This window comes from Desulfovibrio sp., from assembly GCF_014803725.1.
GTDB lineage: Bacteria > Desulfobacterota > Desulfovibrionia > Desulfovibrionales > Desulfovibrionaceae > Desulfovibrio.
Genome location: NZ_JAAVBE010000020.1, coordinates 1 through 105,614, shown reverse-complemented (window position 1 = coordinate 105,614; position 105,614 = coordinate 1). Strand labels below are relative to the sequence as shown.

General features: G+C 67.6%; 97 protein-coding genes and 3 pseudogenes. 37 read left to right on the top strand and 63 right to left on the bottom strand.

All coding sequences use genetic code 11. The features are described 5' to 3' along the window. Positions 1–218 precede the first annotated feature (218 nt). Positions 219–863, top strand: a complete 645-nt coding sequence (locus HDR50_RS07475) for a YigZ family protein (protein ID WP_291357405.1) — start codon at positions 219–221, stop codon at positions 861–863. On the opposite strand, the gene HDR50_RS07470 is transcribed toward HDR50_RS07475, so the two are convergent. The 6 genes from HDR50_RS07470 to HDR50_RS07445 form a co-directional block, all read right to left on the bottom strand. Continuing rightward, on the bottom strand, positions 805–2,784 hold the full coding sequence (locus tag HDR50_RS07470; protein WP_291357403.1) for a 6-carboxyhexanoate--CoA ligase: 1,980 nt from the start codon (positions 2,782–2,784) through the stop codon (positions 805–807). The genes HDR50_RS07475 and HDR50_RS07470 overlap by 59 nt on opposite strands. A gap of 68 nt (positions 2,785–2,852) precedes the next feature. After that, a complete protein-coding gene (locus tag HDR50_RS07465; protein ID WP_291357401.1) occupies positions 2,853–3,575 on the bottom strand; it encodes an ABC transporter ATP-binding protein in 723 nt (240 codons plus the stop codon). Next, positions 3,568–4,317, bottom strand: a complete 750-nt coding sequence (locus HDR50_RS07460; protein ID WP_291357411.1) for an ABC transporter ATP-binding protein — start codon at positions 4,315–4,317, stop codon at positions 3,568–3,570. The genes HDR50_RS07465 and HDR50_RS07460 overlap by 8 nt, the downstream gene beginning before the upstream one ends. A 66-nt stretch (positions 4,318–4,383) precedes the next feature. After that, positions 4,384–5,433: a branched-chain amino acid ABC transporter permease gene (locus tag HDR50_RS07455; RefSeq protein WP_291357399.1), complete on the bottom strand. Its 1,050-nt coding sequence runs from the start codon at positions 5,431–5,433 to the stop codon at positions 4,384–4,386. Further along, a complete protein-coding gene (locus tag HDR50_RS07450) occupies positions 5,433–6,326 on the bottom strand; it encodes a branched-chain amino acid ABC transporter permease (RefSeq protein WP_291357396.1) in 894 nt (297 codons plus the stop codon). The genes HDR50_RS07455 and HDR50_RS07450 overlap by 1 nt, the downstream gene beginning before the upstream one ends. 84 nt (positions 6,327–6,410) lie before the next feature. Further along, complete coding sequence (locus HDR50_RS07445) at positions 6,411–7,565, bottom strand: ABC transporter substrate-binding protein (RefSeq protein WP_291357394.1); 1,155 nt, start codon at positions 7,563–7,565, stop codon at positions 6,411–6,413. A 452-nt stretch (positions 7,566–8,017) separates the two neighbouring features. Here HDR50_RS07445 and rsfS point away from each other — a divergent pair, with 452 nt between their 5' ends. The 4 genes from rsfS (at position 8,018) to HDR50_RS07425 (ending at position 11,998) form a co-directional block, all read left to right on the top strand. Continuing rightward, the gene (gene rsfS, locus HDR50_RS07440; protein WP_291357392.1) at positions 8,018–8,392 is read left to right on the top strand and encodes a ribosome silencing factor; all 375 of its coding nucleotides are present in this window, start codon (positions 8,018–8,020) and stop codon (positions 8,390–8,392) included. Next, a complete protein-coding gene (gene gpmI / locus HDR50_RS07435) occupies positions 8,389–9,960 on the top strand; it encodes a 2,3-bisphosphoglycerate-independent phosphoglycerate mutase (protein ID WP_291357390.1) in 1,572 nt (523 codons plus the stop codon). The genes rsfS and gpmI overlap by 4 nt, the downstream gene beginning before the upstream one ends. After that, positions 9,953–10,198 carry a hypothetical protein gene (locus HDR50_RS07430; protein ID WP_291357388.1) on the top strand — a complete coding sequence of 82 codons (246 nt, stop codon included), beginning with the start codon at positions 9,953–9,955 and terminating at the stop codon, positions 10,196–10,198. The genes gpmI and HDR50_RS07430 overlap by 8 nt, the downstream gene beginning before the upstream one ends. Before the next feature lie 252 nt (positions 10,199–10,450). Next, positions 10,451–11,998 carry an outer membrane homotrimeric porin gene (locus HDR50_RS07425; RefSeq protein WP_291357386.1) on the top strand — a complete coding sequence of 516 codons (1,548 nt, stop codon included), beginning with the start codon at positions 10,451–10,453 and terminating at the stop codon, positions 11,996–11,998. Between the two features lie 125 nt (positions 11,999–12,123). Here HDR50_RS07425 and HDR50_RS07420 read toward each other — a convergent pair whose 3' ends face one another. Continuing rightward, positions 12,124–12,708, bottom strand: a complete 585-nt coding sequence (locus HDR50_RS07420; RefSeq protein ID WP_291357384.1) for a periplasmic heavy metal sensor — start codon at positions 12,706–12,708, stop codon at positions 12,124–12,126. 356 nt (positions 12,709–13,064) lie between these two features. Between HDR50_RS07420 and HDR50_RS07415 the strand changes: the two genes are divergently transcribed. The 11 genes from HDR50_RS07415 (at position 13,065) to HDR50_RS07365 (ending at position 23,600) form a co-directional block, all read left to right on the top strand. Continuing rightward, positions 13,065–14,768 carry an ATP-binding protein gene (locus tag HDR50_RS07415; protein WP_291357382.1) on the top strand — a complete coding sequence of 568 codons (1,704 nt, stop codon included), beginning with the start codon at positions 13,065–13,067 and terminating at the stop codon, positions 14,766–14,768. Continuing rightward, positions 14,765–16,189 carry a sigma-54 dependent transcriptional regulator gene (locus HDR50_RS07410; RefSeq protein ID WP_291357380.1) on the top strand — a complete coding sequence of 475 codons (1,425 nt, stop codon included), beginning with the start codon at positions 14,765–14,767 and terminating at the stop codon, positions 16,187–16,189. The genes HDR50_RS07415 and HDR50_RS07410 overlap by 4 nt, the downstream gene beginning before the upstream one ends. Positions 16,190–16,192: 3 nt before the next feature. After that, positions 16,193–16,735, top strand: a complete 543-nt coding sequence (gene aroL, locus HDR50_RS07405; RefSeq protein WP_291357378.1) for a shikimate kinase AroL — start codon at positions 16,193–16,195, stop codon at positions 16,733–16,735. A gap of 122 nt (positions 16,736–16,857) precedes the next feature. Continuing rightward, complete coding sequence (locus HDR50_RS07400) at positions 16,858–17,280, top strand: ATP synthase F0 subunit B (protein WP_291357376.1); 423 nt, start codon at positions 16,858–16,860, stop codon at positions 17,278–17,280. Positions 17,281–17,331: 51 nt separating this feature from the next. Next, complete coding sequence (locus tag HDR50_RS07395) at positions 17,332–17,919, top strand: ATP synthase F0 subunit B (protein ID WP_291357375.1); 588 nt, start codon at positions 17,332–17,334, stop codon at positions 17,917–17,919. Then, complete coding sequence (gene atpH, locus HDR50_RS07390) at positions 17,916–18,467, top strand: ATP synthase F1 subunit delta (RefSeq protein ID WP_291357373.1); 552 nt, start codon at positions 17,916–17,918, stop codon at positions 18,465–18,467. The genes HDR50_RS07395 and atpH overlap by 4 nt, the downstream gene beginning before the upstream one ends. Next, positions 18,468–19,976, top strand: coding sequence for a F0F1 ATP synthase subunit alpha (atpA, locus tag HDR50_RS07385; protein ID WP_291357371.1), 1,509 nt, complete (start codon positions 18,468–18,470; stop codon positions 19,974–19,976). Between the two features lie 15 nt (positions 19,977–19,991). Continuing rightward, entirely contained in the window at positions 19,992–20,870 is an 879-nt protein-coding gene (locus HDR50_RS07380) for a F0F1 ATP synthase subunit gamma (protein WP_291357369.1), read from the top strand. 9 nt (positions 20,871–20,879) lie between these two features. Beyond that, the gene (gene atpD / locus HDR50_RS07375) at positions 20,880–22,346 is read left to right on the top strand and encodes a F0F1 ATP synthase subunit beta (RefSeq protein ID WP_291357367.1); all 1,467 of its coding nucleotides are present in this window, start codon (positions 20,880–20,882) and stop codon (positions 22,344–22,346) included. 105 nt (positions 22,347–22,451) lie between these two features. Then, complete coding sequence (locus HDR50_RS07370) at positions 22,452–22,853, top strand: F0F1 ATP synthase subunit epsilon (protein ID WP_291357365.1); 402 nt, start codon at positions 22,452–22,454, stop codon at positions 22,851–22,853. Positions 22,854–23,096: 243 nt separating this feature from the next. Next, on the top strand, positions 23,097–23,600 hold the full coding sequence (locus tag HDR50_RS07365; protein ID WP_291357363.1) for a flavin reductase family protein: 504 nt from the start codon (positions 23,097–23,099) through the stop codon (positions 23,598–23,600). Positions 23,601–23,665: 65 nt separating this feature from the next. Here the strand turns inward: HDR50_RS07365 and folE2 are convergent, their stop codons facing one another. The 12 genes and pseudogenes from folE2 to HDR50_RS07305 form a co-directional block, all read right to left on the bottom strand. Then, on the bottom strand, positions 23,666–24,442 hold the full coding sequence (gene folE2, locus HDR50_RS07360) for a GTP cyclohydrolase FolE2 (protein WP_291357361.1): 777 nt from the start codon (positions 24,440–24,442) through the stop codon (positions 23,666–23,668). Between the two features lie 411 nt (positions 24,443–24,853). Beyond that, a complete protein-coding gene (nikR, locus tag HDR50_RS07355) occupies positions 24,854–25,273 on the bottom strand; it encodes a nickel-responsive transcriptional regulator NikR (protein WP_291357359.1) in 420 nt (139 codons plus the stop codon). A gap of 19 nt (positions 25,274–25,292) precedes the next feature. Further along, positions 25,293–26,036: a methyltransferase domain-containing protein gene (locus HDR50_RS07350; RefSeq protein WP_291357357.1), complete on the bottom strand. Its 744-nt coding sequence runs from the start codon at positions 26,034–26,036 to the stop codon at positions 25,293–25,295. A 26-nt stretch (positions 26,037–26,062) separates the two neighbouring features. Continuing rightward, entirely contained in the window at positions 26,063–26,635 is a 573-nt protein-coding gene (locus HDR50_RS07345; protein WP_291357355.1) for an NAD(P)H-dependent oxidoreductase, read from the bottom strand. A 29-nt stretch (positions 26,636–26,664) separates the two neighbouring features. Then, entirely contained in the window at positions 26,665–27,288 is a 624-nt protein-coding gene (locus HDR50_RS07340) for a hypothetical protein (protein WP_291357353.1), read from the bottom strand. Further along, the gene (locus HDR50_RS07335) at positions 27,272–28,621 is read right to left on the bottom strand and encodes an HD domain-containing protein (protein ID WP_291357351.1); all 1,350 of its coding nucleotides are present in this window, start codon (positions 28,619–28,621) and stop codon (positions 27,272–27,274) included. The genes HDR50_RS07340 and HDR50_RS07335 overlap by 17 nt, the downstream gene beginning before the upstream one ends. 176 nt (positions 28,622–28,797) lie before the next feature. Continuing rightward, complete coding sequence (gene dsrP, locus HDR50_RS07330; RefSeq protein ID WP_291357349.1) at positions 28,798–29,964, bottom strand: sulfate reduction electron transfer complex DsrMKJOP subunit DsrP; 1,167 nt, start codon at positions 29,962–29,964, stop codon at positions 28,798–28,800. A gap of 11 nt (positions 29,965–29,975) precedes the next feature. Next, complete coding sequence (dsrO, locus tag HDR50_RS07325) at positions 29,976–30,758, bottom strand: sulfate reduction electron transfer complex DsrMKJOP subunit DsrO (RefSeq protein ID WP_291357347.1); 783 nt, start codon at positions 30,756–30,758, stop codon at positions 29,976–29,978. After that, entirely contained in the window at positions 30,755–31,141 is a 387-nt protein-coding gene (dsrJ, locus tag HDR50_RS07320; protein ID WP_291357345.1) for a sulfate reduction electron transfer complex DsrMKJOP subunit DsrJ, read from the bottom strand. The genes dsrO and dsrJ overlap by 4 nt, the downstream gene beginning before the upstream one ends. Next, on the bottom strand, positions 31,142–32,800 hold the full coding sequence (gene dsrK, locus HDR50_RS07315; RefSeq protein WP_291357343.1) for a sulfate reduction electron transfer complex DsrMKJOP subunit DsrK: 1,659 nt from the start codon (positions 32,798–32,800) through the stop codon (positions 31,142–31,144). Between the two features lie 12 nt (positions 32,801–32,812). After that, a pseudogene (dsrM, locus tag HDR50_RS07310) lies at positions 32,813–33,833 on the bottom strand (sulfate reduction electron transfer complex DsrMKJOP subunit DsrM). 3 nt (positions 33,834–33,836) lie between these two features. After that, a pseudogene (locus HDR50_RS07305) lies at positions 33,837–34,436 on the bottom strand (RsbRD N-terminal domain-containing protein). 345 nt (positions 34,437–34,781) lie between these two features. On the opposite strand from HDR50_RS07305, the gene HDR50_RS07300 reads away from it, so the two are divergent. After that, the gene (locus HDR50_RS07300) at positions 34,782–35,372 is read left to right on the top strand and encodes an OmpH family outer membrane protein (protein WP_291357341.1); all 591 of its coding nucleotides are present in this window, start codon (positions 34,782–34,784) and stop codon (positions 35,370–35,372) included. A gap of 108 nt (positions 35,373–35,480) precedes the next feature. Here HDR50_RS07300 and HDR50_RS07295 read toward each other — a convergent pair whose 3' ends face one another. From HDR50_RS07295 to HDR50_RS07280, 4 genes are all read right to left on the bottom strand, one after another. Continuing rightward, positions 35,481–36,251, bottom strand: coding sequence for a TlyA family RNA methyltransferase (locus tag HDR50_RS07295; protein ID WP_291357340.1), 771 nt, complete (start codon positions 36,249–36,251; stop codon positions 35,481–35,483). A gap of 5 nt (positions 36,252–36,256) precedes the next feature. Continuing rightward, positions 36,257–37,009, bottom strand: a complete 753-nt coding sequence (locus HDR50_RS07290) for a flagellar motor protein MotB (RefSeq protein WP_291357339.1) — start codon at positions 37,007–37,009, stop codon at positions 36,257–36,259. Between the two features lie 55 nt (positions 37,010–37,064). After that, positions 37,065–37,913: a flagellar motor stator protein MotA gene (gene motA / locus HDR50_RS07285; RefSeq protein ID WP_165078739.1), complete on the bottom strand. Its 849-nt coding sequence runs from the start codon at positions 37,911–37,913 to the stop codon at positions 37,065–37,067. 174 nt (positions 37,914–38,087) lie between these two features. Next, complete coding sequence (locus tag HDR50_RS07280; protein WP_291357338.1) at positions 38,088–40,406, bottom strand: AsmA-like C-terminal region-containing protein; 2,319 nt, start codon at positions 40,404–40,406, stop codon at positions 38,088–38,090. 126 nt (positions 40,407–40,532) lie between these two features. Between HDR50_RS07280 and HDR50_RS07275 the strand changes: the two genes are divergently transcribed. After that, on the top strand, positions 40,533–41,498 hold the full coding sequence (locus tag HDR50_RS07275) for an AEC family transporter (protein ID WP_291357337.1): 966 nt from the start codon (positions 40,533–40,535) through the stop codon (positions 41,496–41,498). A 10-nt stretch (positions 41,499–41,508) separates the two neighbouring features. Here HDR50_RS07275 and HDR50_RS07270 read toward each other — a convergent pair whose 3' ends face one another. The 19 genes from HDR50_RS07270 to dut all read right to left on the bottom strand — a co-directional run bounded on the left by HDR50_RS07270 (position 41,509) and on the right by dut (position 64,370). Further along, positions 41,509–42,693 (bottom strand): MFS transporter, encoded by a 1,185-nt coding sequence (locus tag HDR50_RS07270; RefSeq protein WP_291357335.1) that lies wholly within the window; start codon positions 42,691–42,693, stop codon positions 41,509–41,511. Positions 42,694–42,724: 31 nt separating this feature from the next. Continuing rightward, complete coding sequence (gene cobJ / locus HDR50_RS07265; RefSeq protein WP_291357333.1) at positions 42,725–43,507, bottom strand: precorrin-3B C(17)-methyltransferase; 783 nt, start codon at positions 43,505–43,507, stop codon at positions 42,725–42,727. Positions 43,508–43,899: 392 nt separating this feature from the next. Then, positions 43,900–45,051: a cobalamin biosynthesis protein gene (locus HDR50_RS07260; RefSeq protein ID WP_291357331.1), complete on the bottom strand. Its 1,152-nt coding sequence runs from the start codon at positions 45,049–45,051 to the stop codon at positions 43,900–43,902. 44 nt (positions 45,052–45,095) lie between these two features. Further along, complete coding sequence (gene hemL, locus HDR50_RS07255) at positions 45,096–46,373, bottom strand: glutamate-1-semialdehyde 2,1-aminomutase (protein WP_291357329.1); 1,278 nt, start codon at positions 46,371–46,373, stop codon at positions 45,096–45,098. Between the two features lie 45 nt (positions 46,374–46,418). Next, entirely contained in the window at positions 46,419–46,898 is a 480-nt protein-coding gene (locus HDR50_RS07250) for an Lrp/AsnC family transcriptional regulator (RefSeq protein WP_291357327.1), read from the bottom strand. Positions 46,899–47,310: 412 nt separating this feature from the next. After that, positions 47,311–47,865 carry a hypothetical protein gene (locus tag HDR50_RS07245; RefSeq protein ID WP_165078746.1) on the bottom strand — a complete coding sequence of 185 codons (555 nt, stop codon included), beginning with the start codon at positions 47,863–47,865 and terminating at the stop codon, positions 47,311–47,313. 102 nt (positions 47,866–47,967) lie between these two features. Then, on the bottom strand, positions 47,968–48,849 hold the full coding sequence (locus tag HDR50_RS07240; RefSeq protein WP_291357325.1) for a hypothetical protein: 882 nt from the start codon (positions 48,847–48,849) through the stop codon (positions 47,968–47,970). Between the two features lie 78 nt (positions 48,850–48,927). Beyond that, complete coding sequence (locus HDR50_RS07235) at positions 48,928–50,109, bottom strand: ABC transporter permease (RefSeq protein WP_291357323.1); 1,182 nt, start codon at positions 50,107–50,109, stop codon at positions 48,928–48,930. Beyond that, complete coding sequence (locus tag HDR50_RS07230; RefSeq protein ID WP_291357321.1) at positions 50,106–51,302, bottom strand: ABC transporter permease; 1,197 nt, start codon at positions 51,300–51,302, stop codon at positions 50,106–50,108. Before HDR50_RS07230 ends, HDR50_RS07235 begins: the two co-directional genes overlap by 4 nt. Next, on the bottom strand, positions 51,299–52,321 hold the full coding sequence (locus tag HDR50_RS07225; RefSeq protein WP_291357319.1) for an efflux RND transporter periplasmic adaptor subunit: 1,023 nt from the start codon (positions 52,319–52,321) through the stop codon (positions 51,299–51,301). The genes HDR50_RS07230 and HDR50_RS07225 overlap by 4 nt, the downstream gene beginning before the upstream one ends. A 2-nt stretch (positions 52,322–52,323) precedes the next feature. After that, a complete protein-coding gene (locus tag HDR50_RS07220; RefSeq protein WP_291357317.1) occupies positions 52,324–53,724 on the bottom strand; it encodes a TolC family protein in 1,401 nt (466 codons plus the stop codon). A 268-nt stretch (positions 53,725–53,992) separates the two neighbouring features. Continuing rightward, on the bottom strand, positions 53,993–54,715 hold the full coding sequence (locus tag HDR50_RS07215) for a hypothetical protein (RefSeq protein WP_291357315.1): 723 nt from the start codon (positions 54,713–54,715) through the stop codon (positions 53,993–53,995). Positions 54,716–54,775: 60 nt separating this feature from the next. Further along, the gene (gene qmoC, locus HDR50_RS07210) at positions 54,776–55,957 is read right to left on the bottom strand and encodes a quinone-interacting membrane-bound oxidoreductase complex subunit QmoC (RefSeq protein WP_291357313.1); all 1,182 of its coding nucleotides are present in this window, start codon (positions 55,955–55,957) and stop codon (positions 54,776–54,778) included. 12 nt (positions 55,958–55,969) lie between these two features. Then, complete coding sequence (locus HDR50_RS07205; protein WP_291357311.1) at positions 55,970–58,294, bottom strand: hydrogenase iron-sulfur subunit; 2,325 nt, start codon at positions 58,292–58,294, stop codon at positions 55,970–55,972. A 5-nt stretch (positions 58,295–58,299) separates the two neighbouring features. After that, entirely contained in the window at positions 58,300–59,535 is a 1,236-nt protein-coding gene (locus tag HDR50_RS07200; protein WP_291357309.1) for an FAD-dependent oxidoreductase, read from the bottom strand. Between the two features lie 296 nt (positions 59,536–59,831). After that, positions 59,832–61,820, bottom strand: coding sequence for an adenylyl-sulfate reductase subunit alpha (aprA, locus tag HDR50_RS07195; RefSeq protein WP_291357307.1), 1,989 nt, complete (start codon positions 61,818–61,820; stop codon positions 59,832–59,834). 32 nt (positions 61,821–61,852) lie between these two features. Beyond that, positions 61,853–62,341 carry an adenylyl-sulfate reductase subunit beta gene (gene aprB, locus HDR50_RS07190; RefSeq protein ID WP_165078757.1) on the bottom strand — a complete coding sequence of 163 codons (489 nt, stop codon included), beginning with the start codon at positions 62,339–62,341 and terminating at the stop codon, positions 61,853–61,855. Positions 62,342–62,616: 275 nt separating this feature from the next. Then, positions 62,617–63,816 carry an aspartate aminotransferase family protein gene (locus HDR50_RS07185; RefSeq protein ID WP_291357304.1) on the bottom strand — a complete coding sequence of 400 codons (1,200 nt, stop codon included), beginning with the start codon at positions 63,814–63,816 and terminating at the stop codon, positions 62,617–62,619. A 50-nt stretch (positions 63,817–63,866) separates the two neighbouring features. Next, positions 63,867–64,370 (bottom strand): dUTP diphosphatase, encoded by a 504-nt coding sequence (gene dut / locus HDR50_RS07180; RefSeq protein WP_291357302.1) that lies wholly within the window; start codon positions 64,368–64,370, stop codon positions 63,867–63,869. Between the two features lie 139 nt (positions 64,371–64,509). Here dut and HDR50_RS07175 point away from each other — a divergent pair, with 139 nt between their 5' ends. The 10 genes and pseudogenes from HDR50_RS07175 to HDR50_RS07125 all read left to right on the top strand — a co-directional run bounded on the left by HDR50_RS07175 (position 64,510) and on the right by HDR50_RS07125 (position 76,650). Beyond that, positions 64,510–65,358, top strand: coding sequence for a shikimate dehydrogenase (locus tag HDR50_RS07175; RefSeq protein WP_291357300.1), 849 nt, complete (start codon positions 64,510–64,512; stop codon positions 65,356–65,358). Positions 65,359–65,648: 290 nt separating this feature from the next. Beyond that, positions 65,649–66,095 (top strand): type II 3-dehydroquinate dehydratase, encoded by a 447-nt coding sequence (aroQ, locus tag HDR50_RS07170; RefSeq protein WP_291357298.1) that lies wholly within the window; start codon positions 65,649–65,651, stop codon positions 66,093–66,095. Between the two features lie 127 nt (positions 66,096–66,222). Further along, positions 66,223–67,725 (top strand): heterodisulfide reductase-related iron-sulfur binding cluster, encoded by a 1,503-nt coding sequence (locus HDR50_RS12495; RefSeq protein WP_365817129.1) that lies wholly within the window; start codon positions 66,223–66,225, stop codon positions 67,723–67,725. Beyond that, positions 67,722–69,683, top strand: a complete 1,962-nt coding sequence (locus tag HDR50_RS07155) for a CoB--CoM heterodisulfide reductase iron-sulfur subunit A family protein (protein ID WP_291357296.1) — start codon at positions 67,722–67,724, stop codon at positions 69,681–69,683. The genes HDR50_RS12495 and HDR50_RS07155 overlap by 4 nt, the downstream gene beginning before the upstream one ends. Continuing rightward, a complete protein-coding gene (locus HDR50_RS07150; protein ID WP_291357294.1) occupies positions 69,671–71,116 on the top strand; it encodes a hydrogenase iron-sulfur subunit in 1,446 nt (481 codons plus the stop codon). The genes HDR50_RS07155 and HDR50_RS07150 overlap by 13 nt, the downstream gene beginning before the upstream one ends. Beyond that, positions 71,116–72,189 (top strand): annotated as a pseudogene (locus HDR50_RS12490) (4Fe-4S dicluster domain-containing protein). Before HDR50_RS07150 ends, HDR50_RS12490 begins: the two are co-directional and overlap by 1 nt. Positions 72,190–72,655: 466 nt before the next feature. After that, a complete protein-coding gene (locus HDR50_RS07140) occupies positions 72,656–73,516 on the top strand; it encodes an FAD/NAD(P)-binding protein (protein WP_291357407.1) in 861 nt (286 codons plus the stop codon). 169 nt (positions 73,517–73,685) lie between these two features. After that, positions 73,686–73,934, top strand: coding sequence for a hypothetical protein (locus HDR50_RS07135; RefSeq protein ID WP_291357291.1), 249 nt, complete (start codon positions 73,686–73,688; stop codon positions 73,932–73,934). A 200-nt stretch (positions 73,935–74,134) separates the two neighbouring features. Then, complete coding sequence (tyrS, locus tag HDR50_RS07130) at positions 74,135–75,331, top strand: tyrosine--tRNA ligase (RefSeq protein WP_291357289.1); 1,197 nt, start codon at positions 74,135–74,137, stop codon at positions 75,329–75,331. A 50-nt stretch (positions 75,332–75,381) separates the two neighbouring features. After that, positions 75,382–76,650 (top strand): 6-phosphofructo-2-kinase/fructose-2,6-bisphosphatase, encoded by a 1,269-nt coding sequence (locus tag HDR50_RS07125; protein ID WP_291357287.1) that lies wholly within the window; start codon positions 75,382–75,384, stop codon positions 76,648–76,650. Between the two features lie 103 nt (positions 76,651–76,753). Here HDR50_RS07125 and HDR50_RS07120 read toward each other — a convergent pair whose 3' ends face one another. The 6 genes from HDR50_RS07120 to HDR50_RS07095 form a co-directional block, all read right to left on the bottom strand. Beyond that, positions 76,754–77,179 (bottom strand): bacteriohemerythrin, encoded by a 426-nt coding sequence (locus HDR50_RS07120; RefSeq protein ID WP_291357285.1) that lies wholly within the window; start codon positions 77,177–77,179, stop codon positions 76,754–76,756. Between the two features lie 133 nt (positions 77,180–77,312). Further along, positions 77,313–78,140: a YkgJ family cysteine cluster protein gene (locus HDR50_RS07115; protein WP_291357283.1), complete on the bottom strand. Its 828-nt coding sequence runs from the start codon at positions 78,138–78,140 to the stop codon at positions 77,313–77,315. Positions 78,141–78,162: 22 nt separating this feature from the next. After that, positions 78,163–78,996 carry a histidinol-phosphatase HisJ family protein gene (locus HDR50_RS07110; protein ID WP_291357281.1) on the bottom strand — a complete coding sequence of 278 codons (834 nt, stop codon included), beginning with the start codon at positions 78,994–78,996 and terminating at the stop codon, positions 78,163–78,165. After that, positions 78,993–79,934 (bottom strand): bifunctional riboflavin kinase/FAD synthetase, encoded by a 942-nt coding sequence (locus tag HDR50_RS07105; RefSeq protein WP_291357278.1) that lies wholly within the window; start codon positions 79,932–79,934, stop codon positions 78,993–78,995. Before HDR50_RS07105 ends, HDR50_RS07110 begins: the two co-directional genes overlap by 4 nt. A gap of 19 nt (positions 79,935–79,953) precedes the next feature. Next, on the bottom strand, positions 79,954–80,427 hold the full coding sequence (locus HDR50_RS07100) for a hypothetical protein (protein ID WP_291357276.1): 474 nt from the start codon (positions 80,425–80,427) through the stop codon (positions 79,954–79,956). A gap of 450 nt (positions 80,428–80,877) precedes the next feature. Continuing rightward, complete coding sequence (locus HDR50_RS07095) at positions 80,878–82,635, bottom strand: DEAD/DEAH box helicase (RefSeq protein ID WP_291357274.1); 1,758 nt, start codon at positions 82,633–82,635, stop codon at positions 80,878–80,880. 217 nt (positions 82,636–82,852) lie between these two features. Here HDR50_RS07095 and hisI point away from each other — a divergent pair, with 217 nt between their 5' ends. Further along, entirely contained in the window at positions 82,853–83,299 is a 447-nt protein-coding gene (hisI, locus tag HDR50_RS07090) for a phosphoribosyl-AMP cyclohydrolase (protein ID WP_291357272.1), read from the top strand. Then, on the top strand, positions 83,296–84,189 hold the full coding sequence (gene hisG, locus HDR50_RS07085) for an ATP phosphoribosyltransferase (RefSeq protein ID WP_291357270.1): 894 nt from the start codon (positions 83,296–83,298) through the stop codon (positions 84,187–84,189). Before hisI ends, hisG begins: the two co-directional genes overlap by 4 nt. A 35-nt stretch (positions 84,190–84,224) precedes the next feature. On the opposite strand, the gene tsaB is transcribed toward hisG, so the two are convergent. The 12 genes from tsaB to lepB form a co-directional block, all read right to left on the bottom strand. Further along, positions 84,225–85,049 (bottom strand): tRNA (adenosine(37)-N6)-threonylcarbamoyltransferase complex dimerization subunit type 1 TsaB, encoded by an 825-nt coding sequence (gene tsaB, locus HDR50_RS07080; protein ID WP_291357268.1) that lies wholly within the window; start codon positions 85,047–85,049, stop codon positions 84,225–84,227. Beyond that, positions 85,046–86,146: an RIP metalloprotease RseP gene (rseP, locus tag HDR50_RS07075; protein ID WP_291357266.1), complete on the bottom strand. Its 1,101-nt coding sequence runs from the start codon at positions 86,144–86,146 to the stop codon at positions 85,046–85,048. Before rseP ends, tsaB begins: the two co-directional genes overlap by 4 nt. Continuing rightward, positions 86,140–87,468, bottom strand: a complete 1,329-nt coding sequence (gene dxr, locus HDR50_RS07070; RefSeq protein ID WP_365817167.1) for a 1-deoxy-D-xylulose-5-phosphate reductoisomerase — start codon at positions 87,466–87,468, stop codon at positions 86,140–86,142. Before dxr ends, rseP begins: the two co-directional genes overlap by 7 nt. A gap of 85 nt (positions 87,469–87,553) precedes the next feature. After that, complete coding sequence (locus HDR50_RS07065) at positions 87,554–88,363, bottom strand: phosphatidate cytidylyltransferase (RefSeq protein WP_291357264.1); 810 nt, start codon at positions 88,361–88,363, stop codon at positions 87,554–87,556. Continuing rightward, positions 88,353–89,096, bottom strand: a complete 744-nt coding sequence (locus tag HDR50_RS07060) for an isoprenyl transferase (RefSeq protein WP_291357262.1) — start codon at positions 89,094–89,096, stop codon at positions 88,353–88,355. The genes HDR50_RS07065 and HDR50_RS07060 overlap by 11 nt, the downstream gene beginning before the upstream one ends. A gap of 10 nt (positions 89,097–89,106) precedes the next feature. Next, positions 89,107–89,667, bottom strand: coding sequence for a ribosome recycling factor (gene frr / locus HDR50_RS07055; RefSeq protein ID WP_291357260.1), 561 nt, complete (start codon positions 89,665–89,667; stop codon positions 89,107–89,109). A gap of 57 nt (positions 89,668–89,724) precedes the next feature. After that, a complete protein-coding gene (pyrH, locus tag HDR50_RS07050; protein ID WP_291357258.1) occupies positions 89,725–90,465 on the bottom strand; it encodes a UMP kinase in 741 nt (246 codons plus the stop codon). 114 nt (positions 90,466–90,579) lie between these two features. After that, entirely contained in the window at positions 90,580–91,179 is a 600-nt protein-coding gene (locus tag HDR50_RS07045) for a nitroreductase family protein (protein ID WP_291357256.1), read from the bottom strand. A gap of 29 nt (positions 91,180–91,208) precedes the next feature. Continuing rightward, on the bottom strand, positions 91,209–92,054 hold the full coding sequence (locus tag HDR50_RS07040; RefSeq protein ID WP_291357254.1) for an adenosylcobinamide-GDP ribazoletransferase: 846 nt from the start codon (positions 92,052–92,054) through the stop codon (positions 91,209–91,211). Beyond that, positions 92,054–92,701 carry a redox-sensing transcriptional repressor Rex gene (locus HDR50_RS07035; protein WP_291357252.1) on the bottom strand — a complete coding sequence of 216 codons (648 nt, stop codon included), beginning with the start codon at positions 92,699–92,701 and terminating at the stop codon, positions 92,054–92,056. The genes HDR50_RS07040 and HDR50_RS07035 overlap by 1 nt, the downstream gene beginning before the upstream one ends. A 134-nt stretch (positions 92,702–92,835) precedes the next feature. Beyond that, positions 92,836–94,413, bottom strand: coding sequence for a YifB family Mg chelatase-like AAA ATPase (locus tag HDR50_RS07030; RefSeq protein ID WP_291357250.1), 1,578 nt, complete (start codon positions 94,411–94,413; stop codon positions 92,836–92,838). 15 nt (positions 94,414–94,428) lie between these two features. After that, on the bottom strand, positions 94,429–95,055 hold the full coding sequence (gene lepB, locus HDR50_RS07025; protein WP_165078793.1) for a signal peptidase I: 627 nt from the start codon (positions 95,053–95,055) through the stop codon (positions 94,429–94,431). A 493-nt stretch (positions 95,056–95,548) separates the two neighbouring features. Between lepB and HDR50_RS07020 the strand changes: the two genes are divergently transcribed. The 5 genes from HDR50_RS07020 to HDR50_RS07000 are packed head-to-tail and all read left to right on the top strand — an operon-like array spanning position 95,549 to position 101,891. After that, positions 95,549–97,045, top strand: a complete 1,497-nt coding sequence (locus tag HDR50_RS07020) for a DUF1538 domain-containing protein (protein WP_291357248.1) — start codon at positions 95,549–95,551, stop codon at positions 97,043–97,045. Beyond that, positions 97,042–97,779, top strand: a complete 738-nt coding sequence (locus HDR50_RS07015; RefSeq protein WP_291357246.1) for a P-II family nitrogen regulator — start codon at positions 97,042–97,044, stop codon at positions 97,777–97,779. Before HDR50_RS07020 ends, HDR50_RS07015 begins: the two co-directional genes overlap by 4 nt. 49 nt (positions 97,780–97,828) lie before the next feature. Beyond that, the gene (locus HDR50_RS07010; RefSeq protein ID WP_291357244.1) at positions 97,829–99,403 is read left to right on the top strand and encodes an MBOAT family O-acyltransferase; all 1,575 of its coding nucleotides are present in this window, start codon (positions 97,829–97,831) and stop codon (positions 99,401–99,403) included. An 11-nt stretch (positions 99,404–99,414) separates the two neighbouring features. Further along, positions 99,415–100,707 (top strand): hypothetical protein, encoded by a 1,293-nt coding sequence (locus HDR50_RS07005; protein ID WP_291357243.1) that lies wholly within the window; start codon positions 99,415–99,417, stop codon positions 100,705–100,707. Beyond that, the gene (locus HDR50_RS07000) at positions 100,704–101,891 is read left to right on the top strand and encodes a tetratricopeptide repeat protein (RefSeq protein ID WP_291357241.1); all 1,188 of its coding nucleotides are present in this window, start codon (positions 100,704–100,706) and stop codon (positions 101,889–101,891) included. Before HDR50_RS07005 ends, HDR50_RS07000 begins: the two co-directional genes overlap by 4 nt. Positions 101,892–101,903: 12 nt before the next feature. Here the strand turns inward: HDR50_RS07000 and HDR50_RS06995 are convergent, their stop codons facing one another. Both HDR50_RS06995 and epsC read right to left on the bottom strand, forming a co-directional pair. After that, positions 101,904–102,062 carry a hypothetical protein gene (locus tag HDR50_RS06995; protein ID WP_291357239.1) on the bottom strand — a complete coding sequence of 53 codons (159 nt, stop codon included), beginning with the start codon at positions 102,060–102,062 and terminating at the stop codon, positions 101,904–101,906. Further along, positions 102,059–102,994 (bottom strand): serine O-acetyltransferase EpsC, encoded by a 936-nt coding sequence (gene epsC / locus HDR50_RS06990; RefSeq protein WP_291357237.1) that lies wholly within the window; start codon positions 102,992–102,994, stop codon positions 102,059–102,061. Before epsC ends, HDR50_RS06995 begins: the two co-directional genes overlap by 4 nt. 409 nt (positions 102,995–103,403) lie before the next feature. Here epsC and HDR50_RS06985 point away from each other — a divergent pair, with 409 nt between their 5' ends. Then, positions 103,404–103,586 (top strand): hypothetical protein, encoded by a 183-nt coding sequence (locus HDR50_RS06985; RefSeq protein ID WP_291357235.1) that lies wholly within the window; start codon positions 103,404–103,406, stop codon positions 103,584–103,586. 248 nt (positions 103,587–103,834) lie between these two features. Here HDR50_RS06985 and HDR50_RS06980 read toward each other — a convergent pair whose 3' ends face one another. Beyond that, positions 103,835–104,122 carry an integration host factor subunit alpha gene (locus HDR50_RS06980; protein WP_165078801.1) on the bottom strand — a complete coding sequence of 96 codons (288 nt, stop codon included), beginning with the start codon at positions 104,120–104,122 and terminating at the stop codon, positions 103,835–103,837. A gap of 224 nt (positions 104,123–104,346) precedes the next feature. Between HDR50_RS06980 and HDR50_RS06975 the strand changes: the two genes are divergently transcribed. After that, positions 104,347–105,423, top strand: a complete 1,077-nt coding sequence (locus HDR50_RS06975) for a radical SAM protein (RefSeq protein WP_291357232.1) — start codon at positions 104,347–104,349, stop codon at positions 105,421–105,423. The last annotated feature ends 191 nt before the right edge of the window (positions 105,424–105,614 follow it).

Below are 105,614 nucleotides of genomic sequence, written 5' to 3'. Positions count from 1 at the left end.
GGTGCTGGCTGCGTCAGAGAAAAATTTCCTCGGTCGAGTACTTAAGTACACTCCCTTCGGAAATTTTTATCTTCCTTGCCAGCCCCGAAAAATCTTATTTTTTAGGATTCTTCCGGCACTAGCATCCGTCTTCCGCTTCGCTCCAGACGGAGAGTGGAAAGGGAAGAAACTGTAAACCAGAGAGCGAAATCAGCCCACGCCCTCGCCCCGGAGCCCGCATGCAGCGTTATCCCGTCCCCGCCGCTACCCTTGCGGAGCCTCACTGCTCCGAGACCGTGGTGCGCCGCAGCCGCTTTCTCGCCCAGTGCGCCCGTGCCGCCAGCCCGGCCGAGGCCCGCGCCTTCGTGGAGGCCGTGCGCGCACGCTGGCCCGACGCCACGCACAATTGCTGGGCCTTTGCCGCCGGCGCGCCCGGGGATACCGCGCGCATCGGCTCCTCCGATGACGGCGAGCCCCACGGCACGGCCGGCCGCCCCATGCTCCAGGTGCTGCTGCACGGCGGCATCGGTGAAATCTGCGTGGTGGTGACGCGCTGGTTCGGCGGCGTCAAGCTGGGCACCGGCGGTCTCGTGCGCGCCTATCAGGACGCCGTGCGCGAAAACCTCGCCGGGCTTTCGTGCGTGGAGCGCGTGCCGCAGGCCCTGGCCGACGTGGTGCTGGACTACGCCCATCTGGACGGCCTGCGCCGGCAGCTCCCGCCCCTCGAGGCCGTGGTGGAGGGCGAGGCCTATGCCGAGCGCGCCACCTTGCGCCTGCGCCTTCCCGAGGAGCGCGTGGCGGCGCTCTCCGCGGCGCTCGCCGCCATCAGCAATGGCGGCGCGTCTCTGGAGATTGTGGAGGAATTGCCGTCCGCGCCCGAGTGAGCGCCGTGGCCGCCCCGACCGCTGCCCGGGCAAGGTCATCGCGTTCGTGGTCGGCGCGCAGGGCCGCGCGCAATCGGGCCGCGCCGCGCGCCACCGTGGGGTAACGGATGGCGGAAATGTGGATGCCGGCCGCGCGCAGGTGTTCGGCAGCGGCCACGGCCACGCGCTCGTCGCCGGCCAGGAGCGGCACGATGGCGGTCTCGCCCGGGGCTTCCACACCGTGCTCGCGCAGGCGGGCGCGGAAAAAGGCGGCATTTGCCTGAAGGCGCGCCACGCGCTCCGGCTCAGCCCCGAGAATGTCGAGCGCGGCCAGCGCCGCGCCAACGGGCGCCGCGGAAAGCGCGGTGGAAAAGACGAAGCCGCGCGCCTTGTGGCGCAACCATTCCATGAGCCGCGCCGGGCCGCGCACATAGCCGCCGTCCGCCCCGAGCGCCTTGCTGAGCGACCCCGTGAAGATGTCCGGCCCGCGCCCCGTGAGGCCGAAATGCTCGCGGATGCCGCGCCCGGTGCGACCGATGACGCCGAGGGCGTGCGCCTCGTCCAGCACAGTGATGAGCCCGTGCCGGGCCGCCACCTCCATGAGGCCGGGCAGGTCGGCCACGTCGCCGTCCATGCTGAACACGGCGTCGCTCACCACCACGCGCCTGCGCCCCTGATGCACCTGCGCGAGGCTGTCCAGCGCCGCCATGTCCTTGTGCGGATAGACGACGACCCGCGCGCCGGAGAGGCGGCAGCCGTCGATGATGCTGGCATGGTTGAGAGCGTCGCTGAAGATCACGTCGTCCTTGCCGCAGAGGGCCGGCAAAAGGCCCACATTGGCCGCATAGCCGGAGGAGAAGACGAGGGCCGCCTCTGAGCCTGCGAAGGCCGCCAGTTCTGCCTCGAGCCGGCCGTGCAGGGGCAGCGTCCCCGTGGTCAGGCGCGAGCCGCCCGTGCCCGCGCCAAAGGCGGCCAGCGCCTCGGCGGCCGCGGCCGTCACGCGCGGGTCGGCAGCGAGGCCGAGGTAATCGCCGGAGGCGAGCTCTAAGAGCTCCCGCCCCGCCTGGCGCACATGCGGGCCCGGCGGGCTTTCCCAGACATCCACATGGCGGTACAGGCCCGCGCCTTTGAGTTCTGCAAGCTCTTCTTCCACAAAGGCCAGGCTGTCCGGCCGCCCGGTGCTCTGCGGCCTCTCCGTAAAAGGTGGAGGCGGCGGCACAGCCTCCACCAGCACCGGACGGCGCTCGAGAAAGGCCACGGTATCCTCCACGGCCTCACGCGGGCCCCGGTAGAGGAAGACACGGCCCCCGCGCGGCGAACCCGCCGCCTTGAGGCGCTGGATGCGCACATAGCCGAGGCCCGGGCCGGCCACATAGCCGGTCACATAGTCCGGGTCGTCCGAAATGCAGAGTTCCGCCACCATATGCGGCGCGGCGCACACCTTGGCGGCGAGCACGGCCGCCTCCCGGTAGTGATGCTTGCCGTCCGGCGAAGGCGGGTGGGCCGCGCCTTCGGCCATGTCCATGCGCGTGGCGCGCACGCCGCGCTCTCGGTCCGGCTCAAGCCTTTCCAGCGTGTCCGCGTCCACGAGCATGGCCCCGCGCAGGGGCGGCGCGTTCAACAGAAAGTCGATGACCGCCTCGGGCCGGGGCACGCCGGCCTCGCGCAACAGCCCCGCGGCGAGGCGCAGGCCCGTGGCGGCGTCAGGGCAGGGCAGGGCGCGCGCCGGGAGCGCCGGGATGCGGAGCAGGCAAGCCTCGTCCAGCGCTTCGACACTGATATGGATGCTGTCCGGCAGACCCTTGGGGTGGCCGAGGGCGCGGCGGGTGAGATCCGCGGCGATGCCGGGAACCTCGGCGCCCGCAACGATGCGCTCGGCGCCGGAGATGTGCTCGGGCCGTTCGCCGCCAGACGCACCGGGCCGGGCGCGGGAGGCCCGCATGCGGACGCTGTACAGGGGCACGGCTCAGGCGANGGCGGGNCGCGGCNGNCCGCCGGGANAGCGTGNGCCTAGCCGCCAAGATAGGCTTCCTTGACCTTGGGGTCTTCNAGCANTTCNCGCCCCGGNCCTTCCAGNACCACGCGNCCCACCTCGAGGATATAGGCGTAGTTGGCCACGGAAAGCGCGGCATAGGCGTTCTGCTCCACCAGCAGNACGGTNTTGCCGTCCTCGTTGATCTTGCGGATGATGCCGAAGATCTCGCGCACGAGCAGGGGTGCCAGGCCCAGCGANGGCTCGTCGAGCATGAGCAGGTCNGGNCGGCTCATGAGCGCGCGGCCCACNGCGAGCATNTGCTGCTCGCCGCCCGAGAGCGTGCCGCCCTTCTGCCACGAGCGCTCGCGCAGGCGCGGGAAGAGCGTGTACACCCAGTCCATGTCNTCGGCGATGCCNTCCTTGTCNTCGCGNGANTAGGCGCCGAGGTGCAGGTTCTCCTCCACGGTGAGGTGCGGCAGGATGCGCCGGCCCTCGGGCGAGAGGGCGATGCCNCGGCGCACCATCTGCTCGGGCCTGAGGCCCATGAGCGAGACCGGCTCGTCCCCGGCGTGNCGCCGGAAGAGGATNTCGCCNNNGATNGTCTTGTTGAGNCCGGCCACCGAGCGGATGATGCTGCTCTTGCCCGCNCCGTTGGCGCCNATGAGCGTGACGATGGCCCCGTGCGGGATGGANAGGCTCACGCCCTGCACCGCCTGGATGCCGCCGTAGCGGACGTGGAGATCCTTGATTTCAAGCATTTTGCACCANCACGTCCTCGCCGAGNTAGGCGCGGATGACCAGNGGATCGTTGCGCACCACGTCGGGCGTGCCCTCGGCGATGAGCGCGCCGTATTCCATGACCCAGATNTATTCGCACACGCCCATNACCACCTTCATGTCNTGCTCGATGAGCAGGATGGTGAGCTNGAACTCGTCGCGGATGTGGCCGATGAAGTGCATGAGNTCGAGGCTTTCCTGCGGGTTCATGCCNGCNGCNGGCTCGTCCAGGAGGAGCAGGCGCGGCTCGGTGGCNAGNGCNCGGGCTATCTCGAGGCGNCGCTGCGCCCCGTAGGGGAGGCTNCCGGCGGTCTCGTCCAGCTGCTCCGANAGGTGCACGCGNTCGGCGAGGCGGCGCCCCTTTTCGCGCAGCTCCTCCTCCTCGCGGTAGAAGCGCGGCAGNCCCAGCGGCGCCATCCACCACGGGCAGTGGCGGCGNACATGGCAGCCCACCATGATGTTCTCGANCACGGTCATCTGCGGCGAGAGGCGGATNTTCTGGAAGGTGCGCGCCATGCCNAGGCGGCAGATGTCGTTGGGCTCCTTGCCGCGGATGCTCNCGCCGTCGAAGGTGATCTCGCCTTCCTGCGGCGTGTAGAAGCCGGAAAGCACGTTGAANACCGTGGTCTTGCCCGCNCCGTTGGGGCCGATGATGCCNGCGATGGCCCCGGCGGGNAGCGCNAGNGANAGGTCGCTCACNGCNGTGACGCCGCCGAANCGCATGGTCACGCCNTTNGCGAGCAACAGCGCNCCNGCNTAGTCCGGGGGNGTGNGGAAGGACGAAGCCGCTCATGCCTTCTCCCTCCTCTCAAGNCGCCGGAAAAAGGCGAAGATGCGGTTCCANGTGAGCTCGCGCGTGCCCATGATGCCCTCGCGCCGCTTGAGGATGATGACGAGCAGCACCACCGAAAAGACCACCATGCGCATCCCGGGGATGCCCGGNATCTCGATGAANCCGAGGTNCATGGGNTCCTCGAGGAAGCGCAGCCACTCGAGNAGGATGGTGATGACCGTGGCCCCGAGGATGCTGCCCGTGAGCGAGCCCAGGCCCCCCGCCACCACGAACATGAGCACGTTGAAGGTCAGGAGGAAGTTGAACATCTTGGGGTCGATGGTGGAGAGGTGGCTGCCCAGGAGCGCCCCGCCGATGCCCGCGAAAAAGGCCCCGATGCAGAACGAGAGCACCTTGTTCCAGAACACGTTGATGCCCATGACGCTGGCCGCGATCTCGTTGTCGCGGATGCAGCGCAGCACATTGCCGAAATTGCTGTAGCAGAGGCGCGCGAGCACGATGAGCGTGAACAGCGCCCAGCCGTAGCAGACGAGCAGGGTGGCGTGCCCGGGGATGCCCTTGATGCCCAGCGAGCCGTTGGTGATGGGCGTGGCGTTGACGATGAGCACGCGGATGATTTCGGCGAAGGCGAGCGTCGCCATGCCGAGATAGTCGTCGCCCAGGCGCAGCACGGGCACGGCGATGAAGATGGCGAACACGCCCGCGAAGAGGCCGCCGCCGAGCACCGAGACCCAGAAGGGCGTGAGCAGGTCCGAGAAGGGCCAGATGATGGGCTCCAGAATCCACATGATCTCTTTTTGCGCGGGCGGCAGGATGCACAATGCCGACACATAGGCGCCGATGGCGATGAAGCCCGCGTGCCCCAGCGAAAAGAGCCCGGTGAAGCCGTAGATGAGGTTCAGCGAGAGCGCGAGGATGATATTGATGAAGATGAGCTTGGCGATGTAGATTTGGTAATCGCCAAGAAAGGCCTCCGCCTGCCAGAGCACCAGGCCGAAGATGACCATGGTGGCGATGCTGAGAAAGGTGTTGCGGTCGAGGCGCATCAGATCTTTTCCTCCATGCGCTCGCCCAGGAGGCCCGTGGGTTTCACGAGCAGGACGAGGACGAGGAGGATGAAGGCGAAGGCGTCGCGATAGCCGGAGAGCTCGGGCATGAAGGCCACGGTCATGATCTCCACGAAGCCCAGGGCCACGCCGCCGAGCACCGCGCCCTCGATGGAGCCGATGCCGCCGAANACGGCCGCGATAAAGGCCTTGAGGCCCGGCATCACGCCCATGTAGGGGTGCACCTGCGGGTAGCGCAGGGCCCACATGATACCGGCCGCNGCNGCCAGCGCCGAGCCGAGCCCGAAGGTGAGCGCGATGACATTGTCCACCTTGACGCCCAGAAGCCGCGTGGTCTCGATGTCTTTNGAGATGGCGCGCATGGCGAGNCCGGGCTTGGTNCGGTAGACGATGTAGAGCAGGATGCAGACNAGGATGATGGTCATNCCNGGCACNAAGGCGGCNAGATGNGTGATGCGCANNTTGCCGATCTGCCAGGCGTTGGTCAGCCANTCGGGCTGGAGCACNGGCCNGGGCTGGCCCGTGAAGATGACCACGGCGAGGCTNTCAATNAGGAANGACANGGCGATGGCGCTGATGAGCGCCGAGATGCGCGGCGCGTCGCGCAGGGGCTTGTAGGCCACGCGGTCGATGATGACGCCGAGCAGCCCGGCCGCCAGCACGGAAATNACCGCNGCCACGGCCCAGGGCCAGCCGAAGGCGAANGTGCCGAAAAAGATGAAGTAGGCGCCCACCATGAGGATGTCGCCGTGGGCGAAGTTGATGAGGCGCAGGATGCCGTAGACCATGGTGTAGCCGATGGCGATGAGCGCGTAGAGCGAGCCAAGGGTCAGGGCGTTGAAGCAGTGCTGGAGNAACATCTCAAAGCTCATGGGCCACCTCTGCGGCACGGNTGCGGAAAAGGCGNCGCCCGGCCCCCNNGNGNGCGCGGGCGNCGNNNCGNCTGCCGCTGCCGCTTACTTGGGCGTCACTTCGCCCACATAGACGCGCTTGCCGTCCTTGTATTCGATGATGCCCACGGGCATTTCGGCGTCGTGGGTCTCGTTGATGGAGAGCTTGCCAAGGGCCGTGGGCAGTTCCACGGTCTCGGCGAGNGCCTTGGCGATGGCTTCGGGCTCGGCCTTGCCCGCGCGCTTGATGGCGTCGAGGATGAGGAAGTAGCAGTTGTAGCCGAGCGCGCCGTTCACGTTGGTGTCCTTGTCGGGATAGGCCTTCTTCCAGGCCTCGGTGAAGCGCTTGGCCTCCTCGCTCATGTTGGTCATGGTGGGGTCATAGGGGAAGGTGGTGTGCAGGAAGCCTTCCACCGCCTTGCCGCCCAGCTTCACCGTGTCCGGGTTGTCCATGGCGTCGCCGCCCATGAGGCGGAACTTGGCGCCGAGCTCGCGCGCCTGCTTCATGATGATGGCGCCCTCGGCGAAATAGGCGGGCATGAAGACGACGTCCGGGTTCTTGGCGATGAGCTCGGTGAGCTGGGCCGTGAAGTCCTGGTCGCCGGAGCTGTACTTGAGGTTGGCCACAACCTCGCCGCCGAGCTTCTTGAAGGAGCGGGTGAAGAAGTTGGAGAGGCCCACGGCGTAGTCGTTGGTCATGTCCATGAGCACGGCGGCCTTCTTGGCCCCGAGGTTCTCNCTGGCATAGGTGGCCGCGGCCGCGCCCTGGTAGGGGTCGATGAAGCAGGCGCGGAAATAGTACTTCTTGCCCTGGGTCACGAGCGGGTTGGTGCAGGAGGTGCCCACGCCGGGGACGGCGGCCTTTTCGCCGATCTCGGCGCCGGCCATGGCCAGCGAGGAGCCGTAGGTGCCGATGAAGGCCACGACCTTGTCGCGCTCGATGAGGCGCTTGACCGCGTTGGCGGCCTCCACCTTGTCGGACTTGTTGTCCACCACCACGAGCTCCACGGGGCGGCCGAGCACGGTGGGCATTTCCTGGTGGGCGAGCTTGACGCCTTCGAGCTCAAGCTGGCCGCCAAAGGCGTTCTGGCCGGTGAGCGGCAGGTAGACGCCGATCTTGATGGGGTCCTTGTCGGAAGCGGCGTCGGCCGCAAGGGCGGCCTGGGCGCCGAAGCCCAGGACGAGCGCCGCGAAGAGCGCGAGGGTCTTGCCGAATTTCATGCGTTTCCTCCCAAAGGGTTGCGGCGTGTCCGCCGGATNGGCGCGGNGCGCTGTGCGCGTCGCCGCGTCCCTCCCCGGAGCCNNGAAGGCGGAAATGCCAANGCGCGGCCGGACAACGGNGAAAATCNCCGTCGTCGGGACGNGCCCGCNGCGGTCTTCCGCCGGGGGGTGCCGGGAGAGTTGCCGCCGAGCATANCGNAGCCGGCGCGGGCGCGCAATCCCAAATCCGGCCTAAATACCCGGATTTGTGANGCTGCCGGGNGGGGAAGGGCGNGAAAATTCNNCCGGCCNNNCTGCCCGGCCCNGCGTCACCCGGCGGGAAGNCCGCGCCCATTGCCCTTGGCGCGGCTTTGGGATATAGNGCACGAATGAAGGATACCGTCACCCNNGNNCCCCTNTCCGGCGNCGCNGCCGGCCAGCCCGTGAGCCCGGGCACCCCCGCAGGNCGCGCCGTGCCCCTGNCTGAACGGCTCGCCGCNCTNGCCGCCTTTCTCGAAGANCACAAGGCCGAAGACGTGGTNAGCCTNGAGCTTGCCGGCGAAAACGCCTTTGCCGAGGCCATGCTCGTGGCCACGGCCGGCTCCATGCGNCAGGCCCAGGCNCTNGCCGACGGCGTGGCCGANCTCTNNCGCGAGCGCGGCTTCGAGTGCCTGCGCATCGAGGGCTATGCCGCGGCCCAGTGGATNCTTGTGGANTGCAACGACATCATCNTCCATATCCTGCTCGNGCCCGCGCGCGAGCTGTACCGGCTGGAAGACCTGTGGGGCCGCGCCGTCCNGGGNCGCGCCGCACACTCCGCCGCTTCCCCGAGGGAGGACCGTCCATGACACCGACCCTGCTGCTCATCCTCGACGGCTGGGGCATCGCCCCNCATGANCCTGAGGCCGACAAGGGCGACGCGCCGCTCATCGCCGTNACCCCCAATATCGACGCCCTGCTCAAGAANNACCCCCATTCNCGGCTCACCGCCTCGGGCCGCGCCGTNGGNCTNCCCGAAGGCTACATGGGCAATTCCGAGGTGGGGCACCTCAANATNGGCGCCGGGCGCGTGGTCTANCAGGACATGACGCGCATCGACATCNCGCTGGAGGACGGCTCCTTNCAGGCCAATCCCGTGCTCACCGANCTCATCTCGCGCGTGAAGCGGAGNNNNGGNCGCCTGCACCTCACCGGCCTTGTGTCCGACGGCGGNGTGCACAGCCANATCCGGCACCTNGAGGCCATCTGCCGCATGGCGCACGAGGCCGGGGTGCCCGTGCGCATCCACTGCATCATGGACGGNCGCGACACCGACCCCAAGAGCGGCGAGGCCTTCGTGGCCGCNCTNNAAGNGGCCATCAAGGANCATCCNGGCACGCGCATCGCCGGNCTNGTGGGCCGCTTCTACGCCATGGACCGCGACACCCGCTGGGAGCGNGTCAAGGANGCCTGGGACCTCNTCGCCCACGGCGTGAGCGACGCGGGCCTNTCCGCGCCGGACGCGCTCACNGCCCTCAAGGACGCCTACGCCCGCGGCGAGACCGACGAATTCATCAAGCCCGTGGTCATCGAAAAGGGCCGCGAGGANGGCGAGGCCNCNGGCATGGCCGACGGCGACGGNCTCTTNTTCTTCAACTTCCGCGCGGACCGNATGCGCGAGNTCGTCAGCGCCTTCATCGACNAGGATTTCACNGGCTTTGANCGCGGCCGCGTGCCGANGCTGGACGGCATCGCCTCCATGACNCCCTATGAGGCGCGCTTCAACATCCCCGTGGCCTTCCCCAAGGAGTCNGTCACCCAGGGCCTCGGNGAGGCGGTCTCCANGGCGGGCCTGAAGCAGCTGCGCCTNGCGGAGACGGANAAGTACGCCCACGTCACCTATTTNTTCNACGGCGGCGTGGANGANCCNTTCCCCGGCGAGGACCGCATCCTCGTGCCCTCGCCGCGCGACGTGGCCACCTATGACCTCAAGCCGGCCATGAGCGCGCGCGAGATCACGGAAAAGTTCCTCGAGGCCTGGGCGAGCGGCAAGTACGACCTCGTGGTCTGCAATCTNGCCAACGGCGACATGGTGGGCCATACNGGCAACCTCAAGGCCGCGGAGGANGCCTGCGCCGTGGTGGACGAGTGCGTGGGGAAGATGGTCAAGGCCGTGGAGGACCGCGGCGGNCGNATGCTNATCATCGCNGACCACGGCAACTGCGAGGTCATGCTCACGCCCGAGGGGCGGCCGCACACCGCGCACACCACCAATCCCGTGCCNTGCATCCTCATCGAGCCNGGCCGGGAGGTGNCNACGCTCGCCGANGGCAAGCTGGCCGACGTGGCCCCGACCCTGCTCAGGCTCTGGGGCNTCGAGCCGCCCGCGGCCATGACCGGCAAGAGCCTCGTTCCCGAGGGCGCGGCCCGTGGCTGAAAAAAGCNCCCGGCCGCAGGCTCCCGTGCCGCCGGACGGCATGGAGATCCTCTTCTTCTACCAGTGCCCCCGCTGCGGNCGGCATGTGCCTGTGGTGGCGCCCACGGAACCGCGCATGATNACCTGCGAGGGGTGCCGTACGTCCTTCCCCATCATCCCGGTGGACGAGCACGGGCTGCACTATATCCGCATCATGCTCGCCGGGGGCAAGGCCGCGGCCGACCCGGACTTCCTGTAGCGCCCCGTGCCTTTTGCCATCCCCTTCGCCATTCCGCCAGGGCGCCCCGGAGGAAGATTCCGGGGCGCCCTTTTGTCTGGCGCGGCGTAGTTTCATATAACGCATGAATATTACATGGAAAAAATTTCGGTAAAAATTTTTTTACAAAAACGCTTGCTTTTTGTCCTCACTGCCGGTACAAAAATTTTGCCCTGCATGGGGTGGGGTATGTTTTCAGTGTTCATTTGGGGAGAAGAGAGGAAGGAAGGAATCATGAAAAAGCTTTGCACGCTTCTGCTTGCCGCCGGCCTGGTTTTCGGGGCTGCCACCGGCGCGAGCGCCATTGACTTTCAGGCCAAGGGCCAGTGGCTCATGGGTTTCACCGCGGAAGACACCAACCTGATCCACAAGACCCGCGTTGGTGACAAGAAATCCACCAATATGGAGAGCCAGTTCGACGCAGTGCAGCGTGTGCGCCTCCAGTTGGACGCGGTGGCCAGCGAGAGCCTTTCCGGCACGGTCTACTTTGAAATCGGCAACACCAACTGGGGCCGCGCCGACCAGGGCGGCGCTCTCGGCGCCGACGGCAAGATCATCAAGCTGAAGCGCGCCTACATCGACTGGATGGTGCCCGACACCACCCTCAACGTGCGCATGGGCATCCAGGGCGTGACCCTGCCCAACGCGGCCGGCGGCTCCGCCATCATGGACACCGATGTGGCCGGCATCACCGCCAACTACAAGGTCAACGACAACGTTTCCATCACCGCCCTGTGGGCGCGTCCGCTCAACGACAACTTCGACGGCAACCGCTGGAACGGCCGCCAGGCCGGGAGCACCCGCGCGGGCTATCTCGACAACCTCGACCTCTTCAGCCTCATGGTTCCGCTGACCTTCGACGGCTTCGAGGTCACGCCTTGGGCCATGCTTGGCATGAAGGGCGCCAATTCCATGGAAGGCATCGAGGACTGGCAGGGCCGCAGCAGCGGCGACGGCGAGGTGTTCAACACCTCCGACGGCAACCTGCCTTACAGCCTCTATCCCTATCCGGGCATCAATGACCGCATGAACATCGGCGGCACCAGCAAGGGCTACGGCACCCTGTTCTGGGCAGGCCTGCCCTTCACCATCACGGCCTTTGATCCGCTGAACATCGAGGTCGACCTCAACTACGGCTACTCCGAGCCCATGGGCCGCTACGACGCCATCAAGATGGGCGCCGTGAAGCGCTCGAGCACCGAGCGTCAGGGCTGGCTGGCCAAGGCCCTCGTGGAATACAAGATGGACTGGGGCGTTCCCGGCATCTTCGGCTGGTACGGCTCCGGCGACGACGGCAACCCGAAGAACGGTTCCGAGCGCATGCCCTCCATCGTTCCCATGGGCACCTTCACCTCCTTCATGGGCGACGGCAATTACGGCTGGGTGTGGAACGACTACGCCCTCGACTATGCCGGCACCTGGGGCATCGGCCTCCAGCTGCGCGACATGACCTTCGTGGAAGACCTCACCCACACCTTCCGCGTGGCCTACTGGGGCGGCACCAACAGCACCGGCATGGTCAAGTACATGGAGAACTCCTTCGCGTGGGTCGACGGCTGGGGCACCGGCACGAGCCCGTACCTGACCACCAACGACGGCCTGCTCGAGTTCAACCTGGTCAACAACTACAAGATGTACGAGAACTTCGACATCAACCTCGAGCTCGGCTACATCGCCAACTTCATGGACAACGACACCTGGAAGAAGGCCGGCGCCCGCGACAGCTCCTTCCAGAAGCAGGACGCCTGGAAGGCGCAGCTCGTCTTCGCCTACAGCTTCTAGGCAACAGCGCATCACGGAAAACAAGAACGGGGAGCCGCAAGGCTCCCCGTTCTTGTGTGGAGGGGGTTTCAGGAGACAGCCCCGGGGGTGAGGAGGCGCACCGCCCGGATCCGCAATTTCACTTCCTACCAGCAGCCGCAGCCGCCCATGGGGGCATAGCCGCCGCCCCAGTTGCCGCCACCCCAGCCGCCGCGATGGTGGCCGCCGCGGCGCCCGTGGTGATAGCCGTAGCCGTAGCCGCCGTTCGGGCCCCAGCAGGGGCCGGGGCCGTAGCCCGGGCCGGCATTGGCAGGGCCGTTGCCGGGGCCGAAGCCGTTGCGCGGGCCGGGCGCGGCGTCATAGGCCTCGGCCGGGATGCCTTCCTTGGCGAGCCTGGCGCGCAGGTCCACGCGGGCGGCCATGAGCTTGCCGCGCAGTTCGCCGATCTCACGCGAAAGGCTTTCGATCTTGTCCTTGTCCGGCTCGGGGCTGGCCAGCTGGGCGTCGAGCTCGGCGCGCTTGGCGCGCAGTTTTTCGCGCGTCTCGCTGGTGGCCGCCACGGTCTCGTCGTGGATTTTTTTCGCCTTGGTCTGCTGCTCCGCGCTCATGCCTGGATAGGCCTGCGCGTCGGGGCGGTAGTCGCGGCCGGCGGCCTGGGCCGCGCCGGCCATGCCCAGGGCCAGGATGGCCGCCAGGGCCAGGGTGGTGAGCTTTTTGTTGAACAGGGTCATGATCATCCTCGCTGTTGAAGTTGGGGCGCATCTGCGCCGCATCGTCAGTGCCCGGCATACAGCAAGCGGCGTGCCATTTTCTCTAATCCACTGATATTCTGAAAAAAGTTCAAAAAACCCGTCGCTGCGGCTTGCGCGCGCCCGCTCCGTGACGTAACCTTTTTACCCAGAGGCGCCCCATGGCGAGTAAAAAGGTAACAGAAGCGGGAAAAGCGGATACTTTTGACCCAGGTGGCAGCCGGGGTGGCACCCCGGGCGCCGGCCAAGACGCTGCGCCCACCGGTGAGGCTCCGCACGCGCGCCGGCCAGCCCAGGCCGCGGATGCCTCCCTGTGGCGCCAATGCCTGCTGCTTGCCGTGGCGGCACTGATCGGGCTCGCGGTGGCCGGCATCGCCATCAGCCGGGCCGTGGAGCGCGAGCGCGCGCAGATGCTCGCGGCCATCCACGGCCGCGCCGATTCCCTTGTCTGGGCGTTGGAGGGCGGCGCGCGCCTCCTGGAGCGCACGGGGCCGGCCACGGGCACGCTTGGGCGGCTCGTGGCCGAGGTGGCGCGGCAGCCCGGCGTGGCGTGGATAGCCATCACTGACAGTACGGGCCGCATCCTGGCGGACAGCAATCCCGAGCTTGCGGGCGCCGACCTCTACACCCCCGAGGAAATGCGCCGCCTCGCCCCAGGGCGCGTCACGCGCGGCCGCTTCAGCCCGGATGACCCCAACATCTACGAGACCTGGCGCCTCTTCGCGCCGTCGCGGCTGCGCGGCATGGCGCGACGGCACGATGGCGCCGGCAGCGATGTCCGCTGTGTCTTCGTGGCTCTCGACGTGTCGGGCATGCGGGACGCCCTGAAGGACTCCGCCCTCCAGCTCTGGATCGTGGCCGGCCTCGTCCTCGTGGCCGGGCTCGCCGTGGCGGGCCTCGGCCTGCTCTTCCGGCGCTACCGTTCCTCCAGGCGCCTGCTCGCCGACGCCGAGGCCCTGGCCGCGCAGGTGGTGCGCAACTATCCGGCCGGCCTCGTGGTGCTGGACACGGCCGGGCGCCTGCGCCTCAGCAATGCCCGGGCCCGCGCCATGCTCGGGCTGGATGCGCCGGCGCCCGGGCACGCGGCCGAGCCCCCGGCCGGCGGCGCCCTCTCCGGCACCGGCCTCGACTGGGCGGCGCTCATGGCCGAGCTGGCGCAGGGCCCGGGCCTGGTGGAGCGCGAGCTCGAGCTCTGGCGCCCGCAGGGCGCTCCGCTCCCCGTGCAGCTCACCGCCGCGCGCCTGCTGGACAGCGGCGGCGACGTGACGGGCTACCTCTTCGCCCTGCGCGACATGGGCGAGATCCGCAGCCTCCAGCGCCAGCTGAGGCAGCATGAGCGCCTTTCGGTCCTGGGCAATCTCGCCGCCGGCCTTGCGCACGAGATCCGCAATCCCTTGAGCTCCATCCGCGGCTATGCCACCTATCTCACCGAGCGCCTGAAGGACGACCCCCTCGGCCACGCCACGGGCCAGATACTTATGGAAGAGACCGGGCGCCTCGACCGCGTGCTTACCGACCTCCTCAGCCTCGCGCGGCCCCGCGGCCTTGCGCCCGCGCCCGCAGACCTCGCGGCCGTGCTCGGCCGGGTGGTGACGGTGGCCGCGCCGGACGCCGCGGAAAAGAGCGTGCGCCTCACGGCGAACCTCCCCGAAGGCGGCGCCGAAGCCTGTGTGGACGCGGACCGCCTCATGCAGGCCGTGCTCAACCTTGTCATCAACGCCATCCAGGCCACGCCGGCCGGGGGCGAAGTGGAGGTGGCGCTGGAGCGGGGCGAGGCCGAAGGGGAGGGCACGCCCGGCTGGCGCATCCGCGTGCGCGACACGGGCGCGGGCATGTCCGCGGCCACGGCGGCGCAGATCTTCACGCCCTATTTCACCACCAAGGCCGACGGCACGGGCCTCGGGCTCGCCATCGCCCGGCAGGTCGTGGAGCAGCACGGCGGCGCCATCAGCGCGAGCACTGTGCCCGGGCGCGGCACCACCATGACCATAAGGCTGCCCGGCGGGGCCTGCCCGGAGAAGCCCGCGGGAGGCGCGCCATGAAGAAGCTCTCCATCCTCGTGGCCGACGACGACGCGGCCCATCGCCGCATGCTCGTGACCCTGCTCGCAAACTGGGGCTATGCCGTGGAGGCCGCGGCGGACGGCGCCGAGGCCGTGCGCCTCGGCCGCGAACGCCCCTTCGATCTCGCCCTGCTCGACGTGCGCATGCCGATCATGGACGGGCTTACCGCCCTGAAGGAACTCCATGAGGCGCGGCCCGCGCTCCCCGTGCTCATGATGACCGCGTATTCGGACGTGCCCGCTGCGGTGGAGGCCATCAAGAGCGGCGCCTGGGACTATCTCGCCAAGCCGCTGGACTTCGAGCGGCTGAAGGTCAGCCTGCGCAATGTCTTCGCCCACGCGGACCTGGTGGAGGAGAACGCGGCCCTTTCCCGCCAGCTTGCCGAGGGCGGGGGACACGGCGGCATCCTCGGGCAGAGCGCGCCCATGCGCGAGCTCTGGGAGATGATCCGCACCATCGCGCCCAGCGAGGCCACGGTGCTCGTGGCCGGCGAATCCGGCACCGGCAAGGAGCTGGCCGCGCGCGCCGTGCATGACCTGAGCCGCCGGGCGCAAGGCCCCTTCGTGGCCGTCAATTGCGGCGCGCTCACCGAGACCCTGCTGGCCTCCGAGCTTTTCGGGCACGAAAAAGGGGCCTTCACCGGCGCGGACCGTCGCCACGAGGGGCTGTTCGTGCGGGCGCGCGGCGGCACGCTCTTTCTGGACGAGATCGGCGAGATGCCGCTTGCCATGCAGGTCAAGCTCCTGCGGGTGCTTCAGGAGCGCGAAGTCCTGAGCGTGGGCGGCACGCGCCCCGAGTCCGTGGACGTGCGCGTCATCGCGGCCACCAACCGCGACCTCGCCCGGGAGACCGCCGAGGGCCGCTTCCGCGAGGACCTGTACTACCGCCTCAACGTGGTCACGCTCACCATGCCCCCCCTGCGCGACCGCGAGGGCGACATCGAGCTTCTGGCCCGGCATTTCGCGGCCCGCTTCGGCCGCGCCAACCACAAGCGCGTCGCCGGCATCACCCCGCAGGCGCTGGACATCCTCGCCCGCTATGCGTGGCCGGGCAATGTGCGCGAGCTCGAGAACGTCATGGAGCGGGCCGTCATCCTCATGCCCGGCGAGCATATCGACGTGCGCGAGCTGCCCCAGCGGCTGCTTCCTGGGCGGCCGGAGGGTGCTGTTGCGGCAGATGCCGGGACGGCCGGGGAGGCAAGGGGCGCGGCCCTGCCGGAGAGCGGGGACGGGCGCCTGCCCACGCTGGAAGAGGTGGAGCGCGAGGTCATCCTGCGCACCGTGGCCCGCTGCGGCGGCAACAAGAGCGAGGCCGCGCGCGTCCTCGGCATCACCCGCAAGACCCTGCATGCGCGGCTCAACCGCTACGGCGCGGAGCCGGATGCCGGGGAGGAGGGCTAAACGATGGGCATCATCTTCCTCGTGGGCGGCCGCGGCGCCGGCAAGACCACCGTGGGCCGGGCGCTGGCGCGGGAGCTTTCCTGCGCCTTCACCGACATGGACGAATTTCTCTGCCAGCGCGCGGGCATGAGCGTGGCGGACATCGTTGCCGCCGAAGGCTGGGAGGGCTTCCGCGCGCGNGAATGCGCGGCNCTGCGCGAGGCNGCGGCCNAAGCGGCCCGGGCNGGGGGCGGNGTCATCGCCACCGGCGGCGGCGCCGTGCTGGACGCGGGCAACCGGGANTTTTTGCGCGCAAACGGCGTGGTGGTCTGGCTTTCGCTGCCGCCCGAGGCCGCGGCNGGGCGNCTGGCGGAAAGCCCGCTNNCCGCGCAGCGGCCCTCGCTCACCGGGAAGAGCATGCTCGAGGAGGTGCGCGAGGTCATGGAGGCGCGGGCGCCGCTCTACGCNGCCNGCGCGCANCATACGGTGGATGCGGCGCTCCCCGCGGGCGANGTCTGCGCGGCCGTGCTGCGGCATTTGCCGNCNNGGAGNAAGCCGNAAGAGTAANTTTTTTTCGCGTTTTGCCATATTTGCGGCCAATANNCTTTGACATAANCCGTGACGGNNGTCTATGCTNCAANAGCTTCTTCAGCCATTGTCATCTCTTGTCAGCCACNGGGGGCGCGCGCATGCTGGACCTGAACATCACCCTTCTTTTTCAGCTGGCGAATTTCTTCATTGCCCTCATCGTCCTCAATATCCTGCTCATCCGCCCTGTCCGCGACATCATTAAAAAGCGCAACGGCCTCATGGANGACCTNGCCGGCGAGGCCGACGCCTTCAACGCCGAAGCCACGGAAAAGCTCAACCACTANGAGGCNGAGCTCGCCCGCGCCCGGCAGGAAGCCGGCCTNACCCGTGANGANGGCCGNCAGTCNGGCCTCTCCGAGCAGCAGAACATCGTGGGCGAGGCGCAGCAGAGCGCGCGCCAGCTGCTCGCCGANAACCGCTCCGCCCTGCGCGGCCAGGCCGAGGCGGCGCTCAACGAGCTGCGCAACGGCATCAGCGATTTTTCCGCCAAGGTGGGCGACCGCCTGCTCGGCAANGCCTAGGCCGGCATGGCGCCGCGCACATCGAACGCAGACCGCAACGGGGGGTGCGTCTTGAGCATCAAAACATTCCGCAACNTCCTGCCCGTCCTGCTGCCCGTTCTTCTGGCGGGCCTCGCGCTGCTGGCGGGCCCTTGCGAGGCGCTGGCCTCCGAGGGGCACGAGCCGCGCTGGGGCGANTTCGCCTGGCGCGTGGTGAACCTCGTCATCTTCGTGGGCATCCTCTGGTATTTCGTGGGCGGCCTCACCAAGCGCTTCCTGAAAGGGCGCCAGCAGACCATCAAGGATACCCTNGACGAGCTCGAAAAGCGCCGCAAGGAGGCGCGGGAGCACCTTGACGCCATCGAGGCGCGCATCGCCAACCTCGACGCCGAGCGCAAGGCCATCCTTGAGGAAAGCAAGGCCCAGGCCGCGCGCCTCAGGCAGAACATCGTGGACGAGGCCCGGCGCCAGGCCGGCCAGATCGTTGACCAGGCCCGCCGCGCCGCCGAAAACGAGGGCCGCGCCATGCGCGACCAGGTGCGCGCGACCCTCGCCGACGAGATCGTGGAAGCCACGGAAAAGGCCCTGCGCGGCAAGCTCACCGAGCAGGATCATGACCGGCTCATCGCCAACTCTCTGGACAAGGTGGTGCTGCGTTGACCGACACCGTTGTTGCGAGAAGATACGCCAGCGCCCTGTTTTCGCTGGGCAGGCGTGAGGGCGGCGACGCCCTTGCGAGGCACGGGGCCTGCCTCGCGGCCCTGGGNGAAATGGTGGCCGAAGAGCCGAAGCTGGGCGCNGTGCTGAAAAGCCCGGTCATCGGCGTGGAGGAAAAGAAGGGCGTCCTNGGCGCGCTGCTCGACAAGCTCGGCGCCGACAAGACCATGCGGAATTTCTGCTTNCTNCTGGCNGACAAGGAGCGCCTTGNCTCCCTGNGCCAGATCGCCGACTGGTACGGCATCCTCCTCGACGAGGCCAATGGCGTNCTCNGGGGCAAGGTCATCACCGCCATCAAGCTCTCCAAGGAGAAGCAGGAGAAGCTCAGGGCCGAGCTCGCCAAAAAGAGCGGCGGCGACATCGAGCTTGCCTTCAGCGTGGACCCGGAAATCCTCGGGGGCATGGTGCTGGCTGTGGGGGACAAGGTGCTGGATTCGAGCCTGCGCGCGCAGCTGGGGATCCTCCGCGAGACTTTCAAGAGGGGTGTGTAGATGCAGATCAAGGCCGATGAGATCAGCAAGATCATCGAGGATCAGATCCAGAACTATGACCAGCGCGTGGAGATGAGCGAGACCGGCACCGTGCTCTACGTGGGTGACGGCATCGCCCGCGTGCACGGCGTGGAAAACGCCATGTCCATGGAGCTTCTGGAATTTCCCGGCGGCGTCATGGGCATGGTGCTCAACCTGGAGGAGGACAACGTGGGCGTGGCCCTCCTCGGCTCGGACGTGGGCATCAAGGAGGGCGACCCGGTCAAGCGCACGGGCCGCATCTTCTCCGTGCCCGTGGGCGAGAAGGTCATGGGCCGCGTGCTCAACCCCCTGGGCGAGCCCATCGACGGCCTGGGCCCCATCGACGCNGACGAGACGAGGCCCGTGGAAATCAAGGCCCCGGGCATCATCCAGCGCAAGAGCGTCCACCAGCCCATGCCCACGGGCCTCAAGGCCATCGACGCCATGACGCCCATCGGCCGCGGCCAGCGCGAGCTCATCATCGGCGACCGCCAGACCGGCAAGACGGCCGTCTGCGTGGACGCCATCCTCGCCCAGAAGGAAACGGGCATCCACTGCTTCTATGTGGCCATCGGCCAGAAGGAATCCTCGGTGGCGCTCGTGGCCGACGTGTTGCGCAAGCACGGGGCCATGGAATACACCACCATCATCTCGGCCACGGCCTCNGACCCGGCGCCGCTCCAGTACATCGCGGCCTACACCGGCTGCACCATGGCCGAATACTACCGCGACAACGGCAAGGACGCCCTCATCGTCTACGACGACCTTTCCAAGCAGGCCACGGCCTACCGCCAGATGTCCCTGCTGCTCCGCCGCCCGCCGGGACGTGAGGCCTTCCCCGGCGACGTCTTCTACCTGCACTCGCGCCTGCTCGAGCGCGCGGCCAAACTGAGCGACGAGCTCGGCGGCGGCTCGCTGACGGCGCTNCCCATCATCGAGACGCAGGCGGGCGACGTGTCGGCCTATATCCCGACCAACGTCATCTCCATCACCGACGGCCAGGTCTACCTTGAGCCCGCCCTGTTCAACGCCGGCGTGCGCCCGGCCATCAACGTGGGCCTTTCCGTGTCCCGCGTGGGCGGCGCCGCGCAGATCAAGGCCATGAAGCAGGTGGCGGGCACCATGCGCCTCGACCTCGCCCAGTACCGCGAGCTCGCGGCCTTCGCCCAGTTCGGCTCCGACCTCGACCAGGCCACCAAGGCCAAGCTGGAGCGCGGCGCGCGCCTCGTGGAGCTGCTCAAGCAGCCCCAGTACCAGCCCATGCCCGTGCAGGAGCAGGTGGCCTCCATCTGGGCCGCCACCCGCGGCTACATGGACGACGTGCCCGTGGAAGACATCCGCGCCTTCGAGGCGGACATGCTCACCTTCATGCGCGACACGCGGAAAAACGTGCTCGACGCCATCAAGGAAAAGAAGGTCATCGACGCCGANGTGGAAAAGGGNCTTACCGAAGCCGTCACCGCCTTCAAGCAGAGTCGGCAGGCCTAAGCGCGGGAGAGCCGGATGCCATCGCTCAAAGACGTAAAAATGAAGATCGTGGGTGTCGGCAAGACCAAGCAGATCACCAAGGCCATGGGCATGGTGGCTTCGGCCAAGCTGCGCGGCGCCCAGAGCCGCATCGAGCGCTTCCGCCCCTATGCCTCCAAGTACCGCGAGGTCATCGGCGCCCTNGCGGCCAAGGCGGACGGCGTGAGCCATCCCCTGCTCACCGAGCACGAGGAGAAGAAGCACTGCTGCATCGTCCTCGTCACCTCNGACAGGGGCCTGTGCGGCGGCTTCAACGCGGCCATCATCGCCGAGGGGCTCAGGCTCGCCGGCGAGGCGAGGCAGCAAGGCATGGACGTGAGCTTCCTCTGCGTGGGCCGCAAGGGCCGCGACGCCATCCGCAAGAGCAGCTACACCCTGGGCACCTCCTATGCCGACAGCATGGGCTCGGTGGACTTTGCGCTGGCGAGCGCCGTGGCCTCGGAGGTCATCCACAAGTACGAGGACATGGAGCTCGACGAGGTGTGGCTCGTCTATGGCGAGTTCGTCTCCATGGCCAAGCAGCCCCCGGCCTCGCTCAGGCTTTTGCCGCTCAAGGCCCCCGCCGCGGAGAGCGACCCGGATTCCGGCCCCATGTGCGAATATGTCTATGAGCCGAGCGAGGCCAAGCTCCTGGAGGACCTTNTGCCGCGCTACGTCAAGGTGCAGGTGTACAGCGGCCTTCTGGACACGGCGGCCAGCGAGCATGCGGCCCGCATGGCGGCCATGGACAANGCCACGCGCAACTGCGACGAGCTCATCAATACCCTGACACTGCTCTACAACAAGACCCGGCAGGCCTCCATCACGAGCGAACTCATCGACATCGTCGGCGGCGCGGAAGCGCTCAAGGGCTAAGGAGCGAACATGAGCAAGAACACCGGCAAGATCACCCAGGTCATCGGCGCCGTGGTNGACGTGGAATTTCCCGACGGCCAGCTGCCCGAGATCCTGACCGCCCTCGAGATCAAGAACCCCAACAACAAGGACGCGCCCGACCTTGTCTGCGAAGTGGCCCAGCACCTCGGCGACAACGTGGTGCGCACCATCGCCATGGACGCCACCGAGGGCCTTGTGCGCGGCATGGAAGTGGTGGATACCGGCAAGCCCATCATGGTNCCCGTGGGCAAGCCCTCCGTGGGCCGCATCCTCAACGTCATCGGCCGCCCGGTGGACGGCCTCGGNCCCGTTGAGGCGGAAAAATACTATCCCATCCACCGCGAGCCGCCCAAGTTCACNGACCTGAACACCAAGGTCGAGCTTCTNGAGACGGGCATCAAGGTCGTGGACCTGCTCGTGCCCTTCCCCAAGGGCGGCAAGATGGGCCTCTTCGGCGGCGCCGGCGTGGGCAAGACGGTCATCCTCATGGAGATGATCAACAANATCGCCAAGCAGCACGGCGGCACCTCGGTCTTCGCCGGCGTGGGCGAGCGCACCCGCGAGGGCAACGACCTCTATAACGAGCTGAAGGAGGCCGGCGTNCTCGAGCGCGCCACGCTCGTCTACGGCCAGATGAACGAGCCCCCGGGAGCCCGCGCCCGCGTGGCCCTGACCGCCCTCGCCATCGCGGAATACTTCCGCGACGAGGAGCATCAGGACGTGCTGCTCTTCATCGACAACATCTTCCGCTTCACCCAGGCGGGTTCGGAAGTGTCGGCCCTGCTCGGGCGCATGCCCTCGGCCGTGGGCTACCAGCCCACCCTCGGCACGGACCTGGGCGCCCTGCAGGAGCGCATCACCTCCACCAACGAGGGCTCCATCACCTCGGTGCAGGCCGTCTATGTGCCCGCCGACGACCTGACCGACCCGGCCCCGGCGACCACCTTCTCGCATCTGGACGGCACCCTCGTGCTCTCGCGCCAGATCGCCGAGCTCGGCATCTATCCCGCCGTGGACCCGCTGGACTCCACCTCGCGCATCCTCGACCCCAACGTGGTCGGCCAGGAGCACTATGAGGTNGCCCGGCGCGTGCAGCAGGTGCTCCAGAAGTACAAGGAACTCCAGGACATCATCGCCATCCTCGGCATGGACGAGCTCTCGGACGAGGACAAGCTCACCGTGGCGCGCGCGCGCCGCATCCAGCGCTTCCTCTCCCAGCCCTTCCATGTGGCCGAGACCTTCACCGGCATGCCCGGCCAGTATGTGAAGCTCGAGGACACCATCGAGGGCTTCAAGGGCATCCTTGACGGCAAGTATGACTACCTTGCCGAGAGCGACTTCTACATGGTGGGCGACATCAGCCAGGCCGTCGCCAAGTACGAAGCCCGCAAGGCCGCCGAAGAGAAGGAAAAGGGCAAGGAAAAGGACAAAGAAAAGGAAGAGGTCAAGGCTTAATCGCCTTGCGCGCCTGCCCGGANTGCCGGGCGGGCGCGCCCTCTCGCCGCCGCGCCATTCCGGCGGCCGCGCACGAGTTTCGCCGCCAGCCTTTGAGGAGCAGTCATGGCTACATTGCGACTGGAAGTCGTCACCCCCGACAAGACCGTGATCAACACGGATGCGGAAATGGTCATCTGCCCCGGCGTNGAGGGCGAGTTCGGCGTGCTGCCGCACCANGTNTCCCTGCTTTCNGCCCTCAAGATCGGCAGCCTGCGCTACCGCGTGGANGGCAAGGACGAGGAGATNTTCATCTCCGGCGGCTTTGTGGACGTGAACAACAATATGTGCAGCGTGCTCGCCGAATCGGCCGAGCACGCCAGCGACATCGACACCGCCCGCGCCATGGCCGCCAAGCAGCGCGCCGAGGAACGCCTTGCCCGCCACGAGGAAGACCTGGACGAAGTCCGGGCGCTCATCGCCCTGCAGAAGGCTACCATGCGTCTGCAGATTGCCGGCGGCCTCTAGGCCGCACGGCGCCGCAAAGATCGCTCACGGTATTTCTGGCTGCCCGTCCTGTGCGGGCAGCCTTTTTTGTGCCTGCTTGAGGTGCCAGGGCGACGTACAGATGCGGCGTCTGCCCCCACAAGCGCGTGGCGCTGTGAGCGGGCCATGCGCAAGAGTTGGACGAAGGCACGTGGGTCTGGAATTGGTTGATTTTATTTTAGCGTTCAATAAAATATTTGTATTTCACTACCACAGGAGGGAGCCATGAAGGAAATCGAACTGCTGGAAGCGGCAAAACACACCTCGCCCAATCCCGTGTCGCTCATCTGCACGCGCACGCCGGCGGCCGTCACCAATCTCGGTACGGTCTCCTGGTGGACCTATCTCGGGCTTGAGCCGGCCACCATCGGCTTCGCCATGATGAAGCCCTCCTACAGCGGCGAAATGACCCGCAAGAACAAGGAAGTCATCCTCGTCATCCCCGGCGAGCCGCTGGCGCGGCATGTGATGGAATGCGGCAGCACCACCGGCCGCGACATAGACAAGGCCAGGCGCTTCGGCATTGAGCTCATGTCTGTTCCCGGCACGGACATCGAGATCCCGGTGCACAGCGTGGTCGCCATTCATTGCTCCTTGCGCGAGTTCGTGGACGTGGGCGACCACAATTTCTACATCTGCGACGTGAAGCGCGTGCTCGCCGATGATAGCGAAAGGGCGCTCTTCGCCTGGAAGGGCTATGCCAAGATAGCGCCGGCGACCATGGCTTGAGCGTCGGCGCCTCTTGCGGGGGCGCCTGCGCCTGTGAGGGCTGCCCGGTCTTTCGGGCAGCCTTTTTATGGCCCGGGGTCGCGCTCGATGCGCGCGAAGGCGTTGTGGTTGTGGATGGATTCCATGCTCTCCACCTCCACGGTGAAGCCGGTGACGCGCGGGTGCCCCTCCAGGGCGCTCGCCGTGGCGCGGACGACATCCTCCACAAAGGCCGGCCGCGCGAAGGCCTGCTCGGTGACGAATTTTTCGTCTTCGCGCTTGAGCAGGGTGTACACCGCCGAGGAGCCGGCGGCCTCGGCGAGCTCGATGAGCTCCTCAAGCCACACAAAGCCGGAGATGCGCGCCCGGATGCGCACGAGCGCGCGCTGGCTGTGGGCGCCCTCGCGGCTGATGGCCTTGGAGCAGGGGCACACGGTCATGACCGGCACGGCGAGGTCGAGGATAAAGACCTGCCCGCTGTCGTCGAGCTCGCTGGTCACGGCGCAGTCATAGGCCAGCGGGGCCGCGTCGCCGCGCGCGGGCGCGTTCTTGCGCACGAAATAGGGGAAGGCGAAGCGCACCCAGGCCCGGCGTGCGTCGAGCCGCCGACGCACGCTCTCGAGCAGACGCTCCACGGAGTGGCGGTCCAGCCCCTCGTCCCAGTCCTCCAGCGCCTCCACGAGGCGGCTCATGTGCGTGCCCTTGCGGGCCGAGGGCAGTTCCACCCCAAGATCGGCGCTGGCGACGGTGGTCTGGCTGCCGCCGGCCCTGTCCCGAACGCGCAGGGGCAGACGCAGGCCGCGCACGCCCACGCGGTCGATGTCCAGCGCCACCTCGGGCGCCCGGTTCTGCACATCTTCCATCAAGCAATCCTTCAGGAAATGTTACGTTAAGAATGTCGTTGAGAGAAATTCCTTAAATCCGTCTGGAGCGAAGCGACAGACGGGGGCTAGTGCCGGAAGAATCCTAAAAAATAAGATTTTTCGGCGCTTGCAAGGAAGATAAAAATTTTCGCAGGGAGTGTACTCAAGTACTCGACCAAGAAAATTTTTCTCTGACGCAGCAAGCGTCGAAGCGGTAGCCGTTAGCAGGCTTTGCCTGCTTACGGATAGCGACAGCGGCATCGTTGATTGACTTTTGCGGTAACTTGCTGCTGTCTCCATCCGTAGCTTCCTGCGTCGCAACGGCTGAAGCAAGGCTGTTTTTGACGGATAATTTCGGCATTGCATAGCAGGCTAACCACTCACTCTGCCGAACCGCTACATCGCCCCATCTCACGCCAGTTCCGGGCCGAGGGGAGCTGGGGTGAAGACGCCGTGGCGCACGCCGCGACAGGAGATGAGCCTGTCGGCCATGGCCTGCACGCGCCCTGCCTCGCCCCTCAGCACCAGCACCTCGAGGCAGTTGTCGTGGTCAAGGTGCACATGGGTGGCGGCCACGATGACATCATGATCTTCATGCTGGAGGCGCATGAGCCGCCTGGCGAGGTCATGCTTGTGGTGGTCATACACCAGGGTCAGCGTGCCGGCGGCCTGCCCCTCGGGCGTGCGCCATTCCTCTTCGCCCAGTGCGCGGCGGATGAGGTCGCGCAGGGCCTCGGAGCGGTTGCCGTAGCTCTTGCGGGCGCAAAGCCCGTCAAAGGCGGCGAGCAGGTCTTCATCCAGCGAAACGCCGAAGCGTGTGAGCTTTCCCATGGGCTCTCTCCTTGGCGCGTCAGGGCCGTGCGGGCCGCGTGAGTTCCCAAATGGTCACGGTGGGGCGCCCCTGCCCGTCCGGCGAAGCCACGGCGGCTGAGTGCACGCGCCGGGCCGTCCACGCCTCGGCGGTCAGGGCGTGGCGGAAGGCCTCATAGACCGTGCGCCCCGGCTCGGCCACCCAGGCCGCGCCGCCGGGCGCCAGCGCATGGGCGAGCAGCCGGAGCACCGGCGCCACGAAGCGTTTTTCATACATGATGTCCCCGCCCCAGATGCGCGCGAAGGCGCCGCGGGCAAGTGCCGGCCGGCGCCAGTCCATGAGCGTCCACAATGGCTGGGGCACGCCGTTGGTGACGGCGTTGCGGCGGGCGAATCCGAGCGCCACCTCTTCATAGTCCATGGCGAGCACCCGGGCGCCGAGCCACTGGCCGACCAGGGCCGTGAGCCCGAGCCCGCAGCCAAGGTCAAGGCAGGGGCGGCCGGTGATGTCCGCACGTCGCAGGGCCAGCCACTCGGCGAGCACAAGGCTCGAGGGCCAGAGTTCCGTCCAGTAGGGGATGCGCTCGTCCTCGAAGGCGGCGCCCGCCTCGGTCATGGCGTCCCACAGCTCTTCGAGGTTGGCCGCGCGCTCGAGGCGCCACGCTCTGCCCGCGCAGTGCGCCGTGATCCACGCGCCGCGGGCCTCGGCGCCAATGTCGCCGTCGCTCGCGCTCCCGGAAGCGCCCTGTGCCGTGCCCTGCCGCATGCGGCGAGGATAGCCCAAGGCGGGGCGCCTGTACACTCCGGCCGTTATTTTATCAGCGCCGAGGCCTCCCGCGCCGCGAGCTTCAGGAAGGCCGCGCGCTCTTCGGGAGTGGAGCGCGGGATGTTGTCGAAATTGTGCCAGGCGGCGCCCTGCATGCCCACGGCCGCGAACACATGTTCAGGCAGATAGCCGGTGAAATAGGCCGAAAAAGTGGCCGTGGGCGCCTCTGACGTGGTGAAGAGGACGGTGCGCCGGATGTTGAGTTTCGGCACAAGCCGCCCCTCGGGGGAAGAGGTCCAGGCAAAGCCCTTCAGGAGCACCTTGTCGTGGAAGCCCTTGACGATGGCCGGCTCCGTGCCCCACCAGACCGGGAAGATGTAGAGGATCGTGTCCGTGCGGGCGAGGATGTCCATGTATTTTTGCGCCAGGGCGTCCGAGGTGCGGCCCTGCGAATAGAGGGCGAGCTCGGGAGCGCGCACGGCCGGGTCAAAGCCGTCCGCGTAGAGGTCGATGAGCGACCATTCCGGCCCTTCCTTGGCGAGGGCGGCGAGCACGGCGTCCTTGATGGCGGCGTTGAAACTCTTGTCATAGGGATGGCCGTAGACGACGGTGAGCATGATGGTCTCCTTTGCCCGCGGGCCGGGCTTCAGTTCCACACAAGGCGCTGGAGGGGCACCGTGACCGAGGCGAGCCACGCCTGCGCGGCGGCGCTCTCCGGACTGGCGTCGGGCGGCTCGGTGAGCCCCAAGTCCCGCCAGCGGGCGCCATACCAGGGAAAGGTCAGGGCAAGCGCCGCATGCAGGGCCTTGCGCGCGGGGATGAGCATGTCCTCGGGGCGGCTTTCCGTGCAAATCTCGCCTGGCGCGCAGGGCTGGTCAAGCACGAGATAGCGGCGGCAGGCCAAGGGCCGCACCGCATAGACGGCACAGGCGCCGTCGAGGAGGTACGGGCAGGGCCGGCGCAGTGGGTCCGGCTCGGCGGCGCACTGCTCCGCGTGCTGCGCCTCCAGCCGGGCGCGGATGCCCGGCGCGAGCCGGAAGCGCATCTGGGCGCGCATGACGAGAAGTTCCAGCGGCGTCACCGGGATGGGCTGCCGGCAGCAGGTGTCGCAGCCCGGGCCGCAGGCCCAGCGCCGCCCGGCCCCGCGCGCGGCGGCCATGGCCGCGTCCACGCTGGCGTCCACAAGGGCGCAGGCCTCCAGCATCAGGGCGGCGCCGGGGAGGGCGCGTTCCAGCGCCGGGTCGCGGTGGCGGCTATTCAGCGGCCGCATTGGCCGCGTACTGGCGCACAAAGGCGAGGGCGCTCTCCCTGTCCGTCACTTCGCCGGCGATCTGCGCCTGGAGCAGGGCGTCGCGGATGAGGCCCACGAGCCGCCCGGGCGAGAGCTGTGTCTCTTCCATGATCTCGTTGCCGTTGAGCAGCGGCTCCAGCATCTGCTCGGGCGTTTCGGCGCGATCCAGATACTTCATGTTGTGGTTGAACGAGGTGAAGCTGTCCTCCTGCGCCTGCAAATCGGCGCGCGCCATGGCGATGAGGCGCGGCGTCTCGCCCACGGCCTTGAAGCGGCGGATGCCCCGGTCGGTCATCATGAAGTGGAAGCGCATGTGGTGCTCGACCAGGTGGCAGATGAGGTCGGCGTCCTCCTGGGCGAAATGCAGCCGCCTAAGGATCTTGCGCACCACCTTGGCGCCCACGCGGTGGTGCTGGTAATAGGTCCAGCGGCCGTCGAAATACTCGGCGGTGAACAGCTTGCCCACGTCGTGGAAGAGCATGGCCATGGTGCCGAGCCAGTCGTAGTGGAAGCCTTCCTCGGGGTAATATTTCATGCACTTGAGCGTGTGCTCGAAGACATTCCCCTCGGTATCGCCCTTGTCGTTGGACTGGGGCACGCAGTCGAGGGCCGCCACCTCGGGGATGAGCCCCTGGAGGATGTGGGCGTCATAGAGCAGGCGCACGAAGCGGTACATGGACTCGGCGGCCACCTTGCGCCACTCCTCCATGATGTCGCGCGCGGGAACGTAGTCATTGACGCGCACCGAGGCGCGCACGATGGCCATCCAGGTGTTGGGCTCGATGGGCGCGTCGAAATTGGCGGCAAAGCGCAGGGCGCGCACGGCGAGCAGGTAGTTGTGGCGGAGGGTCTCGTCCGGCAGGCCCACCAGGCGGATGCCGCCGCCTTTCAGGTCGGCGAAGCCCTCGTACTGGTCGNCCGTGGGGATGGGGCTGCCGAAGCCGGTGAGCCNGAGCTGNAGGCGCTCGCGCGGGTTGAGCTGCGCNGCCATGGANGGCGTGACGCGCAAAAGCGAGAGCTCGGGGTGGCTCGCGTNNGCNGCCTCCAGCGGNTAGAAGCGGAAGAGNACNCCNTTTTCNGTGAGCTCGCCCACGGCNCGCTTGCCCTCCTCNAGGTTNANCTTGGGNAAGAGCCGCNCCAGNGTNTCGCCCGTGGCCTCGCAGGCGATGTCNACNGCNGGCAGGTCNGNCTGNCCCGGCTTGCGNNCGGCNANNAGGTGCTCCTGNAGGGGGGCGTTGATCACATGGGCGTCATACCCGTTGCGGAGCAGNGTCTTGCAGAGGGAAACGGCATCCTTGAGCGCCTGNTGCATGCGGAACTCCTTNGGCAGGGCGGCAGNAAGANGTCGCTGCCGCCNGGTACTGCCNCNAGTATCGGGGNACGCAGNCNNGGAAGTCAAGCATGCCGCCNTGTTGCNGCGGANNGCNNGGCGCAAAAAAGGGGAGCCCNNCNGGNCTCCCCTNGATNCGGNNNGGCACAGCGNCGCGNCTAGTCGCCGAAGTGNCCGGCCTCGCGCTTGACGNNGAGGGCGATCTTCCAGAGCAGGGAGAGCACNAGCGCGCCCACGGCATAGACGCCCAGCGCCACNGCGCACTCCTTGAAGGTGGGCATATAGGGCGTGAAGGCCTCGAACATGTTGGGCGTGAAGCCGCCGATGAGCAGGCCGAGGCCCTTGTCGATCCAGCTGGCCGCCACNAGCATGATGAGCGCGAGCGGCAGGAGGCGGCTCGTGCGCAGCTGCGGCGGGATGAGGATGGCGAGNGAGCCGAAGGCCATGATGACCGCGGCCCACATCCAGTAGCTCACCCACGCGAGGTGGCCGCCATGCCCGGAGAACAGGAACATGATGGGCTCCATGTGGCCGGGGATGTTGCTGTAGAAGGCGGTGAACAGCTCGAGCAGGTAGAAGAACACGTTGACGCACATGGCGTAGACGATGATGGTGGCNAGNGTCNTGATGGCGTCCTTGCCGGGGTCGAAGCCGGTGAGCCTGCGCACCACGAAGAGNAGGAGCAGCAGGATGGCGGGACCGGAGCAGAACGCCGAGGAGAGGAAGCGCGCCGCCATGATGGCCGTGAGCCAGTAGTGGCGGCCGGGGATGCCGGCGTANAGGAAGGCCGTGACCGTGTGGATGGAGAAGGCCCAGAGGATGGAGATGTAGATGAGCGGCTTCACCCACTTGGGCGGGTCCGTGTCCTTGAGCTCGGCNTCCAGCGTGACCCAGCCGATGACGATGTTCAGGCCGAGGTAGCCGCAGAGCACGATCATGTCNTAGAACATGACCGAATTGGGCGTGGGATAGAGCATGACGTTGAGCATGCGCTGCGGCTGCCCNAGGTCCACCACGATGAAGAGCGCGCACATGATGACGGCGGCCACGGCCATGAACTCGCCGAAGATGATCATGCGCTTGAACTTCTTGTAGTGGTGGAAATAGGCCGGCAGCACGAGCATCACCGCCGAGGCGGCCACGCCCACGAAGTAGGTGAACTGCGAGATGTAGAGGCCCCACGAGACATCGCGGTTCATGCCCGTGATGCCGAGGCCGTTGAAGAGCTGGTCNAGNTAGACGATNCCGCAGAGCGCNATGATGCAGCAGAGGAAGAGCAGCCACACATAGTAGCACCTGGGACCGGTGAGGAGTTTTTCAAGCATGGCTTATCTCCTTACACGAGGTAGTAGACGCCGGGCTGGGTGCCGAGGCTCGGCTTGCGGCGGATGCTGTAATTGGCGGCAAGGGCCTTGCGCACCGAAGAANCCGGGTCTTCCAGGTCGCCGAAGAGCAGGCGCCCGTCCGAGGCTTCCACACAGGCCGGGAGCTTGCCTTCATTGAGCCGCTCCACGCAGAAGTTGCACTTNTCCACCACGCCGATCATGCGCGTGGGGAAGGCCGGGTTGGGCACCGGGTCCGGCAGGTGCAGNCGCGGGTCGATGAAGTTGAAGGAGCGCGCGCCGTAGGGGCAGCCGGCCATGCAGAAACGGCAGCCGATGCAGCGGTGGTAGTCCATGGCGACGATGCCGTCTTCCATCTTGTAGGTGGCCTGCGTGGGGCACACGCGCACACAGGGCGGATTGGTGCAGTGGTTGCACAGAAGCATGTAGGGCTTGTCGCGCACCGCCGTGTTCAGGTGGTTGTTCATGTCGTCCGGGAAGACGTGGTCAAAGCTGTCCGTCCAGATCCACTTGACGTTGCGGTCGCCCGGAATGTCGGGGATATTGTGCGCCTTGGTGCAGGCCGNGATGAGCGGCGCATAGTCGGCCTCGGTCCTGAAGCGGCGCGTGTCGATGACCATGGCCCAGCGTTTCGCNTGGAGCATGCCCTCGCGCTTGACATATTTGCCCGGGGCCACCTGGGCNGTCGCCTCGCCCGCAAGCGCCGTCATCCCGCCGGCAAGGGCAAAGGCCGAAAGCCCCGCCACCTTGAGGAACTTTCTTCTGCTCGTCTTCATCGCTTGCCCTCCGTGGGAATGATGTGGCAAGTCCAGCAGTAGGGATAGACGCTGTTGGCCACATGGCACTTTTCGCAGAATTCCGNGTAGTTGGAATGGCACTTCAGACAGGTGTTCTGAAGGCTGATGACCCATTTCTTGCCGTTGAGCGCGGACTCATAGACGCGGTTTTCCTCGCGCAGGGCCTGGTCGCGCCATTCGTCGAGCAGGCGCATGTGCTGGGCGCGCATGAATTCCGTGTCTTCGATNCANTGCTTTTCGCCCGCGGGCAGGACAACGCCGGTCTTGGTGTAGTCCTGGCCGATCCAGCTCGTCCAGAAGGGCGAGCTGAAGANCGCCACAAAGATGACGATGCCAATGATGACAGCTTTGGCGTTATACATTTATCGGCCCTCCCCCTGGCTTTCGGCGTTGCCGTCCGCCGGAGCTTCCTCGTCCAGGGCCTCCTCGGGCAGGTCTTCCTGGCGCAGGTTCATGGTGCGCTTGGCTTCGCCCTTCATGACAAGGGCATTGCCCACAAGCTCGTGCAGGCCGCTGATGGTGCAGCCCGGGGCCCAGTAGTCGGCGAGCGGCGGCAGGGTGGCGCGGTCGATGGCGCAGACGCAGGCCATGTGGTTGACGCCGTATTTCTGCTGCACATAGCGCAGGGCGTTGCCGCGCGGCATGCCGGAGCGCATCCGCAGCTCCATGATTTCTTCCGTGTTCAGGCCCGAGCCCGCGCCGCAGCAGAAGGTCTGCTCGCGGATGGTGTTCTCGGGCATTTCCACGAAGTTGTCGCAGACGTGCTTCAGCACATAGCGGGGCTCGTCCAGCAGGCCCATGCCGCGCGCCGGGTTACAGGAGTCGTGCCAGGTGGTCACGAGGTTGGCGTTCCTGCGCGGGTCGAGCTTGAGCTTGTTGTGGCGGATGAGGTCCGCCGTGAACTCGGCGATGTGGATCATCTTGGTGGATTTGGCCACGTCGAACACCGTGCCCGTGATGGGCGAGACCGGCACTTCCATGTTGGCCGGGGCCGGGCCGTTGTAGGTGTCCATGTACTGGTTGATGACGCGCCACATGTGGCCGCACTCGCCGCCCAGGAGCCACTTGACGTTGAGGCGCTCGGCCTCGGCGTACATCTTGGCGTTGAGCTTCTTCGCCATGTTGAAGGAGACGAAGGAGCCGAAGTTGCCGCCTTCCGAGGCGTAGGTGGAGAAGGTGTAGTCGAGGTCNAGCTCGTGGAAGAGGAGCAGGTAGCCCATGAAGGTGTAGATGCCCGGCTCCGCGAACACGTCGCCCGAGGGCGTGATGAAGAGGATCTCGGCGTTCTTCTTGTTGAAGGGCGTCTTCGGGCGGATGCCGGTGACGGTCTCGCAGTCGTCGGCGAGCATCTCCACGATCTCCACATAGGAATGCGGCTGGATGCCCAGGTGGTTGCCCGTGAAGCTGCAGTTCTTCACCGGGTCCATGATCCAGTGCAGNCCCAGGCCCACCTCGTGCAGCAGNTCGCGCACGATCATGGTGATTTCCGCGGTGTCGATGCCGTAGGGGCAGAAGAGCGAGCAGCGGCGGCATTCCGTGCACTGGTAGGCGTAGTAGAAGAGCTCCTTCACCACGTGCATGTCCCAGCCGCGCGCGCCCACGCGCTTGCCGAGNAGCTTGCCGAGCATGGTGTGGTCGCGCCGGTAGAGGGAGCGNAGAAGCTCGGCGCGCAGCACGGGCATGTTCTTGGGGTCNTTGGTGCCGAGGAAGAAGTGGCACTTGTCCGCGCAGGCGCCGCAGCGCACGCAGATGTCCATGAAGAGCTTGAGCGAGCGGTGCTTCTCGAGCCTGTCGGCGAAGGCGTCGCAGAGGATCTTTTCCCAGTCTTCGGGGAGGTTCCAGTTTTCGGCCGTGGGGTCCCACTCATGCGGGTGCGGCATGTGCAGGAGCTCCATGGTCTCCATCTTGGCCGGATAGCAGTAGCTGCCGGGGATGAAGTCCGGCTTGGTGTCGAACCAGTCCTTGTCCGGAAAGGCCGGGCGGCTGGCGACGAGCATTTGCGGCGTGGGGAGTTTTGCCATCGTGGTGCCTCCTTACTCGGCAGCCTTTTCGGGTTGCTTTTCCAGGGGAAGCCCCGCCTCGGCCATGGCGTCGCGGTAGGCGTCCTCGTATTCGGGATAGGTGAAGTACTGCTTGGGCGGGTTCCAGGGATTGATGTGCCGGATGCGCCGCGAATTGTTGGCCATGTTGCGCGTGGGGCTGAAGAACACGCCGGGCATGTGCGCGAGCTTGGAGAAGGGGAAGTACATGAGCAACACGCAGACGAGCGTCAGGTGCACGAAGAAGAGCCCGTTGATGCCCGCGGCCGAGACCGGCGCAAAGTGCGTGAGGCCCATGAGGTAGATCTTCACCTGCGAGATCTCGGTCTTGTCGAAATAGCGCAGGCACAGGCCGCTACAGACGATGCCGAGCAGGAGCCAGAGCGGGAAATAGTCGTTGGCGAGCGAGATATAGCGCAGGCGGTAGTTCCACACGCGGCGCGCCAAAAGGAAGAGCAGGGCCACCAGCGCGAGGCCNCCCGTCCAGTAAAAGCGCGGGCNNACCCACCTGCATGATGCCGTCGATGGTCTCCACCCAGGTGATGGGNNNGGGCACNGGCTCCATGAAGAAGCGGAAATGGCGGATGAAGATGACNAGCACCGAATAGTGGAAGATGAGCGCGAAGGCCCAGAGCCACAGGGAGGAATAGTAGATGAGCCGNGGGCCCTTGTTCACGGGGTCGTTTTCCACGATTTCCGCGCTGGTGTTGCGGAAGAGCGAGCGGAAGAGNAAGACCTCGGTNAACATGCGCTTGACCACGCCCCAGGTGGTGCTGGGGCAGTCGATCTTGGCCTGCTTGATGAAGTCGAGCGACTGCTCCTGGCCGCCCGTGGTGGGGATGCAGAAGGGCACCGGGGATTTCGCCCAGTACGCCATGCGCCAGATCATGCCGCCGATGAAGACGAGCACCGCCGCATACGGCAGCACCACGCCGAAGAGCGGCGCGAGCCCCACGCTCGCTCCGATCCAGGCGATGGCCGCGATGAGCAGCACGAGGACCAACGATGCAAACATTCCCTACCTCGCTTGGCTGGGGTTCTGNCCAGGGNCCGCGTGGTCCCTGGGGGCCTTNTCCNGGCTCNCNGGGCCCGCGGCNTCCGCCNNNTNGGGCCCGTTTTCAAGGCGCTGCGCCCAGCGGGCNAGCTGGGCGTGCTGGTTCTTGATNTCNNTGATGCGCGACTCGGCCACGGTCTCNCGNGCTTCGGCATAGATGTCGAAGGCGAGNAGCGCCAGNGTGTCGAGGCGCGATTCCGCNTCNAGNTAGTCCTCNAGNCGCCCCTTGAGGCGCATNTCNGGCATGACCTTTTCGCGGAGGATGGGCTTCATGAGATAGAAGACCGCAAGGCTCTGGCTGGGGGCGAACTTCTGCACGGCGCGCAGCTTGACNAAGCGGTCNAGCGAGGCGCGCACCNTGGCNGCNTCCACATCCTCCCCGGCCACGGCGTCNAAGAGCACGCCCGCGGCCTCGCGCGTCATGTGCGCCACGGGATTGGTGAAGGGGTCGCTNNCGGTGCGCANNAAGCCCGTGGTCTCNAGNGGGTAGGTGGCGAAGACCGCCTCCACCCAGGANTCGACCACTTCNTTCTTGTGCGCGCGCAGGATTTTCAGNGATCGCATGCCCGGCCCGGNNTTGCGCGNNAAGGAGGCCCCCGGCGCAAACCCGNAACGGCCCCTTCCGCGTGAANATGGATTCCCCNNNTATACGGNGGANAGGGGCTTNGCGTCAAGTCCTCCCCGCGCTTTTGCAGGGGAATAAGAGGGCGGGATCACTGTTGTTTTTGCGAAAAGCTGAAAAGGTAAAAGCGGGAGAGGTTTCGGACATGTTGCCGCGGCGACCGGTGCCAACGGGGCTTGCGGGCTGCGCGCAAAGGTCGCCGGGTCTCGCGCCCGGGAATTTTCTTGAAAAAGTGTAAAAAATGGTCTATGGGACTCGTCTACTTTCTTTAAAGGAGTCATCACACCATGCGCACCAGCCGAATCATCGCGCCCCTTCTCGTGGGCCTCTTTGTACTCACGGGCTGCCAGCAGCAGGAAAGCCAGGTCGCCCAGCCGAAAATCGCCATTGTGGACATGGGCCGGGTCATGCGCGACAGCGAGCCCGGCAAGGAAGGCGTGAAATTCCTCGAGGCCCAGCAGGCCGGCATGCAGGAACAGCTCGACGCCATCCAGGACCGCCTCGAAAAGAACCCCAAGGACGAGGCGGCCATGCAGGAGCTCCAGCGCGTCTATGCCGCCTCGCAGCAGCGGATGCAGGCCGAGCAGCAGAACGTGGTCAACCTGCTCTTTGACAGCGTGCAGCGCGTGGTCAACAGCTACCGCGAGGCCCAGGGTTTTGACATGATCCTCGGGGCCGAGGCCGTGGCCTCCTTCAAGCCCGGCGCGGACGTGACCGCGGCCATCATCGCGGAAGTGAACAAGCATAAGGTGGAGTTCAAGCCCGTGCCCGAAAGCGCGCTTTCCGGTATGGCCCCCGAGGGCGCGCCGGAAGCCGCGCCCGCCCCGGCCGTGGTTCCCCCGGCCCCGGCGGAAAAGCCTGCCGCCCCGGCCAACTAGGCCGCGAAAAAAATGCCGCCGCGCCGATGCGGCCGCCAACGCAACGAAAAACGCCTGCCCCCCCGGGGCAGGCGTTTTGTCATTTCCAGCCGATTTCTCTTGGGCGCCTTACTCCGCGCGGCGGAAGAGCGCCATATATTCCTGGTTACCCTTGGGCCCCTTGATGGCCGCGGGAAGGACGCCCCTGGCTTCAAGGCCGAGCTCCCCGGTGCAGAAATTGACGATCTTCTCCACAGCGCGCTTTCGCGCCGCCTCGTCGCGCACCACGCCGCGCACGGTCTCGCCGGGGCCGAGCTCGAACTGCGGCTTGATGAGCAGGGCCGCGAGGCCCCCGGGTCTGAGCCAGGCCATGCAGGGGGGTAAGATGAGGGTGAGCGAGATAAAGGACACGTCGCCCGTGAGCAGGTCAACCGGCTCGGGGATAAGGCCCGGCTCGGCGTAGCGCAGGTTCACGCCTTCGAGATTGACCACGCGGGGGTCGGCGCGCAAGCGCTCGTGCAGCTGGGCGCGGCCCACGTCCACGGCATAGACGCGGGCGGCGCCGCGCTGGAGCAGGCAATCAGTGAAGCCGCCGGTGGAGGCGCCGGCGTCCACGCAGGTCAGGCCCGTCACATCAAGATGGAAATTGTCCAGCAGGGTGAGCAGCTTGAAGGCGCCGCGGCTCACATAACGCTCGCCGGGAAGGAGCGCGAGGCGCGTGCCCTCGGGATAACCGTGGCCCGGCTTGGGGACCGGCACGGGCTGGAGCCCCGGCGCCGAACCCTCTGGCGGCGCGAGCACGATGCGCCCGGCCATGATGAGGCTGCGCGCCTTTTCCCGGCTTTCGGCCAGGCCCTGCTCAAAGGCGAGCTGGTCGGCGCGCACGCGGGCCTTGGCCATGCGGCTCAGTACACCACGCTGTAGGACATGACCTCGGGCCGGTGGAAGAAGAACTCCACGCGGCGATTCACGGCGCGGCTTTCCTCCGAGATGCCGGGCTTGAGCGGCCGCGTTTCGCCGTAGGCCACGCCGCGCAGGCGCGTGGGCTTGACGCCGTGGTCCGCGAGATAGCGCAGCACGGCCGCGGCGCGCGCGCCGGAAAGCTCCCAGGGCGAGTCATAGGGCGGCCGGGCCTCGCTGCCGTCGGCATGGCCGCGCACCACGAGGTAGAGGTTGTATTCTTTCATGATGTCGAGAACATCGCCCAAAACCTTGATGCCCTCGGGCTGGAGGGCCACCTCGCCGGGCTTGAACATGATGTCCGAATTGACGCGCAACTGCACGCCCACGTCGTCGGCGCTGATGCCCGAGGCGTTCTGCGGCACCGCGTCGGCCATGAGCATCTGCTTGAGCTTCTGGGCGATGGCGTAGTGGGATTTCTCCACCTCGCTGATCTTGAGGTCGCGCGTGTCGATCTTGTCCGTATTCTGGATGAAGGGATTGTTGGAAACGGGCGAGGTGGCGCTGGAGTCGAAGTTGCGCTCGCCGCTGAAATAGGCGGCGAGGCCCGCGCGCGTCTCCGGCGGCACCATGTTCAGGATCCAGAGCAGGAGAAAAAAGGCCATCATGGCCGTGACGAAGTCGGCGTAGGCCACTTTCCATGCGCCGCTCATAGTGCCTCCTTGGGGTGCGGGGCCGTGTTGGCCCGAAAACGCCATTCCCGCATACTGGGTACGCGGGAATGGATAATGATATGCAAGATGCCTGCCGGGCCTAGTTGCTCTTGAGCTTTTCTTCCATCTCCGGGAAGGTGGGCCGGAACGGGTAGGGGATGGCCCGGCGCCCGTACTCCACGGCGATGAGCGGCGTGGAGCCGCGGATGGCGGCCGCGAGAGCCTCCTTCACCGCGTTGAAGTAAAAATGCTCTTCGGCGACGTAGTTCTCGAGCTTGGAGCCCATGGGCCCGAAGAGGCCGTAGCAGCAGAGGATGCCGAAGAAGGTGCCCACGAGGGCCGCGCCGATGTGGTGGCCGAGCACGTCCGGCGGCTCGTTGATCATGCCCATGGTGACGACAACGCCGAGCACGCAGGCCACGATGCCCATGCCCGGCAGGGACTCGGCCATGTGCGTCACGAGGTGCGCGGGCAGCATACCCTCCTCGCGCATGGTCTCCATGTCCATGTCCATGAGGCTGTCGATGTCGGCCGGGTCGCCCGTGGTCAGGTAGACGCGCAGGGTGTCGCCGATGAAGTGGACGAGGGTGGAATCCTTGGAGATATTGGGATACTTGCTGAAAATGGGGCTCGATTCGGGTTTTTCCACGTCGCCTTCGATGCTGATGACGCCCTCGCGGTGCATCTTGGAAAAGAGCGCGTAGAGCAGCGCCAGCGTCTCGAGGTAGCGGGCCTTGCTCGAGCCGGGGTCGGCGAAGAGGTGCTTGAGGCTCTTCAGGATGAGCCCGAAGGTGTACTTGGTCTGGCTGCCGAAGAACGCGCCCATGGCGCAGCCGAGGATGATGATGAATTCCGCCGGCTGGAAGAGCACGCCCCAGTCGCCGTGGGACATGGTGTAACCCACGCCCACGGAGACTCCGACAACGATGAGGCCTATGAGCAGATACATGCCGTACCGCCTGTGCGGCCGCCCCCATGCCCGGGGGCGCTCCGCGTGCTTCTCCGATAGCGGGCACATGCCCGCAGACAGGACTGTATACTATTCCGCTGTCCAGCTCAACGGCGGAATGGGGCGAAACTTTAGGGCGCCGGCGACGCTGCCGCTGCCGCCGTCACCTCCCCTTCATCTTCCGAAAACGCCGCGCAGAAGCTCGCCCGCCCGGCCGAGGTCGTCGCGGACGTTCCCGCCCCTTGTCTGCCCGGCCGGTGCCGTCCCGCGCTGGTTCTGGTTGTTGAGGAGTTGGGGGATGACCCTCTTGCCCACATCCAGGGTGAACTTCGGGTCAACGCTCACGGCCACGGCGTCGAAGGGCCCCTTGAAATTGAGGGGGATGTTGAGGCCGGCGGCGCTCACCGTGGCCGAACCCTCGAGATATTCACGCGCAAGGCTCGCGCGCGCCTCGCCCCGCAGGGTGATGCCCTGTGCCGTGGCTGTCACGGGCTTGGCCGTGATTTCGCCCCTGCTGACCGTGAAGGGCGCGCTCAGCGTGGTAACGCGGTCGGGGATGCCTATCTTGAGCATGGGCAGGGCGCGCAGTTTTTCGGCGGCCTCGCGCAGGGCAGGTGCGGAGAGGTCGCGCGCCTCGAGCTTTCCGTCGCCGCTGAGGCTGGACAAAAGGGCCGGAGCGCCCGCGCCCGCGGCCCTGAGCCGCGCCGTGAAGCCGGCGCTCCCCGAGGCCAGCCCCGCCTTGCCGGCGGCGGCGCAGAGCGCGCCGATATTTATGGCGGCCCCGCTCGCATCGACGCTGTACGCCGAAGCCGGAAGGTCGGCCGTGGCCGTGCCCTTGAGCGAACCGCCGCTGCGGAGGCTGGCGGAGAAGCCCCCCACGGTGTAACGGCCGCGCTGGCCCGTGATATGGGCCGCGATGTCGCTCAGGCCAAAGCCCCCGTAGCGCAGTTCGGCCACGGCGAGGCTCAGGTCGACTGTGGGCAGGGAGCTCGCGGCGCTTGGGCGGCCGCCCTTGGGCTCGGCCTTGGGGCTGCCCTGGACCGCGGGCGCCGGGCTTTCCGCCGCCGGGGTGGCCTTTTCGGCCGAGAGCCACGGGTCGAGCGTCACCGGCCCCACGCGCAGCTTGCCGCCGAGCGAGAGAGGCGTCTGCGCGGCCATGGGCAGGCCCACGGTGAGGTCGCCCGCGAGGGTGAGGCCGGCCGCCCTTGCGTCGAGGCCCCCGAGCCGCAGGGCCGGAGGGGCATAGGCCAGCCGGCTGCGGACATCCACGGTATCGGCCGCGCCCTTGGGGAGCGCGAAGCCCCCGAGCGCCGCCAGCCTGCGCGCCGAGCCGGTGAGCGCCATGTCGCCGGCCACGGTCAGGGGCTCGAGGTTCGCGTTGCCCTTGAAGGTCAGCAGGGCCTGGGGTGTGGCCTTGCCGGCGTCGCCCAGTTGGAGCCGGGCGTCCACGATGCCCTTTTTCCCCGACCAGTCGAGGGTGGCGCGCAGCTCCACCACGTCACCAGCGCCCCCCACGCCCTTGGGCAGACTCGCGCCGGCAAGCGCCCCCAGTTTGCCGGCGGAGCCGGTGAGCGTGACATCGCCCTTGAAGGCCGGCGGCGCAAGCCATCCCTCGCCCTTGAGCTCCAGGCGGCCCTGTGGGGCGGTGAGCCGCGCCTCGGCCACGCTCAGCCGGAGCGCGGCGAGGTCGAGCGCGCCCTCGCAGGTCAGTTGCAGCGGCGCCAGCTCGCGCGGGATGAGGCCTTCAAGCGGCGTAAAGGCCACGGAGACCTGGCGGAAGGTCAGGTTGGGCGCGTAATAGCGGAGCTGGCCCTTGAAGGCGAGATTGCCCTCCAGGAGAGGCGCGGTTGCCGCGGCATCCTTGCCGGTCTTGTTGTTCCCGGCGGCTGCCCCGCTCTCCGCTACCGCCACTACCATGTCGCCCTGGAGGCCGGCTTCCTCGCGCCGGCGCAGGTTTTCCAGCGCAAGGTTGAAGCCCGAGACGCGGATGTCGCGGCTGCCGTCCACAAGATGCAGGGCGCCCTGGCTCACGGTGAGGCGCCCGAGCTCAAAGGGCAGCGCGTCGTCCGGGGCCTTGCGTTCCTTCGTGTCGCTGGCGCCCGGGGCTTGCGCCGGCCCGTTTTCCGCATCGCCGGCGGCGGGCGCGGCCAGGCGGATATCCGCCTCGGGCCGGTCGAGCCTGAGCTCGCTGATGACGAGAGCGCCCGACAAGAGCGGTTCCAGCTCAAGACGCGCCATCCCCCCCGCAAGCGAGACCGTCACGGCATTCCCGTCGAGCTCGCCGCTCCAGCGGGCCGCGCCGAAGCGCAGCCCCGGCGGCAGCAGGGAGATATGCGGCGTCTCCTTGAGCTCCAGCGGCGAACCGGTGGCCTTTTCCGTGGCTTCGGCGATGCGCCGGACGATGAAGTCCGCATCCATGTGGGTGACATAGAACGCGGCCCCGCCGACGCCGAGGACGAGGACGCCCAGGATACAGAGAAGGACTCGTTTCATGCGGCCTCCGCAGCGGCCCGCGCAAGGAGCCTGCGCTGCTGCGTGGATATGGCAAGCTCTCTACAGGAAGTAACGGCGCCCCGCAAGCCGGGTTTACCGGCGGGGCAAAAGCCGCTACAACAGGGCATGGTCTTGTTGCAGGCATTCGGGGGCGTGCTGAGCCTTTTGCTCGTGGTGGGCGTGGGCTATGTGCTTGCCGGGCGCGGCTGGTTCCCGCCGGCGGTGCGCGGCCTGCTGCCCCGGCTCGTGACCAATGTGGCGCTCCCGCCCTTCCTCATGTGCACCATTTTGCGCTCCTTCGGCCGCGAGGATCTCTGGCACATGCTCCAGGGCACGCTTTTGCCGCTCCTCGCCATGGTGCTCATGTACGCGCTCGCCTATGCGGTGGGCCGCGCCGCGGGCGTGGAGCGCCGGCACTTCGGGCTCTTCTGCGCCTGCGTCTCCAACCCGAACACCATCTTCATCGGCATCCCGGTCAACATGGCGCTCTTCGGCGAGGAGGCCGTGCCCTATGTGCTCCTCTACTATTTTGCGAGCACGTCCTTTTTCTGGACAGTGGGCAACTACGCCATCAGCAGGGACGAGCGCGCGCCCGGCGCCGCGGCCCCGCTGCCGGAGGCCGACGGGCACCCGGGCGCAAGGCGGCGCAAGGCGCTCGTTTCCGCGCCGGTGTTCGGCTTTATCGCCGGCATCTCGCTGGCGCTTTTGCATGTGGAGCTGCCGGGCTTTTTGCTGGAGGCCGCGCGCCTCGTGGGCAGCCTCACCACGCCGCTGGCCCTCATCTATATCGGCGTGACCCTGCACGAGATGGACCTGCGCCATTTGCGCGTCACGCGCGACATGGCGCTGGCGCTCACGGGCCGCATGGCGGTGAGCCCGCTTTTGGTCTGGGTGCTCTTGCCGCTGTTCGGCCTGCCGCCGCTCATGGGCAAGGTCTTCGTCATGCAGGCGTCGCTCCCCGTGCTCATGCAGGTGGCCATCCTGAGCGGTTACTACAATACCGACCCGGAGTTCGGCTCGCTCATGGTCTCGCTGTCCACGCTCGCCTGCGCCGTGACCATCCCCGTCTATATGCTGCTGTTATCGTTGTGAGCGGCGCCCCTCACGCCCCGCGCGGTTCGGGCCGCGATTCCGGCCCGCGCGAGAGCAGGTAGGAGAAGGTTGCGCCCAGGGCCGCCACGCCGGCCAGCACCCGGATGGCCACGGGCAGCCCCGCCATGTCGGCCACCCAGCCGAGGACGGGCTGGGCCACGCCGCCGAGGCTGGTGGCGAGGCCCAGGGTCACGCCCGAGGCGAAGCCGATATTGCGCGCGAGCAGCCGCTGGCCGAGTACCACCTGCGAGCTGAAGGGCGCATAGAGCACGAAGCCGAGCAGCGGCAGGCAGGCATAAGCCCAGGCCACCGAGGGCGCGAGGCTGAAGGCGAGCACGGCGAAGGGCATCACCGAGAAGGCGAGGCGGATGACCGGCACGCAGCCGATGCGGTCGGAGAGCATGCCGCCCATGATGTTGCAGGCCACCCCGCAGGAGCAGAAAATCACGAGCGCCACGGCGCCCGCGGCCTTGGACTGCCCAAACACGTTCACCCAGTAGAGCGGGATGAAGGCGTTGCAGCCCACGAACACCGTGGAGCGGGCAACGATGACCACGGTGAGCCGCGAAAACTCGTGCCAGTTGTTGACCGGTTTGGGGCCGCCCGCCGGGGCCTCGGCCGGGCTTTTTTGTGGCCCCTTGGTCGCCGCGCGCCCGAGGCGCGTGATGGCAAGGAACAGCACCGCCGCCATCACAAGCCCGAGCACGCCGAAAACGCCCATGCCCTTCATGCCGAAGCCGCCCACAAAGGCCGCGACCAGCAGCGGCCCGAGGATGAAGCCGGTATTGCCGCCGATGGAAAAGATGCTGAGCCCGATGCCCTTGCTCTCGCCCGAAACGCGGTTGGCATGGCGCGCGCCTTCGGGGTGGAACAGGGCCGCGCCCACGCCGCTGATGGCGATGGCCGTGAAAATGGCCCAGTAGCTCGAGAGAAAGCCCATGCAGGCGATGCCGCAGCCGGCCAGCGCCACGCCCACGGGCAAAAACCACGGCTTGGAGAGCTTGTCGGCGAGCAGCCCGAACACCGGCTGGATGATGGACGACAGGCAGGAATAGGCGAGCATGAGGCCGCCCGTGGCCTGGTAGTCGAGCCCGTAGGCCGAGCGCAGGTAGGGGAGCGCCGCAGGCAGCGCGCCGGAATTGACATCGCAGGACATGTGCCCCAGCGCGAGGAGAAAAATCTTCTTCTTTTCCATGCCCCGGAAGCTACGCCTGCGGGCGAAAAATTCAAGCCGTTTTCACGGGCTTGCGGCCGTAGCCGCGCGGCGTGAGCATGTACGGGCCGGCCAGGCGGCTCTCGGAATTGCCGATGATGACGAGAGTCAGCATGTCGGCCCATGTGGGGTCGGCTTCGGCGAGCGTTGTGAGCCTGACCTCCTGCCCGGGGCGGTACGCCTTGCGCACCATGCCCACCGGGCATGCGGGCTCGCGCAGGGCCCGGGCCATGTCGAAAGCCATGCCGAGATAATCGGGCCGACCGTGCGAGCGGGGATTGTAGATGACGCAGACGAAATCCGCCGCCAGCGCGGCCTCAAGCCGCGCCCGGATGCGCTCGAGCGGGGTGAGCAGGTCGCTCAGGCTGATGCAGGCGAAATCATGGGTCAGCGGCGCGCCGAGGAGCGCCGCGGCCGCGCAGAGCGCGGGCACGCCGGGCACCACGCAAAAGGGCACCGCCGCAAGCAGGCCGCGTTCTTCCAGTATTTCCAGCGCAAGGCCGGCCATGGCGTAGATGCCCGCGTCGCCGGAGCTGACAAGGGCGGTGGGCGCCCCGGCGACGGCCGCGTCCACGGCGGCGGCGCAGCGTTCGCGCTCCTGGCGCATGCCTGAGCTGAGGAGCCGCTTGCCGGCAAGGAGTTCCGGCGGGAGCAGGTCGAGATAAAGCCCGTAGCCGGCCACGCAGGATGCCGCCGCCAGCGCGGCGCGGGCCTCGGGGGTGAGCAGCCCGGTGTCCCCGGGGCCGATGCCCACGGCGGTGAGCGGCGCGGGAGATGCGGCGGGGGTGGCGGTCATGGGTGTTCTCCTTGTTTTTGTTGCTTGGGGGTGGCGGGCGAAGCAGGTTCGGGCCGTCCTGTTAATGCTGAAATTATCCGTCAAAAACAGCCTTGCTCCAGCCGTTGCGACGAAGGAAGCTACGGATGGAGACAGCAATTAGTTACCCTACAGCCAATCAACGCAGCCGCTGTCGCTATCCGTAAGGCTCGCAAGCTCGCCAACGGCTAGCGCTTAGGTTTCGGCTGCGCCAGAGAAAAATTTTCTCGGTCGAGTACTTAAGTACACTCCCGTCGAAAATTTTTATCTTCCTTGCCGAAACCTGAAAATCTTATTTTTTAGGATTCTTCCGGCACCAGCCCCCGTCTGTCGCTTCGCCCCAGCCGGTATTAAGGAAGGCCGCTTTCGGGGATTCATCCCGTCATGCAAACAGCGACAGCCACGGTGACACGGCCCTGAAAGACCGTCTTGGGCGCCAGCAGAATGGCGTTCGCGGCGGGCCGTGCTTCCTGCGCGGCCAGCAGGGCAGCCGCTTCGCAAACGCTGAATGGCGCAAGCCCGAAGCGCGCCCCGGCGGCTTCCGACGGGTGCGGCACGGGCACGGCTGCGAGATCCTGCGCGGGGTACGCCAGCATGGGCACGCCGAGACGGCGCGCGGCTTCCGCAAGGCCCGGCTCTTCCGCTTTTTCCGCCACCGTGGCGAGGCTCGCCAAGGCCGCCACTTCCAGCCCGTGCCCTGCCAGGGTCTCGCGCACGGCGCTCTCGATGGCCGCCGCGTCCACGCCTTTGCGGCAGCCCACGCCCGCATGCAGCAGCGGCGCGGCCATGCGCAGCACGTCCGGGCCGGCCGGCATGCGCTTCCAGTGGATGCGTACGAGGGGGATGTCTCCGCACGCCGTTTCGGCCCCGCGCCGGAAGCGGGGTTCCTGAGCCCCGGGAAGGCAGGAAAGCGGGTCGGAGAGGGGCACCGGCTCGCCCTCCAGCAGCGCCGCGGCCACGCGCGGGAGCTTGTCCCAGTCGAGGATGCGTAAGGATGCGGCGCGGGCGAGCTCGTCCAGTGCCGGCGGCCCGTCCGAAACGGCGTCCGAGGCCGTGGTGATGACCGCCTCCCCGCCGAGCAGGCGCGCCACATGCCGGGCGAGGCCGTTGCCGCCGCCCCAGTGGCCCGAGAGCAGGCTCACCGCATAGCGGCCGGCCGCGTCCAGCACCACCACGGGCGCGTCCACGCTCTTGTGGCGCAAAAGCGGCGCCAGCGCCCGCACGGCGATGCCCGCCGCGCCGAGAACGATATGGCCGCGGTATTTGCGAAAATCCCGCGCCAGCGCGTCGGCGAAGCGCGCGAAGGGGAGGGCTGCGGCTTCCCCGCTTTCCCGGTCAAGGGCGCAGAGGCGCGCCGGAGCGAAGAGGCGGCACTCAGCCACGGTTCCGCCTTCGGGCGCCTCCCAGGGCTGTTCCGCGAGGCGGGCCGCAAGGCGCCGGCCGGTGGCGAGGCCCGGGAGGCTCAGGGCCCAGCAGACGAGGGCGGCCGCCGGCTCGCCAGCCTCGCGCCGTACAGGGGGCCGCACGCTCCTGCGGCCGCCCGCCCGTACCGAAGGATGCCGCACCGGGCTCAGGCCGGGAATTTCACCGCCTTGGCCGCTTCCAGCGCGCGGTCGAAGTCGTCCTTGGTATGCGCGAAAGAGACCATGCCCGTCTCAAAGCCCGAGGGCGCGAGATAGATGCCCGCGGCCCGCATCTGCTTGTAAAAGGCCGTAAAGAGCTTCTGGTCGCACTTCTTGGACTGCTCGAAATTGGCTACCGGCGTCTCGCTGAAGAAGGGGCAGAACATGGAGGCGATGGTCGGCATCTGCACGGCGACACCCTTGGCGCGGAGGATGTCGGCGAGCTCCCTGGCGAAGGCCGCGGTGCGCTTCTCAAGGCCGGCGTAGTCCTCGGTCTTGAGGCGCGTGAGCGTGGCGAGGCCGGCCGCCATGGCCAGCGGATTGCCCGAGAGCGTGCCCGCCTGGTAGACATCCCCCGCCGGGGCCACGCGCTCCATGTAGCGGCGCTTGCCCCCGAAAGCGCCCACCGGCAGGCCGCCGCCGATGATCTTGCCGAAGCAGGTGAGGTCCGGGTCGATGCCGAAGCGCTCCTGCGCTCCGCCATAGGCCAGGCGGAAGCCGGTGATCACCTCGTCGAAGATGAGCAGGCTTCTGTATTCTTCGGTGAGCTGGCGCAAGCCCTCGAGGAAGCCGGGCAGCGGCAGCACGAGGCCCATGTTGGCGGCCACCGGCTCCACGATGACAGCCGCGATGTGCTCGCCGTGCTTCTGGAAGCAGGCGGTGGCGGCTTCAAGGTCGTTATAGGGCACGAGCAGGGTCTCTTCCACCACGGCCCTGGGCACGCCCGGCGTGCCGGGTATGGACAGCGTGGCCACGCCCGAGCCCGCGGCGGCGAGGAAGGGGTCTGCATGGCCGTGGTAGCAGCCGATGAACTTGACCACCTTGTCCCGGCCCGTGACCGCGCGGGCGAGGCGCAAGGCGCTCATGGTGGCCTCGGTGCCGGAATTGACCATGCGCACCATTTCAAGGCCCGGCATGGCCGCGACCACTTCTTGCGCGAGCTTCACCTCGTCCGGGCAGGGCGCGCCGAAGCTGGTGCCGCGGCCCACGGCCTCCCGGAGCGCCGCCGTCACGGAAGGCTCGTCATGGCCGAGGATCATGGGCCCCCAGGAGAGCACGAAATCCACATAGACCCGCCCGTCCGCGTCCTTGAGGTGCGCGCCGTGGGCCTCGGCGATGAACAGGGGCAGGCTTTCCACATTGCGGCAGGCCCGGACAGGGCTGTTGACGCCGCCGGGGATGAGGGCCAAGGCCGCTTCATAGAGTTCGCGCGAACGGTCGTCCATGGGGGCTCCTTGTGCTGGCGCCCGCTGCCGGCCATGTGCCGGCACTCAGGCGAAATAGGTCATGGAAGTCTTTTTCAGTTCCTTCAGGCTGCGCAGGATGGCGTATTCCCGCAGGGGCCACGCGGCCAGAAGGTCGTCCACCACGCCGAGGCATTCGGCCTCGCTGCGGCCGTGGGCCATGGTGTAGAGGGTATAGGGCCAGTCCGCGGCCGGGCTCGGGCGAAAATACGCGTGGGAGACGCGCGGATGCTGCGCCGCGATGGGGCCGCAGGCACGGGCCTCCTCCTCGCTGGCGACCCAGGCCACCATGGCGTTGTGCGTCCAGCCGGTGCGCTGGTGGCGGATGCTGGCGCCAAAACGGCGGATGGCCCCGCTTTCCTTAAGGCGCGTGAGCAGCGCGAGCACCTCGGCCTCGGTGAGGCCCGTCTGCGCGGCGATGTCCGCGTACGGGGTGAGCGAGTCGGGGAGGTTCCCCTGCACGATGGCGAGCGCCGCGCGTTCGGCGGCGCTGAAGGCGGGCGGCATCATGGCTCCGGGGTCTGGTGATTGCATTGCTTGCGAGAGGGCATGTGCGTCTGTGCTGTATCTGTACTGCCGAAATTATCCGTCAAAAACAGCCTTGCTCCAGCCGTTGCGACGAAGGAAGCTACGGATGGAGATAGCAGTTAGCTACCGCGCCAGCCAATCAACGCCACCGCTGTCGCTATCCGTAAGCAGGCAAAGCCTGCTAACGGCTACCGCTTTGCTGCTGGCTGCCTCAGAGAAAAATTTTCTCGGTCGAGTACTTAAGTACACTCCCGTCGAAAATTTTTATCTTCGTTGCCAGCAGCAAAAAATCTTATTTTTTAGGATTCTTCCGGCACCAGCACCCGTCTTCCGCTTCGCTCCAGACGGACGAAGGAAGCGCCGCTGACGGTAAGTATCCGCCCAATTGTCCCTAGCGCTTGAAGGAACGCGCGAACAGGTCCTGGATGGCGATGCGGCCGTTGTCTTCGAGAAAGCGCGTGCCCGTGGCTGCGAAGTGGGGGTGCTCGATGACCGGTGCTTCCACTTCGGTCCAGACATCCTTGTCCCAGAAGAACCAGGCGCTGCGGGGCTGGTCGAAGACATGCAGGGGCTTGTTGCAGATCTTGGCGAATTCCGCGCCCCAGCCGGTGCCGCCCTTGACCGTGTTGTCGGGCTGGATGGCGCCCACCACGATGACCTCGTCGCCGCTGCTCACCTGCCAGCAGATGGACTGGAGCACCTTGCGGAACAGCGGGGCGCGCGTGTACTCGCGGTTCATGAGCCGGGAGACATAGGTCAGGCTCACGTCCTTGAGGCCGAGCTCTTCCGAGGTGAGGACGCGCACGCCGCGAGTGCGGTCAATCTGGTGGCCTTCAAAACTGTAGTTGACTTCCTCGATGCCCCAGCTTTCGGCGAGCGCGCCGAAAAACTGTTCCGTACCGGCGGCGCCGCCGCTGTAGAGCACGCATTGCGAGGGATTGAGCATGGTCGACTCCTGAAAGTGGATGATGGCCCCGGCGGGCGGGTGCACCAGTATGGCAGAATTTGCCCTCCGGGGCAAGGTGGGGCGTTGCGCCGTGTCCGCGCCCTAGTGCCGCCCGGACGCTTCCTCTGCGAAGGTGGCGCCGAAGCGGTCGATGCCCCAGGTGAGCGCCAGCACATAGAGCGCAGCGAACACGGCGAGCCCGGCACAGAGATAGGGCGGCGCCGAGAGCGAAAGCCGCATGAGGAGCGTGCCGATGACAAAGCCGGAATTGCGGAACACCGCGAAATAGCTCGGCATATAGCGCTGCGCGATGAGCACCATGGCGATGTCGGCGAAGATGAGCACGGTGTAGATGGTCTCGAAAAAGCCTGAGCCCCCGGGCGCCGGCCGCCCCGCGAGGAAGGCCCACACATGCTCCACGCCGATGGCGGCGAAGATGCCGAACAGGATGAGCGCCACGAGCTTCTTGCTGAGCACATAGCCCTCGCGGCGGCTTTCGTCCCGGATGTAGTTGCGCCCCTGCTGGAGGTGCCGGTACACGCCGAGGCAGAGGAAGACCAGAAGCGCCGCGCCGGCGGAAGCCGCGATCTCGCCGACCTGGAAGAGGTTGCCCATGCCGATCTCCACGGGCTCGCCGAACTGCGGCAGCTCCTTGAAGGCGTTGCGCAACAGGATGAGGGTCAGGATCTCGAACTGCTTGCCCATGGAGCGCGAGAGCGAGGCCGGCAGCACGAAGATGAGGCTTAAGAGCTCCATGACGAGGATGAGCGTGAAGGCGAGCTCGATGGACCAGAAGTGGCTCGCCGGCGGCGCGGGCAGCCACGCAGGGAAGAGGCCCTGGCGCCCGAGCTCCACCGCGCCCAGCGTAAGCAGGTAGATCCAGAGCAGGCCGAGGGCGAGGCGGCGCTGCGTGGCCGTGCCTTCCCAGAAGTGATACAGCCGGTCATAGAGGCGGCAGAGCGAGGGGGCCAGGGTGCCGGGCATGGGGTCTCCGGGATGGTTCAGGGGGGATGCGCTGGCGCACCATAGCGCGGGCGCCGCAAAAGTCAAAGGCCGGGCGCGTCAGGCGGCGTGGGGCGCGCCCTGCTCCTCTTGGGCCGCTTTCCTGGCCTGGCGCCGGGCCTCGAGGCAGGCGAGGACGAAATACACTGCGGCCAGCAGCAGGAGGTGCGCCATGTAGGGCGCGGCCTCGGCCACGTCCGCGCCGCACTGCGAGGCGCGGATGATGCCGTAGGAGCCGGGCGTGCTCGGGAAGAGCCAGCCAAGGCACTGGAAAAAGAAGGGAATGTTCTGCGTGGGCCAGAGATTGCCGGAAATGAACACGCAGGGAAGCGCCGAAAGCACCACAGCCTGCATGACGAAGTGGGTGGGCCCGAGCAGGAGCGAGAGCAGGCAGGCGAGCGAGCTCACGGCCAGCGAGAAGGCCGCGCACATGCCGAGCGTGGCGGGGATATTCTGGAAGGAATTGATGCCCTGAAGATAGAAGACCGGCCCCTCGACGAACAGGGTCCAGAACAGGCAGAGGAAGAACACCGACATCTGCACGCAGAAAAGGCACAGCGGCGAGCCGAGCGCGGCCGCAAGCACGGCCGGCCGCGCCGCGGCCATGTACCAGGCGTTGAACAGCATCCCCATGCCGGCGCACATGAGCGTCTGGAACACGATGACAAAGACGATGGGCACCGCGAAATTGAGATAGCCGGAAATGGTGTTGTACGCCGCCACGGTGACGAGCGCGGGCGCCTGCATCTCCATGCGGGCGAGCTCGGAGGCCGAGGCGCCCTGCGCGCGGAGCCACGCGGCCACGGCGCGGCTCGCCGCGGCCTCAAGCGGGCCGCTGGCCCCGGCCGTGGAGATGCGCCCGCCCACGAGGTAGGCGCCGTCCGCGGTGAGGGTGATGGCCGTGGGCACCGCGGCCGCCACGTCGCGCCCGAAATGGGGCGGGATCTCAAGGATGGCCGAGACCTCGGCGCGCTTCATGGCCAGGATGGCCTCCTGCCGGTTCTCCGTCACTTGCAGGATATTGAGGTCAGGCGTGGCGCGAAATTCCATGACGAGCTCACGCGAGAGCGGCGAGCCGTCGGCGTCCACGATGGCGCAGTGGATGTGGTCGGGGAGCTGCGCCATGTAGGGCCAGCAATAATAGGCGGCATAGAGCACGATGGCCGCCATGAAGAGCGGCGCGCAGGCCATGTTGGTGCAGCACTGGCGCAAGGCCGTGGTGAAGCAGCGTGCGGGCGTCATGGCCGGCCCGCCTCCTCGCTGGCGGCGAAGCGCCCGTATTTTCGGCGGAAAAAGGGCAGCCCGATGATGAGCGGCACCACGAAGAGCAAGGCCAGCGCGAGGAAGGTTGTGCCCAGCTCGTCGAGCCCGGCGCCGAGCGCCCAGACCTGCGACTGGCCGCGGATATACCAGGTGAGCGGCAAAAAGTCGGCGTAAAAGCGCACGCCCGCGTCCATGGAGTCAAGCGGGATGGAAAAGCCGGAGAAGGGCAGCGCCGGCGCCGCATAGCCCACGGAAATCACCAGCGCGAGCCGCCAGGTGGGCGCAATGCCGGTGATGAGCACGCACATGGCCGCGATGGCGGCCACGGCCGCGGCGCCGCAGAAAAACCAGGTGAGGACAGAGCCCGCCGGCGCGAAGCTGCCGTAGCCGCTGAAGAGCGCGATATAGAAGAGGATGACGAGGCAGTAATAGACGTAGTGCGGCGTGAGCTTGCCCACGAGGGCGGCGCCGAAGCTGCCGCCGGCCGAGGCCAGCCACGCGGCCACGCTGCGGTTCCATATCTCGCGCAGGATGGCGGTCATGAAGGCGAAGGTGGCGCCGATGATGATCAGCCCCGGGATGAGCGTGGAAGAGAGAAAGATGAGGAAGCTCGAGCCCATGTTGGCGAGCCGGTAAAAATCGGGGTGCACGAGGGAAAGGATGCGTTCGGCGCCAGTGGGGCCCGCGCCCGCCCGGAGGAGCTTTTGCGCCGTGCGCTCCTGCGAGAGGCCGTCCATGACCGCGGCCGTCTCGATGGCGAAGGTGCCGCCCACGGCATAGCGGTTTTCGTCCGTATGGATGACAACGGTGCCCCCGGCGCCGGAAAGCTCGTCGCGCATGTAGCCCGCCGGGATGACGATGACCCCGTAGACCGCGCCCTGGCGCATGGCCGCCAGCGCCCCGATGCTGTTCTCGTAGCTTTCGAGCCCGAGGGCCCGGTTGGCGTCGAGCGCGCGGATGACCTCGCGCGAGGCGGAGCTTTTGTCCTCGTCCACCAGCGCCACGGGCACCCTGGTCATGATACCCTGCCCGAGCAGGCCCCAGACGATGAGCATCCACACAAGGGGCATGATATTGCAGAAGATCACTTCCCGGGCATTGCCGGCCCACTCCCGGCATTCGCGTCCCATGGAGCCAAAGACGCCGGCGAACCAGCGGCGCAAGGCGGTCATCGCTCCCTGTCCACCAGCACGGTCATGCCGGGCCTCAGGCCTTCGATCTTTTCCACGGGCCTCGCGCGCACCTCGAAGGTCTTCATGTCATAGCCCGAGTCCTCGCGGGTGCTGCGCCAGGTGGCGTAGCTGGCGCGCGGGCTGATGTAGTAGACCTTGAAATCGATGCCGTCGCGCCCGAGGGCCGGCACCCGGGCCTTGAACACATGGCCCACGGTGATGCCGGGCAGGCTCTCCTCCCGGATGTTGAAGCTCGCCCACTGGTCGTCGAGGTTGACCACCGTGAGCACCGGGAAGCCCGCGCCCGCGAGCTCGCCCGCCACCAGCACCACCTTGTCCACCTCGCCCGCGTGCGGCGCCTTGAGCTCCACATCGTCCGCGAGCGACGCCACCTCGCTGACCACGGCCGCGGCCTCGCTGGTCTCGGCGCTGGCGGCCGCCTTCTCCTGCGGGCGCGAGCCGGCCTGCGCGAGGTCATAGGCCTGTTTCGCGGCGGCCGCCTGGTCGGCGCTGGCGAGCATTCTGGCGCGGGCCTCGTCATGGCGCTCGCGCGAGACGAGCCCGTCCCGGAACAGCGCCGCGATGCGGTCATAGGTCTTGCGGTCGAGGTCGGCGGCGGCCTGGGCGCGCTCCCATTCCGCGTGGGCGGCTTGCTTTTCCTGCGGGCGCAGGCCCTCGTCCACCATGCTCTGCTGCGCCTCGGCAGCGCGGTCGCGCGCACGCGCCTCGGCGAGCTTGGCTTCTATTTCGGGCAGGTGCATGCGCGCCACCACCTGCCCGGCCCGCACGCTCTCGCCGGCCTCCACGAGCACTTCCTTCACGCGGCCCGGCACTTTCGAGGAGATGCTGATGGTGCGGCCTTCCATCTGGCCCTGAAAGGGGGGCAACGGCGGAAAGGCCGCGCGCCATACGCCCCAGATGACGAAGATGCCCACGCAGGCCACGGTGGCCAGCAGCAGGACGAGGCCCAGCTTGCCGCCGCGCGCCTTGGCCGCGGCGTGCTCTTGTGTGTCGCTCATGCTCAGTTTTCCCGGATGATGTCGGTTGCGGTGCAGGCGTTCATGAAGTCCGGCATGTTGCCGGAAACGAGGTGTAGCAGGGCGTAATTGACCACGAACTGGAAGGCCGCCACCCGGCGCTCCACCTCGGCTGCGAGCAGCTGGTCGCGGGCCTGGGTCACGTCGAGCGCGGTATACAGCCCCTCGCCGAAGCCCTCGCTCTTGAGTTTCAGGTTTTCCCGCGCCAGCGCCACGCCCGAGGCCGTGAGGGTATATTGCTCGCGCGCGTTCTGGGTGTTGATCCACGCGGTCTCCGTGGCCGTCCTCACCGCGTTCACGGCTTCGGCCTGGCCCGCGCGCGCCTCGCGCAGGGTGGCCCGGGCGCTCTTGTAGTCCGCCAGGCGATCGCGCGAATCCCAGAGGGTGAGGTTCACGCCAAGGCCGGCCAGCCACTCGGGCCATGCGGCGGCCTGGTGCGGATGGGCGAAATAATACTGCCCGAAGGCCATGACCTGCGGGAACCACGAGCTTTTGCTGGCGTTGACGCCCTGGTCGGCCTGCTGGACGCGGGCCTCCACGGCGGCGAGCTGCGGATTGTTTTTGAGGGCCTGCTCCACCCAGGTCTCCATGGGCGGAAGGCCCTTCTTGAGCACAAAGAGCGGCGTGGACAGGGTGCCGAGAGTGTCGGAAAGGAGCAGGCGCTGCAACTCGAGCTTTGCCGTGCGCACATGGTTGCGCGCCTTGAGGCGCTCGCGCTCGGCGGCGTCGCGCGCCACCTTGACGCTCATCACCTCCACATGGCTCACCATGCCCTCTTTCTCGAACGAGCGGGCGCGGGCGAGCTCGCGGTCTTGCTCGGCGAGCGTGGCCTCGCGCAATTTCTGGAGGGAGAGCGCGAGCTGGAGGCCGAAATACTTGGTGACGAGCTCGGCGTCGAGCTGGTTGGTCTGCTCACGGTGCTGCGCTTTGGCCTCTTCCGCGCCGTACTTGGCGGCTTTTTGCGCCGCGCCGATCTTGCCGCCGGTGAAGATGGGCATGGTGCCGGTGACGGCCGCGCGGGGGCCGCTGAAATTGTAGGTGTCCTCGATGTCAAGGGGCATGGAGCCGAGCGGCGTGGAGACCGAGCGGTCAACGTCCACCTTGGCCTCGCCCCACATCTCCACGGCGCCCACGCCGATGGTGGGGCCGTGCAGCCACTTGAGCGAATCCGCGGCCTGCTCCTTGCTCTCCACATTGGCCGCCGAGGCCTTGAGGGCGTTGCTCCGCTCCTGCAACTGTTCGCGCGCGCGGCTAAAGCTCAGGTCAGCGGCGGCCGAGGGGGAGGGAAGCACGAGGCCCGCGAGCAGGAACAGCAGAGCCACCGCCCCGAGGAGCCGGTGCTTGCCGTGTGTGCCGGCAGATGCGGCGTGTGTGGTGTTCCGCATACACACCCCTTGGGAGTGGCCGCCCGCGTCGCCGGGACGCGGCAGAGCGGGCCCTGGGCGCACTCTGGAAATTCTCTGGAAACGGTCTCGGGTATTTTTATAGGGCGCGAAAGAGAAGTCAAGAAGGCCCGGGGCCGGGGAGTGCTGGCGGCTTTTCGGGCTTGCGGCCCTTCCGGCGGTGCCGCAGGGTCGCCCCGCGACGGGCACAGCCAAAAACGAAGGCCCCGGCAATGCCGGGGCCTCGTGAAACAGGCGCTGTGCCGAAAACCTAGAAGCCGAAGCCGTCGGCATTGGCCCCGGAGGTGCCGAAGCCGAATTCCTCGGGCACGCTTGAGGCGGCCTCCTCCTGCACTTCGGCCACTGTCTCGCCGCCGGTGCCGGCAGCGGCGGCAGCGCCGCCCACCACCATGCCCTTGAGGCCGTCCTTGATGGCGTCCTTGATGGTCTGCATGAGCTCGTCGTGGTTCACGGCCACCTTGCCCTGGAACTCGGCCACCTGGCGGGTGAGGCCGCCCACCTCGGTCTTCATGGCCTTGAGCTTGCCCTCGAGCTCGTCGCACTTTTTCTGCACGGCCTGGGCATGGGCCTCGAAGGGCTCAAGCTCGCGCACGCGGGCCTCGAGCTTCGCCACGGCCTCGCTCTGGCGGGTGGCGGCGGCATTGGCCTCGGCCATGGCGTCCAGCGCCTCGGCGGCGAGAGCCCTGGTGCGGCCGTCCATGGGCGTGAGCGACACATTGTCGCCGAGGGCCTTGCGCCACTTGGCCACAAAGGCGCTCCAGTCCTGGCCCTCGGCCCAGTCCATGTCCATGAATTTGGGATACCAGCGCGCGAGCCACGCGGCCGCGAAGGGGCCCACGGCTGCGGCGCAGGCCGCGCAGGTGACGGAGCGGCCGGTGATGAAGCCGGCGAGCTCCTGCACGTTCACGTCCTTCTTGCCCGTCACGAGGGCGAGAACAGTTTCCAGCGGAAAGACTTTGCGATCATCAGCCATGGCGGCTTCCTCCTCGAAGATCGGTACTGCGTTGGTGTGTGCCCGTGCCGTGGCTGCGGGTCAGCTTCTTCCGTACATCCGCACATAGACCATGGCCGCCACCCGGTACACGAAGTGCCCGAGCTTGGACCACGGCGCATAGGCGAAGAGCATCCAGACAAAGACCAGATGCAGGTAGTAGACGATGAAGGCGGAGTGGATGCAATCCATGAGCCGGAACACCTGCGAGAACATGCCGGTCACGGCCACCAGCCAGATGATGCCGAGCAGGTACCAGTCATAGTAACTGGAGGACTGGTACTTGGGGTTGAGCCGCGCGCGCCGCCAGGTGAGCAGGGCCAGCGCCACGAGCAGCAGGATGGCCCCGATATTGGCGAGCACCTTCACCGGGAAGGTGAGCGGCATAGGCGTTTCGATGAGGATGCAGGGCAGCACCTTGCCGCCCCAGTGACCGATGGCCACGATGGTGGTGACGAGCGCCAGGATGGCGAAGCTCCAGACGAGCATGGTGTGCGACACGCGCCGGCTCTCCTGGGGCACGCCCGTGGCCGGGCCGTCCTGGCAGTCGTCGAACTTGCGGCCAGTGATGACCTCCTCGAAGAGCACGTCCCAGAGAATGCGGAGCCAGCACTTCTTCGGCCCGAGCACGAGCAGGCCCCCCTTGGGCTTGAACATCTGCCACAGGCGCATGCAGCCCCAGGCGAGGATGGCGAGCGCCCCGAAGAAGGTGAGCATGAAGATGGGGTCGATGGTATAGTCGCCATAGAAGATCTGCCCGAACACGATGCGGCCGTCGGCCGCCCGCGGGAACCAGTTGCCGTCATTGAAGCCCGCGCGGATCCACCAGACGATGAGCCAGAGCAAAGCCGGGATGCCGAAGAGCCAGGGCAGCCCCTTGCAGGAGCTCATCCACTTGCCCACGATGGAGGGCGGCGTGAGGTCGCGGTAGATCATGTTGCGGGCCGCGGACATCATTTCCGCGGGCTTGGCGCCGCGCGGGCAGAGGTCGGAGCAGTTGCCGCAATTGTGGCAGAGCCAGAGGTCAACGTCGGCCGCGAGCTTTTCCTTGAGGCCCCACGAAGCCCAGACCATTTCCTTGCGCGGATAGGGCGCCACCTCCGGCGAGAGCGGGCAGGCCACCGAACAGGTGGCGCACTGGAAGCACTTTTTGAGGTCGCTACCCCCTGCTTCCATGAGCTCCCGCGTGAAGGCGGGATCGGTGTGCAGCGTCATTTGCGCCATGAGACCTTCCTCCTACATGCCCTTGAACGGGTTGGGGCCAAGGGCCGTGATGCGGGCGACAAAGCCGTCGATGAGGTCCGGCACCCTGTCATATTCGTCGATGGCCACCTCGAGCTGGTCCACGCGCTCCGGCTCCACACCGAGGCGGCTCAGGGTCTCGGCGATGTTGTCGCGCCGGCGGGCGCAGATCTCCGAACCCTTGACGAAGTGGCACTGGTAGTCGTCGCCATACTTGCAGCCGAGCAGCAGCACGCCGTCAAAGCCCTTGCTCATGGCGTCCGACACCCAGATGGCGTTGACGGAGCCAAGGCAGCGCACCGGGATGACCCGGCAGTACGGGCTCCACGACTTGCCGCGCAGGCCGGCCATGTCGAGAGCCGGGTAGGCGTCGTTCTCGCAGGCGAGGATGAGGATGCGCGGGCCTTCCTTCTTGAAGTCCTTGGGAACCTGAACCTCGCGGATCATGGAGCCGATCTGGTCGATGCTGTAGTTGGCGAAGGAGATGACGCGCTCCGGGCAGGCGCCGAAACAGGTGCCGCAGCGGCGGCAGCGCGCCGGGTTGGGCTTGGGCGTGCCCTTTTCGTCGTCGTCGAGCGCGCCGAAGGGGCATTCCTCGGTGCAGCGCTTGCACTGGGTGCAGCGCACGAAGTTGAACAGCGGGTGCGAGGTGTCGCCCGAGCGGGGCAGCACGGCCACGCCGTGTTCCGCCGCCTCGATGCACTGGATGGCCTTGAGCACCGCGCCGCAGGCGTCCTCGGCGCAGGCGTCCAGCGTCATGGGCTGGCGCACGCAGCCNGCNGCATANACGCCGGTGCGCCTNGTCTCATAGGGGAAGCAGATGTAGTTGGANTCGGCGAAGCCGTCGAAGAGGTCNAGNTCCGGGAAGTCCGGNCCCTGNCGGTAATCGAAGTTGACCGTGAGGTCTTTCGCCGTGGTNGGCACGAGGCCGCAGGGNAGNACNACNAGNTCNACCTCGAGGTCGAAGTCCATGCCGAGGAGNGTGTTGGCGCAGGAGACCACCACNCGGTCGCCGAGGTCNTTCACGGCGGTCACGTCGGCCTTGGTCATCATNANGCCGAGCCGGTCCTGCATCTTCNTGTANAAGCGCTCGAGGATGCCGGGGATGGCCATGTTCTTGTAGATGACAAAGGCCTGCACCGCGTCGTTCGTCTTGTCGCAGATGATGTTGGCCTGNCGCAGCATGCCCACGCTGTTCACGGCGTTGGANTACTGGAGGTGGCGGATGCTCTCCAGATCTTCNTTGACGTAGGGCGNGTCCATGTTTTCGCCGTCGCTCTCCACGTTCTGGCCTTCGTCCTCCTTGAGGGCGTCNGCGGCCTCATAGACGCCGCCGTCCCCGGCCTCGCGGGCGAGCNCGCCTGCGCCGAAGGCCTGCTCGGCGAGGGTGGTGTCGAGCACGAANGCGATGCGCCTGGCCGTGACCTTGCCCTCCACGAGCATCTTGGCGAACTGGCCNGCATGGANNACNGANGGGCTGCCGTAGCCCATGGGCTCGAGATACTTGCCGTCNAGCGGCGTCCAGCCNGTGGCGAGCACCACGGCGCCCACCTCCACNNTNACNGGGCCTTGCGGCGTGGCGATNTCGGCNTTGAATTCGCCGGGCTGGCCNTCGAGNTTCGTCACCGTGGCCTCGAGNTGGCGGGTGATNTTNGGCTCGGANTCAAGGCGCGCGATGCGCTCNNNGAGCTCCAGGGGCTCCTTGTCCGTCCACGGGGAGGCGAGNGGNGAGGAGACCGGGATATTGTTGGCCGCGCCGCCGAGCNTGTCGGACTTTTCCACGAGNACGACCTCATAGCCCGAGGCCGCGGCNTCCATGGCCGCGTGCATGCCCGTCCAGCCGCCGCCGATGACGAGGATGCGGCGCGTGCCCGGGCCCGTGGCGGGCTCCGGNGTCTCGGTCTTTGAAAGGCGCACCATGCCCATGTTCACATAGTCNGTNGCCATGAGGCGCAGNAGCTCGGGCGCGTCGCCGGGGGGCAGCCCCAGCACGGAGGCGCCGTCCGGGTCGCGGTAGGCGAGCACGCACTGCTCGCGCAGGTTGACGTGCTCCACCTGCACGGNNGTGCCGTCATGGGGCGCGAAGCGGTAGAGGTCCGCGTCCACGCGCGGCGAGGCGCCGCAGAGCAGCAGCCCGTCAAGGCCCTCGGCCGCGATGTCGGCCNTNATGCCGTCCACGGCCTCCGCGAGCACGGGCACGACCTTGACCACGGCCGCGAGCGAGCCCCACTTGTCGCGCACGCCCTGGGCCAGGGCCTCCGCGTCCAGGCCGCCGCCGATGTTGGACTGATCAAAATAGACGCCAATCTTGCCGGCCATGCCGCCTACCTCCCTTTCACCGTTTGCACCGCCTTCAGGGCGGCGGCTGTGCCGGACTGGGCCGAGCGCGTCACGTCAAGCGGCATGCGCGCGCAGCCGCAGGCAAAGATGCCCGCCTCCTCGCCGCCGGCCACGAAGCCGTCCTCGTCCAGCGGNAGCGGCAGGGGAAGCTCCTTGCCGGCNAGAGAGGGCTGCATGCCCGTGGCCAGGACGGCGAGGTCGAAATCAAGGGCGAGTTTTTCGCCGCGCACCGCGTCCTCGGCGATGAGGCGCACGCGGTCGCCCTCGATGGCCTGNGCTTCCGCCACCTTGCCCTTGATGAAGGTCACGTTGGGGAGCCGCTGCACCTTCTCGAGCACNTTCACATAGCGGCCGGGCGCGCGCAGGTCGATGTAGAACACCGTGACCTTCGTCTGCGGCGCCTGNTCGGCGAGGTAGAGGCACTGCTTGAAGGTGGCCATNCAGCAGATATAGGAGCAGTAGTTCAGGTGGTTCTGGTCGCGCGAGCCCGCGCACTGCACGAAGCCCACCGAGAGCGGCTGNCGNCCGTCGGAGGGGCGNACGATCNTGCCGCCCGTGGGCCCGAAGCTGGAGGCCAGGCGCTCCATCTGCATGTTGCTNANGCAGTTCNCGATGTCGCCGCCGCCGAGATTGACGAGATGCTCCATGCCGTAGGGCTGCCAGCCGGTGGCCACCACGATGGCGCCCACGGAAAGCTCGATCTCGCGCGGGCCCTCGTTGATCTCAAGGAAGCGGTTGCCGGCCACGCGCGCGGCGTCCGCGCGGGTGAGGGTGTCCGGGTCGAGCACCCAGCGGGCCGGATACGCGAAGGGCATGGCCTTGTAGAGCGCCTTGCGCGAGGAAAGGCCGAAGTTGAACTCGCTCTTCGTCTCGCCGTCGAGGGTCTGGGCGAGGAGGCTGAAGTCCACGTTATGCGGGGCCGTGTGCCGGGGCGAAAGGCGCACTTTTGCGGTATAGTCGCCCTTCCTGCCGGAGAGGCCCACCACCTTGGCGAGCGTCAGGCAGGTGATGCGCGGGTTCTTCCTGATGCGCTGGAACTGGATCTCCAGACCGCAGGAGGGCGGGCAGAGTTTGGGGAAATATTTGCTGAGCTGGGCCACCCGGCCGCCGAGCCAGGGCGATTTTTCCACGAGAAACACGTCGTGGCCCAGTTCCGCCGCTTCGAGGGCGGCGGTGAGGCCCGAAAAGCCCCCGCCCACGACGAGAATGGCGTTGGACATCCTGGAGATCCTCCTGCGTTGCGCGGCGCACGGCTTGCGGCTTGGCCGCGGAAACTGCCCCGGAGGCCGGAGCGGATGAAAGGAGGGCGGCCTCGTGCCGCCCTCCCCGGGCCGCTGATTTCAGCGGCCCCGAAAATTGCGAGGAGGCTGCGGCTTTGCCGCGCCGTTAACCGAGCGATTTTCGTGCCTTTGCGTCCGGCCGCGCGGCCGAACGTGGCGGCCCCGGCTTCGCCGGGCCGCCTCCATCGGAGGAGGGCGGCCTCGTGCCGCCCTCCCTGATGCGTTGCGTTTTGCCCCTAGTCGGGGATGATCTGGATATAGGGCTTCTTGAAGAAGGTGGTCACACCGGTCTTGGGATCGAACTTCGAGTTCACGAAGCACTTCCACTTGCTGTCGTCGAGGCCGAGGCAGTCAGCACGGTAGTAGAAGCCCGGATAGCGGGTCTCTTCGCGGAAGGCGATGTGCTGCATGTGCAGGCGCACGGTCCACAGGCGGTGGTAGTTCTCCCAGCAGCGCAGGAGTTCGTGCAGGTCGCGGGCGGCCAGCTTCTCGGAGTCCACTTCCAGCATGTCGAGCAGGTGGAAGCCGGTCTTCAGCATGGCGTCGGAGGTGGTGTAGTAGGTGGCCACACCGCCGCCGTATTCGTCCGTGTGCTTGATGAGCCGCATCATGAAGTTCTTGGGCGCGATGTAGCTCGGGTTGACCACCGGGTCGGTGGAGACGCCCTTGCCGGCCATGTAGTTGTCATAGGGGCGGTAGACGAGCTTGCGCAGCTCTTCGTCCGTTTCCTTGATGGTGGGCTGGAAGTCCTTGTGGTCAACGCAGAAGCGCACCATCTGCTTGCCGGCGATGCGGCCCTCGGCGTGCGAGCCGGAGGAGAACTTGTGGCCGGAGGCGCCCACGCCGTCGGCGCAGGTGAACAGGCCCTCGACGGTGGTCATGCGGTTGTAGACCTTGCCGTTGCTGGCGCGGACCTTGTATTCCTCGGGCACCCAGTCTTCGTCCGGGCCGGAGACCCAGATGCCGCAGCAGCCGGAGTGCGAGCCGAGCAGGTAGGGCTCGGTGGGCATGATCTCGGAGCCGCGCTCCTCGGGAAGCGTGTCGGTGCAGGCCCACAGGTTGGCCTGGCCCACGCACATGTCGAGGAAGTCTTCCCAGGCCTCGCTCTCAAGGTCCTTCTGCTGCTCTTCGTTGAGGGTGGCGAAGGTGGTGTTGAGGGCGGTCTTGGTGTCCATGTAGATGGGGCCGCGGCCTTCGCGCATCTCACGCAGCATCATGTGGTTGCGCAGGCACGTGGGGATGACGTTGCCCTTGGCGTAGCCGCGGTCCTCATAGGGCTTGAGCATGGCCTTGTTGGTCACGCAGTAGTCCTGGCCGAGGGAGTTGGTGGCTTTGGCCTTGAAGAGCAGGAACCACGCGCCCACCGGGCCGTAGCCGTCCTTGAAGCGGGCCGGGACGAAGCGGTTTTCCATCATGGTCATCTCGGCGCCGACCTGGGCGCAGAGCGAATAGGTGGAGCCGGCGTTCCACACCGGGTACCAGGCGCGGCCCATGCCCTCACCCATGGAGCGGGGACGGTACACGTTCACGGCGCCGCCCGCGCCCACCATGATGGCGTTGGCGCGGAAGATGTGCACCTCGTTGGCGCGCAGGTTGAAGCCCACGGCGCCGGCGATGCGGTTGGGCACGTTCTTGTCGAGCAGGAGCTTGACGATGAACATGCGCTCCATGATGCGGTCTTCACCAAGGGCGTTCTTGGCCGCTTCGGCCACGATGCACTTGTAGGACTCGCCGTTGATCATGATCTGCCAGCGGCCGGAGCGCACGGGCTTGTCGCCCTTGGCGAGGCTCATGCCCTTGGCCTTGGCCTGGGCGCCGTTGAGGTTGTGGCCGTCGGGGCCCTTGATCCAGCAGGGCAGGCCCCACTCCTCGAAGAGCAGCACGCTGTCGTCCACATGCCGGCCCACGTCGAAGATGAGGTCTTCGCGAACGATGCCCATGAGGTCGGTGCGGACCATGCGGACATAGTCGTCGGGGGTGTTGTCGCCCAGATAGGTGTTGATGGCGGAAAGGCCCTGGGCCACGGCGCCGGAGCGCTCGAGGGCGGCCTTGTCGCAGAGCAGGATCTTGAGGCCATGCTTGTCGCCCCAGCGGACGGCTTCATAGGCCACGCCGCACGCGCCCATGCCGCCGCCCACGATGAGCAGGTCGACATCGTGCGTTTTGACGCTGGGTTCGGAAATCGGCACGCCCTTGGCGGGTTCGTTAACAGGAATCGTCGGCATCTTCGTATTCTCCTTCTCGCGTGCGCGGCTGGCTAGTTGCTGTGGGCGATGACGGTGGAGGTCTTGTCGGCCTCCTGAACGTCAAACTTCTTCTTGATGGGGGCCTGGGGCTCGGCGAGCTTGGTCTCGGTGAAGAGGCACTCGTCGTCCAGGTTGGCGCCCTCGGGCTTGCCCTCGTAGGGCTTGATGGAGCCTTCCGGCGTGGTGCGGATGGGGAACTTGAAGCGCTTCACGCTGCCGTTGCGGAACTGCACCGTCCACATGATGGAGTCGGCCGAACGCAGGGGAATACAGACGCCGCCCATGGGGCAGAAGTCGGCGTAGGGGCGGGCCGAGATGGCGCCCTGCGGGCAGATCTTCACGCAGGAATAGCATTCCCAGCAGGCATCCGGCTCCTGGTTGTAGGCCCTCATGGCCTCGGGGTCGAGGATCATGAGGTCATTGGGGCAGATGTACATGCAGGCGGTCTTTTCGCCACCCTTGCAGCCGTCGCATTTGGACGGATCGACAAACGTCGGCATACGTGTCCTCCACTCGTAAGAAGTTATGCCGTGCTCATGCCGGGAACGGCGCGCCCCCCCGGGCGCCTGCGGATCCCCGACGCGAAAACGAAGAGCGCATGGCTTGCGAAATTAGTAACAAGGCGCGGCGCTTTGCGTCAAGCCCCCTTTGAAAAAATTCCCGGGTACTTAAATGGAAAGTTGTTGTATTTCCGTTGTTTATTTCGGGAAAAAATATGAGCGCCCCGGGCCTTGAGTGACCCGGGGCGCTCATAAAAGGCTGGCAGACGCCATGGTCAGCGCCCGGAAAGGATGTCCTCCAGCGTGATGGCAAAACTGTCGAGCTGCACTTCCTCGATGGTGAGGGCCGGCAAAAGGCGCAGGGTCCTGCCGTGGGAGAGATTGCAGATGAAGCCGCGGCGCAGCAGCTCCTCCCACACGGGCTTGCCGTCGCCCGCAAGCTCCACTCCGATCATCAGGCCCACGCCGCGCACCTCGCGGATCTTTTCGGGCATGCGCTCCTGAAGGCCGCGCAAGCGCTCCATGAGGGCCGCGCCTAAGCGCCCCGCGCGCTCGGCGAGGCCGTCGCGCAGCATGATCTCCACCACTTTCGCGGCCACGGCGCTCGTGAGCGCGCCGCCGCCAAAGGTGGTAGCGTGGCTCCCGGCCTCGAAGCCGCGGGCCATTTCGTCCGTGGCGAGCATGGCGCCCATGGGCAGGCCGTTGGCCAGCGACTTGGCCACGCTGATGGCGTCGGGCGTGAGGCCCGCATGCTGGAAGGCCCAGAACTTGCCCGTGCGTCCCATGCCGCACTGCACCTCGTCGCAGAGGAAGAGCACATCCCGCTTGCGGCAGAGGGCCTCCACGCCGCGCAAATAGTCCTGCGGCAGGGGCACAACGCCGCCCTCGCCCTGCACGCATTCCACAAGCACGGCGGCGGTCGCCGGCCCCATGGCCGCGGCCAGCGCGTCGAGGTCGCCCGCCGGCACCTGGCGGAAGCCTTCGGGCAAGGGCGTGAAGCCGTCCGACAGGCTCTCGCGGCCCGTGGCGGCGAGCGCGCCCAGGGTGCGGCCATGGAAGCAGCCCTCGAGGGTGATGATTTCGTAGGCGTCGCGCTGTTTCACCTTGCGCATGTAGCGCCGGGCGAGCTTGATGCAGGCCTCGTTTGCCTCGGCGCCGGAATTGCAGAAAAAGGCCTTGCTGTGGTGCGTGGTCGAGAGCAGGCGCTCGGCGAGGTCGAGCTGTTCCTGCTGGTAGAAGAGGTTGCTCACATGCCAGAGCTTGCGCGCCTGGGCCTCAAGGGCGGCGTTGACCTCGGGATTGCAGTGGCCGAGGCCCACCACGGCGATGCCGGCGAGCAGGTCGGTATATTCCTTCCCGTCCACGTCCCAGAGGCGGGAGCCCTCGCCGCGCGCGATGGCCAGCGGGTAGCGGCTGTATGAGCGGCACAGCAGGCGCTCTTCCTCTGCGCGGATGGTGTCGAAGGCGTGCGACATGGGAGACTCCTTTGCGGCGGCGCCGCGTGCTGGTGAGACTGGGGAAAGGACTAGCGGCCGGTGTGGCCGAAGCCGCCGGCGCCGCGCCCGGTGGGGGCGAGCTCGGGCACTTCCTCCCATGCGGGGCGGGCGTAGGGCTGAAAAACGAGCTGCGCCACGCGCTCGCCATGCCTGAGCACGCGCTCCTCGCCGGAAGTATTTAAGAGGAAGACGCGGATCTCGCCCGTATAGTCCGGGTCGATGAGGCCTACGCCCTGCGCCACGGTGAGCCCGTCGCGCGCGCCGAGGCCGCTGCGGGAATAGACGAAGCCCGCCCAGCCGGGCGCAAGGGGCTGGACGCTCAGGCCCGTGGCAACGGCGAGGCGCCCCCCCGCGGGGATGCGCGTTTCCGGCACATCGAGGCAGGCGCGCAGGTCGATGCCGGCGGAATGGGCCGTGGCCGGCGCGGGCAGTCCGCCGTCAGGGGCATAGAGCTCACGCGCGCCGGGCCGCGTGAAGGCGAGGCGGACGGGGAAGCTCGTCCCGTGCGCCGCAAGGCCGGAAGTTTCGTTCATGCCGCCTTGTAGCGCAGCGTCCGGCCGACTGCAAGGGGAGGCCGCGCACCCTTTGGGCACCCCTTTTGCCCCACCCCTTGAGCATTGACCACGGCCCGCGCCGGGGCGTATGAATGGGGCAACATCACGGGGAACACGCATGAACGCATCCGCACAGGCAGGAGCGCCGCTGCCCGAACAGCTCTATGGCGTCATCGGCTGGCCTCTTTCCCAGAGCCTTTCGCCGCTCGTCCACAACACGGGCTTCCGGGCCCTGGGCATCCCGGCCGTGTATTTGCGCTGGGAGATACCGCCGGAGGGCCTCGGCACCTTCATGGACGCCGTGCGCCTGCTGAATATCCGCGGCTGTTCCGTGACCATCCCGCACAAGCAGGCCATCCTGCCCTTTCTGGACGTGGTGAGCGAGGCCGCCACCCTGGCCGGCGCCGCCAACACGCTTTATTGGAAGGAGGATGCCCTCTGCGGCGACAATACCGACGTGGCCGGCTTTCTCGCGCCGCTCACCGCCGTGCCGCTGGAGCGCATGGACGCGCTCTTGCTGGGCGCCGGCGGGGCCGCGCACGCCGTGGCAGCGGCCCTGCGCCTTCGGGGCTGCCGGCAGGTGCGCGTCTGCACGCCCGGCAACAAGCGGCACCTCGAGCTCGCCGAGCGCTTCGGCTTCACGTCTGTGGCCTGGGACGAACGCTATGCCGCGCCCGCGGGCCTTGTCATCAATGCGACACCGCTCGGCATGCACGGAAAGCACGAGGGCGAGACGCCCTATGACTTTGCGCTGGCGCCCAGGGTTGCGGGCGGCATCGCCTATGACATCGTGTACAACCCGGCCGAGACGCGCTTTTTACGCGAGGCCAGGGGCGCCGGGCGGCGCTGCATCGACGGCGTTGCCATGTTTTTCGGCCAGGCCGACGCGCAGTTCCGCATCTGGACCGGGCAGGCGCTGCCGGAAGCGGCGCGCGAAGCGCTCGGGACGGCACTGGGGGCCCGCTGAGGCGGGGAGGGGAGAGGCTTTTTGCGTCCGTGCGCGCTTGCGCTGCAACTGTGACGCCGAAATTATCCGTCAAAAACAGCCTTTTTGCTGCTTGCTGCGTCAGAGAAAAATTTCCTTGGTCGAGTACTTGAGTATACTCCCTACGGAAATTTTTATCTTCCTTGCAAGCAGCAAAAAATCTTATTTTTTAGGATCCTTCCGGCACCAGCACCCGTCTTCCGCTTCGCTCCAGACGGAATGAAGGAATTTCCGTCTCCTTATCGCGGAGAATTAAGCTCGAGGAGAGGCGCATGACCATCCTTGTCCTGCACGGCGTCAACCTTAATATGTTCGGCCGGCGCGACCCGGCGCACTACGGCACGGCCACCCTTGCCGACATCGACGCGGCCCTCGCCGCCCTGGCCGCGGAGCTCGGCGTCGGGCTTGCCACTTTCCAGACCAATCACGAGGGTGACATGGTTGAGCGCATCCACGCCGCGCTCGACGACGGCACGGCCGGCGTGGTCATCAATGCCGGCGCCTGGACGCACACGAGCCACGCCATCGCCGACGCGCTCGCCATCCTCACCGTGCCCGTGGTCGAGGTGCACATGTCCAACGTGCATGCGCGCGAGCCCTTCCGGCACGAGAGCGTGCTTGCCCGCGTCTCTTCGGGCAGCATCGCGGGCTTTGGCGTGGAGAGCTATCTGCTCGGCCTGCGCGCGGCCGTGGCGCTGGCTGGCCGCGCCCTGCGCTGAGGGCGAGCGCCCCATTCCCCTCCCCGGGGCGGGGGCTGGATTTTCGTTTGTGCTTCCTGTACGGTGACGGGAAACGCGGTGTTTTGCCTTCCCGGTTNTNNAACCTGCGACCAGTNNCGGAGTTGCCATGATGAATGCCATCTCCCTTGGCCGGATGCGCGANNCGGNCTTCACCCGCGAGGTGGAGGAGCGCAGCGGCCAGGACATCTCCACCTGTTACCAGTGCGGCAACTGCACGGCNGGCTGCCCGGCGGGCTTNGTCTATGACCGCCAGGTNAACCAGATCATGCGCGGCGTNCAGCTNGGCCTNAANGAGCAGGTGCTCAAGTCCAATGCCGTCTGGTTCTGCCTCGGCTGCTCCATGTGCAGCCTGCGCTGCCCCAACAATATCGACGTGGCCCGCGTCATGGAGACCCTGCGCCACATGGCNNGNCANGAGGGCGACATCACNGTGCCCAGGGTGGAGAAGTTCTGGCTCTCCTTCCTCGATACGGTGCGCGCNTTCGGCCGCACCTGGGANATCGGCACCATGGCGCTCTACATGTTCCGCTCGCTCAGGCTCACCACCGACCTCGACCTCGCGCCNGCGGCGCTCAAGCGGCACAAGCTGCCCTTNATNCCNAAGTGCGCGCCCGACGAGGGCGCGGCCGCGGCCGGGCGCATCCTTNCGCGCTACAAGGAGCGGGCCANGGCNAGAGGGGGTGCGGCCATGAAGTTCGCCTATTATCCNGGCTGNTCGCAGGAAGGCTCGGCCCTTGATTACGGCAAGTCCACGGGCGCGCTCTGCGCGGCGCTCGGCATCGAGCTCGCCGAGATNCCGGGCTGGAGCTGCTGCGGCTCCACGCCGGCCCACGCCGTNGANACCCAGCTTTCCGCCGCGCTCTGCGCGCGCAACCTNGACCTTGCGGCNANGGAAGGCGCGGACCAGGTGGTCACGCCCTGNCCGAGCTGCCTTTCCAACCTGCGCCTTGCGGCCGACCGCATGAAGGACGAGGCCTTCCGCGAGGGCGTCAACGAGCTTCTGGACGCGCCCGCGGCCGAGGACCTGCCNGAGAGCACTTCGGTCATGCAGCTCATCGGCCGCGTCTATGACGCGGACACCCTGGCCGCCCGCGTGAAGAACCCGCTNACNGGCATCANGCTCGTGGCCTATTACGGCTGCCTCATGAGCCGCCCGGCGGANGTGATGCAGTTCGGCGACCCGGAAAACCCCACCCTCATGGAGACCCTGCTTTCCGCCTGCGGCGCGGAAATGGTGGAATTTCCGCTCAAGACGGTCTGTTGCGGCGCGTCCTTCGGCATNCCGGAGCGGCCGCTCACGGCGCGCAATTCCGGGCGCATCCTCGAGCTCGCGACCCGGCTCGGCGTGGACGCCATCGCCGTGGCCTGTCCGCTCTGCCAGATGAACCTTGANNTGCGNCAGAAGCAGGCGGCCAAGGTCGAGGACGCCNNTTTCCACATGCCGGTGCTCTATTTCACCCAGCTCATGGGCCTCGCCATGGGCATCGCGCCCGAGCACCTCGGTCTGGACCAGCTCTGCGTGAGCGCCGGGCCCCTCCTGCGCAAGATGGACGCCGCGCGCGCGGCCGCGGGCGCCAAGGGCACGGAAGCCAAGGGAGGCAAGGCATGAGAATCGGCGTTTTCGTCTGCCATTGCGGCAGCAATATCGCGGGCACCGTNGACGTGGCCNAGGTGGCCGAGCGCGCCCGCCACTATCCCGATGTCGTCTACGCGGACGACCCCATGTACACCTGCGCCGAGCCGGGGCAGCAGGCCATCGAGCAGGCCATCCACGACTACAAGCTCGACGGCGTGGTCGTGGCCTCCTGTACGCCGCGCATGCACGAGCCCACCTTCCGCCGCACGGTGGAGCGCGCGGGCCTCAACCCCTACATGTTCGAGATGGCCAATATCCGCGAGCATGTCTCGTGGATCGGCAAGGACAAGGAGGCCAACACCAACAAGTCGGCCGAGCTCGTGCTCATGGCCGTGGAAAAGCTGCGCCGCAACCGGCCGCTTTCGCCCAAGGCCTTCGAGGTGACGAAGAAGGTGCTCATCATCGGCGGCGGCGTGGCCGGCACCCAGGCCGCGCTCGACTGCGCGGACGGCGGCGTGCCCGTCATCCTCGTGGAGCGCGAGGCCACCATCGGCGGCAAGATGGCCAAGCTCGACAAGACCTTCCCCACCGTGGACTGCTCGGCCTGCATCCTCGGGCCCAAGATCGTGGATGTGTCCCAGCATCCGCTCATCACGCTCTACGCCTACTCCGAGGTGGAGGACATCTCGGGCTATGTGGGCAACTTCGAGGTGAAGATCCGCAAAAAGACGCCCTATGTGGACTGGAGCAAGTGCACGGGCTGCGGCGCCTGCACCGAGAAATGCCCGAGCAAGAAGACGCCCGACGCCTTCAACGAGTACATGGGCGACACCACGGCCATCAATATCGCCTTCCCCCAGGCCATCCCGAAAAAGGCGGTCATCAACGCGCCCTATTGCCGCAAGCTCACGAGCGGCAAGTGCGGCATCTGCGCCAAGGTCTGCCCCACGGGCGCCGTGGATTACGAGCTCAAGGACGAATACGTCACCGAGACCGTGGGCGCCATCGTGGCGGCCACGGGCTATGACCTCATGGACTGGTCCGTCTATGAGCAATATGGCGGCGGCCGCTACCCGGATGTCATCACCGGCCTCCAGTACGAGCGCCTGCTCAACGCCTCCGGCCCCACGGGCGGCCATGTGGTGCGGCCNTCGGACGGCCGCGAGCCCGAGAACGTGGTCTTCATCCAGTGCGTGGGCTCGCGCGACAGGTCCGTGGGGCGCCCCTACTGCTCCTCGTTCTGCTGCATGTACACGGCCAAGCAGGCCGTGCTCACCAAGGACCATTTGCCCAATTCCCATTCCTATATCTTCTATATGGACATCCGCGCGGCGGGCAAGCTCTATGACGAGTTCACGCGCCGCACCATGGAGGAATACGGCACCCACTACATCCGGGGCCGCGTTTCCGCCATCTACCCGGACGGCGAGGGCCGCTANGTGGTCATGGGCGCGGACACGCTCATGGGCGAGCCCATCGAGATCAAGGCCGACCTCGTGGTCCTCGCCGTGGGCATCCAGGCCAGCGCGGGCGCGGNNAAGCTGGCGGAAAAGCTGCGCATCTCCTATGACGCCTACGGCTTCTTCATGGAGAGCCACGTCAAGCTGAAGCCCGTGGAGACCAATACCGCGGGCGTGTTCCTCGCCGGCGTGTGCCAGGGGCCCAAGGACATCCCGGCCTCGGTGGCCCAGGGCTCCGCGGCGGCGGCCAAGGTGCTCGGCCTCTTCGCGAAGCCCCAGCTCGAGAGCGACCCGGCCATCGCCCATGTGGACATGCGCCGCTGCGTGGACTGCGGCAAGTGCATCCGCTGCTGCCCCTTCGGCGCCATCGAGGAAGTGAACATGCGCGGCGTCAACAAGGCGCAGGTCATTGAAACGGTCTGCCAGGGCTGCGGCCTCTGCGTGGCGACCTGTCCGCAGGGCGCCATCCAGCTCTCGCATTCCACCGACAACCAGATTCTCGCGGAGGTCAACGCGCTATGCCGGTTCTAGAAGGCAAGGAACTGCGGATCGTCGGCTTTCTCTGCAACTGGTGCTCCTACGGCGGCGCGGACACGGCCGGCGTGGCGCGCGCCGGGCAGCCCACCGACCTGCGCGTCATCCGCGTGCCCTGTACGGGCCGCGTGGACCCGCTCTTCATCGTCAAGGCCCTTTTGGANGGCGCGGACGGCGTGCTCGTTTCCGGCTGCCACCCGCGCGACTGCCACTATTCGGTGGGCAATTNCTACGCCCGCNGNCGCCTCGAGGTGGTGCGCGANTTNNTGCCCGTNNTCGGCATCGACCAGCGCCGCTTCGCCTACACCTGGGTGTCGGCCTCGGAAGGCCAGCGCTGGCAGGAGGTGGTGCAGAAATTCACCGCCGAGATCCATGACCTCGGNCCNGCGCCGCGCCTCGAGGACGCCAAGCCCCTGCTCAGGCTCGCCGACATGGCCCTCACCTCGCTGCATCCGCTGGGCACCGGGGAAAAGGCGGCGCTCGCCGAGCTCAAGGANGCCATCAAGCAGAANCTCCCGGAGCTCGAGTTCGTCATCGGCTGGCAGCAGGGCTATGACGCGGCNCATACCGTGCCGCTCTTCATGAAGACCCCGGANGACGTGGACAAGCTCGTCTGGGGCCCGCTCAACGTCAACAANCCGGCCGTCTACCTGCCGCAGTTCAAGGGCAAGAAGGTCGGCATCGTGGTCAAGGGCTGCGATTCGCGCTCCATCGCCGAGCTCTTGCAGGAAAAGCTCATCAACCGCGAGGACGTGACCATCTTCTCCATCCCCTGCGAGGGNGTGCTGGANATGGCCCGCGTNAANACCGAGCTCGGCCGCTACACNAAGATCGACAGCGTNNCCATGGACGAGGCTTCCGTGACCATCACGGCCGACGGCAAGGAGCACCGCTTCTGCATGACCGAATGCGCCCAGGGCAAGTGCTATGGCTGCACCACGCCGGGCGCGGTCATCGCCGACNAGCGCTTCGGCACGCCCGTGGAGGTGACGCCGGCCGCGNACACGCCGCCCGAGCTCGCCATGCTCGACGCCATGAGCCTTGAGGAGCGCATGGGCTTCTGGAAGGCGCAGATGGAGCGCTGCCTGCGCTGCTACGCCTGCCGCAACGCCTGCCCCATGTGCGTCTGCCGCGACTACTGCATCTCCGATTCCCGCGAGCCGCACTGGATGAGCCAGGGCGAGAGCGCGCGCGACAAGCTCTTCTTCCAGACCATCCACGCCCTGCACCTCGCCGGGCGCTGCACGGGCTGCGGCGAGTGCCAGCGCGCCTGCCCGGTGGGCATCCCCATCCTCGCCCTGCGCCAGCAGATCGCCCGCGCGGTGGGCAAGCTCTTCGGCGGCTACCAGTCCGGCATCAACCCGGAAGCCATCCCGCCGCTCTTGACCTACGCGGCGGAAGAACCGCATATCCATGAGAGGGAGTGGTAATGAGCAAGTTCCGTTTTGTCGCTTCGGACGGGCTTCCGGGCGTTGCGGCCNNCCTCGCCAAGGGCGGNCGCCGCGTGCTCGTGCCCGTGGAAAAGCCCGCNGCCTCCAAGCCCTCCGTGGTGTTCGCGCCCTATGAGCCGGGTATNANGATGACCCTCGCCAAGGCCACCGTGCCCCCCAAGGANGCNGTGCTCCCCGAGTGCGAGACCCTGATGACCTTNNANAAAAGCCGCGACCCNGCNGACCTCAACCAGACCACNNTGGCNCTCACGGCNGTNGANGAGGGNNNNCCNACCGTGGTNTTNGCCTGCCGCNCCTGNGACGCGCGNGGCTTCGCGGCNCTNGACAANCCCTNNCTCGANGGCCTCTANGCCGACCCCTACTACAAGGCGCGGCGCGAAAANCTCACCGTGGTGAGCCTCACCTGCGCCACGGGCTGCGAGACCTGTTTCTGCCACTGGGTGGGCGGGGGNCCCACNTCGCCCATCGGCTCGGACGTGCTNATCACCGANATCGAGGGCGGCTATGTGCTCCAGGCCATGACNNNGNNNGGCGAGGAACTGCTGGANGCNANNGGCCTNCCTGACGGNGCGGANAAGTTCCCNCTGGCCGAGGCCGCNCGCAAGGCCGCNTGGGCGANCCTCGTGCCCGCGCCGGANNTGAAGGCGGCGCAGGANAGCCTCAAGGCCATGTTCGAGGACNNGGNNTTCTGGNAGGCCGAGACCGCGCGCTGCATNTCCTGCGGGGCCTGCACCTATTTCTGCCCCACCTGCTACTGCTTCAANATCACNGANGAGGGCGAGCCGNAANNNCCCNNNGGCGGNCGNCGCCTNNGNAGCTGGGACAACTGCATGTCCTCGCTCTACACGCGCGAGGCCAGCGGCCACAATCCGCGCCCGGAGAAATACCAGCGCATGCGCAACCGCGTTTCGCACAAGTTCTGGACCTACCCGGAAAACTGGGGGCCCTACCTGTGCAGCGGCTGCGGGCGCTGTATCACCAACTGCCCGGTCTGCCTTGACATCCGCGCCATCGTGCTTGACGCCGTGGCCGCGGCCAAGGGCAAGGTCTAGGGCCTTCGTGGCATCTCTTGAAGTCCATTTGTGTGAAAGGAGCTGATTCATGGCAACCAGGAAGACTGCCGGAAAGGCCAAGGCCGCTCCCAAGGCTTCGGACGCCGATACGAAAAAGACCAAGGGCCGCGCCGCCCCGGCTGCCGGGGGCAAGAGCGCCAAGGCCGACAAGGCTCCCAAGGCCCCCAAGGCTGTAAATGGCGAGGCCGCGCCCGTGGAGGAAAAGGCCCTGCCCGCGGACGAGCACCCCATGTTGACCGAATTGAAGGAAGCGCCTCTCCCGGCCGTGGAAGGCGAGACCCTGCCCGTGCCCGAAAACGAGGCGCCTCACGTCGCCAAGGCTGCGGAAGCCCCCAAGGCTGCCAAAGCGGAGGCTGCCAAAGCCGCGCCCAAGGCTGCCGAAAAGGAGGATGTGGCCCCCAGGCCAGCGCCCAAACAGGACGCCGCCGGCAAGCCGGGTCCGCGCATGCCCGCGGGCATCACGCCGCGGCCGCTCATGATCGGCAACCCGTACCTCCCCAAGCTCGCCACCGTGGTGGAGATCATCCAGGAGACGCGCAATATCCGCACCCTGCGAGTGGTGCTCGATGACGCCGAAGCCATGGAGAACTTCACCTTCGAGCCCGGCCAGGTGGGGCAGGTCTCGGTGTTCGGCGCGGGCGAATCCACCTTTGTCATCAATTCGCCGCCGTCCGAGAAGAGCTTTCTCCAGTTCTCGGTCATGGACGCGGGCGAGGTCACGGACGCCATCCACCACCTTTCGCCCGGCGACAAGGTGGGCGTGCGCGCGCCGCTCGGGAATTATTTTCCCTGGAAGGACTGGAAGGGCAAGAACGTCTTTTTCATCGGCGGCGGCATCGGCATGGCGCCCATCCGCACCATCATGCTGCACCTTTTGGAGCGCAAGGAGGATTACGGCAAGATCAGCCTGCTCTACGGCGCGCGCAGCCCAGTGGACATGGCCTACAGCTACGAGCTCGACGACTGGAAGCAGAACCCCGACCTCGACTGCACGCTCTGCATCGACAACCCCTATGAGAACTGGGGGTACCGCGTGGGCCTCATCCCCAAGGTGCTGGAGGAGCTGGCGCCCTCGCCGGAGAATACCGTTGCCGTGCTCTGCGGGCCGCCCATCATGATCAAGTTCACCCTTCAGGCGCTGGAAAAGCTCGGCTTCGCGCCTGAGAACATCGTGACCACGCTGGAAAAGCGCATGAAGTGCGGCATCGGCATCTGCGGCCGCTGCAATATCGGCAGCCGCTATGTCTGCGTGGACGGGCCGGTGTTCACGCTCAAGGAATTGCAGGGCTTGCCGCCGGACATGTAAGCGGCCAGGGCCTCGCGTTTGGGGGCCGGTCCCGCGGGTCATGCCTGCGGGGCCGGCTTCTTTCATTCCGAGTTGGCATTTCCCTTGCATATTAGTGGGCGTTCCCGCTCATGCGGCAATTTTGACGCACCCCGCCTTCGGGCGGTTTTTGGACCAAAGGAGACTGACCATGGAAATTTCCGGCATCCGTTCCGCGCTTCCCTTTGCCTTTCCCACGCTCGACAAGGATGGCGCCGAGGCCGCGCCCGCGCCGGTTGGGGACATGGTCGATATCCACGCGCCCACCCTGCTCGACGACAGCGAGGTGGACGGCGTTCTCGACGACACCCTCTCCATGATCGCGCAGGACAATGTGGCGGCCCTGTCCGTCCATGGCGGCCTTTCCGAAAGCCGCGTCTTCGCCCTGCTCGGCATGTAGCACCCGGGCAGCGCCCGGGGCCGGCCTCTCGCGCCGCGCCCGCCGGGCATTTGACAGCGCCGCCGGCGAAAGAGTATCAAAATGCCGGGCCGTTCCGTCATGGTGACGGGGCGCCCGGCATTTTTTTCCGGCCTTCCGGCGCGGGCAGAAGCCCGTCTGTCGGAGGCCCGGGCTCCACGTCAAGATACCGGCAGGCACTCATGACCGACATTGACCGCCAGATGGCGCTCATCCGGCGCGGCGCGGCGGAAATCATCGACGAGGGCGAGCTTGCCGCCAAGCTGGCGGCAGGGCGCCCCCTGCGCGTCAAGGTGGGCTTCGACCCCACCGCGCCCGACCTGCACCTCGGGCACACGGTGGTCATGCACAAGATGCGCCACTTCCAGGAGCTGGGGCACACGGTCATCTTCCTCATCGGCGACTTCACGGGCCGCATCGGCGACCCTTCGGGCAAGAGCGAGACGCGCCCCCCGCTCACCGAGGAGCAGGTACTCGCCAATGCCGCGACCTACAAGAGCCAGGTCTTCAAGATCCTCGACCCGGAAAAGACCATAGTGGCGTTCAACTCCCGCTGGTTCGGCCAGATGGGCGCCGCGGACTTCATCCGCCTGGCCGCGCATTCCACCGTGGCCCGCATGCTGGAACGCGACGACTTTGAAAAGCGCTTCCGCGAGGAGCGGCCCATCTCCATCCACGAATTCCTCTATCCGCTCTGCCAGGGCTATGACTCGGTGGCGCTTGAGGCCGATGTTGAGATGGGCGGCACGGACCAGAAGTTCAACCTGCTCATGGGCCGCAACCTCCAGGGCCACTACGGCCAGCCCGGCCAGACCATCATCACCATGCCGCTGCTCGAGGGCACGGACGGCGTGCGCAAGATGTCCAAGTCCTATGGCAACTATGTGGGCATCAGCGAGGCGCCGGAGCAGATGTTCGGCAAGCTCATGGCCATTTCAGACGAGCTCATGTGGCGCTATTACGAGCTGCTCTCGGCCAAAAGCCTCGAGGCCATCGCGGCCCTGCGCGCCGAGGTGGAAGGGGGGAAAGTTCACCCCAAGGCCGCCAAGGAGGACCTGGCCAGCGAGATGGTGACGCGCTACCACGGCGAGGAGGCGGCCAAGGCCGCCCGCCAGTCGTTCAACGCGGTCTTTGCCGGCGGCTCCTTCCCCGAGGACGCGCCCGAATATGCCTGTGCAGCCGGCGAGGCGAGTACCCCGGCGGCGTTTCTCGAGGCCGCGGGCCTCGTCAAGAGCCGCGCCGAGGCCAAGCGCCTCGTGAAGGAAGGCGCGCTCAGCATCAATGGCGAGCGCGCGGGCGACGCGGCCGCGCCCCTGGCGGCCGGGAATTACGAGGTCAGGCTCGGCAAGAAGCGCTTTTTGCGGCTCACCGTGCGCTGACGGCGCCTTCCACCGCGCCCGGCGCCCGCATCCACCCACGGAGGCACGAGATGCACAAGCTCTATGTGGCAATGGTCGGCCTGCCGGGCAGGGGCAAATCCACCATGGCGCGCCGCATCCGCGACGGGCTCCTGGCCGAGGGCATCGCCGCCAAGATCTTCAACAATGGCGACATCCGCCGCCAGTTGCTCGGCGCCGAATCCACGGAGCCGGATTTCTACAATCCCGACAACAGCTTCGGCCGCCAGGCGCGCGAGATGATCGCGCGCCGCAACCTCGAGGAGGCGCAGTCCTGGCTCGCCTCCGGCGACGGCGAGGTGGCCATCCTTGACGCCACCAACGCGAGCCGCGCCCGGCGCCAGTTCATCGAGTCCAAGCTGCGCGACCATCCCGTGCTCTTTGTGGAGTGCGTCAACGAAGACCCGCTCCTGCTCAATGCCTGCATCCGGCGCAAGGCCGACCTGCCTGAGTACGCGTCGTATACGAAGGACGAGGCGCTCAAGAGCTTCATGCAGCGCATCGAGTATTACGAGACCATCTACGACCCGCTGACGGACGAAAAATACTGGATGTGCGTGGATTCCACGGCCAACCGCGTGCTCGCCGAGCGCCCCTGCGAGAGCTCGCCCTATTATGCGGCCATCCGCGAGATCGTGGTCAGCGTGTGGACGCCCTGCCTCTACCTCGCGCGCCACGGCCAGACCGAGTTCAACGTCCAGGGCCGCATCGGCGGCGACCCGCCGCTCACCGCCAAGGGCCGCGCCCAGGCCCAGGCGCTGGCGCGCCACATGGAGGGGCGGCCCATAGACTGGGTGTTCACCTCCACGCGCATGCGCTCCCACGAGACGGCCGCGCCCCTGCTGGAGAGCCACCCCGAGGCCCATGTCATGGCCCTGCGCGAATTTGACGAGATCTGGGCCGGCGACTGCGAGAACATGCTTTACTCGGAGATCCGCGAGAAAATGCCCGAGGTCACGGCGGCCCGCAACGCGGACAAGTACGCCTACGCCTATCCCAACGGCGAAAGCTACGCCATCCTGCGCGAGCGCGTGCAGCGCGGCCTTCGGCGCGCGCTCTTCCTCGCGGGCGACCAGCCCCTGCTCATCCTGGGGCACCAGGCCATCAACCGCGTGCTCGTGTCGCTCTTTTTGCGCCAGCGCACGGAAGACGTGCCTTACATCCACATCCCGCAGAACCAGTATTTCCACATCGCGCTCACGCCGCACCGCAAGCTCTTCGAGCGCATCCCCTACGAGGGCAGCGGCGGCATGCCCGTGGACAAGGACACGGCCCTCAAGGATCCGCAGATCTACGCGTGAGCCTGGGGCGCAGACGCGGCGCAGCTAAAAAACACGCCGCCGGGATGCCATGCAAAGGCGCCCCGGCGGCTCGCGTTTTAAGGATGGGGGCGCCGGGGGCGCCTCAGCTTTCCGCGGCCTCTTCCTCTTCGCTATCGAGATACTTCAGCAATTCCCGGTCATGGCCGAGGATATGCTTGCTCATCCACTTGCCGCAGATGTTGAGGAACTGGTGGATGGAATCCTCGGAATACTTTTTGTTTTCCATGCGCGAATAGAGGCGGGGCACGATGCGGTGGCGCATGCCGTCGTGGATGGCCTTGTGCGCTTCATAATCCCGAAAATCAATGGCGCGCATATAGGCTTCCTCATCCTCGAAATGCTTGACCACATAGGTGCGCAGATACTTGACGGCCTCGGCGGCGCCCCATTGCGTGTTGCCGCCCACGCGCACCATCTTGTGCAGGCGGTTGATGACGCGGAAAATTTCCCTGTGGGCATGGTCGATGCTTTCCACGCCGACTTCGTAGCGTTCGTGCCAATCCAGCATGCGGGACCTCACGGGTGACAGGTGACCGTGCCGGAAATCGAGAACACGGGAAGGGTCCCGCCTGCTACCATGGGCGCGCCGCCCCGTCAATGCCAATGGCGCTTTTGGCCCGGTGCCGGACGGAAGGGCGGCTTCAGCTCCCGGTACGCGTGAGGTTGGGGCTCACCCCGAAGATGACGAGCTCCATCCAGTCCAGCGCAAAGTCCAGGGCGGCCTCGTCGCCGGCGAGGCTGTCCTCCATGATGCGCGCCTGGCGCTCCTCGGGCACCTCCACCCGCGAAAAGATGCGCATGGTCTCGATGAGCTCGCGGAACTTGTCGAGCTGGTAGAGGCAGAGGATGGCCATGGTGGCGAGCCTGGGCTCAAGCTGCCGCTCCGTGGCGCGCACCATGGCCATGAGGCGCATGTAGCGGTCATTGAAGGCGGTATACGGCTCCATGCCCTCGTTGGCGAACCACTGGGCCGGCGTGCGCGCCGTGCCGTGGTCAAAGCCGCGGCAATGTTCCTCCCGCACGAGGAAGAAGCGCTCGTTCACGCCGTCAGTGCCCATGCGTGCGCCGCGCCCGAGCGGATAGCAGCGGCAGGCGCCCGGCCGGTCCTCATAGACCGAGCAGCCAGCCGGGGTCACGAAGGGGCAGGGCGCGTCCGGGCTTTCCAGCATGCGAAGAAGCGGCAGGGGAAAGCCCGTATCCGGGAAGGAGCGCATGCTGGCGAAGGTGCGCAGAAAGTCCTCGCCGCTCATGCCGAGCTGGCGCCGCAGGCGCAGCACGTCATAGGGCGTGAGCGGCAGGGTGAGCTCGGCGCAGCAGCGGTTGAAGCAGGGCATGTGCGGCCCGCAGTCGAAAACGAAGGTCTCGTCCGGGGCGAGCTCGGGCAGGCTTTCCAGCAGGTCGCGGCCTTCGTCCGTGTCGGGCTGGCTGGCGTCGATGTGGTCGGGACCGGGCAGTTTGGTGCCGTCCATGGGCGCTCCGGGGCGCGGGCGTTCAGAACGCGAGGCGCCGTTTTTGGCGGTTGATGAAGATGACCGACTCCGCATAGCCGAAGGAGCGGGCATAGCTGGCCAGGCGGTCAAAGGGGCGCCCCACGTCCGCCGGGCGGTGCGCGTCCGAGCCGAAGCAGATGTCCACCCCGGCCCCGGCCGCGAGGCGCATGATGGCCGGCGCCGGGTAGGGCTCGGCAAAGTCGAGGCGCAGGCCCGCTGCCGAGACCTCCATGGCCGTGCCGCTTTCGGAGAGGGCCGAAACGGCAGCCTCCAGCGGAGCCCGGCTTTCCGCGGCGCCGAGCCAGGCATGGAAATCGTCCACCGCCCGCAGCTTGATGAAATCCGGGTGCGAGGCCACGTCAACGAGGCCGCTTTTCACCATGGAGGCCATTTCGTAAAAATAGGCGGCAAAGCGGGCGAAGCGCTCCTCGCGCGGGACTTCCGGCCCCCAGTTGGCGATCGCGCCCACGGACATGCCGTCCAGATAGTGCAGGGAGCCGAGCACATAGTCGAAGGGCCATGCGGCCACCAGCTCGCGCATATAGCCGAGGCGCGAGGGCAGCCAGTCCAGCTCCAGCCCGAGGAGGATGCGCGGGCCGTCGGCACCGGGCTGGGCGGATTTTTCCCTGAGCTTCAGCACCTCGGCCGCATAGCGCGGGAATCCGGCGGCGAGATCGCCGGTATAGAGCGCGCAGGAAAAGCCCCCGGGCAGCGGCGAATGCTCGGAGAAGCCGAACCACGCGAGCCCGGCCGCCTTGGCCTGCGCGGCCATGGCGGCCACGTCGGCCGTGCCGTGCGAGGCCAGGGTATGGTTGTGCATGTCGGCGGTGATCATGCGGGCTCCGGGTGCTCGGCGTCCTCAGCCAGCAGGCGCCGGGCCAGCGCCACGTCCGCGCTGATCTGCCGGCCGAGCGCGGCCGCATCGGGGAAGCGCTGTTCGCCGCGCAGGCGCGCCGCGAATTCGAGGGCAAGGTCCTCGCCGTAGAAGTCGCCTTCCGCATCCAGCAAAAAACTCTCCACGGTGAGGCGGTCGCCCCCGAAGGTAGGCTTCATGCCGATATTGGTCACGGCGTCGAAGCTCCGGCCCCCCAAGCGGGCGCGCGTTGCATAGACGCCGTTTGCCGGCAGCAGCGTGGCCGCGCCGTCGAGGTTGGCCGTGGGAAAGCCCAGGCCCCGGCCGCGGCCCTCCCCGTGCGCCACTGCGCCGGAGACCGCATAGGGGCGCCCCAAAAGGTGCCGCGCCAGGGCCACGTCGCCCCCGGCAAGACACTCCCGAAGGCGCGTGGAGCTCACGGGCGCCCCGCCGGCGAGCACCGCGCTCACCTGCTCCACGCCGAAGCCCATGTCGCGGCCGAGCTGCTGCAAAAGTTCCGGGTGGCCGCTGCGGCCCCTGCCGAGGGTGAAATCGTGCCCCACCACGAGTTCGCGGGGCTGGAGCGGCAAGAGGTAGCCGCGCACGAAATCCTCTGGGGAGAGCGCCGCGAGCTCGCGCGTGAAGGGCAGCTCAAGGATGTGGCGCACGCCAAGGCGCTCCAGAAGGGCGAAGCGCTCGGCGCGCGTGCTCAGGGGGGCGTGCGGGCGCTCAGGCGTGAGCACGGTGCGCGGGTGCGGGCGAAAGGTCACGACCACGCAGTCAAGGCCGCGGGCGCCGCAGACCTCGAGGGTGCGCCGCACGAGCGCCTGGTGCCCCAAGTGCACGCCGTCAAAGTTGCCGATGGTCACGCCCGTGGCAGGCAGCGCGGCAAAGGCGGCGGGGGTGTCGGCGATCTGCATGGCAAGGGGCTCGGGGCGCTCAGAGCAGGCGGTCGAAGATGAAGCGGTACACCTTGCGGATGTGGAGGGCCAGCTTGAGCGTGAGGGTGCGCTGCGCCTTTTCGTCCCGCTCGGCGAAGGAGGTGAGATGGCGCGCCACCTCGTTGAAATCCGCGTCGCCCGTGGGCTGGAGCATGCCCCAGTACTGGCGGGCCCGCTCCGCCGCCTGGCGCGCGCCCTTGTCGGGGTGGCGCGTGAGGTGGCTGTGGAGGAAGGACGCGAACATGGCGTCCGCATCGTTGGGGAAGGAGCGCGAAAGGGCCAGGCGCCAGAGCGCGATGTACAGGCCGCGCAGCTCGAGGCCCATCTGGCGGCGCCGCAAAAACTGGAAGCGTCCCACGCCCATGAGCTCGAGCTCGGCCGTGAAGTCCGCGTCGTCCAGGAGGGCGGCGAAATTGTCCAGCGCCACCTGGATGATGTCGGGCGATTCGTCTGGCTCCGCAAGATACTGCATGGACGCTCCGTGCAATGCACTGAAGTCGTAGTTGGAGGTTTGAGTTGTCGACCTCGTGCAGGCGCGTTGTTGCTGCCCGTTTAATGTCGAAATTATCCGTCAAAAACAGCCTTGCTTCAGCCGTTGCGACGCAGGAAGCTACGGATGAAGACAGCAGCAAGTTGCCGCAAAAGTCAGTCTATGATGCCGCTGTCGCTATCCGTAAGGCTCGCAAGCTCGCCAACGGCTACCGCTTCGATGCTGGCTGCGTCAGAGAAAAATTTCCTCGGTCGAGTACTTAAGTACACTCCCTTCGGAAATTTTTATCTTCCTTGCCAGCCCCGAAAAATCTTATTTTTTAGGATTCTTCCGACACCAGCACCCGTCTTCCGCTTCGCTCCAGACGGAAGGAGGAAAAATCAATTACCGCGTCTTGCTGTCACACCCAAAGCGTCCCGCCGCCATGACGGGCTAGTCTCCGCGGTCTCCCGCAGCCTCGGTGGCGGCAGACGCCGAGCCTCCCTGGCCGCCACGGCGCCCGCGCGAGCGGCGCCGCCTTTTGCGCGGGGCCTGGCCTTCACCGCCGGCTGCCCTGTCATCGGGGGCCTGCGCATTTTCCGCCGGGACCGTTGCCGCTGGCGCCTCCGCGTGGGGGCTCCGCTTGCCCCGCGTCCTTCCGCCGCGGGCGCCGCGCCCGCCGGCACCGCTCCCGGAACTCTTGGGCGCCGGGGCCGCGCTCCCCGTGGGGAAGACGAAGCCTTCGCGCAAATTTTCCTGATGGCAGGCGTCCAGCAGCATGGCGAGCAGGAGCAGGTTGGCGTTTTCCTCTCCCTCGCCGTCTCCGGAGCCCCCGTCTTCCGGCGCCTTACCGAGCTCGCGCGCGAGGTCGGCGTAGCGGGCCACGCGCATGCGCTCAAGCCCGGTGAGCCCGCGGTACCGCGCCTCCAGCACGGCCATGAGCCGCGCGGAAGCGGCCCTGGCCGCATCGGCGTCCGTGGGCGCGGGTATCTCGGTCAGGTTGATCTTGTAGTGCCGCGCGATGCGCTCGAGCTCCATGCGCTGCATCACGTCCACGAGCGAGATGACCGTGCCCGCCGAGCCCGCCCGGCCCGTGCGCCCGGCGCGGTGGATGTAGCTCTCGTGGTCTTCCGGCGGCTCGTAGAGGAAGACATGCGAGAGCGCCGGGATGTCGATGCCGCGGGCGGCCACGTCCGTGGCGACAAGGTACTGGAGCTTGCCCTCGCGCACCTTTTGCAGCACGGCCTCGCGCTTCGCCTGCGTGAGATCCGCCGAGAGGCCGTCCGCGCTGTAGCCGAAGCCCTGGAGCACGCTCGTCACATAGTGCACATTGGCCTTGGTGTTGCAAAAAATGATGGCCGAAGCCGGGTTTTCCGTCTCCAGCAGGCGTACGAGGGCGCGGTCCTTGTCCATGGGCTTGACTTCGCAGAACTCGTGCGCCACCTCGGCCACATGCACCTCCTTGCGCGAGAGGGAGAGCATGTCCGGCTCGGTCATGAATTCCGCAGCCAGCTTGAGCACATGGGGCGGGTAGGTGGCCGAGAAAAGGCAGGTGTGGCGCCGGGCCGGGAGATAGCGCTGGATCTCCTTCATGTCCGGGTAGAAGCCGATGGAGAGCATGCGGTCGGCCTCGTCAAACACGAGCAGCCTGAGCTTCGCAAGGTCGAGGGTGTGGCGCAGGAGATGGTCGAGCACGCGGCCCGGCGTGCCCACGATGACCTGCACGCCGGCGCGCAGGGCGTCCATCTGCTTCTTGTAGCCCACGCCGCCGTAAATGGCGCAGACATCGAGGCCCGTGCCGGCGAAAAGCGTCTTTGCCTCGCGCTCCACCTGCAGGGCGAGCTCGCGCGTGGGCGCGAGCACCAGGGCCTGCGGCGCCTTGAGGGCCGGGTCGAGCTCCTCGAGCATGGGGAGGAGATAGCAGCCCGTCTTGCCGCTGCCCGTGCGCGACTGCACCATGATGTCGCGCCCGGCGAGCAGGTAGGGCAGCGCCAGGGACTGCACGGGCATCAGGCTGTGCCAGCCGGCGCGGGCGCAGGCCTCCCGCAGGGGCGCGCCCAGCTCGTCGAGCGTCACCGGCGGCAGGGCGTTTTGCGGCGCGCTGACGGAAATATCGACCAGTTCGTCTTCGGCCACGACGGGCGCGGCCGGCGCGGCGGCGCTTTCCGCGGGTTTTTCCTCCGGGGAGGGGGAAGAGGAGGGTTCCGGCATAGGGGGCCTTTGCGCGCGGGCGCGCCAAAATGAGGCAGCGGGCATGCGCCGCCTCCCGTCCATGGAGAGCCAAAGAATACGCCATTTCGCCGGCTTCCGCAAGGCGTCAGCCCGGGGCGCCGCGAAATGCGGCTTGCCCCGCGCCCGGAATGCGCCTAACGTGAGGGGCCGCACGGCACGGGGCCGGGCGCGGAAGATGTGAGGGGTGCAGGACGCCATGGCGGACACAGTGGCCCAAAAGGCGAATGAGGCCGGCTTCGCGCCGGCATTCGGGGGCGGCCTCCTGCCGGCCGTGGTGCAGGACGCGGCCAGCGGCGAGGTGCTCATGCTCGCGTGGATGAACGAAGAGGCCTGGCGGCGCACGCTCGAGACCGCGGAGGCCCATTTCTGGAGCCGCAGCCGCCGCGAGCTCTGGCACAAGGGCGCCACCTCGGGCCATGTGCAGCGCGTCGTGGCCGTGCGCCTTGACTGCGACAGCGACGCCATCCTGCTTATGGTGGAGCAGATCGGCGGCGCGGCCTGCCACACCGGGCACCGCTCCTGCTTTTTCCGCGAGTGGCGGGCGGGCGAAGTTGCCGAATGCGCGCCCATGGTTTTCGACCCCGCCGCCGTGTATGGCACAGCCGCATCCCCCTCCACTTCCAGCCACGGGAGCAACGCATGAGCGCCCAGAACCGTCCCGTCCTCAAGCTCGGCGTGCCAAAGGGCTCGCTCGAGGAGGCCACCATCCACCTTTTCGAGCGCGCGGGCTGGAAGATCCGCAAGCATGCGCGCAACTACTTCCCGGACATCAATGACCCCGAGCTTTCGGCCTCGCTCTGCCGCGTGCAGGAAATCGGCGGCTATGTGGCGGCCGGCGTGCTGGACGTGGGCATCACCGGCCTCGACTGGCTGGGCGAACGCGGCCATGAGGACAAGGTGGTGCGCGTGGCCGACCTTGTGTATTCCAAGAACTCTTCCAGGCCCTGCCGCTGGGTGCTGGCCGTGGCCGGGGACGCGCCCTACACCTGCGCGGCCGACCTCGCGGGCAAGCGCATCGCCACCGAGCTCGAAGGGCTCACGCGCCGCTATTTCGCGGGCAAGGGCGTGGACGCCGACATCTTCTATTCCTGGGGCGCCACCGAGGCCAAGGTGGTGGAGGGGCTTGCCGACGGCATCGTGGAAGTCACCGAGACCGGCACGACCATCCGCGCCCACGGGCTCAAGATCATCGACGAGGTCATGGTGTCCTTCCCGGTGCTCATCGCCAACGCCGAGGCCTGGGCCGACCCCGTGAAGCGCGCCAAGATCGACCAGATCACGCTGCTCCTCAAGGGGGCGCTCCGCGCCGAGAACCTCGTGGCGCTCAAGATGAACGCCCCGGCCGACAGGCTCGACGCCATCCTCGAGATGCTGCCCGCGCTCAACTCGCCCACGGTCTCGCCCCTGCGCGACAAGGCGTGGCTCTCGCTGGAGACCGTGGTGGAGGTGGGCATCGTGCGCGACCTCATCCCGCGCCTGCGCGCCGCCGGGGCCGAGGGCATCATCGAATACGCGCTGAACAAGGTCATCTGAGGGCGCGGCCGCCCACCCCGAAAGGGGGAGCGCCTCTAATCCGCGCTTTCCGGCTTGCGGTTGAGCAGGTCTTGCAGCTCGGCGCGGGCCGCCTCGCCGTCCATGCCCTGCCGGGCCGCGAGCTCGCCGAGGTTTTCGGCGGCGTCGCAGGGGCGCACATAAAGAGGCTCGATATCCTTGGGAAAATAGTCGCCATGGCGGGCGAGCAGGGCGAGGGCGGGCGCGCCCGGGTCCACGAGTTCCGGCATGACGACGGCGTCCGGCGCGCCGGCCGGCCCGCGTCCCGTGGCCTCGGGCTCGAACCAGCGCGGGTTGCGCATAAGGCCGCTGCCGCAGACATGGCAGGGCGCCCCGGCCATGCGGGCAAGGGCTTCCTCCGGCGTGATGAGTTCCACGGGGCCTGTGGGCTGCGCCGGGATCTGCGGGCCATAGGAGCAAAAAGGCCGGTAGTGGACGAGGTTACGCCGGGCATGGGTCACCACCATGACGGGCGCGGGATAGAGCAGGCCCCGTTGCATGACCGCGCTGGTGGCGAGCGCCTGGAGATAGTCGAGGCTCGCAAGCCGGGCGTGCCCCGCGCGGCGCAGGGCCGCGGCCGTGGCGAGCACGAGGCGGATGCCCGTGAAGGAGCCGGGGCCGGCCACGCAGCCGATGCGCCGGAAGCCGGAGGGCGCGATGCCCAGGGCTGCGCACATATCGCGCAGGGCCGGGGCCAGGAGTTCCGTGGCGCGGTTGGGCTCGTGCCACTCCTCAAAGCAGCGGCGCCGGCCGTTTTCCGTCACCAGTATCTGGAGCGCGCCCTCGGCCGCGTTGAGCACGAGCTCGAGCCCGGTGGAATAGCCCGGCGTGCGCGCGCTCATTTGAAGAGCCGCCACACGTCGTTGAAGGTGGCGAGGGCCATGAGGCCGACCAGCAGGAAGAGCCCCACGCGGGTGGCCATTTCCTGCGCCTTTTGCGGTACCGGCCGGCGGAAGATCATCTCGATGAGGCAGAACACGATCTGCCCGCCGTCCAGCACGGGCACGGGCAGGAGATTGAGGATGCCGAGATTGACGCTGATGAGCGCCGTCAGCGCGATGAGCCCGGCGAGGCCCTGATGCGCCTGCTCGCCCACCATCTGGGCGATCATGATGGGCCCCCCCACCTGGTCCAGCGGCACCACGCGCTGCGCCAGCTTGACGAAACTCTGCCAGGTGAGGGAGACCATGCCCCAGGTCTGCCGGGCGCCTGCCGCGGCAGCCGCCCAGAAGCCTTTGGGCTCCGCGCTCACGCTGTTGCCCGCGCGCACCCCGATGAGCCACGCGGTCTCCTCCTCGCCGAAGATGGTCTTGCGCGTGGCGCGCTCGGCCGTGAGTTCAAGGTCGAGGATATGGCCCCGCGCTTCCGGGCCGCTCTCCCCGGGCGTTTCGGGCCGCAATACCTCCAGATGCAGCGGGCGCCCGTCGCTGGCGTTGATGGTGGAGGACATGGCCTCCCAGCTTTCCAGCTTTTTGCCGTCGATGGCGAGGATGCGGTCGCCGGGGACGAGCCCGGCGCGGGCGGCCGGGCTGCCGGCCGAGACGGCGCCCACCACGGGCTGGAGCACGGGCACGCCCCAGCCGAAGGCCAGCGCCCAGCAGAGCAGCCACGCGAGCAGGATATTGGCCACAGGCCCGGCCGCCACCACGAGCAGCCGCTGCCACGCGGGCCTGAGCGCGAAGCTCTCCTTGGGCGTGAAGCCCGGCGGGATGTCGGCCTCGTCGCTTTCGCCCACAAGGGCCACATAGCCGCCCAGGGGGATGAGCGAGAGCGCGTATTCGGTCTGGCCGATCTTGCGCTTGAGGATCTTGGGCCCGAAACCGAGCGAAAAGGTGGACACGCCCATGCCGAGCGCGCGGGCCACGGCGAAATGCCCGAGTTCGTGGAAGAAGATCAGTCCGCCGAGGACGATGATCACGGCAACGATGGTCGTCAGCACTTTGGCTCCTCGGGATGGGCGGCGCGGCGGCGCACCAGGGCGCGGCAGGCGCGGTCTAGGGCGTCCACGCGGGCGGTGAGCTCGAGGGCGAGCTTTGCCGCGCGGGCTTCGTCAAGGGGGCTCCGGGGCAGCTCGCCGGAGGAAAGCGGCGCAAGGGCGCGTCCCTCGTCAAGCCCGGGCAGCGCGGCGAGCGCCGCGTCCACCAAGGTCGGGATGTCCGTAAAGCCGCAGCCGCCGTGGAGGAAAAGCTCCACCGCCGCCTCGTTGGCCGCGTTGAGCGCCACGCAGGCCGGGCCGAAGCCGGGGGCGCCCCCCAAGGCCGCGCGATCGGCCAGGAGCGCCTCGCGCGCGAGGCTGAGGCAGGGGAAAAGCTTCGCGTCCGGCTCCTCAAAGGTGAGGCTCCCCACCTTGGCGAGGTCAAGGGGCGGGGCGCCGCGGCCGGCGCAGGCCGGCCAGTCCAGGCAATGCCCGATGGGGAGCCGCATGTCCGGCGCAGCCAATTGCGCCATGAAGGAGCCGTCGGCAAATTCCGCCAGCGAATGCACCACTGACTGCGGATGCACGAGGATGCGCACCCGCTCCGGCGACACGCCATAGAGGTGCACGGCCTCAATAAGCTCAAGGCCCTTGTTCATCAGGGTGGCCGAGTCGATGCTGATCTTGGCCCCCATGCGCCAGTTGGGGTGGGCCAGCGCCGCTTCCGGCGTCACCCGGGCGAGCTCGCGGGCGCTCCGGCCGCGGAAAGGCCCGCCCGAGGCCGTGAGCACGAGGTTTTCCACCTCCTGCCCGCGCCCGGCGACGCACTGGAAGAGCGCGTCATGCTCCGAGTCCACGGGCAGCACGGCCGCGCCCGTACCCGCGCAGATGGCGCGCACAAGGGCGCCGGCGAGCACCAGGGATTCCTTGTTGGCGAGTGAGACCATCTTGCCCGCAAGGGCCGCGGCCAGGGTGGCCGTGAGGCCGGCCGCGCCCACCTGCGCCGAGAGCACGGTCTGCGCCCCGGTGAGCGCGGCGAGGCGCGCATAACCGGCGCGGCCTGTAAGGATCACGGGCGCATAGCCAGCGGGGAGGAGCGGGCGCAGGGCCGCGGCCGCCGCATCGTCGAGCACGGCGAGCACCGGGGGCCGGTGGCGCACGGCCTGCCGGGCCAGGAGCTCCACATTGCGCGCGCAGGCGAGGCCGGCGACCTCAAGGCGCCCCTCGGACGCCTCCACCACGGAAAGCGCGTTGCGGCCGATGGAGCCCGTGGAACCCAGCAGGGCCACGCGGCGCGGACGGATGGCGGCGAGGGATTCAACCGGCGGGGGCGAGATATAGTCCACCGCCGGGCCCCCGCGTCCGGGCCAGAGCGCGGTCACGGGCGCTGACCCCCAAAGCTGCGGTCAGCGGCGCGCCTGGGCGCGCGGCTCAGAAGAAGGAAAACCACTGGTCCACCACCGCCACCATGGGCATGGCGAAGAGAAAACTGTCCGCCCGGTCGAGCACGCCGCCGTGCCCGGGCAGGATGGAGCCGGAATCCTTCACGTTCACCGAGCGTTTGAGCGCGGACTCGAAAAGGTCGCCCAGCTGGGCAAAGGCGTTCACCGCCACGCCGAGCAGCGCGAAGGCGAACCACCCCGCCTGCCCGAAGATCTCGCCGTAGACGGCGCAGAAGATGACGCAGGCCACGAGGCTGCCCACAGCGCCCTCGGAGCTCTTGTTGGGGCTCACGCGCGGCCAGAGCTTGTGGTGGCCGAAGCGCGTGCCCACGAAATAGGCGGCGGTGTCGGACGCGGCCACCGCGGCGAGCACGAAGATGAGCTTGAGCGTGGAGAGATAGGTGGCCGGCAACAGCAGAAGCGGCACATAGGCAAGCCCGGCCATGAAGATGCCGCTCGCCGAAAAGGCGTTTTCCTCCTCCACCACGTCCCAGCGGAAGAGGAAGGAGAGCGCGGCGAGCACGAAGCCCGCGCCGAGACACACGAGCGCGTCCTGCGGGCGGTGCATCCAGGTGAGCACCAGCATGGCCCAGCCGAGGCCGATGGCGCAGATGCGGCTCAGGATGCGCCCGCGCGGCCCCCAAAAGAGGGAATAGAATTCCCACAGCCCGAGCGCCGACACGAGGAGGATGACGCCGAGAAGCGGCCAGCCCCGGCACCAGAGCACCAAAAGCAGCCCCGCCGCCAGGATGAGACCGGTGACGGTCCGGCGGAGGTCCACAGCATGGTCAACAGCCATCGGCCTGCTCCCGCGTTTTGCCGAAGCGGCGCGAGCGCCCGGCATAGTCCTTGAGGGCCTTTGCGAGCTCTTCGGCCCCGAAGTCGGGCCAGAGCACCGGCGTGAACCAGAGCTCGCTGTACGCGCACTGGTAAAGAAGGAAGTTGCTCAGCCTCTGTTCGCCGCTCGTGCGGATGAGCAGGTCCGGGTCGGGCTGGCCGGCTGTGTCGAGCCGGTCGGCGAGTGTTCCCTCGGTGATGGCCTCGGGCGCCAAGGCGCCGGCCGCGGCTTCGGCGGCGAGCTTTTTGGCCGCGCACACGAGCTCGGCCCGGCCCCCGTAGTTGAGGGCCAGGTTGAGGGTCATGTCCTTTCCTGCGGCCGTGCGGTTCATGGCGTGGCGCAGGGCCGTGCGCTGCGCGAGCGGCAGCCCGTCGAGGTCGCCCAGGACCTTGAGGCGGATGCCCTGCTCCAGCATGGTGGGCACTTCCGCGCCGAGAAATTCGAGCAAAAGCCCGAAGAGCGCGCTGATCTCGGTTTTGGGGCGCTTCCAGTTCTCGCTCGAAAAGGCGTAGAGCGTGAGGTGCGGGATGCCGAGGCGCCGGCATTCGCGCACCACCGTGCGCACGGCGTCGGCCCCGGCGCGGTGCCCCGCCGTGCGCGGGAGATCGCGCGCCTGCGCCCAGCGGCCGTTGCCGTCCATGATGATGGCGATATGCTTGGGCAGCTTTTCCGCACCCTCCTGTGTCCCGCTCATGTCATCCACGTCAGATGTCCATGATTTCCTTTTCCTTGGCCTGGCAGCGGGTGTCGGCCTCGGCCACGAAACGGTCGGTGAGCTTCTGCACCTCGTCGGTGGCGCGCTTGAGCGCGTCCTCGGTGATCTCTTTCTCCTTTTCCGCGCGCTTCAGGCTGTCGTTGGCGTCGCGGCGCACGTTGCGCACGGCCACCTTGGCCTCCTCGCAGTATTTGCGGGCCACCTTGACGAGCTCCTTGCGGCGCTCCTCGGTGAGCGGCGGGATGGAGATGCGGATGATCTTGCCGTCATTGACCGGCGTGAGCCCGAGGTCGGACTTGAGGATGGCCTTTTCCACCGCGGCCATGCCGCCCTTGTCCCAGGGCTGGATGGTGAGGGTGCGGCTGTCGGGCACGGCCACCGAGGCCATCTGGCTGATGGGCGTGGGCGTGCCGTAATAATCGGCCTTGATGCCGTCCACAAGCGCCGTGGAGGCGCGGCCGGTGCGCAGCTTGGCGAAGTCGCGCTCAAGGGAGGCGAGCGCCTTTTCCATGCGGTCTTCGGTGTCCAGCAGGGTGGTGTCGATGTCCATGGCTTCTTCCTTGCGGGGCTGGCCCCGGCTTGATGGCGCGCGAGGTCCCGGGGGCGCTCACTCCTCGCGGACGATGGTGCCCACGGGCTCGCCCAGGATGGCGCGTTTGATGTCGCCCCCGAACATGCGGCAGACGATGATGGGCACATGATTGTCGCGCACGAGCGCGAAGGCCGTGGCGTCCATGACGCCGAGGCGGCGGCGCAGGGTGTCCTCGTAGCTGATGTGGTCGAACTTCACGGCGTCGGCGTTGGTGGCCGGGTCCTTGTCATAGATGCCGTCCACCTTGGTGGCCTTGATGATGGCGTCGCACTTGAGCTCCATGCCGCGCAGGGCCGCCGTGGTGTCGGTGGTGAAATAGGGGTTGCCCGTGCCGCCCGCGCAGATGACCACGCGGCCCTTTTCAAGGTGGTGCAGGGCGCGCCGGCGGATGAAGGGCTCGCACACTTCCTTCATGTTGATGGCCGAGAGCACGCGCGTGGGATAGCCCAGCTTCTCGAGCATGTCCTGCACGGCCAGCGCGTTGAGCACCGTGGCCAGCATGCCCATGTAATCGGCGGAAGAGCGCTCCATGCCCTTGGCCGAGCCGGAAAGCCCGCGGAAGATGTTGCCACCGCCGATGACGAGCGCCATCTCCACGCCCATGTCGAGCACCGAGCCTATCTCCTCGCAGACGGCGGCCACGGTTTCGGGGTCGATGCCGGTCTTGTGGGCGCCGGCCAGGGCCTCGCCAGAGAGCTTGAGCAGCACGCGCCCGTACTTGAGCCCGCGCTCGCCTGTCGCGTTGTCTTCGGTCATGGCTCCGCCTTGATTGGAGGTGGCTGGTTCCCGGGCCGGCCCTTGCCGCAACGCGTTGAGGATACCAGAAAATCCGGCATCCTCAAAGTCTTTTTGCGCGGTGGGGGTGCGGGTTCAGGCGCCGAAGCGGCCGACGACAAGCTCCTCAAGGCTGCGCTTGGGCACATGGTGCACGCCCTGGGCGTCGCGCCAGTAGTTGAAGGAGCCGTCCGCGGGCATTTCGGCGATGACGCGCTCCTCTTTCGCCACCCCGAGGCCGAGCACCAGCGGGATGTCCATGCCCGCCGGCACCTTGAGCAGCGGCGCCGCGGCCGCGCGATCCACCGAATAGATGATGCAGCAGCCCCAGCCTTGGGTGGTGGCGGCGAGCTGGATGGTCTCGCTCGCGATGCCCGCGTCATAGGGCGCGAGCTTGGCGCCCTCGGCGGGGGCCAGAATGGCGATGAAGGCCGTGGGCCGCTCGCCGAGCCTGGGCGTGCCCGCGTCCTTGAGGGCGCCGGCCCAGCGCGTGAGCCTGAAGAGCTCGTCGCAGGTCGGGCCGTGTGTCACGAGGATGAAGCGCAGGACCTGCGCGTTGCGGGCCGAGGGCGTCACGCGGGCGCAGTCCACGAGCCATTCGAGGTCGGCCATGCTGAGGGGCGCATCTTCCACAAAGCGGCGGCAGGTGCGCGCCTCACGGACAAGGGCCTGAAAATCGCGGGGGCTTACGGGCATGGGTTTCTCCTTGTGCTGGGGGGGAGCGGCTAGAGGGTGAAGAGCAGGAAGCACAGGGTGCCTTCCTCGATGGCGGCGCCGAAAAAATCGCCGGAAAGGCCGCCCTCGCGCCGGGCGAGACCTGTCACGCGGCGCAGGAGGAGCATCTGCGCCACCAGCAAAAGGCCCGCGCGCCAGAGCGGCAGCCCGAGCATCACGAGGCCCGCGCAGACGGCCAGGCCGGCAATGCGGTAGAGCGCGTGTAGCCCGGGCCTCGCGGCGGCGCAGGCCAAGGCGCCGAGCCCGGGCCCTTGGCGGGGCGGCCCCATGTGCGCGAGCAGCACGGCAGCGCCCCTGCCCCAGGCAGGGGCCAGCGCCAGCGGAAGCGCGAGGGCAGCCGCTTCCGCGGGGGACTGTGCCGCGAACACGCGGGCAGCGTGCCAGCTCACGCAGCACCACTCGCCGCCGAACACGAGGAGCAGGCGCAGGGCCCCGAAGGCACCGAGCCGGCTGTCGGCGAGGATTTGGCGGAAGCGCTCGCCCGTGGCGCCGCTGCCCTCGGCGTCGCCCAAATCCGCCGTGCCGTCCCAGTGCAGCCCGAAGGTCGTCCATACCGAGAGGAAGAGCCAGATCCAGCCGGCGAGCAGGGCCTGCGGCCATTGCGGGGAGGGGCTGGCCGTCCCCACCCCCCAGGCGAAAAGTTCAGGCAGCGCGAGCGCCGGGAGTGTCCAGATACAACCGAGCACGAGGCCCGCAGGCCCGAACCAGGCGAGGGCGCGGTCAAGCCCGGGCGCGTTGGGGCCCGGCGTGGTGGCGCCCGTACGCGGCAGGGCGAAGCGGCTCAGAAAGGCGAGGGCGTCGGCAAGGCCCGCTCCGGCGGGCCTCCACGCGCCCACTAGGCGCGGCCCCCCTGGGTCTGGGCAAAGGCGAGGGCATAGAGGTGGTGGAAAAAGTCCACATATTCCACGTGCACATGCTCGGGCACCTTGATGCGCGCCGGCGCGAAGGTGAGGATGGAGGTGATGCCCGCCTCCACGATGTGGTTGGCCGCGCGCTGGGCGCGTTCCGGCGGGGTGGTGATGATGCCCATCTGGATGTCGAGCTCGGGCGCGCACGCGGGCAAATCGTCGGTGCAGCGCACTTCGAGGCCGTGCATGATCTCGCCGATCTTGAAGGGGTCGCAGTCGAAAACGCCCACGATATTGAAGCCGCGCGCGCGGAAATCTCCGTGGTTGAGGATGGCGCGCCCGAGATTGCCCGCGCCCACGAGGGCCATGCGCCACTCGCGGTTGACGCCGAGGGCGTTCTTGATGGCCGCGATGAGCACGTCCACGCGGTAGCCCACGCCGCGCACGCCGAACTCGCCGAAATAGGCGAGGTCCTTGCGCACCTGCGAGCCGTTGACGCCGCAGGCCTCGGCGAGGGGATTGGAGGACACCACCTCCACGCCGTCGCGGGCAAGGTTTTCCAGAACCTGCACATAGATGGCGAGCCGCTGGATGGTGGCGCGGGGGATATGTTTGCTCTTGGGGGCGGTAGTCATGATCCTTTCCTTGAGGCGTAAGTCTGGCGGAGCGCCGGGTGCCGAGCGCGCCCCGTCAGCGTATGCGATACGTGAAAAAAAGCCGCGGTGCAAGCGCCCCGGCGCAGAAGCCCGGGCGGGGAGGTGAGGGAGGCCTAATGCCCGGCGCGCCCGCCCTGGCGGTCGAGGATGCGCAGGCCCACGGCCTCGGCAAGGTGGGCCTCGCCGATGGCGGGGGCGCCCTCGAGGTCGGCGATGGTGCGGGCCACGCGCAGAATGCGCGTGCAGGCGCGGGCCGAGAGGCCGAGGCGGTCCATGGCCGCCTCCATGAGGGCATGGCCGGCCGCGTCCAGGGCACAGTGGCATTCCAGCGCGCGCCCGGAAAGGGTGGCGTTGAGCGCGGGAGCCGCGGGGGCGTCGCCTTCAGCGGAAGCCCGCGCCGCCTGCGTCGCCCGGGCGGCGAGCACGCGCCCGCGCATGGCCGCGCTGCTCCAGCGTTCGGGCACGCTGGCGCTGCCCGGGCGGAACTCCGCATAGCTCACCTGCGGCGCGTCCACATGCAGGTCGATGCGGTCGAGCAGCGGCCCGGAGAGCTTGCGCCTGTAGCGCGCCACCTCCTCGGGGCGGCAGGTGCAGGCATGGACGCTGTCGCCATAATGGCCGCAGGGGCAGGGATTCATGGCCGCCACGAGGATGAAGCGCGCGGGATAGGTCACGCTCCCCGCGGCGCGCGACACCGTGACGCCGCCGTCTTCCAGCGGCTGGCGCAGGGCCTCCAGCGCGGCGCGCGGAAATTCGGGGAGCTCGTCAAGGAAGAGCACGCCCCGGTGCGCGAGGCTCACCTCGCCGGGGCGCGGCGTGCGCCCGCCTCCCACGAGGGCCACGTCCGAGACGGTATGGTGCGGCGCGCGGAAGGGGCGCCCGGTGACGAGGCCCGAATCCGGCGCGAGCTTGCCGGCCACGCTCAGGATGCGCGTCACGTCCAGCGCCTCCTCAAAGGAGAGCGGCGGCAAAATGCCCGGGAGGCGCCGGGCGAGCATGGTCTTGCCGCTGCCAGGCGGCCCCACGAGCAGGATATTGTGGCCGCCGGCCGCGGCGATCTCAAGGGCGCGCTTGGCCGCCTCCTGCCCCTTGACCTCGGCGAAGTCCGGCACGGGAGCGGCGGCCGGGGCTGCTGGCTCGGCCCGGCGAGGAAGTTCGGGCGCGTCCTCCCCGGCGAGAAAGGCCGCGCAGGCCGCGAGGCTTGGCGGCGCGATGACCGGAAGACCTGCGACCACGCCGGCCTCGGCGGCATTGGCTGGCGGCACCACGAGGCCGTCGGCGCGGCCTTGGGCATGGAGCTCCCGCGTGAGCAGGGCCAGCGGCAGCACGCCGCGCACGGGCCGAAGCCCGCCCGAGAGGGAGAGCTCGCCCGTGAAGACGAGGCGTTCCGCGCGTTCGGCCGGGACGAGCCCGGCGGCGGCGAGCAGGCCGAGCGCCAGCGGCAGGTCATAGCCCGCGCCGGACTTGCGCTGCCCGGCCGGGGCGAGGTTGACGGTGACGCGGGCGGGCGCCAGCTTGAAGCCGCTGGCCCGAAGCGCGGCGAACACGCGGTCGCGCGCCTCGCGCACCTCGGTCTCGGGGAGCCCCACGAGACTGAAGCCGGGGAGCCCTTGGCGGGCGTAGTCCACCTCCACTTCCACGGGGAAGGCGTCCACCCCGGAAAGGGCGCCGCTCAAGAGGCGGACGATCACGCGCGCCGCCGGCCCTTAGAGGAGCTTCTGGCCGATGCGCGACCAGCGGATGTCGTCAAGCCCGCCCCAGGACCAGTAGATGCGCCAGGCCTTGGCCTTGATGTCGCTCTTGTCCACAAAGCCCCAGAAGCGTGAGTCCAGCGAATTGTCGCGGTTGTCGCCCATGACGAAGTACTTGCCCGGCGGCACGGTCACGGGCGCGTAGTTGTCGCGCACGGGCTCGCGGCCGGTGGGGTCGCTGTGGCGGATGTAGCTCTCCTTCACGGGCTGCCCGTTGCGGTAGAGCTGCTTGTCGCGCACCTCGATGACGTCGCCGGGCACGCCGATGATGCGCTTGATATAGTCCACGCTTTTGTCGTTGGGATAGCGGAAGATGATGATGTCGCCGCGCGCGGGCTCGTCGCCCTCGTAGAGATAGGTGTCGGTGAAGGGGATCTTGACGCCGTAGGCGAACTTGCTGGCGAGCAGGTGGTCGCCCACGAGGAGCGTCCCCACCATGGATTCCGACGGGATTTTGAAGGCCTGGACGATGAAGGTGCGGATGACGAAGGCCAGGATGAGCGCCACGGCGAGCGCTTCCGCATATTCGCGCCACAGGGACTTTTTGCCGCGCGGCCGGCGCTGGAGGGTGATGGGCTTCATGGGCGTCCTTTGGGGGTGGGAGCCCGCATGCGAGCGGGGATTCGGCAGTATGCCCCCTCGGGGGCGGAATGGCAAGCCGGCGCGGGCAGCAGAGCCGTCGGCGCGGTGGTACTCCGCGTGGTAGAGCGTAGGCTTTGGTATGTGCGAGTGGTGGTGTGGCTGGGCTGAGTGGGTAATGCCGAAAGTATCCGTCAAAAACAGCCTTTTTGGTTCCGGCTGCGTCAGAAAAAAATTTCCTCGGTCGAGTACTTAAGTACACTCCCTTCGGAAATTATTTTTCTTCCTTGCCGGAACCAAAAAATCTTATTTTTTAGGATTCTTCCGGCACTAGCCCCCGTCTTCCGCTTCGCTCCAGACGGATTTAAGGAAGGGCTGTCAACGGTCTTCTAGACCATTATCACTGTAGAACTTGGGACAGCCGCCCGCGCCTTGACCCTGCGCATCCTTTTTCCTATACATCAAGGACGACAAAAGCTTCGCGGGGTGAGGGCACATGATCCTGCTCGAGAAACTGAAAGAAGCGGCCACTTCGGTCATTCCCGTCATGGGCGTGGTCTGGCTGCTCCATTTCACGGCCGCGCCGCTCGGGGACGAGCTTGGCCGCTTTCTCGCCGGGGGCGTGCTGCTCATCCTGGGGCTGGCGGTGTTTTTGCTCGGCGCGGAGATCGGCGTGGTGCCGGTGGGCAGCCGCGCGGGCTCGGCGCTCACCTCGCGGCGCAACCTGCCGCTCCTCCTCGGCGCGGGCTTTGTCATCGGCTTCTTCATCACCGTGGCCGAGCCGGACGTGCATGTGCTCGCCCAGCAGGTCTCCGCGGTGGACCCGGGCATCTCGCACCTCGTGCTCGTGGGCATGATCGCCGTGGGCGTGGGGCTTTTCGTGGCCGTGGCGCTCGCCCGCATCGTCTTCCAGGTGTCGCTCCGGCTGCTCCTGCTCCTCTTTTACGGCGTCATCTTCGCCTGCGCGGCCTTCACTGCCCCGGCCTTTCTCGGGGTGGCCTTCGACGCCGGCGGCGCCACCACCGGGCCCATGACCGTGCCCTTCATCATGGCCCTCGGCGTGGGCGTGGCCGCCGTGCGCGGGGGCGACGGGCGCGACGACAGCTTCGGGCTCATCGGGCTCGCCTCCATCGGCCCCATTCTCTCCGTGCTTTTGCTGGGCATGCTGCACAGGGGCGCGGGCGCCGCCGCCCCGGCCCTGGCCGAAGAAGGCGCGGCCGGCCTCGCGGCCCATTTTCTCGCCCTCGTGCCGGGCACGGCCTCTGAAGTGGGCATGGCGCTGGCGCCGCTCGTCGTGCTCTTCGCCGCGTTCCGCCTCTTCCTCTTGCGCCGGATGACGCGCATGCGCATGGTGCGCGTCATCATGGGCCTCGTTTACACCTTTCTCGGCCTGGTCTGCTTCTTCGTGGGCGTCAAGGGCGGCTTCATCCCGGCCGGGACTTCCCTCGGGCGGATCATCGCGGTGACGCATCCCGCGTGGATGCTCATGGTCACGGGCGTGGTGCTCGGCGCGCTGGCCGTGCTCGCCGAGCCCGCGGTGTGGGTGCTGACCGCGCAGGTGGAGGAGGTCTCGGGCGGCAGCGTGCGCAGCCGGGTCATCCTCGTCACGCTCTGCATCGGCGTGGCCTCGGCCGTGGGGCTCGCCATGTTCCGCGTGGCCGGGGGGCTCTCGCTCTGGTACTTCCTCATCCCGGGCTATGCGCTGGCCCTGGGGCTGACTTTTTTGTGCCCGCCCATGTTCACGGCCATCGCCTTCGACTCGGGCGGCGTGGCCTCGGGGCCCATGGCCTCGACCTTCATCCTCGCCTTCACCCTGGGCGCCTCCGGCGGCCTCGGGGGCAATCCCATCACCGACGCCTTCGGCGTTATCGCGCTCATCGCCATGACGCCGCTCATCGCTATCCAGGCGCTCGGCATCCTTTACGGCAGGGCGGCGCGGCGCCTTTCGGGCGCGCCCCGGCCCACAGCCCCGACTGGCGGGGAGGGCGCATGACCAGTGATTTTCCGAGCTTCGCCCACGGCAGGCTGCTCATCGTGGTGACGCGCCACGGCGCTGGCGACCGCGTGGCGCGCGTGGCGAGGGCGGCCGGCGCGCGTGGCGGCACCATCCTCACCGGGCGCGGCTGCGCGGCGAGCCGCCTGTTGCAGTTGCTCTGCCTCGCCGATACCGAAAAAGACCTTGTCTTCGTGCTGGCGCCCGCGCCGGACATGCAGGAAATCATCGCCGCGGTGCGAAGCTCGCCGGAGGTCTTCCGCAAGACCACGGGCATCGGCATCGTTCTCAATGTCAACGCCATCGTCCGCGGCGCCCTGTCGACAGCGGCGCCGAAGCCGGAAAAGCCCGCCGAGCGCGGGCGTCCCCAGGGGGAGGCCATGCACGACACAGCCGGGCAAAAGCCCGCCGGGCAGCAGCTCATTTTCGCCATCGTCAACGCGGGCTACGCCGACGACCTCATGGCCGCGGCCAGGGCGGCGGGCGCGGGCGGCGGCACCATCCTCAAGGCGCGCGGCACCGGCACCGAGGCCGACGCCAGCTTTTTCGGCATCACCATCGTGCCGGAAAAGGAAGTGCTGCTTGTGCTCGCGCCCGACGAGACGGCCCCGGCCATCTTCGAGGCCGTGCGCACGGCGCCCTGCCTTGAAGAGCCGGGCTCGGGCATCATCTTCAGCGTGGCCGCCGAGGACTTCTTCCCGCTGGGGCCGGGCCGGGGCCAGGCAGTCCGCTGAGGCCGCGGGCGCAGCCTGAAATTTCCCGCGGGCGCGCAGGCAGATCAACATGCTCTTCAGCTCCTACAGCTTCCTTTTCTGCTTCCTGCCGCTCGCCCTCGCGGCGTGGCAGCTCACGGCGCGCGCGGCGGCGCAGCCCGCGCAGGCGCTCGGCTGGCTTTTGCTCGCGCTCTCGCTCGTCTTCTATGCCTTCTGGGGCCTCGGCTTCCTCGTGCTGCTGCTCGGCCTCATCGCCATGAACCACGCCTTCGGCACGGCGCTCGCCGAGCCGCAGCAGGAGGGCGCGGGCAAACGCCGCCTTTCCCGCAAGGGCCTGCTCGTTCTTGCCCTCGCCTGCAACCTGCTGCCGCTCCTCTGGTTCAAGTACGCGGGCTTTCTCGTTGATTGCGCGGCAAGGCTTTGCGGGACGGACTGGAGCTTCACGCCGCAGGGGCTTCCGCTCGGCATCTCCTTTTACACCTTCATCCAGATCGCGTGGCTCGTGGCCGTCTACCGGCGCGAAACGGCGCCCGAGGGCCTTGCGGCGCACGCGCTCTTCACCTCCTGCTTCGCGTGGGTGATTTCCGGGCCCATCGTGCGCTATGGCCAGATGGGCCCGCAACTGGGGGCGCTCGCTGGCCTTCGGGCCGAAAACCTCGCCCGCGGCTTCACCCTGCTGGCCCTCGGGCTCGGCAAGAAGGTGCTGCTCGCGGACAGCATCGGGGCCTATGCGGACGCCGTGTTCAACGCCGCAGCCCGGGGGATCTGGCCCTCCACGCTGGAGGCGTGGCTCGGCTCGCTCGCCTATACCTTCCAGCTCTATTTCGACTTTTCCGGCTATACGGACATGGCCCTCGGCCTCGGGCTCATGCTCGGGCTCAGGCTCCCCGAGAATTTCGCCTCGCCCTACAGGGCCACGGGCATCGTGGACTTCTGGCGGCGCTGGCACATCACCCTCGGCGCGTGGCTGCGCGACTTCCTCTATATCCCGCTCGGCGGCAACAGGCGCGGGCGCCTGCGCCAGTATGCCAACCTCTTCCTGACCATGCTCATCGGCGGCGCGTGGCACGGGGCCGGCTGGACCTTCATCATCTGGGGCGCGCTCCACGGTTTCATGCTCTCGGTGAACCACTTTTTCCGCGCCTGTACGCGCGGGACATTGGCCGAGCGGCTGCTTGCGCGGGCGCCCGGGCGCCTTTTCTGCGTGGTGCTGACCTTTTCCTGCATCAACCTTTGCTGGGTGGTGTTCCGCGCGCCAAACCTCGACACGGCCATGACCATCTACACGGCCATGGCCGGCGCCGGGCCTGAGGTGTGGCCGCCGCTCATGGCGCCGGACGCCGGGGCCGGCCTTGAGGGCTTTCTCGCCCGGCTCGACCCGGCATCGCCGGAGAGCCTCATGGCCGCGCTCCTCCCCAACCGCTTTTTCAGCGGCTGGCTGCCCTTTGCGCTGCTCGCCGTGTGCGGCGTCATCGTCTGGTGCTGCCCCAACAGTCAGGAAGTGGTATACGGGCGCAAGGACGGGGGGGCGCCCTTCCTGCACTGGCGTCCGAGCCCCGGGTGGGCCGCAGCGATGGCCGTGCTGACCTTCGCCGCGCTGGTGCTGGCCTCGCGGGAAACCGTGTTTCTCTATTTCCAGTTCTAGGCGGGACAGACATGCGCGCGACGGAGACACAGACCACGCAAGCGCCGCAATCGGCGGCATGGCTCACCCGCTATTTTCTCATTCTGGCGGGGCTCGGGCTTTTCGGGCTGCTCGTGCTCGCGCCCTATGCGGCATGGTGGCTGCACGCAAGCGGCGACGCCGCCGTGGAGCGCGCCGTGGCCGCGCAAAGTTCCGGCCGCTTCGCCCTGTTCGGCTCCGGCGTGTCGCAGGATTTCGTGGACTACAAGCTCAGGCTCTATGCGGCCATAAAGCCGGACATCGCGGCCGTGGGTTCCTCCCGGGTCATGCAGTTCCGCGGGGCCTGGTTCCGCAAGCCCTTCTGCAACATGGGCGGCGTGGCGGGCAATCTCGCCGTGCTGCGCTCCACCGTGGACGCCATGCTGCGCATCCACAAGCCCGGAGCGGTCATCCTGGGCCTCGATTTCTGGTGGTTCCTGCCGCAGTGGGAGGCCGAGCCCTTCAAGGAGGTGCCCCCCACCAGCGGGTCGTACAATTACGGCTTTTCGAGCCTGAAAAAGCCGTGGCAGTGGCTATTGGAGGGCAAGATCTCCCCGGCTGAGCTCGCCGCGCCGCTGCTCGGCCTCTTCGGCGCGGGCTTTCGGGCCGACCGCTTCGGCATCATGGCACAGCAGACCGACGACGGCTTCGGCCCGGACGGCTCGTGGTATTCCACCGCCGAAGCCACGGGCCAGAAGCGCCCGCTGGACTTCCAGTTCCGCGACACGCTCGCGCAGGTGGCGGGGGGCACCAAGGCCTTTTACCGCGCGCGGCCCGGGCAGGTCGGCCCCTCGGAGGCGCATTTGGACGCCTTCGCCGAGATCTGGTGCCGGCTGCGCAGCCGGGGCGTCAAGACCTTCGTGTTCATCGCGCCGCTCTCCCCCCGGGTGCTTGAGGCCATGCGCAAAACGCCCGAGGCCTGGCCGCATCTCTTCCGCCTGCGCGAGGCGCTGGCAAGCCGCGGCATCGACGCCCTCGACTGCACGGACGCACGCGGCTTCGCCTCCGGCGACTGCGAATTCATTGACGGCTTTCACGGCGGCGAAGTAAGCTATGCGCGCATCCTGCGCCGCATGGCCGACCGCTGGCCGGCCCTGCTCGCCTATGTGGACATGGAAAAGCTGGATGCGGTCATCAGCGGCTGGGCCGGGCATGTGCTCGTGCCGGACAGCCGCCTGACCCCGCTCCCGGAGACGGACTTCATGCGCCTCGGCTGCACCAAGCGGGCGCCGGACGCCGGGCCGCCCGGGAGTGAAGCTGGCGCCCCGAGGAAGGACCGGCCATGAATGGTGTGTTTTCCCTGATAAAAAAGACCGCGCTGGCCTGCGCCGTGCTCTTGGCGCTCGCGCTGGCCCCCGGCGTGCCCTGGGCGGCGCAGAAGGGCGGCGCGAAGGCGCCAGCGGCCCCGGCTCCGGCAAGCCCGGCTCCCGCTGCCGCACCGGCACCGCTGCCCGAGCCCCCGGCGCCCGTGTGGCCCGAAGGGCCGGCCGGGGACGCGGCGCGGGCCTTTGCCGCCGGCGACATTGCCAGGGCGCGGGCCATCTGGGAGAAACTGGCGGAAGAGGGCGACGGTCAGGCCATGAACAACCTGGGCGTCCTCTATGACCAGGGCCAGGGCGTGGAGCCGGATGTGGGCCGGGCGCTCCACTGGTTCGCCAAGGCCGCCGAGGCGGGGAATGCCTCGGGCATGAGCAATTACGGCCGCATGCTCGAGCAGGGGCGCGGCATGGAGGCCAACCCGGCCGAGGCGGCGCGCTGGTTCGACCTCGCCGCGCGCCAGGGCCAGCCCGAGGCGCAGTACAATCTCGGCTTTCTCTATGAGCACGGGCGCGGCGTGCCCCGCGACGACGCCGCTGCCGCCGCCTGGTACAGCCGCGCCGCCTCCCAGCGGCAGCGCGAGGCGCTTGGGCGGCTCGGGCATTTCTACCGCGTGGGCCGGGGCGTGGCCGTCAATCCGCAGCGCGCGAGCCTGCTGCTCTATGCCGCGGCCATGGAGGGCCTCCCGGCGGCCATCGAGGAGTTGAGGCTCATGGCGCCCGAGGGCCAGCCGCCCGCGGTGCTCTTCGGGCAAAAGCTCGACACGGCCACGCGCGCCGGCATGCGCGAGGCCCTGCACAAGGCCGGGGCCACGCCGCGCAGCGAGGATGCAAGCAAGATCTGCGACACCTATGACGCCAGCCGCGTGGTGCCCGGCGCCACCGAAATGGCCGTCTGCTACGGCCGCGGCAAGGATGCGCGGCTCGCCTTCATCAAGATCGACTATCCCGCGCCGGACAAGGCCCAGGCCGAGGCCATCCTCAAGATGGTGGAGGGCCGCTTCGGCACGCCCGCGGCCGGCGAGGGCGAGGATTCGCGCCTCTGGAACCTCGGCTCCACCCTCGTGGCCACGCAGTACGCGCCCACCCACGGCCAGATGAGCCTCATGTACATGGTGCCCGCCGTGTATCACGAAACGCGCGGCGCACGCTGAAAGCCCCTCCGTTCAGCGGCTGCCCGTGCCCACGCTGATGACGGTCTGCCCGCGCGGCCGCACCTCCACGCCCTGCCCGGCGCAGGCCGCGAGCAGCGCGCAGCAGAGCAGGAGCGCCACGGCGCCCGCGAGTGTGCGGACGCGCCGCCGCCGGCCGCGTTCCTCGTTCATGGCTTCCGGCCCTTGTTGCTCCCTTTCTGGGAGATGCGCGCGCCCGGCGGCACGTCCTCTGTTATCCACACATTGCCGCCGATGACCGCGCCCTCGCCGATGGTGACGCGCCCGAGGATGGTCGCCCCGGCATAGACGGTCACGTCATCGCAGAGCACGGGGTGGCGCGGGATGCCCTTGGTCAGCGTGCCGTCCAGGTTCTTGGGGAAGGAGAGCGCCCCCAGGGTCACGCCCTGGTAGAGGCGGCAGCCGCGGCCGATGACGCAGGTCTCGCCGATGACCACGCCCGTGCCGTGATCGATGAAGAATTCCTCGCCGATGGTGGCGCCGGGGTGGATGTCGATGCCCGTGGCCGAGTGCGCCATTTCCGCGATGATGCGCGGGATGAGCGGCACCTTGAGCCTGTAGAGCTCGTGGGCCACGCGGTGATGGAACATGGCCGTGAGCGAGGGATAACAGAAGATGGTCTCGCCGGGGCTCCTGGCGGCCGGGTCGCCCTCGTAGGCGGCGGTGGCGTCGCCGGCGAGCAGCCGGCGGATCTCGGGGAGGCGCTCCATGAAGGCGAGGGCGGCCGCGAGCCCGCGCTCCTCGCAGCGCCCGCAGGGGCCGGAGGCGGAGTCGTCCTCGCTGTCCGCGCAGTCGAAGCAGAGGCCGCTCACGACCTGTTCGCCGAGGCGGCGCAGGATGGTGTCGAGATTGGCGGCGAGGTGGTAGCGCATGGACTCGCGGCCCACGCGCACCGGCCCGAAATAGCCGGGGAAGATGGCCGCGCGCAGCCGGCCCATGACCTCGCGCAGAGTCTCCAGCGAGGGCATGGGCGCGCCGTGGGCCTGGCGGTGCCAGACCGCATCGAGGGATTCGGGGCGGCAGAGGCGTTCCGTCACCGCGTCGAGCGTGGCGTGCACGCCGCTTCCGCCGAGGGAAAATGCCATGGGTGCATCCTTTTGAGCTTTGTTCTGCTTTTGCGTTGGTTGCGCAGCTGTGCGGCCTGTGTATTGCCGAAAGTCTCCGTCAAAAACAGCCTCTCCGGCGCTTGCCGCGTCAGAAAAAAATTTCCTCGGTCGAGTACTTGAGTACACTCCCTTCGGAAATTGTTTTTCTTCCTTGCAAGCACCGAAGAATCTTATTTTTTAGGATTCTTCCGGCACCAGCACCCGTCTTCCGCTTCGCTCCAGACGGACTTAAGGAAGATCTCCCAACGGCGCAGTACACCAGAGCATCTTTCCCCTGTGTACACGCGGCGCGGCCGGCCCGCAACTCCCCTAAAGTTTCCCGCGCTTGCGCCGAAAAGGAGGACGAAGACCAATAAACAGCGCCGCCCGAGGGCGGCCGGAGGATGTCATGGATGACGTACAGATGGGCATGAGTGTGGCCGTGACCAAAGAGGCCATGAATTTTCAGGCCAGCATGACCGCGAACCTCATCAACGGCTCGCTGGAAAAAGGCGCGGAAATGGAGCAGATGCTCCGCAGCCAGGGCCTCGCGGCCGAGGGCATCGGCGCCAAGCTCAATGTGGTCGCATAAGCAAGCGTCCGCAACCTCTTTTCAGAAGACGCTTTTTTGCTGGAAAGGCCGCTTCGGCATGCCGGAGCGGCCTTTTCGCGCAGACGGGAACGTCCTTGTGCGGGGTTAGGGCGGGACGACACAGGGAGAACGGCGCCCGGAAAGCAGGAAAAGCGTCCGGCCGGCGCGCCACCCTGCGCTTTGGGGGGTGCTCACGGCCCCATACAGCGGAGAAGGCCGCGCCGGCGAACCGGCACGGCCTTCTGGGTTCAGGAATTGAGCTCCGCGCGGAATTTGCGGGAGAGGCGGAACACCATGACCTTGCGCGGCGGCAGGGTGATGGTCTCGTCCGTCTGGGGGTTGCGCCCCTTGCGGGACGCCTTTTCGTAGCACTCGAATTTGCCGAAGCCGCTGATGAGCAGGGAACGGTCTTTTTTGATGGCCTCCTTCATGATCTCCAGCAGCTTCTCAACCACCTGTTTCACATCGACGCGGTTCTTGTCGGTCTCTTCGTAGATGGCCTCCACAATGTCCGCTTTCGTAAGAGTTTTTTTCATGGCAGGTTCTCCACATCCTGCCCGGGTCTTGCATTGGCCTGGCTGCCTTGGTGCCGGGAGGGCCATGCCGCTTCCCACGGGCACAGATTTCTTGTAGGAAAATACGCGGAATGCCCGCAAGGGGCAAGCGCTTTCTTGCGGGCGGCCGGCCTCTTTTCCCGGGGGCCCGGAGCCCATGCTGGGAGATGCCCGTTGCCGATCCCTGTTTTCGGACTGTCCGTATCATGATGCCCACCCACCGCTCCCGGCCGCTCGCTTCCGTCGTCGTGACGTGGCCCGCGCCGCCGCGCCGTGCCATCGTGCCGGTCTTTTTGCCCTTTTTCGGCTGCCCGCGGCGCTGCCTCTTCTGCTCGCAGGAGGCGCAGACCGGGAGGCGCGCCCCGGGGCCAGCCGACCTCGCGCCCCTGCTGGCCGAGGCGCGCCAAAGCCTCGAGCGGCGCGCGGCCCGGGGGCTGCCACCGGCCGAATTCGCCTTTTATGGCGGCACTTTTACCGCGCTTCCCCCTGAAGCGCTCGACCTCTGCCTCACCTTTGCCGAAGAAATGCAGGTTACGGGCCTTGCCTCGTCTTTCCGCTGCTCCACGCGGCCCGACTGCGTGGACGCCGCCGTCCTGAGCCGGCTCGCGGGCGCGGGCTGCGCCACGGTGGAACTGGGCGTGCAGAGCTTTTCCGACCGGGCGCTCGCCCTCACGGGCCGCGGTTACACGGGCGGGGAGGCGAAGCGGGCCTGCGCGCGGGTGAAGGCTGCCGGACTCGCGCTCGTCGTTCAGCTTCTGCCCGGCATGCCGGGCGTCACATCGGAGGTCTTTCTCGCCGATGTGCGCGCGGCCCTCGAAGCCGGGGCGCGGGCCTTGCGTTTTTACCCTTGCCTCGTGCTCGAAGGCACGGGGCTCGCGGGCCTCTGGCGCGCCGGAGAGTATCTGTCGTGGGATCTCACGCTGACGCTGGACACGCTGGCGCAGGGCTGGCGCATGGCCCGGAAGGCCGGCGCTCTTGTGCTGCGCATGGGCGTGGCGCCGGGTGAGGATCTGAGCCGGGCGCTCGTGGCCGGCCCGTGGCATCCGGCCTTGGGGAGCCGCGTGCTCGGCCGCGCCCTGTGGCTGGAAGTGCGGGAGCTTGTGCGGACGTTGCGTCGTCATGAAGGTGCGGGCGCCCTCCATCTCGACGTACCGGCCCAGGCACAGGGGCACTTTTGGGGCCATGGCGGCGAATTGCGCGAGCGTTGGGGCGCCCTGGGGATTACTCCCGGGAATGTCCGCTTTGGCCGCGAGCCTGTGCTGCGGCTCTGGCTTGAAGGGTGAGCCGCGTCGCCACACCCTTTCCGCGAAGGCCTTATTATAGTTGCGAATTGGTGCGCTCGCTGTGCTGCGCGGGTAATGCCGAAATTATCCGTCAAAAACAGCCTTTTCGGTGCTGGCTGCGTCAGAGAAAAATTTCCTCGGTCGAGTACTTAAGTACACTCCCTTCGGAAATTTTTATCTTCCTTGCCAGC

Excerpts from the sequence above, each read along its gene's own strand:
- hemL (WP_291357329.1), bottom strand. The coding sequence starts at position 46,373 with ATGGACGACCGTTCGCGCGAACTCTATGAAGCGGCCTTGGCCCTCATC.
- HDR50_RS07290 (WP_291357339.1), bottom strand. The coding sequence starts at position 37,009 with ATGGCGTTTTCGGGCCAACACGGCCCCGCACCCCAAGGAGGCACTATG.
- HDR50_RS07110 (WP_291357281.1), bottom strand. The coding sequence starts at position 78,996 with ATGATCACCGCCGACATGCACAACCATACCCTGGCCTCGCACGGCACG.
- HDR50_RS07175 (WP_291357300.1), top strand. The coding sequence starts at position 64,510 with ATGAACGCATCCGCACAGGCAGGAGCGCCGCTGCCCGAACAGCTCTAT.
- HDR50_RS07250 (WP_291357327.1), bottom strand. The coding sequence starts at position 46,898 with ATGCCGCCCGCCTTCAGCGCCGCCGAACGCGCGGCGCTCGCCATCGTG.
- HDR50_RS07410 (WP_291357380.1), top strand. The coding sequence starts at position 14,765 with ATGAAGAAGCTCTCCATCCTCGTGGCCGACGACGACGCGGCCCATCGC.
- HDR50_RS07140 (WP_291357407.1), top strand. The coding sequence starts at position 72,656 with ATGCCCGCGGGCATCACGCCGCGGCCGCTCATGATCGGCAACCCGTAC.
- HDR50_RS06980 (WP_165078801.1), bottom strand. The coding sequence starts at position 104,122 with ATGAAAAAAACTCTTACGAAAGCGGACATTGTGGAGGCCATCTACGAA.
- HDR50_RS07220 (WP_291357317.1), bottom strand. The coding sequence starts at position 53,724 with ATGCGGAACACCACACACGCCGCATCTGCCGGCACACACGGCAAGCAC.
- HDR50_RS07245 (WP_165078746.1), bottom strand. The coding sequence starts at position 47,865 with ATGCTCAATCCCTCGCAATGCGTGCTCTACAGCGGCGGCGCCGCCGGT.
- dut (WP_291357302.1), bottom strand. The coding sequence starts at position 64,370 with ATGAACGAAACTTCCGGCCTTGCGGCGCACGGGACGAGCTTCCCCGTC.
- qmoC (WP_291357313.1), bottom strand. The coding sequence starts at position 55,957 with ATGGCGCAAATGACGCTGCACACCGATCCCGCCTTCACGCGGGAGCTC.
- HDR50_RS07120 (WP_291357285.1), bottom strand. The coding sequence starts at position 77,179 with ATGCTGGATTGGCACGAACGCTACGAAGTCGGCGTGGAAAGCATCGAC.
- HDR50_RS07275 (WP_291357337.1), top strand. The coding sequence starts at position 40,533 with ATGGTCTTGTTGCAGGCATTCGGGGGCGTGCTGAGCCTTTTGCTCGTG.
- HDR50_RS07475 (WP_291357405.1), top strand. The coding sequence starts at position 219 with ATGCAGCGTTATCCCGTCCCCGCCGCTACCCTTGCGGAGCCTCACTGC.
- HDR50_RS07010 (WP_291357244.1), top strand. The coding sequence starts at position 97,829 with ATGCTCTTCAGCTCCTACAGCTTCCTTTTCTGCTTCCTGCCGCTCGCC.
- lepB (WP_165078793.1), bottom strand. The coding sequence starts at position 95,055 with ATGAAGCCCATCACCCTCCAGCGCCGGCCGCGCGGCAAAAAGTCCCTG.
- HDR50_RS07300 (WP_291357341.1), top strand. The coding sequence starts at position 34,782 with ATGCGCACCAGCCGAATCATCGCGCCCCTTCTCGTGGGCCTCTTTGTA.
- HDR50_RS07135 (WP_291357291.1), top strand. The coding sequence starts at position 73,686 with ATGGAAATTTCCGGCATCCGTTCCGCGCTTCCCTTTGCCTTTCCCACG.
- hisI (WP_291357272.1), top strand. The coding sequence starts at position 82,853 with ATGGCGGACACAGTGGCCCAAAAGGCGAATGAGGCCGGCTTCGCGCCG.
- HDR50_RS07005 (WP_291357243.1), top strand. The coding sequence starts at position 99,415 with ATGCGCGCGACGGAGACACAGACCACGCAAGCGCCGCAATCGGCGGCA.
- frr (WP_291357260.1), bottom strand. The coding sequence starts at position 89,667 with ATGGACATCGACACCACCCTGCTGGACACCGAAGACCGCATGGAAAAG.
- HDR50_RS07045 (WP_291357256.1), bottom strand. The coding sequence starts at position 91,179 with ATGCCCGTAAGCCCCCGCGATTTTCAGGCCCTTGTCCGTGAGGCGCGC.
- HDR50_RS07015 (WP_291357246.1), top strand. The coding sequence starts at position 97,042 with ATGACCAGTGATTTTCCGAGCTTCGCCCACGGCAGGCTGCTCATCGTG.
- HDR50_RS06995 (WP_291357239.1), bottom strand. The coding sequence starts at position 102,062 with ATGAACGAGGAACGCGGCCGGCGGCGGCGCGTCCGCACACTCGCGGGC.
- HDR50_RS07365 (WP_291357363.1), top strand. The coding sequence starts at position 23,097 with ATGAAGGAAATCGAACTGCTGGAAGCGGCAAAACACACCTCGCCCAAT.
- HDR50_RS07295 (WP_291357340.1), bottom strand. The coding sequence starts at position 36,251 with ATGGCCAAGGCCCGCGTGCGCGCCGACCAGCTCGCCTTTGAGCAGGGC.
- aroQ (WP_291357298.1), top strand. The coding sequence starts at position 65,649 with ATGACCATCCTTGTCCTGCACGGCGTCAACCTTAATATGTTCGGCCGG.
- cobJ (WP_291357333.1), bottom strand. The coding sequence starts at position 43,507 with ATGACCGCCACCCCCGCCGCATCTCCCGCGCCGCTCACCGCCGTGGGC.
- folE2 (WP_291357361.1), bottom strand. The coding sequence starts at position 24,442 with ATGGAAGATGTGCAGAACCGGGCGCCCGAGGTGGCGCTGGACATCGAC.
- HDR50_RS07020 (WP_291357248.1), top strand. The coding sequence starts at position 95,549 with ATGATCCTGCTCGAGAAACTGAAAGAAGCGGCCACTTCGGTCATTCCC.
- nikR (WP_291357359.1), bottom strand. The coding sequence starts at position 25,273 with ATGGGAAAGCTCACACGCTTCGGCGTTTCGCTGGATGAAGACCTGCTC.
- HDR50_RS07240 (WP_291357325.1), bottom strand. The coding sequence starts at position 48,849 with ATGCCCGGCACCCTGGCCCCCTCGCTCTGCCGCCTCTATGACCGGCTG.
- HDR50_RS07125 (WP_291357287.1), top strand. The coding sequence starts at position 75,382 with ATGCACAAGCTCTATGTGGCAATGGTCGGCCTGCCGGGCAGGGGCAAA.
- HDR50_RS07115 (WP_291357283.1), bottom strand. The coding sequence starts at position 78,140 with ATGGACGGCACCAAACTGCCCGGTCCCGACCACATCGACGCCAGCCAG.
- aprB (WP_165078757.1), bottom strand. The coding sequence starts at position 62,341 with ATGCCGACGTTTGTCGATCCGTCCAAATGCGACGGCTGCAAGGGTGGC.
- HDR50_RS07280 (WP_291357338.1), bottom strand. The coding sequence starts at position 40,406 with ATGAAACGAGTCCTTCTCTGTATCCTGGGCGTCCTCGTCCTCGGCGTC.
- aprA (WP_291357307.1), bottom strand. The coding sequence starts at position 61,820 with ATGCCGACGATTCCTGTTAACGAACCCGCCAAGGGCGTGCCGATTTCC.
- HDR50_RS07065 (WP_291357264.1), bottom strand. The coding sequence starts at position 88,363 with ATGGCTGTTGACCATGCTGTGGACCTCCGCCGGACCGTCACCGGTCTC.
- HDR50_RS07230 (WP_291357321.1), bottom strand. The coding sequence starts at position 51,302 with ATGACCGCCTTGCGCCGCTGGTTCGCCGGCGTCTTTGGCTCCATGGGA.
- HDR50_RS07235 (WP_291357323.1), bottom strand. The coding sequence starts at position 50,109 with ATGACGCCCGCACGCTGCTTCACCACGGCCTTGCGCCAGTGCTGCACC.
- HDR50_RS07340 (WP_291357353.1), bottom strand. The coding sequence starts at position 27,288 with ATGCGGCCGCTGAATAGCCGCCACCGCGACCCGGCGCTGGAACGCGCC.
- HDR50_RS07270 (WP_291357335.1), bottom strand. The coding sequence starts at position 42,693 with ATGGAAAAGAAGAAGATTTTTCTCCTCGCGCTGGGGCACATGTCCTGC.
- motA (WP_165078739.1), bottom strand. The coding sequence starts at position 37,913 with ATGTATCTGCTCATAGGCCTCATCGTTGTCGGAGTCTCCGTGGGCGTG.
- HDR50_RS07100 (WP_291357276.1), bottom strand. The coding sequence starts at position 80,427 with ATGCAGTATCTTGCGGAGCCAGACGAATCGCCCGACATCATCCAGGTG.
- HDR50_RS07345 (WP_291357355.1), bottom strand. The coding sequence starts at position 26,635 with ATGCTCACCGTCGTCTACGGCCATCCCTATGACAAGAGTTTCAACGCC.
- HDR50_RS07000 (WP_291357241.1), top strand. The coding sequence starts at position 100,704 with ATGAATGGTGTGTTTTCCCTGATAAAAAAGACCGCGCTGGCCTGCGCC.
- HDR50_RS07420 (WP_291357384.1), bottom strand. The coding sequence starts at position 12,708 with ATGACCCTGTTCAACAAAAAGCTCACCACCCTGGCCCTGGCGGCCATC.
- HDR50_RS07470 (WP_291357403.1), bottom strand. The coding sequence starts at position 2,784 with ATGCGGGCCTCCCGCGCCCGGCCCGGTGCGTCTGGCGGCGAACGGCCC.
- HDR50_RS07185 (WP_291357304.1), bottom strand. The coding sequence starts at position 63,816 with ATGTCGCACGCCTTCGACACCATCCGCGCAGAGGAAGAGCGCCTGCTG.
- HDR50_RS07425 (WP_291357386.1), top strand. The coding sequence starts at position 10,451 with ATGAAAAAGCTTTGCACGCTTCTGCTTGCCGCCGGCCTGGTTTTCGGG.
- HDR50_RS06985 (WP_291357235.1), top strand. The coding sequence starts at position 103,404 with ATGGATGACGTACAGATGGGCATGAGTGTGGCCGTGACCAAAGAGGCC.
- HDR50_RS07035 (WP_291357252.1), bottom strand. The coding sequence starts at position 92,701 with ATGACTACCGCCCCCAAGAGCAAACATATCCCCCGCGCCACCATCCAG.
- HDR50_RS07215 (WP_291357315.1), bottom strand. The coding sequence starts at position 54,715 with ATGGCTGATGATCGCAAAGTCTTTCCGCTGGAAACTGTTCTCGCCCTC.
- HDR50_RS07225 (WP_291357319.1), bottom strand. The coding sequence starts at position 52,321 with ATGAGCGACACACAAGAGCACGCCGCGGCCAAGGCGCGCGGCGGCAAG.
- HDR50_RS07060 (WP_291357262.1), bottom strand. The coding sequence starts at position 89,096 with ATGAGCGGGACACAGGAGGGTGCGGAAAAGCTGCCCAAGCATATCGCC.
- HDR50_RS07105 (WP_291357278.1), bottom strand. The coding sequence starts at position 79,934 with ATGCAGATCGCCGACACCCCCGCCGCCTTTGCCGCGCTGCCTGCCACG.
- epsC (WP_291357237.1), bottom strand. The coding sequence starts at position 102,994 with ATGGCATTTTCCCTCGGCGGAAGCGGCGTGCACGCCACGCTCGACGCG.
- hisG (WP_291357270.1), top strand. The coding sequence starts at position 83,296 with ATGAGCGCCCAGAACCGTCCCGTCCTCAAGCTCGGCGTGCCAAAGGGC.
- HDR50_RS06975 (WP_291357232.1), top strand. The coding sequence starts at position 104,347 with ATGATGCCCACCCACCGCTCCCGGCCGCTCGCTTCCGTCGTCGTGACG.
- tyrS (WP_291357289.1), top strand. The coding sequence starts at position 74,135 with ATGACCGACATTGACCGCCAGATGGCGCTCATCCGGCGCGGCGCGGCG.
- HDR50_RS07095 (WP_291357274.1), bottom strand. The coding sequence starts at position 82,635 with ATGCCGGAACCCTCCTCTTCCCCCTCCCCGGAGGAAAAACCCGCGGAA.
- pyrH (WP_291357258.1), bottom strand. The coding sequence starts at position 90,465 with ATGACCGAAGACAACGCGACAGGCGAGCGCGGGCTCAAGTACGGGCGC.
- tsaB (WP_291357268.1), bottom strand. The coding sequence starts at position 85,049 with ATGAGCGCGCGCACGCCGGGCTATTCCACCGGGCTCGAGCTCGTGCTC.